At 50.3% G+C, this 115,343-nt stretch carries 87 protein-coding genes and 2 pseudogenes (2 of these 89 running past the window's edge); 28 read left to right on the forward strand and 61 right to left on the reverse strand.

Annotated elements, in window-relative coordinates; all coding sequences use genetic code 11:
* The 5 genes and pseudogenes from EKK48_24680 to EKK48_24700 all read right to left on the reverse strand — a co-directional run.
* A pseudogene (locus EKK48_24680) lies at positions 1-560 on the reverse strand (hypothetical protein); it reaches 100 nt to the left of the window's first position.
* A gap of 17 nt (positions 561-577) precedes the next feature.
* Positions 578-2,551, reverse strand: coding sequence for a VWA domain-containing protein (locus EKK48_24685; GenBank protein RTL36930.1), 1,974 nt, complete (start codon positions 2,549-2,551; stop codon positions 578-580).
* Between the two features lie 36 nt (positions 2,552-2,587).
* Positions 2,588-3,079 carry a hypothetical protein gene (locus EKK48_24690; protein RTL36931.1) on the reverse strand — a complete coding sequence of 164 codons (492 nt, stop codon included), beginning with the start codon at positions 3,077-3,079 and terminating at the stop codon, positions 2,588-2,590.
* A gap of 120 nt (positions 3,080-3,199) precedes the next feature.
* Complete coding sequence (locus tag EKK48_24695; protein RTL36932.1) at positions 3,200-6,547, reverse strand: tetratricopeptide repeat protein; 3,348 nt, start codon at positions 6,545-6,547, stop codon at positions 3,200-3,202.
* Between the two features lie 153 nt (positions 6,548-6,700).
* Positions 6,701-8,458: a hypothetical protein gene (locus EKK48_24700; GenBank protein RTL36933.1), complete on the reverse strand. Its 1,758-nt coding sequence runs from the start codon at positions 8,456-8,458 to the stop codon at positions 6,701-6,703.
* Between the two features lie 237 nt (positions 8,459-8,695).
* Here EKK48_24700 and EKK48_24705 point away from each other — a divergent pair, with 237 nt between their 5' ends.
* The gene (locus tag EKK48_24705) at positions 8,696-9,589 is read left to right on the forward strand and encodes a hypothetical protein (protein ID RTL36934.1); all 894 of its coding nucleotides are present in this window, start codon (positions 8,696-8,698) and stop codon (positions 9,587-9,589) included.
* Here EKK48_24705 and EKK48_24710 read toward each other — a convergent pair.
* Positions 9,570-11,348, reverse strand: coding sequence for a ribonuclease J (locus EKK48_24710; GenBank protein ID RTL36935.1), 1,779 nt, complete (start codon positions 11,346-11,348; stop codon positions 9,570-9,572). The genes EKK48_24705 and EKK48_24710 overlap by 20 nt on opposite strands.
* A 100-nt stretch (positions 11,349-11,448) precedes the next feature.
* Between EKK48_24710 and EKK48_24715 the strand changes: the two genes are divergently transcribed.
* Complete coding sequence (locus tag EKK48_24715; GenBank protein ID RTL36936.1) at positions 11,449-12,993, forward strand: hypothetical protein; 1,545 nt, start codon at positions 11,449-11,451, stop codon at positions 12,991-12,993.
* A gap of 11 nt (positions 12,994-13,004) precedes the next feature.
* On the opposite strand, the gene EKK48_24720 is transcribed toward EKK48_24715, so the two are convergent.
* From EKK48_24720 to EKK48_24730, 3 genes are all read right to left on the reverse strand, one after another.
* Entirely contained in the window at positions 13,005-14,780 is a 1,776-nt protein-coding gene (locus EKK48_24720; protein ID RTL36937.1) for a hypothetical protein, read from the reverse strand.
* Between the two features lie 166 nt (positions 14,781-14,946).
* On the reverse strand, positions 14,947-16,050 hold the full coding sequence (locus EKK48_24725; protein RTL36938.1) for a hypothetical protein: 1,104 nt from the start codon (positions 16,048-16,050) through the stop codon (positions 14,947-14,949).
* Between the two features lie 73 nt (positions 16,051-16,123).
* The gene (locus EKK48_24730; GenBank protein ID RTL36939.1) at positions 16,124-17,752 is read right to left on the reverse strand and encodes a methylmalonyl-CoA mutase; all 1,629 of its coding nucleotides are present in this window, start codon (positions 17,750-17,752) and stop codon (positions 16,124-16,126) included.
* 160 nt (positions 17,753-17,912) lie between these two features.
* On the opposite strand from EKK48_24730, the gene hutU reads away from it, so the two are divergent.
* Positions 17,913-19,628 carry a urocanate hydratase gene (gene hutU / locus EKK48_24735; GenBank protein ID RTL36940.1) on the forward strand — a complete coding sequence of 572 codons (1,716 nt, stop codon included), beginning with the start codon at positions 17,913-17,915 and terminating at the stop codon, positions 19,626-19,628.
* A gap of 29 nt (positions 19,629-19,657) precedes the next feature.
* Positions 19,658-22,135, forward strand: a complete 2,478-nt coding sequence (locus EKK48_24740) for a tetratricopeptide repeat protein (GenBank protein ID RTL36941.1) — start codon at positions 19,658-19,660, stop codon at positions 22,133-22,135.
* A 65-nt stretch (positions 22,136-22,200) separates the two neighbouring features.
* Here the strand turns inward: EKK48_24740 and EKK48_24745 are convergent, their stop codons facing one another.
* The 5 genes from EKK48_24745 to EKK48_24765 all read right to left on the reverse strand — a co-directional run bounded on the left by EKK48_24745 (position 22,201) and on the right by EKK48_24765 (position 27,563).
* A complete protein-coding gene (locus EKK48_24745) occupies positions 22,201-23,841 on the reverse strand; it encodes a hypothetical protein (GenBank protein RTL36942.1) in 1,641 nt (546 codons plus the stop codon).
* A 71-nt stretch (positions 23,842-23,912) separates the two neighbouring features.
* A complete protein-coding gene (locus EKK48_24750; GenBank protein RTL36943.1) occupies positions 23,913-25,055 on the reverse strand; it encodes a DegT/DnrJ/EryC1/StrS family aminotransferase in 1,143 nt (380 codons plus the stop codon).
* Between the two features lie 41 nt (positions 25,056-25,096).
* Positions 25,097-25,591 (reverse strand): N-acetyltransferase, encoded by a 495-nt coding sequence (locus tag EKK48_24755; protein ID RTL36944.1) that lies wholly within the window; start codon positions 25,589-25,591, stop codon positions 25,097-25,099.
* Positions 25,591-26,625 (reverse strand): Gfo/Idh/MocA family oxidoreductase, encoded by a 1,035-nt coding sequence (locus EKK48_24760; protein ID RTL36945.1) that lies wholly within the window; start codon positions 26,623-26,625, stop codon positions 25,591-25,593. Before EKK48_24760 ends, EKK48_24755 begins: the two co-directional genes overlap by 1 nt.
* Positions 26,626-26,723: 98 nt before the next feature.
* A complete protein-coding gene (locus EKK48_24765) occupies positions 26,724-27,563 on the reverse strand; it encodes a glycosyltransferase family 2 protein (protein ID RTL36946.1) in 840 nt (279 codons plus the stop codon).
* 224 nt (positions 27,564-27,787) lie between these two features.
* On the opposite strand from EKK48_24765, the gene EKK48_24770 reads away from it, so the two are divergent.
* The 3 genes from EKK48_24770 (at position 27,788) to EKK48_24780 (ending at position 30,159) form a co-directional block, all read left to right on the forward strand.
* Positions 27,788-29,059 (forward strand): aspartate kinase, encoded by a 1,272-nt coding sequence (locus EKK48_24770; protein ID RTL36947.1) that lies wholly within the window; start codon positions 27,788-27,790, stop codon positions 29,057-29,059.
* 88 nt (positions 29,060-29,147) lie between these two features.
* Positions 29,148-29,531, forward strand: a complete 384-nt coding sequence (locus tag EKK48_24775) for a hypothetical protein (protein RTL36948.1) — start codon at positions 29,148-29,150, stop codon at positions 29,529-29,531.
* An 88-nt stretch (positions 29,532-29,619) separates the two neighbouring features.
* On the forward strand, positions 29,620-30,159 hold the full coding sequence (locus tag EKK48_24780; protein RTL36949.1) for a hypothetical protein: 540 nt from the start codon (positions 29,620-29,622) through the stop codon (positions 30,157-30,159).
* 145 nt (positions 30,160-30,304) lie between these two features.
* Here EKK48_24780 and EKK48_24785 read toward each other — a convergent pair whose 3' ends face one another.
* The 5 genes from EKK48_24785 to EKK48_24805 all read right to left on the reverse strand — a co-directional run bounded on the left by EKK48_24785 (position 30,305) and on the right by EKK48_24805 (position 36,635).
* Complete coding sequence (locus EKK48_24785) at positions 30,305-31,282, reverse strand: branched-chain amino acid transaminase (protein ID RTL36950.1); 978 nt, start codon at positions 31,280-31,282, stop codon at positions 30,305-30,307.
* 52 nt (positions 31,283-31,334) lie between these two features.
* Entirely contained in the window at positions 31,335-31,811 is a 477-nt protein-coding gene (locus EKK48_24790; protein ID RTL36951.1) for a tetratricopeptide repeat protein, read from the reverse strand.
* 29 nt (positions 31,812-31,840) lie between these two features.
* A complete protein-coding gene (locus EKK48_24795; GenBank protein RTL36952.1) occupies positions 31,841-32,935 on the reverse strand; it encodes a curli production assembly protein CsgG in 1,095 nt (364 codons plus the stop codon).
* Positions 32,936-33,099: 164 nt separating this feature from the next.
* Positions 33,100-33,777, reverse strand: coding sequence for a hypothetical protein (locus EKK48_24800; protein ID RTL36953.1), 678 nt, complete (start codon positions 33,775-33,777; stop codon positions 33,100-33,102).
* A 164-nt stretch (positions 33,778-33,941) separates the two neighbouring features.
* Complete coding sequence (locus tag EKK48_24805; protein ID RTL36954.1) at positions 33,942-36,635, reverse strand: alanine--tRNA ligase; 2,694 nt, start codon at positions 36,633-36,635, stop codon at positions 33,942-33,944.
* Positions 36,636-36,853: 218 nt separating this feature from the next.
* On the opposite strand from EKK48_24805, the gene EKK48_24810 reads away from it, so the two are divergent.
* Both EKK48_24810 and EKK48_24815 read left to right on the forward strand, forming a co-directional pair.
* Complete coding sequence (locus EKK48_24810; protein ID RTL36955.1) at positions 36,854-37,810, forward strand: hypothetical protein; 957 nt, start codon at positions 36,854-36,856, stop codon at positions 37,808-37,810.
* 23 nt (positions 37,811-37,833) lie between these two features.
* Positions 37,834-39,222 carry a DUF1727 domain-containing protein gene (locus EKK48_24815; GenBank protein RTL36956.1) on the forward strand — a complete coding sequence of 463 codons (1,389 nt, stop codon included), beginning with the start codon at positions 37,834-37,836 and terminating at the stop codon, positions 39,220-39,222.
* Between the two features lie 9 nt (positions 39,223-39,231).
* Here EKK48_24815 and EKK48_24820 read toward each other — a convergent pair whose 3' ends face one another.
* Positions 39,232-39,957, reverse strand: coding sequence for a hypothetical protein (locus tag EKK48_24820; protein RTL36957.1), 726 nt, complete (start codon positions 39,955-39,957; stop codon positions 39,232-39,234).
* Between the two features lie 90 nt (positions 39,958-40,047).
* Between EKK48_24820 and EKK48_24825 the strand changes: the two genes are divergently transcribed.
* Complete coding sequence (locus EKK48_24825; GenBank protein ID RTL36958.1) at positions 40,048-42,099, forward strand: serine/threonine protein kinase; 2,052 nt, start codon at positions 40,048-40,050, stop codon at positions 42,097-42,099.
* 56 nt (positions 42,100-42,155) lie between these two features.
* Here the strand turns inward: EKK48_24825 and EKK48_24830 are convergent, their stop codons facing one another.
* Entirely contained in the window at positions 42,156-42,821 is a 666-nt protein-coding gene (locus EKK48_24830) for a hypothetical protein (protein RTL36959.1), read from the reverse strand.
* A gap of 200 nt (positions 42,822-43,021) precedes the next feature.
* Here EKK48_24830 and EKK48_24835 point away from each other — a divergent pair, with 200 nt between their 5' ends.
* The gene (locus EKK48_24835; GenBank protein RTL36960.1) at positions 43,022-45,046 is read left to right on the forward strand and encodes a serine/threonine protein kinase; all 2,025 of its coding nucleotides are present in this window, start codon (positions 43,022-43,024) and stop codon (positions 45,044-45,046) included.
* A 117-nt stretch (positions 45,047-45,163) separates the two neighbouring features.
* Positions 45,164-47,158 carry a tetratricopeptide repeat protein gene (locus tag EKK48_24840; GenBank protein RTL36961.1) on the forward strand — a complete coding sequence of 665 codons (1,995 nt, stop codon included), beginning with the start codon at positions 45,164-45,166 and terminating at the stop codon, positions 47,156-47,158.
* A gap of 100 nt (positions 47,159-47,258) precedes the next feature.
* Here the strand turns inward: EKK48_24840 and EKK48_24845 are convergent, their stop codons facing one another.
* The 3 genes from EKK48_24845 to EKK48_24855 form a co-directional block, all read right to left on the reverse strand.
* Entirely contained in the window at positions 47,259-48,347 is a 1,089-nt protein-coding gene (locus tag EKK48_24845) for a tetratricopeptide repeat protein (protein ID RTL36962.1), read from the reverse strand.
* A gap of 77 nt (positions 48,348-48,424) precedes the next feature.
* Entirely contained in the window at positions 48,425-49,105 is a 681-nt protein-coding gene (deoC, locus tag EKK48_24850; GenBank protein ID RTL36963.1) for a deoxyribose-phosphate aldolase, read from the reverse strand.
* 73 nt (positions 49,106-49,178) lie between these two features.
* On the reverse strand, positions 49,179-52,451 hold the full coding sequence (locus tag EKK48_24855; GenBank protein ID RTL36964.1) for a carbamoyl-phosphate synthase large subunit: 3,273 nt from the start codon (positions 52,449-52,451) through the stop codon (positions 49,179-49,181).
* 285 nt (positions 52,452-52,736) lie between these two features.
* Here EKK48_24855 and EKK48_24860 point away from each other — a divergent pair, with 285 nt between their 5' ends.
* On the forward strand, positions 52,737-53,732 hold the full coding sequence (locus EKK48_24860; protein RTL36965.1) for an alpha/beta fold hydrolase: 996 nt from the start codon (positions 52,737-52,739) through the stop codon (positions 53,730-53,732).
* Positions 53,733-53,802: 70 nt separating this feature from the next.
* On the opposite strand, the gene EKK48_24865 is transcribed toward EKK48_24860, so the two are convergent.
* Positions 53,803-54,801 (reverse strand): serine protease, encoded by a 999-nt coding sequence (locus tag EKK48_24865; protein RTL36966.1) that lies wholly within the window; start codon positions 54,799-54,801, stop codon positions 53,803-53,805.
* Positions 54,802-54,890: 89 nt separating this feature from the next.
* Positions 54,891-55,412: a gamma carbonic anhydrase family protein gene (locus EKK48_24870; protein ID RTL36967.1), complete on the reverse strand. Its 522-nt coding sequence runs from the start codon at positions 55,410-55,412 to the stop codon at positions 54,891-54,893.
* A 143-nt stretch (positions 55,413-55,555) separates the two neighbouring features.
* Here EKK48_24870 and EKK48_24875 point away from each other — a divergent pair, with 143 nt between their 5' ends.
* A complete protein-coding gene (locus tag EKK48_24875; GenBank protein ID RTL36968.1) occupies positions 55,556-55,900 on the forward strand; it encodes a hypothetical protein in 345 nt (114 codons plus the stop codon).
* 56 nt (positions 55,901-55,956) lie between these two features.
* Positions 55,957-58,383: an endonuclease MutS2 gene (locus EKK48_24880; protein RTL36969.1), complete on the forward strand. Its 2,427-nt coding sequence runs from the start codon at positions 55,957-55,959 to the stop codon at positions 58,381-58,383.
* Positions 58,384-58,410: 27 nt separating this feature from the next.
* Here EKK48_24880 and EKK48_24885 read toward each other — a convergent pair whose 3' ends face one another.
* From EKK48_24885 to EKK48_24895, 3 genes are all read right to left on the reverse strand, one after another.
* Entirely contained in the window at positions 58,411-60,081 is a 1,671-nt protein-coding gene (locus EKK48_24885) for a hypothetical protein (protein ID RTL36970.1), read from the reverse strand.
* A 101-nt stretch (positions 60,082-60,182) separates the two neighbouring features.
* The gene (locus tag EKK48_24890; protein ID RTL36971.1) at positions 60,183-62,690 is read right to left on the reverse strand and encodes a hypothetical protein; all 2,508 of its coding nucleotides are present in this window, start codon (positions 62,688-62,690) and stop codon (positions 60,183-60,185) included.
* A gap of 290 nt (positions 62,691-62,980) precedes the next feature.
* A complete protein-coding gene (locus EKK48_24895) occupies positions 62,981-67,357 on the reverse strand; it encodes a hypothetical protein (protein ID RTL36972.1) in 4,377 nt (1,458 codons plus the stop codon).
* 251 nt (positions 67,358-67,608) lie between these two features.
* Between EKK48_24895 and EKK48_24900 the strand changes: the two genes are divergently transcribed.
* From EKK48_24900 to EKK48_24920, 5 genes are all read left to right on the forward strand, one after another.
* Positions 67,609-68,496, forward strand: coding sequence for a glycosyltransferase family 2 protein (locus EKK48_24900; GenBank protein RTL36973.1), 888 nt, complete (start codon positions 67,609-67,611; stop codon positions 68,494-68,496).
* The gene (locus tag EKK48_24905; protein ID RTL36974.1) at positions 68,493-70,169 is read left to right on the forward strand and encodes a hypothetical protein; all 1,677 of its coding nucleotides are present in this window, start codon (positions 68,493-68,495) and stop codon (positions 70,167-70,169) included. Before EKK48_24900 ends, EKK48_24905 begins: the two co-directional genes overlap by 4 nt.
* Before the next feature lie 4 nt (positions 70,170-70,173).
* The gene (locus EKK48_24910) at positions 70,174-71,631 is read left to right on the forward strand and encodes an amino acid permease (protein ID RTL36975.1); all 1,458 of its coding nucleotides are present in this window, start codon (positions 70,174-70,176) and stop codon (positions 71,629-71,631) included.
* Positions 71,632-71,682: 51 nt separating this feature from the next.
* Positions 71,683-72,438 carry a hypothetical protein gene (locus EKK48_24915; protein ID RTL36976.1) on the forward strand — a complete coding sequence of 252 codons (756 nt, stop codon included), beginning with the start codon at positions 71,683-71,685 and terminating at the stop codon, positions 72,436-72,438.
* A 137-nt stretch (positions 72,439-72,575) separates the two neighbouring features.
* Positions 72,576-72,767 (forward strand): hypothetical protein, encoded by a 192-nt coding sequence (locus EKK48_24920; protein RTL36977.1) that lies wholly within the window; start codon positions 72,576-72,578, stop codon positions 72,765-72,767.
* A gap of 106 nt (positions 72,768-72,873) precedes the next feature.
* Here the strand turns inward: EKK48_24920 and EKK48_24925 are convergent, their stop codons facing one another.
* The 3 genes from EKK48_24925 to EKK48_24935 are packed head-to-tail and all read right to left on the reverse strand — an operon-like array spanning position 72,874 to position 74,546.
* A complete protein-coding gene (locus EKK48_24925; GenBank protein RTL37019.1) occupies positions 72,874-73,320 on the reverse strand; it encodes an NUDIX domain-containing protein in 447 nt (148 codons plus the stop codon).
* A gap of 27 nt (positions 73,321-73,347) precedes the next feature.
* Positions 73,348-73,752, reverse strand: a complete 405-nt coding sequence (locus tag EKK48_24930; GenBank protein RTL36978.1) for an ACT domain-containing protein — start codon at positions 73,750-73,752, stop codon at positions 73,348-73,350.
* On the reverse strand, positions 73,752-74,546 hold the full coding sequence (locus EKK48_24935) for an inositol monophosphatase (GenBank protein ID RTL36979.1): 795 nt from the start codon (positions 74,544-74,546) through the stop codon (positions 73,752-73,754). The genes EKK48_24930 and EKK48_24935 overlap by 1 nt, the downstream gene beginning before the upstream one ends.
* Before the next feature lie 418 nt (positions 74,547-74,964).
* On the opposite strand from EKK48_24935, the gene EKK48_24940 reads away from it, so the two are divergent.
* Together EKK48_24940 and EKK48_24945 are read left to right on the forward strand one after the other, a co-directional pair.
* On the forward strand, positions 74,965-77,829 hold the full coding sequence (locus EKK48_24940; GenBank protein ID RTL36980.1) for an isoleucine--tRNA ligase: 2,865 nt from the start codon (positions 74,965-74,967) through the stop codon (positions 77,827-77,829).
* 146 nt (positions 77,830-77,975) lie between these two features.
* Positions 77,976-78,596, forward strand: coding sequence for a hypothetical protein (locus tag EKK48_24945; GenBank protein ID RTL36981.1), 621 nt, complete (start codon positions 77,976-77,978; stop codon positions 78,594-78,596).
* A 137-nt stretch (positions 78,597-78,733) separates the two neighbouring features.
* On the opposite strand, the gene EKK48_24950 is transcribed toward EKK48_24945, so the two are convergent.
* Positions 78,734-79,222 carry a GyrI-like domain-containing protein gene (locus EKK48_24950; GenBank protein RTL36982.1) on the reverse strand — a complete coding sequence of 163 codons (489 nt, stop codon included), beginning with the start codon at positions 79,220-79,222 and terminating at the stop codon, positions 78,734-78,736.
* A gap of 195 nt (positions 79,223-79,417) precedes the next feature.
* Between EKK48_24950 and EKK48_24955 the strand changes: the two genes are divergently transcribed.
* On the forward strand, positions 79,418-80,092 hold the full coding sequence (locus tag EKK48_24955; GenBank protein RTL36983.1) for a hypothetical protein: 675 nt from the start codon (positions 79,418-79,420) through the stop codon (positions 80,090-80,092).
* On the opposite strand, the gene EKK48_24960 is transcribed toward EKK48_24955, so the two are convergent.
* The 3 genes from EKK48_24960 to EKK48_24970 form a co-directional block, all read right to left on the reverse strand.
* Positions 80,076-81,290 (reverse strand): acyltransferase, encoded by a 1,215-nt coding sequence (locus EKK48_24960; protein RTL36984.1) that lies wholly within the window; start codon positions 81,288-81,290, stop codon positions 80,076-80,078. The genes EKK48_24955 and EKK48_24960 overlap by 17 nt on opposite strands.
* Before the next feature lie 3 nt (positions 81,291-81,293).
* A complete protein-coding gene (locus tag EKK48_24965) occupies positions 81,294-82,463 on the reverse strand; it encodes a hypothetical protein (protein ID RTL36985.1) in 1,170 nt (389 codons plus the stop codon).
* A 118-nt stretch (positions 82,464-82,581) separates the two neighbouring features.
* Positions 82,582-83,664 (reverse strand): hypothetical protein, encoded by a 1,083-nt coding sequence (locus EKK48_24970; protein RTL36986.1) that lies wholly within the window; start codon positions 83,662-83,664, stop codon positions 82,582-82,584.
* A 116-nt stretch (positions 83,665-83,780) separates the two neighbouring features.
* Here EKK48_24970 and EKK48_24975 point away from each other — a divergent pair, with 116 nt between their 5' ends.
* Positions 83,781-84,266 (forward strand): protein-tyrosine-phosphatase, encoded by a 486-nt coding sequence (locus EKK48_24975; protein RTL36987.1) that lies wholly within the window; start codon positions 83,781-83,783, stop codon positions 84,264-84,266.
* Positions 84,267-84,348: 82 nt separating this feature from the next.
* On the opposite strand, the gene EKK48_24980 is transcribed toward EKK48_24975, so the two are convergent.
* Positions 84,349-85,800, reverse strand: coding sequence for a hypothetical protein (locus EKK48_24980; GenBank protein ID RTL36988.1), 1,452 nt, complete (start codon positions 85,798-85,800; stop codon positions 84,349-84,351).
* Between the two features lie 89 nt (positions 85,801-85,889).
* On the opposite strand from EKK48_24980, the gene EKK48_24985 reads away from it, so the two are divergent.
* Entirely contained in the window at positions 85,890-86,783 is an 894-nt protein-coding gene (locus EKK48_24985; protein RTL36989.1) for a hypothetical protein, read from the forward strand.
* Between the two features lie 17 nt (positions 86,784-86,800).
* Here the strand turns inward: EKK48_24985 and EKK48_24990 are convergent, their stop codons facing one another.
* The 3 genes from EKK48_24990 to erpA all read right to left on the reverse strand — a co-directional run bounded on the left by EKK48_24990 (position 86,801) and on the right by erpA (position 89,755).
* Positions 86,801-87,580: an ABC transporter permease gene (locus EKK48_24990; protein ID RTL36990.1), complete on the reverse strand. Its 780-nt coding sequence runs from the start codon at positions 87,578-87,580 to the stop codon at positions 86,801-86,803.
* Positions 87,570-89,315, reverse strand: coding sequence for a tetratricopeptide repeat protein (locus EKK48_24995; protein ID RTL36991.1), 1,746 nt, complete (start codon positions 89,313-89,315; stop codon positions 87,570-87,572). The genes EKK48_24990 and EKK48_24995 overlap by 11 nt, the downstream gene beginning before the upstream one ends.
* A gap of 89 nt (positions 89,316-89,404) precedes the next feature.
* Entirely contained in the window at positions 89,405-89,755 is a 351-nt protein-coding gene (gene erpA, locus EKK48_25000) for an iron-sulfur cluster insertion protein ErpA (GenBank protein RTL36992.1), read from the reverse strand.
* A 510-nt stretch (positions 89,756-90,265) separates the two neighbouring features.
* Here erpA and EKK48_25005 point away from each other — a divergent pair.
* The 3 genes from EKK48_25005 to rsgA all read left to right on the forward strand — a co-directional run bounded on the left by EKK48_25005 (position 90,266) and on the right by rsgA (position 93,139).
* A complete protein-coding gene (locus EKK48_25005) occupies positions 90,266-91,444 on the forward strand; it encodes a Fic family protein (protein ID RTL37020.1) in 1,179 nt (392 codons plus the stop codon).
* Between the two features lie 153 nt (positions 91,445-91,597).
* On the forward strand, positions 91,598-91,792 hold the full coding sequence (locus EKK48_25010) for a hypothetical protein (GenBank protein RTL36993.1): 195 nt from the start codon (positions 91,598-91,600) through the stop codon (positions 91,790-91,792).
* Positions 91,793-92,122: 330 nt separating this feature from the next.
* Positions 92,123-93,139 (forward strand): ribosome small subunit-dependent GTPase A, encoded by a 1,017-nt coding sequence (gene rsgA / locus EKK48_25015; protein RTL36994.1) that lies wholly within the window; start codon positions 92,123-92,125, stop codon positions 93,137-93,139.
* Positions 93,140-93,171: 32 nt separating this feature from the next.
* Here rsgA and EKK48_25020 read toward each other — a convergent pair whose 3' ends face one another.
* The 21 genes and pseudogenes from EKK48_25020 to EKK48_25120 all read right to left on the reverse strand — a co-directional run.
* On the reverse strand, positions 93,172-94,242 hold the full coding sequence (locus EKK48_25020; protein RTL36995.1) for a WD40 repeat domain-containing protein: 1,071 nt from the start codon (positions 94,240-94,242) through the stop codon (positions 93,172-93,174).
* An 88-nt stretch (positions 94,243-94,330) separates the two neighbouring features.
* Positions 94,331-96,403, reverse strand: a complete 2,073-nt coding sequence (locus EKK48_25025) for a serine/threonine protein kinase (GenBank protein RTL36996.1) — start codon at positions 96,401-96,403, stop codon at positions 94,331-94,333.
* A 176-nt stretch (positions 96,404-96,579) separates the two neighbouring features.
* Complete coding sequence (locus tag EKK48_25030; protein RTL36997.1) at positions 96,580-97,257, reverse strand: hypothetical protein; 678 nt, start codon at positions 97,255-97,257, stop codon at positions 96,580-96,582.
* Positions 97,244-98,104, reverse strand: a complete 861-nt coding sequence (locus tag EKK48_25035; GenBank protein ID RTL36998.1) for a hypothetical protein — start codon at positions 98,102-98,104, stop codon at positions 97,244-97,246. The genes EKK48_25030 and EKK48_25035 overlap by 14 nt, the downstream gene beginning before the upstream one ends.
* The gene (locus EKK48_25040; GenBank protein RTL36999.1) at positions 98,101-99,081 is read right to left on the reverse strand and encodes an ABC transporter ATP-binding protein; all 981 of its coding nucleotides are present in this window, start codon (positions 99,079-99,081) and stop codon (positions 98,101-98,103) included. The genes EKK48_25035 and EKK48_25040 overlap by 4 nt, the downstream gene beginning before the upstream one ends.
* A gap of 10 nt (positions 99,082-99,091) precedes the next feature.
* Positions 99,092-99,787, reverse strand: coding sequence for an ABC transporter ATP-binding protein (locus EKK48_25045; protein RTL37000.1), 696 nt, complete (start codon positions 99,785-99,787; stop codon positions 99,092-99,094).
* Complete coding sequence (locus EKK48_25050; protein ID RTL37001.1) at positions 99,784-101,016, reverse strand: FtsX-like permease family protein; 1,233 nt, start codon at positions 101,014-101,016, stop codon at positions 99,784-99,786. Before EKK48_25050 ends, EKK48_25045 begins: the two co-directional genes overlap by 4 nt.
* A 6-nt stretch (positions 101,017-101,022) precedes the next feature.
* A complete protein-coding gene (locus tag EKK48_25055) occupies positions 101,023-102,555 on the reverse strand; it encodes an efflux RND transporter periplasmic adaptor subunit (protein ID RTL37002.1) in 1,533 nt (510 codons plus the stop codon).
* A 30-nt stretch (positions 102,556-102,585) separates the two neighbouring features.
* Positions 102,586-103,152: a hypothetical protein gene (locus EKK48_25060; protein ID RTL37003.1), complete on the reverse strand. Its 567-nt coding sequence runs from the start codon at positions 103,150-103,152 to the stop codon at positions 102,586-102,588.
* A 99-nt stretch (positions 103,153-103,251) separates the two neighbouring features.
* The gene (locus EKK48_25065) at positions 103,252-104,451 is read right to left on the reverse strand and encodes a tetratricopeptide repeat protein (GenBank protein RTL37004.1); all 1,200 of its coding nucleotides are present in this window, start codon (positions 104,449-104,451) and stop codon (positions 103,252-103,254) included.
* 871 nt (positions 104,452-105,322) lie between these two features.
* A pseudogene (locus EKK48_25070) lies at positions 105,323-105,412 on the reverse strand (LysM domain-containing protein).
* A 772-nt stretch (positions 105,413-106,184) separates the two neighbouring features.
* A complete protein-coding gene (gene aroQ, locus EKK48_25075; protein RTL37005.1) occupies positions 106,185-106,661 on the reverse strand; it encodes a type II 3-dehydroquinate dehydratase in 477 nt (158 codons plus the stop codon).
* Positions 106,648-107,265 carry a hypothetical protein gene (locus tag EKK48_25080; protein RTL37006.1) on the reverse strand — a complete coding sequence of 206 codons (618 nt, stop codon included), beginning with the start codon at positions 107,263-107,265 and terminating at the stop codon, positions 106,648-106,650. The genes aroQ and EKK48_25080 overlap by 14 nt, the downstream gene beginning before the upstream one ends.
* A gap of 181 nt (positions 107,266-107,446) precedes the next feature.
* Positions 107,447-108,004 (reverse strand): shikimate kinase, encoded by a 558-nt coding sequence (locus EKK48_25085; GenBank protein RTL37007.1) that lies wholly within the window; start codon positions 108,002-108,004, stop codon positions 107,447-107,449.
* Between the two features lie 9 nt (positions 108,005-108,013).
* Positions 108,014-109,342: a tetratricopeptide repeat protein gene (locus EKK48_25090; GenBank protein RTL37008.1), complete on the reverse strand. Its 1,329-nt coding sequence runs from the start codon at positions 109,340-109,342 to the stop codon at positions 108,014-108,016.
* 273 nt (positions 109,343-109,615) lie between these two features.
* A complete protein-coding gene (locus EKK48_25095; GenBank protein ID RTL37009.1) occupies positions 109,616-110,725 on the reverse strand; it encodes a YjgP/YjgQ family permease in 1,110 nt (369 codons plus the stop codon).
* Positions 110,722-111,504: an LPS export ABC transporter ATP-binding protein gene (lptB, locus tag EKK48_25100; GenBank protein RTL37010.1), complete on the reverse strand. Its 783-nt coding sequence runs from the start codon at positions 111,502-111,504 to the stop codon at positions 110,722-110,724. The genes EKK48_25095 and lptB overlap by 4 nt, the downstream gene beginning before the upstream one ends.
* A gap of 2 nt (positions 111,505-111,506) precedes the next feature.
* Complete coding sequence (locus EKK48_25105; protein ID RTL37011.1) at positions 111,507-113,381, reverse strand: hypothetical protein; 1,875 nt, start codon at positions 113,379-113,381, stop codon at positions 111,507-111,509.
* 14 nt (positions 113,382-113,395) lie between these two features.
* A complete protein-coding gene (locus EKK48_25110) occupies positions 113,396-113,998 on the reverse strand; it encodes a hypothetical protein (GenBank protein RTL37012.1) in 603 nt (200 codons plus the stop codon).
* A gap of 53 nt (positions 113,999-114,051) precedes the next feature.
* Entirely contained in the window at positions 114,052-115,167 is a 1,116-nt protein-coding gene (locus EKK48_25115) for a hypothetical protein (GenBank protein RTL37013.1), read from the reverse strand.
* A 158-nt stretch (positions 115,168-115,325) separates the two neighbouring features.
* A protein-coding gene (locus EKK48_25120) for an HAD family hydrolase (protein ID RTL37014.1) crosses the window boundary here: on the reverse strand, positions 115,326-115,343 show its 3' portion. The gene runs 705 nt beyond the window's last position; only the last 18 of its 723 coding nucleotides appear in the window; its start codon lies beyond the right edge, outside the window; its stop codon occupies positions 115,326-115,328.

Below are 115,343 nucleotides of genomic sequence, written 5' to 3' on the forward strand. Positions count from 1 at the left end.
GGTGGCGGCGGAGGCGGCGGCGGCGGCACTGGTGGCGCCGTAACGGTAGCAGCGGTCTGCACCGTGAAGCTCTGCCCGAGTTCAGGGAACACATAGGTTCTGTTGTAAACCATGGTGTCGTTCTGAAGTTTCGCGCCAAACAAATTGATCATGACCGGAATTTGAATCGGCTGAGTCACCGTGATTTCGTTGTACGGTGCTTGCGATAACTGCCCCAGTCGAGTGACGTCGAATTGCTGGGCAATCTGAGTCGGACTGACGACACAAGTTGGCGTGCCGACGAAGACCGACGGATTGTTGTGCGATGACAGAGCAGCGTTAGCGGCAGCCTGCGCAGCAGCGGTTGTCGCTACAGGGTCGTAGACCTGAGCACCACTAACTGTTTTCGTAATGTACGGAGCTGAAGCTGCGGCACGAGCAGCATCTCTCGCTGCCTGGTCAGCATTGACATATGCCAGAAGCGGAATGGCTACGTCGAAGGCTACGACCCCGAAGGCTGCGACAAAGATGGATGTTGCTGCCACCTCGACTGTCACGGAACCTGATTGGATTCTCTTCATTTTACGTCAACCCCTTTTTAGCCGCCGGCTCTGAGTAGGACAAGGCTTCTAGCGATAGCCTGGAATGCTGCGTTCAACTGACTTGCAGATGTGGTCGGGAAGTATGTACCGCCGGAGCCACCTGCAGACGAGATACCTGAAAGTAAAGTGTTTTCTGCGGTCACCAGGGTTGGATCTGCATTCTGAGCCAGACCGATTGTGTAGATCGGAATGTTCGGTGCGTTGCAGGTCGCAGCCAGTGCGAACAATCCTGCATTGGTGTTCCCGGCTGGAATAGTGGCCGGTGTACCAGGAGGTGGTGTCGGAATACCGTCCGTAAACAATACGATTGCTTTGCGGGCTGTAGTTCGACCATTGGCGGTTACGTCTTGAATAGCGTTGTTCAAAGCGTCCCATATATTGGTTTGGCCTGTTGGCACAGCTTGTGTCGTAGTGGTGGTCGGGTCATAAGAACTCGTAGGCGGAGCTAGAGCTGCGAAAGCATTGTTGTAAGAACCAGGCGTTCCATCAGACAACGACACCCATGGCAGTGGGAACGTACCACCAGATGGTTGTCCACCTGGCGTGTAAGGACTTGGGTACCAGGTACCGAAAGCACCTGAAATCAGATAGTTCGGTCCGGCGATAGTGTTCAAAGTTGGGCTCGAAGCGTAATCGGCAAAAGTGGAGAGACCGAAACGAGCATCAGTAGACAAGTTCATTGTACTGACGAAGTTCTGACCGGCACTGAGAGCCAGGTAGCTGGGGTTAGTGTTCTGAGCTGCATAAGCCCAGTACTGTTGCGCGGTCTGTCCGAGTGCCGCTACGAGCTGTGTCTTGTACGGGTTATTGTTCAAGTAGGTGGCACCGCCATTACTTGCATTGAGAACAGTGATGTTCGCAAGGTTCCCACGCGACTGTTCACATTCGACCACTGCTGTGGCTTTCCATGTGGCAGCGTTGAAGGTATACGCACCACCTGTAGTAGTGCTGGGGATCACGACCATATCGGTGAAACTAGCGCCACCTGGGTTGTACCAGCTCGGGTTGGGAGTTGACCCAGATATGTAAGGGTTCTGGGTTCCGTAGGCGGTGCCGGTGTAGGTGATGGGCTGTGGTGTGGGCACTCCGCTGACCAGAACGACGCCGCCAGGCAACTGACCGGCTTCCGAACCAGCGCCACAACGTACTTGCTCGTTAAAGAACAAGCTCGTGCTGCACTTCGCAAGATTCTGTGGAGGCAGGGCATTCACCTGAGTACCGTTGATCTGAATACCAGGAGTCTGGTTGTAGATGGTGTTAGGCGTATTACTGTTCTGGTTGGCAGTGAAGCCGTAGTTAACTCCACCAGCTCCGCCTCCGAGAGTCACATCCCAGTAACGGTTGACGTAAGCAACACCAGTCTGGTCGTCCATTGAACCGGAGAGGTCGAAGCAGAGGAACACGTCTAATTGCGGAAGACCACCGGTCGATGAGGCTGTAGCTGTCTCAGTCGGCATGAGATTCATGAGCAACCCAGGTGCTGAGAAGATAGGCTTTGTCGTGTACGAGATCGTCACCGACATTTTGACAGCACCAGAAGTCGTCAAATCTTGGTGCCAACTTCCGTCCTGGTTGAGAAATGAAATCGAGATGTTAGCCTTGCCCACGGGCGGAGTGGGTGGTGCCACATAAGGAGCGAGAGTGTTATTACAAATGGTCTGCACGTTATTGCTCATCGCACTGCCGAGGATCGAGTTCAGCTGCAGACAGAACACTGCCTCCTGCGCACATCCGTTGTACAGACCTTGCAATCCAGGTCCGGAGGATGCACTCGATGGAATCGTTGCAATCGCCCCTGTTCCAGAGAGTGCACATGCACCAGCAACGTTCTCAACTTGAGTTATGAGCAGAAAGTATCTACCAATTTCAAATCCGAGAAGGCTTAACGGCAACACAATGAAAAATGCGATACAAGTGATCAACACGATCATTGAGGCACCCTTGCGAGAACGTATGTTCTTTAGTCTCATTTCTTTGCTCCAGAGGGACAGAGTGATCGTTTGTGGTTACGAGCCACCAGAGGCTGCTGCTGCAGCGGTCTGGTTTTCGAAGTAAACAGCCTGGGTTGCCTGCAGAGTGATCGGTCCGGTTAGACCAGGTACCTGCAAACCGAATAAGTCATGCATCTGTACAAGCGGTGAAACACTTCCAGTGTCGGTTACCTGAAGGAAGTAAGCAGGATAGGTCTTGGGCGCTCCTGACGAGGTGTACGTGACTGTACGCTGCACAAAACTGACAACCGGAGTGGCACATGAGACACCAGCCGGCTTGTGCGTCGTGCAATAGTTCGATGCAGCGGTAGTAGCAGTCGCGAGGTCAGGCATCTCTGAGCCGAGTTGCGCGCCGTTTTTGACGATGCACTCAAACATGTAGACCTTATAGAAGATCGACGCCATGATGATGATCGGAAAGGCTACTCCCAACAATAACAAGATAATTGCAGCAGGAAACTCTGCCAATTGACTGCCGTGGGAACTTCTAACTCTGTTTTTTCGCATGGTAAAAGGTTAGCTGAGGAGACTACTATTATTCTCTTGCCCAAAGCCGAGTTCGCAATAACGGAACGAATAAATAATTAAGATTCGTCCGATTCTCTGAAACGCAACAAGATTGAGGCATTAGCCCGAAGGCATTGCGATTTTACCCTTCTCTGATGTCAGGTTGGAAGTTGTTTTGAGCTTTTCAATGGCTGCCAAGTATCGCGCGGATGATGAAGGATCCACTTTCTGACCGTCCTGACAGGCTTCTACGGCCTTCGCGACGTTGCCACTAGCCGCATAGGCTTCAACGAGTTTCAGCCTACAGTAAGTGTCTCTGGGGTTTTCGGTTACGAGTTTCAGGAAAACATCAACTGCTTCGTTCCCTCTCTTAGCTTCGAGTAAAAGCAGCCCAAGATTTCGCCGATCGGTCGGATCAGCAGCTCCGGAGGCATCTAGCGATTGGAATTCACTGATTGCATCCGTCGAGTTCCCTTTCATCACAAGCGCATAGGCAAGATACTTTCGAGCCTGTGTGCTGTTCGGATTGACTTGAACTGCTGACGCAAAATAGTTACAAGCAGCTCTCGCGTCGTGAGCTTTCATCTTCGCATAACCCTGATTCATCAGAGTTTGATAGTCACCCTGAATAATCTTGATTCCATCTGAAGCGCTGGCTACAGTTACAGAAGAGTGTCGCTCGACTTTGTTCAGCGCCGCAAGTTTTCTCTTCGCTTCCGCGTAGTCTGGATTTACAGCTAGAGCGGCCTGATAATCTTGTATAGCTGAAGCAGAGTCGCCCTTTTGCTCGAAAATGACACCACGCCAGAAGTGTGCATCAGCATTCTTGGGATCCAGACTCAATGCCTTTTCAAACTCTTGCGCTGCTGTGACAGTGTTGCCTACAAACTGGTTATAGAAGCCGTGCGAAGCAACATACTGTGCATTGGTTGGATTTATATCAATGGCAGCCTGAACCGCCGCCAGTGCTGCAGGGTAATTCTTCATAACGCCATAACAGTAAGCTTGATCCATATAAGCGTCAGGATCTCGCTTGGGGTCTATAGCAAAGCCTTGTTTGAAGTTCGCAATCGCTTCCTTCATCTTGTTCAAGCGCATGTACGCACGCCCCCTGGCGATGGCCAGTTCAAAGCCGTCATATTTCTTGGGCACGGCCAGCAACTCTTTCAAAGCGGCATCAAGCTTATTCTGCCTGGTATAAATGTCTGCTATCGCTATGTAAGCAGCGACATAGCCCGGATCATAGTGCAGGGCTGTGTTGTAGTCGGCAAGAGCTTTATCGAACTTATTTAAGTATCCGTATAGCCAGGCTCGAGTCGCATAAATGGGCGCACTCTTCGGATCTACTTTAAGAGCAGCGTCATATGCAGCTAACGCACCAGCAGTGTCGTTCATATCACGGAGGGCTGCGCCTTTTCCGACATAAGCGTCAGCAGTCGCATCGTTCTTGGGAAAGCTTATAGCTGTATTGAAATCCTTGAGCGCAGCTTTAGGATTGCCCTTCTTAACAAGAGCCCAGCCTCTTCTTGCATAAATCCATGGGGCGCGCTGACCAAGTCTGAGTGCAGTGGTGCAATCATCGTATGCGCCTTTTGCATCGTTAAGATCAAGTTCGGCCTTGGCTCTCAAGCCGTACAAGAATCCATCGGCCTTTGCTGTTGGGTCGTTTTCGATCAATGCATCTGTATCTTTCTTCAAAACCGCATGCTTATTCAGCTTCCAGGCAGCAAGCGCATGCGCACGCAATAACTGTCCATCGAGAGGAGTTGCATTCAAAGCCTGATCGTACTCTTCGAAAGCCTGAGCCAATTTCCCTTGAGCGCCTAGAATTTTGCCCTTCAGATAGTGGGCCTGAGTATTTGAAGGGTCGAAGAAGAAGACTGGACTGATTGTGGACTCTGCACCCTTAAAATCGCGTTTGTTGAACTGACTTTCTGCAGAAGCGACCAGTGAATTAGCAACTGGAATTCGTACAACGAAGAACAAAGCTACCAATCCAACTACGCCGCCAAGTGCAATGCCGACCTTGGGTGATAGAGTCACCTTCTTTGTTGGTCGAATTGATGGTGGAGGCAACTGCTGCGGACCAGTGGGACGAATGTTCTTCGCCCGGGCAGCGTCTTCGGCGCTGTCTGCCTTCTCTTCTAAATTTATGGGCTCTGCCTTCTTCGAGGCAAATTTCATACGCTGTGCACGCGCCGCTTCAGCCTCGATCTCTGCATCAGGCGGGCGGAATTTCTTCAACCGCTCGACATTGGCCTGGGCACTTAGCGTAAGGGCGTCAGTAGCAGGATCAAATGGAGCAGCAGTATCAGAAGTGGCAGAGGAATCTCCTGGTGCGAAGCTTTCAGCAGATGGCACATTGGTGTGTGTGGCGGCTGCCTTGGAGTCCTTTTTGAATTTTGCAAGTAAATTACCTGGCTTAGAGCTGACTTTTGGCGCTTCTGCCTCTTCCGTAGAAGAGGAGCCAACTCCAATCGAGTCAAGCTCGGACTTGGAGTAGTTTGTCGTTCCGATCGAGTCTAGCTCGGACTTGGAGTAGTTTGCCGTTCCAATCGAGTCTAGCTCGGACTTGGAGTAATTTGACGTTCCAATCGAATCTAGCTCGGACTTGGAGTAGTTTGCTGTTCCAATCGAGTCTAGCTCGGACTTGGAGTAATTTGACGTTCCAATCGAATCTAGCTCGGACTTGGAGTAGTTTGCTGTTCCAATTGAGTCTAGCTCGGACTTGGAGTAATTTGACGTTCCAATCGAATCTAGCTCGGACTTGGAGTAATTTGACGTTCCAATCGAATCTAGCTCGGACTTGGAGTAGTTTGTCGTTCCAATCGAGTCTAGCTCGGACTTGGAGTAATTTGACGTTCCAATTGAGTCAAGCTCTGATTTCGAGTATGCAGGCTCAGTTTGGTCTTCTGCCAAAGTTTCAACTTCAGAATGTTCCTGCACATGCTCAATCAGCTCTTCAGATTCGCCGTCTGAGTGATCTGAACTCTCTGGTGCGAGTTCTTCTTGCTCTTGAACGGATTCCGGCGCGACCTCCTCTTGTGTGGCCTCATCGTAAACAACCGCGGATTCTTCAGCGTAGGTTTCGTCTGACTCTGAGGTTAGAGAATCTGTCGCTGCTTCACCACCATTATTCGCATGGCTGGAAAGCAGCTCGGTGATGTCCATTTCCAGATTCTGGTTCAGCCTGGAAAGCTCTTTCTGAGGCACCTCGTAATACTCGAAGGTACCGGTTGTGAGCCCTAGAATCTTATCTACAGCCCCACTATCGGTCAGTCGCCCCGCCTGGGGATCCTTTGTCACCGCACCAACAATGCGGCTTGCGGATTCTATACCTATAAGTCCTATAAAATCGTCGCAGGCAATTCTCAAGACGCCGCAGTTGATGTCCACGTCTTTGACACGACTCAAGGCGTCGTACAGACCAGTCGTCTCTTCAATTTCGCCAGCTAATAAGGGAGGCAAGGCAGTTCTTTTGTTTGATTGGGGCCGTTGGGCTTCTATCTATTTACCCTGAATGTTCACCAGAATAGCGTTTCCCCGAGAGCCCGCAGGATTCGCAATCTACTGAACACATACAGTATAGATTATCCGTGTAAATCGATGCACTTCGAAAGGTTACTTTCTCGACCGACTGCCCTTTGCAAGAGGTCTCAGGTCAAAGACTTCGAAGGGAGAGACACGCCAACCAATCTCCATACCCAGGACCCAGGGGTGTTTGGCTGTATACGTGTTAAACAGCATCGGCGCCCGCTTCGTGAGCGCATGATAGAAGGCATACTCCTGTGGATACTTTTCTTTCTGTTCCTCGAGCATGTAATAATCCCGGTTCCACTTCTGCACGATCATATATTCGAAACCTGCGTTTGCCAGGTCTTCCGGAGTGCGATAGTTGTGGGGTCTGGGCGGCACGAAGTCTGGTCGCCAGATATCGGGTGTAACCTTATAAAGCTCGAAATCAGGCCACTCCCAGGAGCTTTCGAGCGCGATTTTCGTTCCAGGTGGAATATTCTTCTTTAAAAAGGGGTAAACCAGAGCTCGCTCGCTCAGATGCGACTTCTGCCACTGGTCAAAAACCAGCCGCCGCATCGGGAAGAAGAAAGCTGACAATCCAATAATTGTCACCAATATCAAGCTGCCCGTGCGAGCCGCAGTAGTTGACATTCGTTTGGCAAAAATGCAGTTCAGGAAGTCGTAAATACAAGTCAAGCCATATCCGGCTAACAGAGAGATGACAGGCAGCATCGGCAAAACCCAGCGAGCCCAGTGCCTGGGATTCAGACAGGTGCCGACCATAAAAACCGTCAACAGAATTAGATATATGTATGTCTTAAAACAGCGCCGCCGAAAAGGAACAACAAATAAAGCAATCACGGCCGCTGCCGTCAAATATTTGCCGATTGCCTCAGGAATGCCCTCGACCATGTAATAGTGAAAATTGCCGAACGGTCCAAGCCCTGTCAGTTCAGCAAAATTAGACTGAGTCTCGAACTTCAAGTCATCAAGCAATTGGTGGAAATCGAAAAATACAAACGGAGAGGTCATGAAGAAAGTGACGAAACTCACCAGAGCGGTGACTATGCCGGCTCTGAAGAGCGCCGGTCGCTGGGAGCTGTAAGATTTACGAAGCAGCGATACACCATATATAGTGGCAAGAGGAAGCGTTAAAGCCAGACAAAAAAATCTCGTCGAAACAGCAAGCCCAATCGTAATTCCAATAGCGATTGCCAGGAAGCGATTGGTGGGGCGCTCGATAATTTGATCGAGAAGAAACATCGAAATCAAAATCAGCAGATTGGCCAGCATGTCGGGGCGCAAGATCTGACCGTAGTAAACGACAAGCGGCGAGAGCGCATAAAACGTCACAGCCAGCATCGCCGGCACTCGACCCACCCACCGCCGCCCAACGACGTACAACAACGGCAAAGAGAGAATCACAAAAGCAACAGAGCTCAGGCGAGGCCACTTGAGCAGCACATCCATGTTTCGAAATACCATCTGAAATGGAGTGTAGTGTGGATCTACAATGGCTTGCCCTGTGAATAATTGAACAATTTTGTAGTAAGCCCAGAGTGAATAAATGGTCGTAGATGCAGGATTAACGAACCATCCCGGGTCGAGCGTGTTATGGGTAATCATAAAGAGACTGACCGGTCCGTAACAGAGTTCATCGTTCTCAACACAAATCGGACTATCGCCATTCAGCCCGACCAATAGAAAAGCCAGACAAGACAAAACGATAGCCAACATAAAGCGCGTATCGGATTTCTGCCATTCAAGCTCGGACAGGAATGTGTGAAACATTTCTTCCAGGCGCAAGGCAAAATAGCTCACTTGAAAGTGCAGCTCACCTAATGCTTTATTCAGCGATGACATTACTCGCTACTTGTCTCGATTCAAACAATGACTGAGTATTAAGGCGGAGTTCCAAATTCAGGTATCCGCGGAAATCCAAGCTCATAGACGCTTATGGAATACAAATTCCATCCTAAATCGTATGTTAAACGGTGTCAACGCACAGACAGACTCCAATATGAGTGAATTCTAGAGCGCCGAAGCGGGAAAAGCTCTAGAATCATGAATTGGCTTAGGCCCGCAATTCTGGATTGATTTATGGTCTTCAAAAACATTCAACTGATTATCAGCACATTCTCGCTTCTCACTGCACTCAGTCTGAGCACCGTCTACGCGCAGCAAACTGCTTCGGCGAACCTTTCAGGCGAAGTCAACGACGCGGCAGCGGCAAACGAAACCAGCCGAAAACCAAACGAGAAATCATCTGATCATGGCTTCAGCACAGCAGATTTTCTGCCACCAGAGCAGCGGAAGAATCTACCTGTAGAGGCAGATTCGAAGGTGCCAGTAAAAATCTCCGTCAACGTGCCACACAACATCGACGCCCACAACGAATTCACCTTCTATCCCTATCCGATGAAGCCACCACCCGTGAGGCAACCGGTCAAAGGGTTGCCCGAAACGGCCAGAAGTGGCTTGCAGAACATGTTGCTCACTTCAGGCTATTCGCAGAGAACCCAGCCGGCATCGAGATATCCTTTCGGCGGATGGCGCTGGCAATATGCCTATAACGCCGCTTTACGAAGAAGCGGTCTGGGAGTGCCCCACATGATGTCCGAGATGTACGCATGGGTAGACGAAATGATGCCCTACATCAAACCAGAGGTGATTCGCTCGAACCAGGCCGAAAAGGATAGACAGCAGCGCTACCAGCGCGCCAAAGATGAATACGAGGAGACTCGTGTCGATATAGAATCGGACTCTGTGCGAAAAGGTTTGTTTCCAGTGCCCGTACGCATTCAAACTTTTTCGGGACGAGTAACGCGTTTTGGCTCGGCTCGCGTACTGCCAGGCTCCTGGTGGCTGGTCGGAACACACAAGGCAGCCGGTATCACCTATTACTGGAACCAGCCTGTCGAGATCGATGAAAACCAACCCAAGTCAATCGAACTGAACGAAGCCAACGCACTGCTTATTGAGGGCGGTTGGTAAGTAATTCGTGAACCATCACCTGGACTGTCGGTTTTGATTGCAACTTCGATCGCAGCGCTTTCATAGCCACTTCGCGTACAGCAGACTTCAATGCATTCACGTCGAAGGCTGAACGAGGCTCACTGCCGACGGGCTCGGGACTGCGCATACGATCGACAGCTTCTACGATGGCTTGAGTCAACTCCTCCTCAGCCATGACCCACTCGAATGATTGCAAGAATCCCGCAGCACCGACCTCTAGAGTCGGACCGCGCAGCAACCTGCCATCACCGTCAACAACGAGCCCGATAGTGACAATGCCTTCTAAACTGAGCGCTCGTCTCTCGCTCACAGAGAACTGACTGACGCTCTCTCCCTGCTCGCGATTGAACATAACCGATTCAGCTTCCACAGTACCAGCTATGGTGGCAACTCCGTTATAAATCTCCAGAATATCGCCATTGTGCAAAGCGAAAACGCTCTCGGCAGGTATGCCCCACTCAGTCGCCATCTGAGCATGGTGCATGATGTGACGACCTTCGCCCAGCGCTGGAATGAAGTATTTGGGATTTGTGATGGAGAGCATGAATTTGAGCTCTTCTCGGCTTGCATGTTTGGAAACATGCACACCTTGCTTACTCCCCCAGACAAATTTGATTCCTACAGATAAGAAGTGATCTTGGATCATCGCCATTTGACGCGATCTACCAGACGCGACCGCAGCACTGTATACAACGGTATCGCCTTCTTTGAGCGCCAGATCTCTGCAAGCAGAATCGGCAAGCGCAAGCATAATGCCCATAGCATCGCCGTCTTGCCCGGTGGCGATAATCAAACTCTCGTTATCAGGCAGCTTTCCCATCTGCTCCAGACTTGATTCAATACTGCGCTCATAATTCAAATTACCTGTTATGGCAGCTGAAATAGCCGTTCTGGTCAGCGTTTCCCCGAGCAAGGCTACTTTCCTGCCGGTCTCTCTGGCAAGGTCGAACAATATTTGCAGCCTGTGAGTGTTAGTGCCAGGCATCACAACAACAACACGTCCCGAAGCCTGCTCGATGGTTCGTCTGAGGGCAGGCATGACAGCCTTCTCCGAAGGAGTATAGCCCTCAGTCTCGATGCCGGCGGAGTCTCCAATCAAGAGCAAAACACCGCTATCGCCAGCCTGCGCCAATTTGCGGATGTCCATATACTTATTATCGACCGGCGTTTGATCCAGCTTAAAGCTTGATGTGTACAGGACAGTGCCTTCATGAGTGCCGATTTTTAGAGCCGTGGCGTCAGCGATTGCATCGTTCACCTGCACCCATTCCACGTCAAATGGACCGACAGTGTAAGAAGAGCCAATTTCTACAGTATCTACAATCGGGCAGGGAAAGCCCGTCTCCTTATTTACAACGATGGCGCACTGCGCCAGAAAGGTCGAAACGAAGCGTGGTCCCATAATCTTCGGGATCTTCAAGTGATGCAGAAGATAGGCCACAGACCCGCAATGCTCATCGTGAGCATTTGTCAGAACAAGACCGGCGATTCTATCCTCGTTGGCTTTGAGGAAGCTGGTGTTGGGAAAGAGCAAATCGACGCCTGGCATATCCTCGGTCGGATAGGCAGACCCGGCGTCGACAAGTAGTATCTCGCCGCCAAAGATGAAGGCCCAGAGAGCCTGACCGACTTCAGACTGCCCGCCAAGAGGAATGACCGAGAGACTGTTATGTTTTAGAACCGCGTCGCCCGTAACAATATTTGCCAATTGGTGAACCTGGAAGCGAAAGAGAACCATACAATTCTATAGGTGTAGGAGCAAGAATCCGCCAATATCCAAAACAGCGTAAAATTTCCTCATCTGGAAACCATACAGCCGCTCGCACATCGAGAAAATAATGGACACAACAATAGAATCAATTAAGCACCTGCTCTACCCTGCCACGTCGCGTCCGCAGATGGCGGCACTGCCATGCATGATTCAAGCGGCAGCTAATGACAGGGTCGTCACTTTCGAGCAGTTCGAGAAACTAATCGACAGCGCCCATAAGGGACTGACAGACGTTGGCGTTAAAAAAGGCGACAAGGTCATGCTGACGGCGCCTAACTCACCTGAACTGGCTGCAGCGATTGCAGCCACCTGGCGACTGGGAGCAGTTGCCATTCCAGTTGACTACCGCATGACACTCGCTGAAGTGATTAATGTAGTGAGAAGAATATCGGCAAAAGCGCTGGTTGCATCGAGCCAGGTGATACCAGATTTCGAAAAGACACTTGCGCCTGTCACCGAAAGTGGTGCGAAAATTTTGGACTTAGCCACCGTCAATGAAAATTCTGCACAATTACCGAATGTGCTCGATCAGCTGACGCCTGACGAAGACGCACTCGTCATCCTAACTTCAGGCACTACAGGCAATCCCAAAGGTGCGGTGCACGACCTGCGAACGCTTGTCGAAAATTTGGAAGACTGGGGCAAGCTGGTTGATATGAGACCTGAAAAGAAAGGATTGCTGCCGCTTCCGCTCAGTCATGTCTTTGGGCTGGAAGTAACTTTCGTGTGCGTGATCTCGGGGGCATGCGTCATCTTCACAGATCCGGCATCGCCCAAATCATTCTTCGTTTGCCTGCCCAAATTTCAGCCGCACATACTCGTAGGCGTTCCAACCCTGTACACAAATATGTTGCCGATGGATCCCAAAAGCGTTGGTCTGAACAATGCCGAGATCCTTCTTTCAGGGGGAGCTCCTCTGCCAACGTCGCTGGCCAGAGAGTTTGAAGCAAAATTTGGAAAGACACTGAACAACGGCTATGGCTCAACAGAATCAAAAATCATTTCACTGAATCTGGGTGGACCTTTTGAAAGTGTTGGTCGCAGCATTGCCAGGGCAAAAATCGAAATCGTCAACGATAACGACGAAGTCTTGCCGGAAGGCGAAACGGGCGAAATCCGCATCTCCGGTCCGATGCTGATGAAAGGTTATCTCAACGACAAAGAAGCTACAGACAAAGTAATCAGAGGTAACAGCTACTACACAGGCGACATGGGACGGCTGGAAGACGGTTATCTCTTCATATCGGGACGTACAAAAGAGATGATCATTGTGGCGGGCAATAAAGTTTTCCCGTCTGAAGTTGAAGACGTGCTTCGCAAAGATCCGCTCGTAAAAGAAGTAGCTGTTGTCGGATTGCCACATAGCAAACTTGGACAGATTGTGAAAGCAATCGTTGTCATCTCAGACCTCGAACTCAGTAAAAAACTGGAAGGTTCAGACGAGGAAAAGAAAGACGCACGACAAGAATTGATCGGTAAAATGAAGGAATACTGCAAGGACAGCCTGAAGCGCGAATTGCGCCCGATGGATTGGGATTTTCTGCCGGCTAAGACGACGCTGCCGAAGACCGCAATCGGCAAGGTCGACAAGAAACAACTGGTGACAGCCTGAAGTCTTTAGCGCTACTTAGTCAGAAATCTGTAGATGTCGCGTACTTCATTGCCCATCACTTGCTTACCGATTCTCGCTGTATCTAATGCCATCCCCCCCAATTTGAGAAGCTGAGTGTCAGCCTCATCCAGCAACCTTATGGCGCCGTTGCCAACTTTAGTTACGGCACCATCAACAGTATCAGCCGCCTTAAGGAAATTTGACGCCGCGCCTCCCTGCAAAGCATCAGCCGCCATGCCGGCAATTTCCCGCGAAGAATTACTCAACGAGCCGGTCTGATCGAATTTCAAAGGCAGCAATAGCTTCGTATGACTGTCGGCGGCAAGCGGATTGGTCATATTGATGTCTAAACGCCAGTGACCGTTACCATCAACGGCAGGATTCAAGTCGCCTGCATTCAGTTTGATTCGCACGGAGTCAACGATTGAATCGGCCCTGACAGTGAGCGCGCGCGCGGGATTGTCCTTCGGTCCATATTTGGGGCTGAGCGACACGCCAGTGATACCAACAGCAAGTTCGGAGCCAAGTCCAAGACGACTGGGCAAAGAAGGTAGTGCGGTCACTAACTTAACGCCATCAATGTTTCTTACGTCGATACCACCGGCAGCCGTATCGATCTGGCAGCGGATGACAGGTGACACTCTCAAACGAGGACCGCCGAAATCATGCTCAGACACGCCATTATCGCGCACTATCGTCAGTTCGTTGCCCTTCTTCTCGATGCTCGTCAGACCCTTGAGCACGTCGACAAGCTTGTTGCGAATACCTTCGTCAGGCAAACCGGACAGCAACATGCCGGCATCTCTGCTTTGCAGAGCCGTCTTAGAATCAGAAAGGGTTTTCACCAGGCCTTTGAGAAAATCAGCGTTCAGACCGGGCACAGCAGCAGATAAATCGAGAGGCACTGTCACTGTCTTGCTCAATTCTCGCGCCCAGCGAGCCGGATTATCAACGGTGACTTTCAACATGGGCTTTTCACCGGACGTATCAAGCGAGATCTCATGAATAGCGAGAGGGTCTGCGCCCTGACGTTCAAGGGTCATTCCGGAGATATTTTTGATAGAAACTCGTTCTGTGTTTTTCGGATCAAACTGCACTTCGAACTTAAATTGTTTATCGGCATTGCCAACACGCAAGTCAGTAATCTTGCCCACCATCACAATATCGCGATCAATTTTCAGCTTCGCAACGTCTTTCAAATCCATAGTGAACTTATCACCGTCGAGACTGATTCGTTTGGCGGCGCCGACAATACCTTTCACCTCACCACCGAGATCCACACCAGGAGTGGCTTCGAGCAGTTTAGTAAAATCAGTCTCCATCGAAAGTTTCTTATCTGCAAACGCGATTTTGAAATCAGGTAGACGACTGATTACAGTCGAGGTCTTAGTAATTGGATCTGCTTCGCGAAAGCGTTCCACATCAGACTTGAACTTGACCTCTACAACCGCGTCGGCGCGAACCTCTCCAGGCTTTGCTGGTCGAGCATCAAGACCACCACCACCGGCGTTCGCATCGGCCGGCTTGACCGGCGGCAATGCATTCAGTTGCTTTAAAAGCGCTTCCGTTGTTTGATCGACCGGCTGACGCTGGAATCTTCCAAAATCAGGTTTAAAAAAGTCCAGTGACTTAATATCCGGGCTGGACTTATCACGACTGTGACAGGTGACGCAGACCCCAGGGCTTCTGTAGGCGAGCACTCGGGCTTCATCAACAAATTTATTCGAACCGTCGCGTGCAGGAGTAAGCGGGGCTTTATCGCCCCGGTCGTTCGGGTTATCTGGCATGATGTTCGCGCCTTAGAATCAGGGTGAGTAAGTTGCAGTCTTTGCTTTGCGCTTCCGACTCTGGAGAGCTAGCATACGTGATGCCGGGTGTTAAGCTCTCACATTCAAATCATGCGCCGGAATTGTGTCAGCAATGTTGCTCCTGAATCGGCTGCTGAGATCAGCTTCAACGCTTATGTTCACGACTGCCTTTGTATTTTTCAAAGTCTAGAGCAAACTGTTGTGAGTCTTTAATTTTGCATTTGTCGACGGCGAGGCTAGCGCTAGCTGATTCCGCTTCTTTTAGTTGAAAGTCAATTGCAGTCTCAGGCATTCGATGCAGTTGATTCTCGAATCGCTCCAATTCATAAAAAACTTCAGGCTCGGTCAGCTTTGGTTGCTTAGCCAGAGCCGCAAGAATCTGCCGAAAAGTTGCAAGCGCGAGATCGGGCTTCTTCTCGAGTACATAAATGTCGTTCAGCCCACTGATAGCGACTGCTAACGGTGGCGCCTCAGGAATGAGGAATTGCTTGTAGGTGCCAATCAAGCGCAGCCTTAATCCCAGCATCTGAGGGTGATTTTCAATCACAGCAATGGCTTTTTTGGTCCAGAGTTCAGCTTCAGGAAATCTGTTCTGAAACATATAGCAATTGGATAACGCCGAATAAACGTACACTAAAAGGGCCTGATGCTCATCGTTTTTTTCATCCAGCTCATTGAGAACACTGAGCAGTTCTTTCTCAGCCTCGTCATATTTGTGTCCGCGTATGAGACTGCCTGCCAGAAGAAAACGAGCAATTGCAATGCGGTCTGCGCCTGCACCTTCCAGCGAAAGCCTAAACCATTTTTGAGCCTCGGCCGGTTCGCCGTGGGCGTTTGCTTCCATTCCTTTATGAAAACCGGCCAGGAATTTCAAGTCATTGAAGAAAAAGGCCAATACGCCTGTGACTGCCACCACGACGGCAACAAATGTCCACTTACCAATCTTAAGACTGAGCGGCCAGCCCTCGTCGATGGTATCACTCAATTTATCATCGAAGGCAGCATCTTTTTGATCTGCACCACGATTGGTGGCGACCTGTCCGGCCACACCAAACAAAAATGAACCAATCAGAAAATTCAAGAAACTAATAAGCGACGCGACAAGAACAATCCACAAAGGAAATTTGCTTTGTGACTCTTCAATGAAACCATAACCAAACCAGGTGACGATTACCGCCACATCTGCGATTACGGTGCCCACAATCATCATGGACGCGGCTATTTTGAGTAACCAAACTATCGCGTTCACGAATTTACCGCGCTTGCGCCAGGGGCGAACCTGCAAAAGTGAGACTGGCTAAAATTCGAAATATTCTGGACTTCTAGATTACAGCGGTCTCGCGATACGCTCCCCAGACTTCTCTCATGGCGTCGCAAATTTCGCCCATAGTGGCATAGGCTTTGACGCAATCAAGAATGAGAGGGAATGTATTGTCGCCAGAGCGCATAGCCTTTTTCAACGCTTCGATAGTATTCGCTACTTCTTCGTTGTTGCGGCGAGCCCGGAGACTCTTCAATCTTTCAGTCTGGCGCTTTTCGTATTCAGGACCAATCTTCAAGATATCGATATTGGCGCCTTTTGCCTGCTCAGTGAAAGCATTCAAACCAACGAATACTCTCTCGCCCGAATCCAACTTTTGCTGGAAGCGATAGGCAGAGTCGGCTATCTCTTTCATGAAATAACCAGATTCGATACCAGCGATGACGCCTCCGATTTCTTCGATTTGCTTGAAGTATTCGTTTGCGCCCTTCTCCATTTCGTCAGTCAGCCATTCAACATAATATGAACCCGCAAGCGGATCTACAACATTGGCGACGCCTGTTTCATGAGCGATGATCTGTTGTGTTCGCAAAGCGATATGAGCAGCTTTCTCAGTCGGGAGGCCCAGCACTTCGTCCATAGAATTGGTGTGCAGTGATTGCGTTCCGCCCAGTACACCGGCCAGAGCTTCGATGGCGGTACGAATGATGTTGTTCTCAGGCTGAGGCGCAGTCAGACTGCAACCAGCTGTTTGAGTGTGGAAACGCAACTTGAGCGATCTCTCGTCTTTAGCACCATAATGGTCTCGCATGCGCTTCGCCCAGATGCGACGAGCGGCGCGGTATTTGGCGATTTCTTCAAAGAAATCGATGTGAGCATTGAAGAAGAATGAAAGACGCGGCACGAAGTCATCCAGCTGCAAACCGGCTTCCAGACCAGCGTCAACGTAGGCAAAACCATCTGCCAGAGTGAAGGCGAGTTCCTGAATAGCTGTGGCACCGGCTTCGCGAATGTGATAACCACTCACTGAAATTGTGTTCCAGCGCGGCACTTCCCTGGTGCAGAAAACCATCATGTCCTGAATAAGTTTCAGACCCTGCCGTGGTGGAACGAGATAAGTCTTCTGAGCTATGTACTCCTTAAAAATATCGTTCTGGAGCGTGCCGTTCAGTTTCTTCAAGTCGATGCCGCGCTTCTGGGCATTGGCCAGAAACATGCAGAAGATAACGACGGCCGGACCATTGATAGTCATGGAAGTTGAAATTTCGTCCAGTGGGATGTCTCGGTAGAGGATCTCCACGTCTTCAAGGCTGTCGATGGCTACACCACACACACCGACTTCGCCGAGAGACTTCGGATGGTCTGAGTCGTAACCCATCAATGTCGGCAAATCAAAAGCCGTGGACAGACCGGTCTGTCCCTGGCTCAGCAAGTATTTGAAACGCGCATTGGTCTCTTCTGGTCCGCCATAGCCGGCGAACTGTCTCATCGTCCAGAGCTTGCCAAGATACATGTTGTGGTGAATGCCACGTGTGTAGGGAAATTGACCCGGATCAGCCAGATCACGCTTGTAATCCCAATTCTTCAGGTCTTCGGCAGTGTAGACAGGCTTGAGCGGCAGTCCGGATAAGGTCTCGATTGTCCGTTTCGTGACTTTCTCGCTCTTCGGCTTGGATAATTCTTTAACCATTACTGCTCCCTGAGACGTTCGACGGGTGATCACCACAGCCAGTCTACAACACAGATCTATAACTGTAATGTTTTTATAAGGCGTCAGAACCTGGAATTGTCGCCACTAAGCTGCATAATCGAGTAATGCTACAGCGTTCACTCAGCCAAAGGAGTAGTTCATGACATCAGCCACCTCGGCAGCCACGGGTGCAGATTTGCTGCGAAAAATCCTGGCCAGCGACAAACCGATAACAGTGCAGGCTCCGCATGGCTCAGAACTGAACACAAAAGGCTGGATACAGGAAGCGGCACTACGCATGTTGCTCAACAATTTGGACCCTGCCGTGGCAGAGCGACCAGAAGAGTTGGTCGTCTATGGTGGTTCAGGAAAAGCGGCACGCAACTGGAGTTGCCTGAAAGCAATCGTCAAATCGTTGATGAACCTGGAGACCGATGAAACCCTGATTGTGCAATCAGGCAAACCAGTGGGGATTTTTAAGAGTCATGCAGACGCTCCCCGTGTGCTTATCGCCAATTCCAACCTGGTAGGCAACTGGGCGAACTGGGAGCACTTCAGAGAACTGGACAAAAAAGGTCTGATGATGTTCGGTCAGATGACCGCCGGTTCCTGGATTTACATCGGCACGCAGGGAATCTTGCAGGGAACTTTCGAAACGTTCGCCGCTCTGGCTCGCAAGCATTATGGTGATTCGCTGAAAGGCAAAATCGTTCTGACAAGCGGACTCGGTGGCATGGGTGGAGCTCAACCGCTGTCGATCACGATGAATGAAGGTGTAGCCCTCTGTGTAGAAGTAGACCCTGTCCGCATCCAGCGTCGCATCGAAACCCGCTACTGCGACGTCAAAGCAGATTCTCTAGAACACGCCGTTCAGCTTGCCAATCAAGCCAAAGATAAAGGCGAAGCACTGTCTATCGCTATTCTCGGCAATGCCTCAGAAGTGTTGCCCGCTCTTCTGAAATCAGGTTTCAAACCAGATGTGGTGACAGACCAGACATCTGCTCACGACCCTCTGAACGGCTACATACCTGCCGGAATGAGCCTGGAACAAGCAGCCGAATTGAGATCCGGCGATCCTGCAAAATATCTTGAGCTGGCAAACAAATCAATAGTCACTCATGTAGAGACGATGTTGGGCTTCCAGAAGCAAGGCTCAATCGTCTTCGATTACGGCAACAACATCAGACAAGTGGCGCGCGACAACGGTGTCAAGGATGCCTTCAACTTTCCCGGATTTGTGCCCGCATACATACGTCCACTCTTCTGTGAAGGCAAAGGTCCTTTCAGATGGGCAGCGCTGTCAGGAGACCCTGCCGATATCGCTGTACTGGACGAGGCCATACTGAAAAATTTCAGCCACGATAAACACTTGTGCCGCTGGATTGAGATGGCTTCCAAGAAAGTAGCTTTCCAGGGACTGCCGGCGCGCATTTGTTGGCTGGGCTACGGCGATCGCGCCAAGATGGGTTTGATTATGAATAAGCTCGTGGCTGAGAAGAAGCTGAAAGCGCCAATCGTAATTGGACGGGACCATCTCGATTCTGGCTCTGTGGCTTCTCCAAATCGCGAAACCGAAGCCATGAAAGATGGCTCTGACGCCGTTGCAGATTGGGTTTACTTGAATGCGCTGATCAATGCTGTCGGTGGCGCCAGCTGGGTTTCCCTGCATCATGGAGGCGGCGTAGGCATGGGTTATTCGTTGCACTCCGGTCAAGTGATTGTCGCTGACGGCACCGAATCTGCCACCATACGACTGCAGCGGGTGCTGACAACCGACCCCGGAATGGGTGTGATCAGACACGTCGATGCAGGCTATGATGAAGCGATAGACTTTGCCAAAAAGTCTGGAATTAGAATTCCGATGTGGGAAGTCTGAATGGCGCGATTCTTTAGATTGGGGTGACGATGGCCGGGATCAGTAAGGAAGAGAGATTTGAACTCCTCCGTGCGATCAAAGCTGCAGACGCGAACTTCGAAAAGGGCATGTACGCTCTGGCCGAACCGACGTACAGGAAAGGCGTCGAATGCCTCGGCGACGGCGCGGCTGAAATCACTGGCTGCTTGAAGAATTTAGCCCACATCTGCGCTGAGCGGAAGGATTTCGACGAGGCTCTGAAGCTCGACATCCAACTGCTCCTGTTGAGTGAAGAGCGCTTCGGTGAAAGCCACGTCAAAACGATAGCTCTAATGGATGAGATTGCCGGGCTCTACGAAAAGCTCGGTCGCAGCGATGAGTCACGCGATATGTATGAGCGCGCCCGCAAAGCCAGTGAGCGCTCGCTTTGGGCAGACCAGAGCAATGAACCGGACGGCGTTCAAAGTCCTGCCGAACTTTCAGAAGAGCTTGACCTTGGCTATCAATACTCAGACACGGCCAAAACTGCACTGGAGACAGCAGTACCGAAGCCTGGCGAAATCAATTACGAATTTGGCGCTCCCCAGCCTGAGCCGAAGAAACGGGAAATAGCCGAGGAGACCATGAAACTTCCAAAGATCCGAGACGAGGATCTGGAAAAGCGCAAAAAAGATCCGCAGTTGGAGACTTTGATCCTCGACCGGTCAGAGGTCAAAAAGTCTCTGGAGAAAAAAGACGATAAATCTGCTCTCGGAAATGGCACCGGTGCCAATGTTTCTGGTACCACTACAAGCGGTACCAATAGAAGCAGCGCCAATGCAAGCGGTGACACTATTTCCGGTACCACCACAAACGGTAGCGCTGCATCCGCTTCCGCCTCTGGAACCGAGTCAGCGGCAAAGCCAGCCAGCTCAGACATCTTAAAGAAGATGAAATCGAAACTAGAACTTAGTGGTGGTTTTAGTATCCAGCCACAAGCAGACTCTAAGCCGACTTCGGATTCAGCATCAGTTGACCGCACTGAACAGCCGAGCCCATCAAAGCCAGATGCAGCATCATCACTTGATCTTCTTATAAATGCTGCATCCAGAGGTCCATCAGATCCATCCGTCCTCGAAGCAGTCCGTAAAAATATCGACGCGCTGGAAAACAATGCAGCAAGCCCATCCATCAAACCGCAGGCAACAGACCCGTCCACTATTTCAATTGAACCAACGCTAATTGATGCGACAGCTCTGTCCAATGAAACGCCTGAAGTCATCGGTGCAGATGCCATCAAAGCCGGTGCCTGGAAATCAGACGCTGCGATTTCAAAAACTGTACTCGGCAATGCTCTGAAACAAGAGGCGAAAGAAAAACTGGATTCCAGTCCAGAGCTTGTGGTCAAAGCATCACCTGAAAGAAAGCAAGAAGTAGCTCGCACCGACGATGGGTCGAAGAAAGAAGCGACAACAAAAAAGAAGGAACCGACAGTATTAAAACTGTTCCAATCTGATAAACAGCGCAATTGGATTCTCGGCATTTTTATAGGCTGCTTCGTACTTCTGCTTCTAACCAGCTTGTTCACCAGCCATGCCAATACGAAAGAAGACTACAGGAATATGGCGCATCGCTATCGCACTGTAGATGGTGAAAAACTGTTCTTTCTCACCTCACCCAGTGAGTGCGAATTCGTAGCGGGCGCCGATACGGCAAAAATGCCTTATTACCAGCATCACGGAGATTTCCTCGACACCTGGAGAATCGTCTTTGGACCGCTTTTGCATCATCCTCACTGGTTGACAAAGCAAAAGAATACGATCATCGACGAACAAGGATCTCCTCTGTATGCCGAAGCAAGTCCTGAACTTGGTGTGACCGACTTCGCCGAGGAGATAGGCAAAGCGGCCCAACTGGCGTATCTGAAGACAAAGCATTATCCGAAGAACTTGAACGAGTTGGAAGTGAGCAAGCGAGCCTATCACAATCCATTTACAGGTCAGCTCGACAAGCCAAACATCCAGAACGCAACGCTCGGAAAGAAAACACAAGCAGATGATGGCGGAATTCGCAGAAAATGGTTTGATAGCACGCTCAATGGCAATCGCTGGCCGAACGAAACTAAACGACACCCCGGCGGAATCAACTGTTACTCTGTTGTCATTCACACCAAGAAAGGTGATCTGAACAGCTTCTACATCAGACCGTTCGATAGAGACGGCAAGCCCTTCGTGGGCAGTGAGCCGCAATTGACTTACGGCATAATCCTGGAAAACGGAGCCAACAAATCTTCGCCAAGACCGAACTTATCGTTCCATACCAATACGGTTCGTCCGCATCGTGCCTGGCTGATGCCACCGATGAACTCCTCAGTTCTATTTCTGCTCAGGTATGGCGCGACGATGATGCTCATCCTGGTCTCTTTTGCATTGTGGATTTTTTCAGAGTTCACCCGTCAGAACAAGATGCTGAGCACTGGTTTGAAAGGCGGAATGGTCCTCAGCCTGATCATTCTCCTCATGTACGTTCTGACAGGCGTTCTTCCGTAACGCAACATTGTACGTTCTAAAAAGCGCGGTTCTGTAAGTAACACAAAATGACGGCAAAGCGCTGATCAATTTTTCCGCACAAATAACTCGGAGGCGCGATCCGATTTCACGGGAGGTCCCCACTGTGGATCGGCAGCCAGGGAACTATTGATTCCACCCCCACGCGGCATCAAAACCCACTGTACAGTTGCTCCGGAGCGGGCCGTATCTTTGAAGAAACCTCCATCAAGCTGCTCTTTCCAGCCCGGCTGATTCAAAGCAATAACAGTGTATTTGTAGTAGAAAGGCGCTCCGAAAAACTCGGCCCTATCGTCTAATGCCACCGGTCGTCCCAGTTTGTATCCCAAATAACCGCCCCAGTTGTCGTAGTTGAACCCTCTTTCACTGTCCAGTCTCTTAGCGTCCAACTCACCGCGCAAGTACTCCAGTGTCTCAGTTGGCTTGTCGTCTGCGCTCCAACCACTGTGCAACACCTGAGAACCTAACAATTGACCATGATTGAGAGCAGCGATACTGAGCCCGAGAAACATCACCAGCGATACCACATGCTTGCCGCAGAGCACCTCGTTTTCGTAGAAACCTTTGTCCAGATTTCTCAACTTATCGCTGATGGTGCGGAACAGGTTAAATTGCTCGTCCCCATCTTTGAGCAACATCTGTGCGAATGCAGTCTGGGAGGAGAGCTGCGAGATAGCAGGCAAAACAACCAGAACGAAGAGCGGCATATTACGCACTGCCGACAGGGTCAAATGAAGAAAAGCAATGCACAGCAAAAGGCGAGGCAGCGAGAGCTTTACTTTAGACAAACCAAGTCCGAGCAGAAGCAATCCGATCAGAATTTCAAGACAAACCGGTTGAAGTTGACCGTGGAATACAGGCGACAGGAACTCGCTGGTGGCGTTCGCCAGACCAGGCGTCCCTTTGAAGTAATCAACAAGATAGGCATGCAGCTTGGGTCCATAGGGATTTATAAAGGTAGCCACAGCACAAGCGAGCAACATTGCAGAGTAGGCTTTTAGCTTGTCCATGTAATTTGGAAACGAGCTTGTTTTCCATGAAAATGCAGCACCAAACAATGCACTCGCCCAGTAAATACCAGTCAGCGCAAATGCGAACATAAATGCAGGATGCACATTCACCCAGATCAAAACGACCAGTGAAAGCCTCATCAGCAGAGCCTTTGCGCTGAGCTTGCCCTGCCAGAAGTCTTCCAGATAAATGGTGAAAAAGTAGACCCCAAAAAAGGTAAAAATATGCGGACGAGCGAGCCAGTGAATAGCGGAAATAATAGAACCGACTATGACAAGGAAAAATGCAAGCGGAAAACTTGCTCCTTCTTTTCGACAACGCTCGTAAAGCAACATCATCAGCGCGGCAACAGAACAGCTCACACAAACGGCAAGCAGGTTGAGATCGCCTGATCCCAGTTTCACCATGCCGGCCATGATTGTGTCTGAGAGCCATTCATAAGCCACCCACGCCTTCTCTGGAAACGTGTACGACAGGATGTCTTTAGTAGGCACACCGTGCTGCAAAATATAGTCACCGGTGGCAATATGCCAGCCGGTTGAGCCGTCACCAAAGACAAAATCAGGGCGCAAGAAAAGCAGAAACGCAATCAGAAGAATGAAGAGAATATCCCCCGGGTTGGGAAGAAACCAGGAGACAATGCGATCGGCGCGGCTCAGTTGACGGGTCTCAGTCATGAGCACCTCAGCCCGACTGACCCGACTCTCTTTTGAAGTAAGTATTTCGAAACCATTATGGCGCGGACTTTTCAGCCTCCGTTTCGCATCAGCTCAGAAGCTCGCACAATGGCTGCAACCACACGGTCGCGATCTGCAAGCGGAATGTCCGGGTAAATCGGCAAACTCACAACAGTCTGGGAGAGCTCTTCTGAAACGGGAAACGAACCAGTCTTCTGATTCAAAAACTGGTAAGCATTCTGCAAATGAATTGGGATGGGATAGTGAATACCAAATGCAACTCGCGATGCTTGCAACTGCTCTAACACCAGATCGCGATTAGCGGTTCGAACTACATAGAGGTGATAGACGGGCTCGCATTCAGGAATTGTCTTGATAGGGCTGATCCCAAATAACCCCTCGAACTTTCTGTCGTAGAAAGCGGCAATCTCTCGCCGCTTCTCATTTCCAGAATCGAGGGAGGGCAATTTGGCGCTGAGAATAACGGCTTGCAGCGAATCGAGTCTGAAGTTATGCCCGATCATGTCGTGATGATACTTCTGCTCCGAGCCGTGGTTGCGCAACAAAGTCACTTTCTCAGCAAGAGCTGCGTCATTGGTCACGATAGCGCCACCGTCTCCGGCGGCACCCAAATTCTTTCCCGGGTAAAAACTAAAGGCTGCTGCATGTCCAAACGAACCGACCCTGGACCCTTTGAACTTGGCACCATGCCCCTGACAGGCATCTTCCAGGACCAACAATTTATGCGCTTTAGCAATGTCCATAATTTTGTCCATCTGTGCAGGTTGTCCATACAGATGAACAGGAATCAAGGCCTTTGTCTTTTTCGTAATGGACTGTTCGATCAGATCGGGGTTTATATTAGCTGTGTCGCGTAATGCATCGACAAATCGAGGCTCTCCACCACAAAATGAAATCGCTTCAGCTGTAGCAATAAAACTGTTTGGTGCCGTTATAACCTCGTCGCCGGGTCCAATGCCCATAGCAAGCAGAGCCAGATGCAGAGCTGCAGTACCTGAATTCAAACCGACACAGTACTCAACCCCGCAATAAGCAGCAAACTCCTCCTCGAACTTCTTCAGAGCAGGTCCCATAACAAAACTCGAATCTTTGAAGACAGTACTGATGCCGGCAAAAATTTCGTCTTTCAAATTTTCATGTTGAAGCGACAGATCCAGGAACGGTACTAATTTCTCTGTAGATACATCAGCCATTTTTTGAATCTCCGGTCGCTTCCAAAATCTTCACTACTATCTCAAGCGCCGCCTGCAATCGTTCGAAGCACACGAGACGGATTGCCTGCAACAACGCAATCGTTCGGCACATCCTTAACGACTACGGCACCTGCTCCGATAACCGCATTGCGACCGATGGTGATTCCGCACATTATCACCGCACCTGAGCCAATTGAAGCACCAGCCTGTACTACAGTCTTTACGAGCGTCCAGTCGCTTTCCGTTTGCAACGCACCGCCTGCAGTAGCACGGGGAATACGATCATTAATGAATACGACACCATGACCGACAAATACTTCATCTTCAATAGTCACACCCTCGCAAATAAAAGTGTGACTGGAAATTTTGCAGCGCTCGCCGATAAAGGCATTTTTCTGAATTTCGACAAACGGACCGACTTTGGTTTCAGCGCCAATCGTGCAGCCGTACAAATTGACGAAATCATTGATCACTACATTGTTTCCCAACTTCACGTCAGGAGCGATTTTTTGCAGCGGTCCGGGCTGAAAACTCATTACTTCTCCATCTTCACATTTGCGAGAGATGGTCTTTTGATTGACTCTTCAGCAAGCTCCAGCAACCGAACCACCCTCAAACCAGAGTGCCCATCGGTCAACGGCACTTTCTTGTTGACGATGCAATCGACAAAATGCAGTGTTTCATACTTAAGCGCTTCTGTCATATCGTAGACCGGCGCCTTCATTTCACCGTGCCTGTATTGAACAAGAGCCTTATACCGAGCCGTTTCCGTCTCAGGTGGCTTACTCAATAATTCTATGCCCTTATCGTAAATACGAACCTTTTCAATCGGTCGATGGTCGTCAAACGCCAACATCTTGCGCGTGCCACCAATCAGCATCTCGCGAATTTTCACAGGTGAAAGCCAGCTGACATGGAAATGAGCAATGAAGTCGTCTTCGAACTCCATGGTCATAAATGCCACATCTTCGATTCTCGTTTCAGTGTGTGATTTACCGATCGCCTGGATAGACCGCGGCGCTCTTCCAATCAGGTGATCGAGCAAAGAAAAATCGTGCGCTCCCAGATCCCAGATCACATTGACATCATTTTGAAAGAGTCCAAGATTTATCCTCGTCGAACTGAGATAAAGCAGAGTGCCCAGCTCGCCGTCATCTATCAATTGTTTGATCAATCGCACAGGTCCGTGATAAACGAAGGTGTGGTCGACCATGAGGACGAGTCCCTTCTCTTCGGCAATAGCAATCAAATCTTCGCATTGGGCAGAGCTTCTGCACATCGGCTTGGACAGTAACACATGCTTTCCCGCTTTCAAAGCTTGTTTTGCCAGCTCATAATGCGAGTCAACCGGAGTAGCGATGACGATGGCATTTAGATCCTTGTCTTCCAGCATCAACGTGTAGTCAGTAATGAAATTGACAGACTTGTATCTGGAACGATGCCGCTCGAGGTTGGCAGGGTTCAAATCACAGATATACTTCAAATCGACGTTATCGATTTCGCTGAAATTACGGACGAAATTTGGTCCCCAATATCCGTAACCGATTATTCCTACACTTATTTGCTGCATCGAAAGCGCCTTAATTTACCTGTGTGCAATCATATCACGATCAAATTGCCCCGGAAGGGCGCCCAGACCGGCTCGACCGGCATTGCAAAACATCATTGCTAACGACCTTTCTGAGAAGTCGCGGTCATTCGCTTGAAGGTACGCTCGCGCCAGTAGGAAAAGACGTCGATCAAGGACGCAATTACCACTTTCAAAGCACCAGCCCTTGCTACGCCTGCCTCACGAGGCAGATACTCGATACTGACTTCGCCAATTTTATAACCGGCGTCATTTGCTCGAAGCAAGAGCTCCGGCATTGCAAAGCCGGTACTTTTGCCCTTCATATCGCCCAGAAGCGACCGCACAACCTGGCGCTTGTAGACCTGAATGAAACTGTAGTCTCGCAGTTTCATGTCGAACAACAAATGCAAAAGCAAAAGATTGGCATGCGAGAGGAACAGCCTGTAAGGGGTGTATCCGGGGCGCCCCTTCCGGCTCGCAACGACAACATCGTGGTTATCAAGCTCAGGAAGAATGAGGGAAAGGTCGTTCAAGTCAAACGGGTAATCGACTCCGTTGTGAGTAATCAGATCACCTCTTGCCACTGCGAAAGCCTTAAGCAGACTCTCACCCTGTCGCAGATTTTTCTCGTTGTTTATCAGGCGAATGCGCTCATCGACCGAAGCCAGTCGCTGAGCGATGGCTGGTGTTGAATCGGTACTGGCATCATTGACGATGATGATTTCGAAGCTGTCAAAAAACTTCTCCAGAGCCTGGACAGACCGCCTGATCGTACTTTCCAGACTTTCTTCTTCGTTGTAGGCAGGATAGACTACCGTTATTGGAGTTTTTTGCTCTGATTCGATCACAGCTAATGGCGCCAGGTAATAGTAAGTAGGGCTAGGAAAAACATGCAAAATGCACGCCCATGCATAGATTGTACCCCCGAGCCAGGCAATTTAACGACAGAGCATCGGTGGCAGAAAGTCCTTCTGTTATGGACCGGGCGGACCAGACCGCCCAGTGTTAACGAAGCTTAATATTTAGATCGCACCGCACATGGTGACAGGCGGAGCAACAGTTAGCACCACATGCGGTTCAGATCGATCGCCACCCTCCCTGGTGGCAAGATTATTAAAAATTGAACAATTCCGGGACAATTTATATATAATCTGCTTATCTAATGGTTCGCATTTGGTGGCAGATCATGGGCAGGTTAGTTCAAAAATTTGGCGGAGCAACGATAGCGGATCTCGATCGCATTCGGAAAGCCGCAGAAATAGCCGTTAAACAAGCGTCGGAAGGCAATGAAGTCGTAGCAGTGGTATCAGCCATGGGGCGCAGCAGCGACCACCTGAAAGCGATGGCTGACGAATTGACGGATCAACCGAGCGCGCGAGAACTTGATGTCTTATTGTCGACTGGTGAACAAGTATCAGGAGCGCTGATGACGATGGCGATTCAATCGCTTGGCTACCAGGCGCGTTCCTTTACCGGTGCTCAGGCAGGCATTGTCACAGAACACCGCCATGGCATGGCGAGCATCAAAGACGTGCACCCTGAAGCAATCGAAGCCGCACTCAATCGTGGGGAGATCGCCGTAGTCGCGGGCTTTCAGGGCATGACCGAAACCAGCGAGATCACCACGCTGGGACCTGGGGGCTCCGATACCACTGCAGTAGCACTGACCGCGGCCCTCGCCGCGGAGCGATGCGATATATACAGTGACGTAAGGGGAGTGTTCACAGCCGACCCGCAAATCGTCGGTAATGCTCGCTGCTTACCGGCCTTGAGCTATGAAGAGATGCTCGAGATGACTTCGTCTGGAACCGACTTGCTCAGCACCAGTTCCCTCGAACTGGCTCTTGACACTCACATTCCCATAAGGGTCAGAGCCAGTCACAGACCAGACGATCTGGGCACATTAATCACTCACAAATGGGTTGCCCCTGACTATGCCATCTGTGCTGTGTCTGTCGATCGCAATCACGCTTCGCTAAACCTGACTACCACCACACCTGGTGCGCAGACGCTGGAAGGGGTCTCGAATCTTTTCACACGGCTGCAAGAGTTGAGCATCTCAACAGATATGATGATGCTTCTGGCTCGCGAGGATGAACCGTCTCAGGAACTTGCCCTTACCGTTGATCGAAGAGCCATCAATCGCGTCAAAACAATTATCGAGTCGTTATCTGAAAGCCTCGGCAATCCTAAAGTGACATTCGACACAACCAGCGCCCGCATATCTGTAATCGGCAGACACTTGACTTCGCGAACAGATATCGTAGCCGGGGTCTTCGCCACGCTACACGCAGCCTCGATTCCTGTGCAATTAGTAGCTACAAGCGATATGCGAGTGACGGTACTTTTACCCGATCAACATGCCGCTGAGGCTGTGCGATTGATACACAATCGGTTCAAACTCGCCGACTCATCCTCAGCAGCCTTTAACTAGAATCAATTTGCTTCTCAGCACCTCTAGAGCGACACTTTTCACAGGTCGTCGCGTATAGTAGTGATCGTAGTCTTTGAGAGATAGACAAATGTCCCCAAATTTTGACAATCTGGTAAACAAAGGCAAAGGCTTTTTAAAACAAGCTGCCGACCAAACAACACGCATCGCGAAAATCGGTAAGCTCAACACGAACGTATTGACACTGCGCTCTGAGAAGGGCAGGCATCTGCAAACGATCGGACTGCGCACATATACTCTGTTCACCGAGAACAGCAAGATTGACGGCGTCGTTCTGCAAGAGAAAGTGCGCGACGAAATTGCTCAAATCGAGCGCATCGAAGGTCGCGTCAAAGAATTAGAAGAAGAGATTGCAGAATTACGCGCCAACACCCACGTCGACGTCACTGATGTCACCGATGATGATGACGATGACGATGAAGAAGAGCACGAAAAAAGCGATAAGGACAAATAAGATCGCCAACAGCCTTCGCAAAAATCAATTGGAATCCAAATAATCCGCAAATAGAAACTGATCACGATAACTACGAGAATTTAGAAGCATGAATGGTAAACGAACTCGCAACGAAGTAATCGCTGTTAGTGTAGTGTTGATGCTGTCTCAGTTGCCGGCACTGGCTGACGCAATATCACCGGCAATCAAAGGCGACGGAAAACAATACTCGAAAGACGCTGCCAATACGTCTTACTATGGCACGGGTATTTCAGGGCGATTGACCGAAGCATCCACGCTTCGATTTGAAGGCGAGCAAGAAACAGCAGCTGCCAATCACGACCTCGCAATCAAGAAATTACAGAAAGCTGTTCAGCTGGACCCCGCCGATCCGACAGGGCACATTCTTCTGGCGCGAGCACTCTCAGCCAAGGTGCGCTCGTCGTCCAGACCAGACGAAAAACAAATCGCACAGGCGATTGAAGAGTGGAAATTGATCTGGCACCACGACGCAGATCTGCTCGAACAAGTCGAAGGCAGACGGGAAACACATGCTCTTCAAAAACTGGCCAAAGCGGTAGCAAAATACAATCAGGAGCATCCTGCTAATTCGCAGGTAGCAGCCAAAACTTCTACAGATAAGCTTTAAGCAGGGCTTGCTGCTTGGGTTTGGCTTCCTGCTTGGGTTTAGCTTCCTGCTTGGGTTTAGCTTCCTGCTTGGTTTAGCTTCTGCTTGGGATTAGCGTCCGGGCTTTGGGCTTTGGGCTTTGGGCTTTGGGCTTGAAGCTTCAGGCTTAGAGCTTGCTAGCGGCCTTTTCCTTGGCGGCAGATTTGCTGGTCGCCTTTCCGTGCACAGGTGTCAGCCACTTGTGATATTTCTCGTTCTCACCACGACAGATAGAGATGTAGGTGTCTTTGATCTGGTTAGAAATCGAGCCTGACTTTCCGTCACCTATTTTACGTTTGTCCACTTCAATAATAGGTGCGATCTGAGCCCCGGTACCGCAGAAGAAGAGTTCGTCAGCAGTGTAGAGTTCGCTTCGATCTACTGTGCGAGAGACGGTCTTCAATCCCAACTCTTGTTCCGCCAACTCCATGATGCTACTGCGGGTGATGCCCTCAAGAATATTCTCTGTAGTCGGTGTCGTAATCAATTGTCCACGCTTGACCATGAAAAGGTTCATGGCACTGCCTTCAGAGACGTGTCCGTTCTCAGAAAGCACTATGCACTCATCAAAGCCGGCCATGACAGCATCTGTCTTTGCCAGAGCGGTATTGGCATATGCTCCGACAATTTTAGCTCTTGCCGGTATAGCGTTATCTTCAACTCGCCGCCAGCTTGAGATTTGAACTTTCAGTCCTTCGGCACCATGAAAGTAATCGCCAAAGGGGACAGTGAATATACAAACGTCGCTAGGATTGTTATCGAGACTCGGACCCACTCTGTGAGCAGTCTTATAGGCAGCCGGTCTGATATAGGTGTCCGTGGTCGGGGCATTGCGCTTCAAAAGCTCGACAACAATGTTGCAGAGCTCATCAACTGAGTACTTCGGCTCAAGATACATGATTTTCATGCTGTCCTTCATGCGCTCGAAGTGCTCACGCAACCGGAAAATGAACAACTCCTCCTGCTTGGCGTTCCAGTAAGCTCGGATGCCTTCAAAAACAGCCGTGCCGTACATGAAAGAGTGATTCATGATGTTGATGTTGGCCTCTTCGATCGGTACGAAGTTACCTTTGAAGTATGCCAACGATTTGTTATCAGTTTCCATTGCGCCTCACAGAGTGATGTTTGATGTTTGGTGATTGGTTTATTCGGGGATTCTATGCGTCTGGTTTCTTACTGTCACAAAAACGAATGCGATCAACAACAGCTTGTCGCTGGCCCGCATCTGGCTTCAAGTCCAGAAACCGGCTGAATGCTTTGGATGCGTTGTCCCATTCCTGGTCGCTTTCACAGACTGTGCCAAGCTCGTACCAGGCATCAGCCAGTGTAGGCTCGAGCTGCACCGCTGTGCGAAACTCAGCCTTAGCTTCACTGTATTTAGTCAATCGCTTCAGGCATTTGCCAATGCCGAGGTGGCACTGACCTGAGTTGGGATATTTAGCCGACTGCTTCTGGAAGAATGCCAGCGCCGTTTCGGTATTACCCATGGTGAGTTGGTTATATCCGCTGCTCAGAGCCTTATTCCAATCTGCCGGGTCCTTACCAAACGATGGCAGACTGAAGCAGCCTGCCATCGTTATCGTGATTGGAATGAGAACTGCGCCGCGGAGTCTGGAGTTAAATGAGGAAATCATTTTATTTGTCCTTTTCCGCTTTGTCGCCCTTACTTAGTTTTCTTGGGTGGTGCCAACACGGTTCCGGTCGCGCTTATTGAGCGAATCGGAGCGATATCGCTGCCGGGCACCGGTTGTACAACAATTGCCGAGACATCTGTCGTTACCTTAGCCACGTTATCACCGACTTTTACTCCGGAACCTTTAGTGATGTTACCGGTGGAATTGTCTGCTTCAACACTGCTCAACTTGATGATGGCAATTGTGTTTGTCAGCTCTTTCAAGACCTTACCGCTGGTTGGGTCTTTAATAGTCTTGTAAGCACGTTGCACTTGCAAGTTATCTCCGGCAGCAAGACCGTTAACCTTGCCCAGGTTGACGATAACCTGAGTACCGGTCACATCTGCAATCTTTCCAGTTACGTTCTGAGCAGCAAGCGATTGATTGTCGGGAATTTTTGCAGCCAGAGCATCGAGCTGCGATCCGAGCGAATCAACTGCCTGCATTGTGGCTTCACCAGCAATGGAGGTGGCAAAGTCAGAGGAGCCCATGTCGAAACCGGCGCCGCCACCGAACAGAGATACACCTTTTCTCAGTGATTCACCTGTTCCATGTACAGAGCCGAGAATTTCTCCGGTTGTGACGTCGATGATGCGAGCATCAACTGCCACCTTAACCGTGCTCTTGTGGCTGCTGGCGCCACCGAACATGCTCAAGTAGCCACCGTAGGGCACATATCCCAGTGCACCAACTGCGCCACTAGCACTGGTCGATTTCGACTCGAAACCGAACTGTGTGACAGTTCCCACAACCATCGCATCGATGCTCAACAGTTTACCGATTTTGATAGCTGTTTGCGGATCGGCGCGGTCGCTGACTGAAAAATTCTGTTCTTTCAAAATTGAGTCGAGCATCTGTCTGTCGACCACTGAGTACGTCCCATCGTTAACCAGCTTGGTGATAAGCAAGCTGACGATACCTTTACCTACGTCGTAAGTGCCAACTTGACCACCTTGTACCGCGCCATAATCGAAAGGCATGATAGCAATGCGTCTTTTTGCACCAGCCATCGCTGTCTGCGGCATTACGAGGTTTACAACGAAAAGAAGTGCGATAAGCATTGCACTGGTTTTGCGCGTATTCATCTTTATGTATTCTCTCCCTACCAAATTTGGAGTGGTTTTTCGTTTGCCGCTGCGCACGGCTAAAACGCAGGCACTAGCCTAGAAGTTTACTGGATTGACGCCGGAGAATAGGAGGTTTTTATGTTAAGACTGCGACTGGCACAGCTTTCCAGGTTAAGTTCTCACTAATGTGCAGCGGCCTTGTGGGCTTTAGAAACGGGTTTCGGCTTGGCATCCCGCTGCATTTCCAGCTTTCTTTTCAATTGCTGAACGGCCGCGAAGTGAGGCGTATCTGGACTGATCGGTCGTAACAAAGCGATAGCTTCATCAAACTTGCGCTCTTGACCCAATCTGGTTGCTTTGATCATGCGCTCGCGAGTTTCCATTTCAATTTCAACAGCCTGTTGAATCGGACCCACGGCGCGATCTGCCAGACCGCCGATGACGTCTTGCACCGCGTTGTCGACAAGCTTTTTGTTCAACTGGGCGCCCGGAGTGAGCGAAAAGTCCTGGTTATATTTCTGCAACGAGACCGTATTGATGATATGTCCGTTCGTCGTTTTAGTGGTCACAGTGCCGTTGTAGCGAATTTGACCACTATTTTGATCGAGCATCTCTTTGATGTTGCAAACGACGTACCAGTCTGGATTGACGGTACTCAGGGCAACATCTTGATTGCTCTGCAACTGCCCGTTGATGCGGTCACAGACTTCTTGTTCTTGACCGGAGCCCCCACCGGGCACTACCGCGATGCGTACAGGAGGTGCATCAGCAAAAGCTGGACCGGCGCAGGTGAGAGCTGCCAGGCACAGCCCCATGCACCAGTAGACGATTCTTCTGGCTTCCGACCAGTTAAAAGCCATTCTCTATCCTCCTGAAATACGCTCGTAAAGCAGGCAGCTGCCTGCTCAGCTTACTGGGGTAAGTCAGCCGGATGCAATCAAACAGCCCGGCTATCCTCTTATCGGGCGGTCAACTCCGGCTTAATTAACGAAGTTCAACCCAACAATTACGGACGCATTTGATCTTAACCGGATTTCTCCGCGAGGGCTTGCTTGAGTTGTGAGAAAGCAGCTCCGATTTTGCTTGGATCTTTGCCGCCAGCCTGCGCCACCTGAGGCTTTCCGCCTCCGCCTCCACCGCAGACAGCTGCGAAATCCTTAACTAAATTACCTGCACTTATCCCATCTTTAACAAGCGGGTCGGCCACACCTGCTGCAATAGAGACTTTATCGGGTCCGGAAGCAGAGGCGAGCAAAACGACCGTAGCGTTGCTCTGATTTCTCATTTTTTCTACTGCACTCTTCAATCCTTCAGGAGTCATGCCAGGCAATTCTCCAGCGATCAAATCGATGCGCCCCAGTTTCTCAGGACGCAAGCTGGAAACCCGCACCAGAGCGAGTTCTTCTTCACGCGATTGCAAAACTTTGTCTTTTTGCTTCAACTGCTCTTGCAGTCTTTCAATTTGAGCTGCCAGGTCAGCCGGCTTGACTCGCAAGATGCCTGAGGCATCGTTGAGAACAGACATGCTCTGAGCAATGTGATTCCAGGCAGCCGGTCCGGCCAGCGCCTCGACGCGTCTGACACCAGATGCGATACTGCCTTCAGAGATGATCTTAATCGGTCCGATCTCACCCGTGCTCGAGACATGAGTGCCACCACAGAACTCCAGACTGACATCGCCCATCTTCAAGACGCGCACGATATCACCGTACTTTTCGCCAAACATGGCGACAGCTCCAGTCTTCTTAGCTTCGTCGAGCGGCATCTCTTCAGTGATTACAGGATAGTTGCTGCGTACCCATTCGTTCATAACCGATTCGACTTTCTTCAATTCGGCGGCAGTCGGCTGGCGCTCGAATGAGAAGTCGAAGCGCATCGTCTGTGGACCGACCTGCGAACCAGCCTGAGCCACGTGGCTGCCAAGCAACTGCCTGATGGCAGCGTGGAATATGTGGGCAGCGCTATGGTGCAGCATAGTCGCAGTGCGCCGTTCACGGTCGACGCTGGCGGTGAGTTCCTGACCGGGCTCAATCAAGCCGGACATAGCGCGCACTTTGTGCACGTGGAGACCTTCGTGCTTTTTGGTATCAAGCACATTCAGACGAGCGTCACGATTTTCCAACACACCGGTATCGCCAACCTGTCCACCTGATTCAGCATAGAACGGTGTCTCGCTCAAGACAACCTCGACTTCTTCGCCCTCTTCTGCATGGTCGACGAGTTTGCCGTCTTTGACGATAGCAAGCACGTTTCCTGGCGATTCGAGAGTTTTATAGCCTGTAAATTTCGTCTTTCCGTGTTCTTTCAAAACCTTTCCGAAAGCTTCGTCACCGGCAATGATGACGTTGAATTTGCTTCCTGCAGAAGCTTCTTCATGAGCTTTTCTCGCTTCAGCAAATCCAGCCATGTCAACGGTCTTCTTGTGCTCATCTGCAATCTCGCGAGTCAGCTCGATTGGAAATCCATAAGTCGAGTAGAGATTGAAAGCATCTTTGCCCGGAATTTCGGCAGCATCGCCCTCCAGCAATTCATTCAGCAACGTCATACCGCGGTCGATTGTCTTTGCAAAACGTTCTTCTTCGTCTTTGATCACTTGCGCGATCAACTGCTCATTACGCAATTCGGGATAATGCGAGCCGTAGAGCTCCACCACCTTTGGTACCAACTTGTAGATGAACGGTTCGGTAATTCCGAGCAAACGACCGAAGCGAGCGGCTCTGCGCAAAATGAAACGCAAAACATAACCACGACCGATATTGCTCGTACGCACTCCGTCAGCAACCAGGAAAGTGACTGCACGAGTGTGATCGGAAATGATTTTCAAGTAACTATCGCGCTTAACCTCGGGCTTGACCCAATCTGCAGCTCTCGGAACGCCGCCTGTATACTCGACCCCGGCAAGTTTCGCCGCCTCTTGCAAGATTGGAAAGAACAGATCAGTTTCGTAGTTGTTGTCCTTTTTCTGCAGAATCAAAGCAACACGTTCGAGCCCTGAGCCGGTATCAACGTTCTTCTTCGCCAGTTGGGAGAAATTGCCGTTTTCATCTTTGAACATTTCCATGAAAACGAGATTCCAGAACTCCAGATAGCGGTCGCAATCGCAAATCCCGATGCCGCATTTGGCAGGATCAGAGCTGCATCCAAATTGCTCGCCGCGATCGTAATAGATCTCAGAACAGGGTCCACATGGGCCTGTTGGTCCAGGCGGTCCCCAGAAGTTGTCCGACCGACCCATTCTGATGATGCGCTCGGCTGGCAAACCTACAGTCTTGTTCCAGATTTCGAATGCTTCCTCGTCTGGATCGTTTTTGTCATCACCTTTGAATATAGTGACGTACAGCTGCTCTGCTTCAAGTCCGAGATCTTTGGTTACAAATTCCCAGGCCCATGGAATCACTTCTTTCTTGAAGTAATCGCCGAAACTAAAATTGCCGAGCATTTCGAAAAAGCTGTGGTGACGAGCGGTTCTGCCTACATTTTCGATATCTGAGTCTTTTCCACCGGCGCGAGCACACTTCTGAACCGTGACAGCGCGTGGAGGCTCAGGAGCAGGCGCCTGCCCGAGAAAAATGGGCACAAATTGCACCATTCCGGCTGATGTCAAAAGCAACGTCGGATTGTCAGGAATCAAACTGGAGCTGGGCAAGTGGGCATGACCGCGCTTATCACGGAAATACTCGATAAACTTGTCTCTTATTTGCGACCCTGACAGTGGCATGTTCTTCTCCAAATTAATGTGCCTAGAGTGGATACCGGCGGCTCTGCAAGCGCACGACAGTCGGTCTGTCTTGTGCAGACAACGACAATCAAGCACACTCAACTGAAGCTCTATTGAGTATATCCTACAAATGCCGTTATTTTGCGTAAGGTAACGGAACGCGAAAAGCAGACACAGCCTTGAGTTTACTTTGTTCGGGCGGAATCAAGGATGTAGCAATGATGCGCCGGATCTGCTACCCTTCCAGTCTGAGAATTTCTGGCTACAGGCGGCTCCCGGTGAAACTTCGCAAGGTTCTGATTCTTCACAAGAAGTCCACCTATCAAATTCAAGCCTTAGAGCACAGAGAATCACGTTTTTTAAAACTTTTAGAAGAGGGAAGCGACGTTGTCACACGCGTCAAAATCGCTCATAACGAGCACGTAGAAACCCTCGAACTACTTGAGAAGGAACTGATCAAACGCCAGGTCGAATATCGCTCCATAGCGCGCGCCGAGCTGACACAAAAGATTACAGATGTCGACCTGGTCATATCTGTGGGTGGTGACGGTACTTTTCTTGACGCTTCTCACTCAGTCGACGGCATTCCAGTCTTAGGCATCAACTCATCCAGCTCTTCTAGCTTCGGTCACTTCTGCCTTGGCAATCAGAAAAATCTCAAGGAAGTGTTGGAGCAAATCGAAGACGGAGAACTGACAACAAGACCGATTCTCAGGCTGGAGCTCTGGCTTAATGGCTCCCTTTTGCCGGAACTGGTACTAAATGAAGTGCTCGTCAGCCATTCAAACCCGGCTGCAACAACGCGCCTCTTCATGGAAATCAATGGCGAGCGCGAAGAGCAGCGCTCTTCGGGTGTCTGGATAGGCACACCGGGCGGCTCGACCGGCTCACTCAGATCGGCTGGTGGTGAAGTTTTACCAATCACCGATAACCGTTATCTGTATATCGTTCGTGAACCTTGTATGCGCCCGGGTGAGCACTATAAATATCTAAGAGGTATCCTCGACCATTCTCAGGAGATGCGCATCGTTTCTCAAATGAGAACGGGAGTCTTGCACATCGACGGTCAACATATAGACTATCAATTTGGGCTTGGTGATGAGCTGCTGATCAGAGGAAGCGAACACTACCTTCGCGCTTTTATCGCAGATGACGTCAATGCCAGGTTTGTTTGAATCCGAAAATTTGTGAGGTCGTAATGGATCCTTCTGACACAGTTGCAGTCGTTGCCGGTAAATTTACGGCGCGCGCAATTCGTTTCATGGGTGCAGGATTGGGCTCGAACCTGCCCGGCAAGTTAGCAAGGCGTTTTGCTCCCACTGTTTTGACAAAACTCTCACAGCAAGCCAAAAGCGGCGTCATCGCAGTGACCGGCACGAACGGCAAAAGCACCACATCTGGTTTACTCTCGTCAATTTTGCGGGCTGCCGGTCTGGAGCTTGTGCACAATAAGCAAGGTGCAAATCTGGTGGCAGGCATAACCGCCAGTCTGGTTGAGTCTGCCAGCTGGAGCGGCAAGCTCTCTGCCGACTATTGCCTCTTCGAAACAGACGAAGCAGCACTGCCTTTGATCGCCAGGGAAGTAAAGCTCACGCAGGTCGTGGTCACGAATCTATTCAGAGATCAGCTCGATCGCTTCGGAGAACTAGATACCACTGCCAAATTAATAGCCAGAGGAATTCTAGAAAATAAGACTCAGGCAATTCTCAACGCTGATGACCCCAATGTCAGTCAGCTCGTGCCTGAATGCCCGCGCATATTCTTTGGCATCGAGTCAGTGAAAGGACAAACAGAGAAACAGAGCACCATGCCTGATGGCATGGGTCCGCAATCAATGGAACTCTCCTACTGCGCTCAATGCGGTGCGGAGACAAAATACTCACTCGTGTTTTACGGGCAGCTCGGACACTGGAGCTGCACCAGTTGCGACTATAAACGCCCGGTTCCACGAGTGAAAGCCAGTGACGTCGAAGTTGGACCGACCGGCTCCACTTTCACCCTCACAATTGATGAACGGCAAGGCGACGCCGTGGTACCGCTGCCAGGCATGTTCAACGTCTACAATGCTCTCGCCGCCGCGGCAAGCGCCGCTTCGATCGGCGTTACGATCGAGACTATCAGGCAGGGCTTGAAAAACTATCAAACGCTCTTCGGACGCTCAGAACGAGTGGTCATCTCAGGCAAGAACGTCTTGATTCAGTTGATCAAAAATCCGGCTGGTGCCAGTCAAGCAATCAGTGCGGTGGCAGCCGATCCCCAGGCACGAATTTTGATTGCCATCAACGACAATTATGCTGATGGAAGAGACATATCATGGCTCTGGGATGCTGATTTCGAACAACTTGCCGCTCACACGAAAAAACTGATTGTCAGCGGGCAGCGCGCAGAAGACATGGCCGTGAGAATGAAGTATGCAGGAGTTGCCAACGAGAGCATCCATACCGAACCGAAACTTGATAAAGCTCTCGATCAGGCACTAGACATGGTGCAATCAGGAGAGACTTTGTGGATTCTTCCAACCTATACATGTTTGCTTGAGATGCAAAAGATCCTGAAAGCCAGAGGAGTGTCACTGGCGGGCACCTGAACACGGCTCTCACTTCGGTTTAGCTTTCTTATCTTCCGGCTCGCGCATGTAGTCGAGAGCATCGGGCGACGGGGAGGGAACATTCATCCCGTTTGTGCGCAACGAAACAAAGTTAGCCACACGCAGAAAGTTTTTTGGTTTAGCGAAAGTTTGGGGCGGCACGTATGCGCGTTCAATCGACTTGGTGCGGATGTGAGTAAATCTGCCACCATTTTCATTGATGCGCGCGGCACGCAGGGGCAACCCGTAGCCTGGTGGCATCTCGGAAAAGCTCATGAAAATGGCACAGGCGTCAGACAGCCTGGCTGGTACTGGAAAAGCTTTCGTCGCCCAGAACTCGAATGTCTGCCGACCTTTCTTATTTGCCACCTCGTATTTGTTAGCCTTGACACCGCAGATATCGAAATCACCGCCTTTCTTGATCGTATATTTGGCTGCCGTCTCCTTTCGACGTGAAGTATGCATGCTGAATGCTTCCATCGGCAGCTGCAAATAGCGTTTGTTCTTTGGATTGAACAAATACATATCGTAATCAGGTGGCATGATCAGAAGCGTACAATCTTCCGTGTCGATACGAATTGCATCTTTCGTCAAGGTCGTCTCAAGCACTCCCTGCTCGTCGCTTATCTGCAGAAGACGCCACCCATTCACAGGCGGAGCAGCGCAGACAGCACTGCCAGAGAAAAATGTCAGTCCCAAAATTCCTAAAATGCTCAGACGGCGAAGTAGTTTCATTACCCTGCATGTTTTTTGACGCCTGTTTTAATATGCCCAGATAAAGCTCGACTTTCCGGGCATAGTAATCCTACAAATAATGCAACAAAGATGGATGCCAACTTAGAGCCCCAGAAAAATACAAAATCCCAGCGCGTATCATGGCTGGAGAGCTCAGAGACCACAGAGTCGACTGAGTCAGTGGCTTCTAATATCGATCCCTTTCTTGAAGCGGCGCGTGCCACCTCGGAGCGCCTGGAAATTCTCGAGCCGATTGGCAAAGGCGGCATGGCTGTCGTCTATAAAGCCCAACACATGGTGATGAACAAACCAGTGGCAGTCAAACTGCTGCTGCCTCACCTGACCAGCGATCCGACCAGCTTGAAGCGCTTTCAGCAAGAAGCACAGGCGACCGCAACGCTGTCACATGCCAACATCGTGCACATTCACGATTGTGGTTTAAGCAACGGCCAGGCCTTCATCATCATGGATTTTGTCGAAGGCAAAAGTCTGGAGCAAATCGTGCGCGAAGAGCCGCTAACACCGGAGCGAGCCGTCGACATATTCGTGCAAATTTGCGAGGCGCTCAATCATGCCCACGAGCGCAACATTATTCACCGCGACCTCAAGCCAAGCAACGTCATGCTCACGACTGATAAAAACGGGTTCGATGTGGTTAAAGTCGTAGACTTCGGCATCGCCAAGCTTCTGACCAACGACGATGGCATGACGATGAACAATCTCACCCAGACAGGCGATGTCTTCGGCAGCCCGCTCTATATGAGTCCGGAGCAGTGTGCGGGCAAGAAATTGGACAACCGTTCCGACATCTACTCGCTGGGATGCCTGATGTACGAGGCGCTGACGGGATCTGCGCCCATAGTTGGAAAAAATTTCCTGGACACAATGCAAAAGCACCTCACTGATATGCCGGCACCGTTTCCGCCGGAGCTGACCAAAAATCCACTGGCCAAAAAACTGCAAGTAATAATTTTCACCTGCCTGGCTAAAGACCCTGCTCACCGCTATGCCAGCATGAAAGAGATATCGGTCGACTTGAGAAGCGCAGTAGCCAATACCAGCACCAAAGGCGGTGCGTGGAAAGAAAAGGAGAAGTCGCTCGAACAAATCATCAAAAAAACCAACTCGAAAAAAAATAAGTTTCAACAGATCGCCGCTTTCGGCGCTGCCGTGATCTTGATTCCTTGCTCATTCCTGCTCGTTACTGATATCACCACTTCATCTCCTTACGAAAATGTGCCCGTATTTCACATGGTCGATCTCAGTCAACCCAAGCAGAGTCTGACCTACGAGCACGACTTGAAAATTGTCTTGAACGACAAGTCGACTACATTGAGCGCAATGCCGACTCTGATGCAGAGACTACGCACCGGAGACACTCTCGGGCAATTCTATATGTCAAATGGAAAATGGAATGAAGCAATTGCCGAATATGAAAAACTGGCAAAATTAGATGCTGGGCTGTCACGCTCCTGCGATTTCCAGAAGTACCTCGGCATCTGTCAGTTGCACTTGAACAATTTCGAAAGCGCTGCTCAACATATGCAGACATGCCTTGATTATGTTTTCTCATCAGTATATGAGCTGAAAAAACGCGAACACACCAGAGCAAAATTGCAGCAACTCCTGAATGGCATTTATGGTGTGAACGAACAGATTGTGCGCTCTGTTTTGATCTACCTGGCTGTGATCGCGGAGCAGGAGAAGCGCTTCGATGTGGCGCAACAATACCTCGACGATCTTCACACCACAGACGAGAGAATTCTGGCCAATCCACATGCAATTGAGAGTTTCTCGGGAGATATTGTTGCTGAGAGCACCAGGAACTCAGCCTATCGAGCCGATTTGCAACGTCTGAATAAAAATCCGGCGGCGGCAGACGAGCTGCAAAAACTTGCACAAAAACCTGATGACACCACGGTGACAGACTGGAAAGCCAAGCTCGACCTGACCCTCGGGCTTGCCAACATGCAAACAGCTAAGTACAGCGATGCCGCAAAGGCTTTCAAAAATGGGCTCAACGAAAAAATCGAAGAGCCGGAAATTAAAAAAGCTTTGAACCGTGAATATTGTCGAGCCCTGTGGGCGAATGGACAGTTTCTTCAAGCGATTTTCGAAAAGCTAACTCATCTCAATTCTTAAATGAAAAACGAAGCTCAGAGATAAATCTCTGTTCCCGAATTTGCTCATTGAATTTCCTACTTCTTCTTATTTTCTTCGAGCATATAGTCGAGAGCATGCGCGCCTGGTATGGGAACGTTTTCGCCAGAGCTGCTAAGAGCAACGAAATTATCTACCCGGGCAAAACCTTTCGGTTTAGAAAATGTTTCAGGACCAATGTAAGCGCGCTGAAGGGAACGTGTGGTCACGTATGCGAACTTGCTCCCGCTCGGGCTCAGACGAATCGCTGAAAGCGGCAAACCATGTCCTGGAGTCATTTCCGGCACACTGAAAAAAATCATGCAGGCGTCTGCCAATTTTTCCGGCACGTTTAAATTTCTCGTTGCTGAAAATTCGAAACGAGGCTTCAGATTTGGTTTTCTTGTATCGGTGCACAAATAGCGATTGGCCTTTACACCACAGATAGTGACATCAGGCTGTTTGTCGACGCGTATGTGTGGAGTAATCTGATTCGGGTGCGTATGGACTATAAACGCTTCAGATGGCTCTTCGATATACCTCTTGGTTTTCTTGTTGTAAATAAAGAGCGGATATTTCGGAGGCAACAAAAGTATTGTCAAATCTGGGGTATCGAGACGCAAAGACTTGGAGGTCAGCTGCGTCTCCAGCACACCGTATTCATCACTCGTCTGCTTCATTATCCAGCCATTGGAGGGCGGCTCAGCAAGCGACTTCTGGCCCATGCAGACCAACAGAAAAGCTATCATCGCAGATGCAACTAAAAGACTGAGGCGCATATGTTTTTGATCCGGGCAAGGTTTCATGTCACAATTCAGTCTATGCCAAACTTACATTTTACGCCATTTGTAGAAGTCGAAAAACAGGCAATACTCTAGAATAGACTAACGTACCAGCCGCCATCGTCAGTTCTTTCGAGCAATACATGGAAAATGACCTAGAGTCTACGCGCAAAGAACAAGCACAAGATGCAGGCGAAATTGCCTGGCTCGATGATTCTTCAGACGGTTTGCCACCGCTGAAAGACCCATTCTGGGCAACTTTGAGTTCCATCTCCGATCGCCTGCAAGTTCTCGGACGCATCGGCAAAGGCGGCATGAGCGTCGTTTACAAAGCACAGCATCTGGCAATGAAGAAGCTGGTTGCTGTGAAATTGCTGTTACCCCACCTGACCAGTGACGCACGCAGCCTGAAGCGCTTTCAGCTGGAAGCCCAGGCCACTGCCAATCTAAATCATCCCAACATAGTCCGAATTTATGACTGTGGAATGAGCCAGGACCAGGCTTTCATCATCATGGACTTTGTCGAAGGAGAAAGCCTGGAGCAGCTCCTCGATCGTGAAAGTAAGTTAACACCGGTGCGGGCGATGGGCATCTTCGCCGAGCTTTGTGAAGGAATGAATCACGCCCATGAAAGCGGCATCATTCACCGGGACCTTAAACCAAGCAATGTCATGCTCACTGTCGATTCAGACGGAATCGAGCACGTAAAAATTGTAGACTTCGGTATAGCAAAGCTATTGGTTGACGACGAAGATGGCAGCACCAGGCATAAACTGACACAAACCGGCGATGTTTTCGGCAGCCCGCTCTATATGAGCCCTGAGCAGAGTGTCGGTGGAAAAATCGACAAGCGTTCGGACATATATTCGATCGGATGCTTGATGTACGAAGTCTTAGCAGGACGACCACCAATCGTCGGCAAAAACTTCCTCGATACCATGCAAAGGCACTCGACCGACGTACCAAAGCCATTTGCTGAAAAATCCGATGCGAAACTGATGACGCGCCTGCAGACGATCGTCTTTACCTGCATGGCTAAAGACCCTGCCGATCGCTATCAAGACATGAAGGCAATACTGAAAGACTTGCATGCAGCAGCTTCCGGAAAAGAAAGCACCGCCATCGGTGCATGGAGTAATAAAGAAAAGTCCTTAGCGAAAATCATCAAGAAAGAAAGCAAGACAAGCCGCATCATCAAAACTGTTGCTCTTTCTGCCGCTGGTCTTTTCCTGGCACTTTCCGGATTTGCTCTTGCCGAAGAGATCAAACGTATAGACAGTCCTTCCAGTTATCAGAGCCAGAACGCTCCTCTTTTCAAACTCGTATCATTGCCCAAACCCACGCTTTTCGATAATTACGAAACACAGAAACAAAACATAGTCCTGGCTATAGACCGCACCGAAGCTGCAGACGACGTTCAACAGGAGGAGGGTCTCGAGACTGCCGCACGCATGTACTTCGCTTACGGTAAGTGGCAGGAAGCAAAACGCCAGTATATGAAACTGCTCAAACTCCCAGTCGGGCTTGAGAAACAAGGTGATTATCACCTCGGTATTGGTTTGTGCTGCCTGGGAGAGAACAAACTTGCCGCAGCAAAAGATGAGTTTAAGACCAGCATCGACTACTACCTGAAACTACAAGACGGCTACCAGAGAGGCGACGAGCATCCAAACATTCCCACTCTTCTTAGTGGCATCTACGGTATCAAGGCACGACAACCGATCAGTTACCTGGCACTGACTGAAGAACTCATGGGCAATCTTTCCCAGGCAGCCGCCAACGCAAAAGTACTGGTCATTTCAGGACGTTCAGACGACGATAGTGAGCGCCCCGCTGAATTCGCCTACATAGCCGACCTGAATCGGCGCATGCAAAAGTACGGCACAGCTGTGGTTACGTTCGAGAATCTAAAAGCCAGTGAAAGTGTTGTTCCCGAAAGAGACTACCGGACGAAACTGTGCTTCGCTATTGGGCTTTGCCTCCTGGCTTCGAATGAACCAGCCAGAGCGGCGACTGTGCTGAACGAAGGACTTCAATTAGGGGCAACAGACAAAGACCTTCTGGTGGCGATGGATCATGAGTATCACCGGGCCCTGTGGGAAAGCGGCTATAAGTTCAAAGCCTTCTTCGAACCCCACCGGCTGAAAGTCGTCAAAGCAGAGCACTGAAAAGCTGAATGCCTTGGCAACCGAAGTAGTTTAAACCTCGGATTGTGGCATATTGATATTGGTGGATCATACAGTGCCCTCAAAAGGTCCATACGCTTCATAGTGCAATAGGGTTCTATGCTCGGTCCTAACGAAAAAGAAAAGCGCTCGCGCACAGACTCGCTGTTTGGAAACGTCGACCCATTGCTGGGTAAGACGATGGGCGGACGCTGGGAAGTGCAGGAGTTTCTGGGCGAAGGCAGTATGAGCGTTGTTTACAAGGCTCAGGACCTGGAAACCAACGAGCCGGTGGTTCTCAAGATTCTTCACCACCACCTGGTAGCCAATGCCAAAAGCCTGAAACGCTTTGAGCAGCGAGCCAAAGCGACAATCGACCTGAAACATGACCGCATTGCCAGAGTCATGGACATACACCTCTCTCCCGACGGTCAGGTCTTTCTGGTTGTCGAGCCCCTGAAGGGCGAGAGTTTAGAAGACCTCCTGGCAAAAACCGGACATTTATCAGTCGATCACGCCGTCGAGATTTTTTCTCAGTCTTGCGAAGCTCTCGAATATGCGCACGGCGAAGATGTACTGCATCGAGATATAAAACCAAGCAACATCGTCTTGCTGGAATCAAATGCCATTACCGACGAAGTGAAATTAGTCGACTTCGGCATCGCGCGCCTGTTGACGGAAGAAGGCGATGACATCAAATCTAGTGGCTATATAACAAGAACCAGGGAAGTCTTCGGCAGCCCCATGTATATGAGCCCAGAGCAGTGCATGGGCAAGAAACTCGACGCCCGTTCCGACATTTACTCAATCGGTTGCGTCATGTACGAAACGCTTACAGGCAAACCTCCTTTTGTGGGCAAGAACGTTCTCGAAACTGCCTATAAACACATGAATGAAGCCCCCAAGCCGATGGTCACAGACACCACCTCGGGACGATCTCTGGCCCGCCTGGAATCAGTAATCTTCAAATGCCTGGCCAAAGATCCAAACGAGCGCTATCAACTCGTTTCCCAGTTGTATCAAGATTTGCAGATGTTGCTCAAAGCCAACGATACGACCTGGGTCAACAATGCTTATGCCCTTAAGAAAATTGCCAAAGCCAAGAAACGCGAAAGCCGCAAGTTCGTGATGAGCTTCGAAGTTGGTGTCTTCAGCGGTGCAGCGCTTTTACTTTTCGCTGTCGTATCGATCTGGTCGTTCATGTTCCTGGGTGCGGATTCACAAGATTATCCAGCCTTCAAAAACGACAAACTATTCGTTGTACAAGAGCGCCGTCAGCCGCCTGAAGTGCCAGACTTCGGCAGTCAGGAAGAAGCATATAAAATGGATGCTGATTCCGCCAAAAAAGAAAAAGGCGAGAAAAGCAAAGACTACCTCAACGCCACCTGGCACCTTTATGAGTTGTACAGACGTGCTGGTCACTGGAATGAAGCAGCCGAAGAGTTAGGCAAATTTATCGAACTGGCTCCGTCTACCGACCCGTCCATCTCTATTCCAGCCATGTACGCCAAGCAGTCACTTTGCTATTTCCAGCAGAATGAACTTGATAAAGCCTTCAAGATTGCTATGCAGTCCATTGAAGAATTTGATAAACAGGGAAATACGAAAGACAGTCACTTAAATCTTGTCTACACAATAGTCGGCGACTACTATTCACAAAAGAACCAACTGTCTGAAGCTGTCGGCATTTACGACAAGGCTTACCAACTGGCCGATCAGCGAAAGTTGGTGGCACCTATGGACTATGTACAAGCTTGTGTTCTGCTAGGCGATATTTACAGACGTCAAAACAAACTGCAAGAAGCCGATCGCCTCTACAAACTGGCGATGGATACATCATCTAATTACATAAACGATCAGAAGCTTTCGACGACACTATTTCTCGCCAAGGCAAAATACGGATATGGACTGGTTCTTTACGCCGAAGGGAAATACAAAGATGCTGAAGCATCATTTCGGGAAGCGCTGCAGAGCTGTAAAACCATACCCGCTCCCCTCGGTGGCGAGAAGAGCGGGCTGTATGGAGCTTGTCGCAGGATGATCGTCGAATGTTTGTGGAAAACAAACCCATTCGCGGCCATATCTGCTCGTTTCGGTAGCGACCCCACCAAGTAGATTACCTACCGCATGGAGCGCCCGCATCCTGCGGGCACCGCACCCTCACGCACGAATCCGCCCCCCTCATGGAGCGCCCGCATCCTGCGGGCACCGTCTGCTATTGCGGATTCGCAGGTGACTTCTTGTTGTTCAAGTCAGCAAGCGCGTCCTGAGCAATCTTAGACTTAGGATTGATTTCCAGAGCCTTTTCGTATTGCGTTTTGGCATCGCCTGTTTGACCCTGTTTTGCAAGGAAAGCAGCATACTGAACGCGTGCAGTCACGTCACGAGGAGTAATCTGCAGTGTCTCTTCGAATGCAGCTTTAGCGCCTTTGGTATCACCATTAAGCGATAGTGCCTCTGCCAAACGGCGATGAGCAGGTCCAAATTTTGGATCTAACTTGATCGCTTTGCGCTGAGTTTCAATTGCGCCCGGCAGATCGCCTTTCTTCTGCATCATCCAACCCAAGCCGCTGAGAGCATTTGGATGCTTGGGAGCAATCTTCAAGGCACTCTTGAAAGCAGCCATGGCGTTGTCTGTTTCGCCTGAATCAGCGTAAATGTTGCCGAGATTGATGTAAGACTCCGGCACATCTTTATTGATTTCGATTGCTGCTTTTTCTTCCTTGATAGCGTTCTGGAAGTCATTCTTCTGCGCGAGCAAAACACCGAGATTGAGATGAGGTGTCGGATCTTTCGGATTCAATTCAGCTGCCTTTTTGTAAGCAGCAATCGCTTCATCAACCTGACCGACGTGAGTGAGGGCAAAACCAAGATCAAGGTGAGCTCTGAAACTAGTCGGTTTCAGTGCGGTAGCCTCACGGAACTCTTTCAGCGCCAGGTCGATTTTGCTCTGATTTGCATAAATCTGACCGAGCACTACGTGCGGCAAGAAGTACTTAGGATCGAGTTTAATCGCTTGCTGTTCTTCCAAAATAGCCGTCTCGTAGTCTTCGTTTGCTGCAAGGGCGGCACCCAATCTCTGGTGGGCTTTTGCATTGTTTGGTTCGAGTCGAATCGCTTCTCTAAATTCGGCGATTGCTTCTTTTACTTTGCCGCGACCATAAAGCGATTCTGCTTTCCGCATCTGAGCGCTCTCAGGTGGTGCTTCATCGGCAAGAGCCGCTAAAGGAGCACTGAAAGCTGTGGCAGCGAACATGACTGCAAGCGCACTGTTCAATGCCAATTTGTTTTTGTCCTTACTCAATTGAAAACGCCTCCGTTAGCATTTATTTTTTAGTCGAGCACAAGAGTGTTGTAGCCCATGGCTTAGTCGCCCCCCGGCTAGTAGGCTGCTTGTACTGCTGGTGAACCCTTGACGATTGCGACACCTGCTGAAGTTCCCAGACGTGTCGCACCGGCATCAATCAATGCCTTTGCTTTTTCCACGTCGCGAATACCGGCGCTGGCTTTAATGCCCAGATTGGCTGAACCGAGCGTCTCTTTGATCAACTTAATATCTTCGACAGTGGCGCCCTTACCATCTTTGACGAAACCAGTCGAAGTTTTCACCATCGCTGCACCGCCTGTGATGCAGGCCTTGGTAGCAGCCACTTTCTCTTCGTCTGTAAGCAAGTCACATTCGATGATCACTTTGACGGGATGGTCTTTTGCAACTTTGACGATTGCTTTGATTTCATCGGCAACAAACGAATGCTCACCATCTTTGAGTGCGCCTATATTTATGACCATATCGATTTCTTCTGCGCCCTCAGAAATAGCTCTCTGAGTCTCTGCAATTTTCACATCAGTGAGATTGGCTCCAAGAGGAAAACCGACTACAGTCGCGACTGCAACATTACTCGCAGACAGCTCTTTGACTGCCTGGCGAACGTGCACAGGATTGACGCAGACAGCAAAAAACTTATTTTCTTTGGCTTCCTCACACAACTTGGTGATGTCCGCCTTACGAGCATTTGGATTCAACAAGGTGTGATCGATGTATTTAGCGAATTCTGAACTCACGACAAATTCTCCCGAACAAGCAAGTGTGCATTATAGCTGCTTGACGGGGTTCTTGTGGTGATCGAGCTATCACTCAGGACGAAAAACCGACAGTACGACGGCGACTCGACGTTTCCCAGAAAGCGATATTACGGTGATATTCCTGCAACGCCTGCACGCTCAACGGCCCCTGCTGCAATGCCGCAATCCCGGCGGCCGTGGCACGTGCGCCCGACAGCGTAGTGACGACAGGAATGTTGTAATCAACAGCGGCTCGGCGAATCAACTGGTCATCTTCACGGGCAGTTCTACCCGAGGGAATGTTAATGACTAATTGAATTTCACCATTCTTGATGCGGTCGACCAGGTTGGGTCTTCCCTCTGAAACCTTGTTGACGGTAGTGACTGGAATACCGCCCGTCTTAATGGCAGAGGAAGTACCTCTGGTCGCGACAATCTCGAGACCAAGCTGGTAAAGACTCTGAGCCACCTGAACGACCTCTTGCTTGTGAATATCAGAGACACTGATAAAGCACTTGCCCTTGGTCGGTAAGACCTGCCCGGCAGCAATCTGAGCCTTAGCAAAAGCCAGACCGAACTGCTTAGCTACCCCCATGACTTCGCCTGTGGAGCGCATCTCCGGTCCGAGCGAAATCTGAGAGCCGGGAAATCTCTTAAACGGAATAACGACAGATTTGACCGACACATGAGGAGGCAGAAGCCTTGGCGCAATACCCAGTTCAGACAAGGTCTTGCCGGTCATGACGGCCGCCGCCAACTTCGCCCATGGCACACCTGTCGCTTTGGAGACGAACGGGCAGGTGCGGCTGGCGCGCGGGTTGACTTCGAGGATGTAGAGGTCGTCACCCTGCAGAGCAAACTGAATGTTCATCAAACCGATCACTTTCAATTCTCTGGCCAGATCGTTTGTGGCCCGGCGAATCTCTTCAATAATTTTGAGCGGAATGGTCTGCGTCGGCAACACGCAAGTGCTGTCGCCCGAGTGAATTCCGGCTTCTTCGACGTGTTCCATGATGCCGGCAATGATGCAAGCTCTTCCGTCTGAGATGGCGTCAACGTCAATTTCAGTGGCATTTTCAAGGAACTGATCGATTAAAACAGACAGGTTCGGATTGCTGCCGTATCCCGTCTTCAACCAGCGGTCGAGCTCTTCCTGGTTATAGATAATCTCCATGGCACGACCGCCCAACACGTAACTCGGGCGCACCAGAACCGGATATCCAATCTTTGTGGCAATAGCCACGGCTTCTTGCGGATTAGAGGCAACAGAGCCAGGCGGTTGACGCAATCCCAACTTGTCGATCAAGACACCGAATCGAGCGCGATCTTCGGCGATGTCGATTGACTCAGGCGAGGTTCCCAAAATTTTGAAACCACGCGCTTCCAGTCCCTTAGCCAATTTAAGCGGTGTCTGCCCGCCCATTTGAACGATTATTCCTTCGGGCTTCTCGACCATGGCGATATTGGTCACATCTTCAAGAGTGAGCGGCTCGAAATACAATCGATCAGAGACGTCGTAATCAGTCGATACCGTCTCTGGATTGGAATTGACCATCACAGCCTCATAACCCAGCTCACGCAGAGCGATGCTGCTGTGCACGCAACAATAATCAAACTCGATACCCTGACCGATACGATTCGGTCCGCCCCCGAGAATCATAATTCGTGGTTTCGTCGACGGTGGCACTTCACTCTCTTCGTCGTAAGTCGAATAGAGATACGGCGTGCTTGCTTCAAACTCGGCGGCGCAAGTATCAATCATCTTATAAACCGGCACCACTCCAAGCTTCTTACGATGCTCGAAGACAGCAGTTTCATCAACACCTGGTATCAAACCGGCCAACTGTGCATCTGAAAATCCAGCTTGCTTGAGACGAACAAGATAGTCTTTGTCCAGGTCATCAAGACACTTTACCTTCTCTGAAAACCTTTGAGTTTCCTGGAAAATCTCAAGCAGGTTATCGAGGAACCAGGGGTCGATCGTGGTCAACTCAGCCACTTCCTCAATCGAAATTCCCGCCTGCAACGCGCCGAAAATGTCCGTAATGCGATGCTGTGTGGGCACGGAAAGACGACGTCGCCACTCCCAGAAATCAGCTTTTGCCCGCGCCGGCACAGCGTTGAAACCAGACAGACCAAGCTCAAGACCACGCAAAGCTTTCTGCACAGATTCCTGGAAAGTGCGTCCGACAGCCATTACCTCGCCAACAGCTTTCATCTGAGTAGTCAACGTTGTATCTGCACCGCGGAACTTTTCGAAATTGAAGCGAGGAATCTTTGTAATTACATAGTCCATCGTCGGCTCGAAAGATGCCGGCGTTGTTTTTGTAATATCGTTGGAAATTTCATCCAGAGTCAGTCCAATTGCCAGCTTAGCGGCAATTTTGGCAATCGGATAGCCTGTCGCTTTACTGGCCAGGGCAGATGATCTCGAGACACGTGGATTCATCTCGATAACGATAATGCGACCGGTTTCAGGATGAATGCCAAACTGAATATTGGAGCCGCCTGTGTCCACGCCAATGGCTCTGATGATTTTGACGCTGGCGTCGCGAAGCGCCTGGAACTCACGATCCGAAAGAGTCTGAACCGGAGCGACTGTAATTGAATCGCCCGTGTGAACACCCATCGGGTCAAAGTTTTCGATGCCGCAAATGATTACGACGTTATCGGCGCAATCTCGCATTACTTCCAGTTCGAGTTCTTTCCAACCAAGCACACTTTCTTCCAGAAGGATTTCACTGACTGGACTGGCTGTCAGCCCCTGCCAGGCAATATCTTCAAGCTCTTCATGGTTATACGCGATGCCACCGCCTGCGCCACCAAGGGTAAAAGCAGGACGAATAATTATAGGAAAACCTATTTTCGCAGCAATGTCTTTTACCTCAGACATTTTGTGGGCGATACCGGATTCCGGCACATCAAGCCCGATTTCGAGCATCTTGGCTTTGAATAATTGACGATCTTCAGCCAGTTTGATGGCATCGATCTTCGCCCCAATCAGCTCCACCTTGTATTCATCAAGAACACCGCTTTCTGCTAACTCAACCGCCACATTAAGCGCTGTTTGACCGCCCATCGTCGGCAAAAGCGCATGCGGGCGCTCCTTGATGATCACCTCTTTGGCGACCTCGGCAGTGACCGGTTCTATATATGTTCGATCGGCGACCTCGGGGTCGGTCATGATCGTAGCCGGGTTGGAGTTGATTAAAACGACCTCGTAACCCTCGTCTCGCAGAGCTTTGCAAGCTTGACTGCCGGAATAATCAAATTCACAGGCCTGGCCGATAGTGATTGGTCCCGCGCCCAGCACGAGAATCTTTTGAATGTCGGTGCGTTTAGCCACTTTCTTCTTCTTATATATATGAATAAATCCCGGGATTGATTATAAGCGCATGTCAGCCTCGGATTCTCGCTCCATGACACGCTTTGGCATTAGCTTTACACAAACTATCTGATCAGCGTTCTCCAAATATGCGTGGCTGGTCGGATCCGGTCGTAGTTTCCTTAAACTTAGTCGGATAACGTTTTAAAGGGGCCGCTTGATTGGAATGATGTCAGGGGAGGTCTGGGAATTCCTCCTGATAAATAGTCAGCCGATGCGCCGGCCTGTGGCGCTTTGGAGGGGATCATGCGTCGAGTTTCTAAATTCGCTCTTGCGTTTTTCTCTTGCCTGTCAGTTTTAGGCACACCAGCACAAGCAGAAGTAGTCCGCGAAGACACTGCTGAATCGCTATTGAATCGAAAAACACCCGTTTACGTTTGGCAAGACACCAACCAGAAACCACGAGCTGTAGCCATTGCCATACATGGTCTGGTGATGCACGGCGGTGTCTACAATGCACTGGCCAACAAGCTCGCCTCAGAAGGAATGATCGTCATGGCGCCCGACCTGCGTGGCTTTGGCCGCTGGCAAAGCAAACATAGCAAGGACGCCCAACTCGACTACGACAAAAGCTTGCAAGACATTGATGAACTGGTGAAGGCAGCCAGCGCTCGCTATCCGGATCTACCCCTCTATTGCATCGGTGAGAGCATGGGAGCCGGGCTGGCCATGCACACCGCCATTAACAATCCTCAGATAGTCGACGGACTGGTGCTTTCCGCGCCTGCGCTCAAACCTCGCATTTACATGGGTCCCTTAATCTCAGAGACCCTCAAGCCGCAGAAGCAAGTCAAACTTGAACCATACATCAGAAAGTGGGCTTCTGAAGATCCGCGCATTGTCGAAGAGAGCCTTGCCGATCCGCTCGTAACCAAAAGGCTAACGGCATGGCAGATTATGAAAAGTATTCACTACATGAGACCTAACCTGGGTTACGCAAAAAAACTGCCATCCAACATTCCTTTTCTAGTTATGCAGGGCGACCAGGACCGAATACTCAAGTCTAATGCAGTCGTGAAGCTCATTTCGAATGCCAAAACGAAAGATCAAACAGTGCGTTGGTTCAATAACCGCGGACACTTGCTGCTGGAGACCGCTTTCATACCGCCTGACACGATCAATACGGTAAATAATTGGCTTCAGACTCATATCGAAGAGGCTTCGCAATCTCAACCCACGACAATTGTTTCACTTAATGCAGAAAGTCAGCTCGCTGACATACAGGCGAACAAAACAAACTAACTGACAGACAAGTCGCTTCTATCTGCCGCTTCTATCTGCCGCTTCTATCTGCCGCTTCTATCTGCCGCTTTTATCTGCGATCCAGAATGCGAGCCAGTTCGGCCCATGTTGCCGAAGAGGAAGCTGGAGACAGTGTTGGGGACGGGCTTCTGTACACTTCAGTTCGGGCATTTTGCACATAGTAGTTTTGCATGCTGTAGGAGCCGTATCCAGGTGGCGGCGAATACAAACTGGACGGCATCTCGCTGCGCAAGCTCAGACCTGAGGTCCAGCCTGTGTTCGTTGCAACGTGCATCCTCTGGGTGGTACTGAGAAGTCTCTGCAAATCTTCGACGGGAGTAGCGTCGCCTTTGGTACCATTAGTGGTGCCAACATCCATTACTCCTACGACCTGAAAACGGGAATTGAACATGGGTCCGCCCGATATTCCCTGGTCTGCATTGATGCCGCTCTCAAGCGAAATGCGGTTGGGGTCCTCGCCAGGCATCAAACCGCCTCGCAAATTTCCGACGATATCACCGAACCGTTTGTATCCCTGAAATCCCCCTGGAGCCCAGCTAAAACCACCGACAGACATATACATTTTCTGGTCGCCGGCTGGAAAGCCCATGGCGATAGTGGCAGCACCCTGTTCCATCTGACTCGACGGTGCCAGATTGACGGGCTGGAAGCGCTGACCGTAGGCGTCGGTAAGTTTCAACAGAGCAAGATCGGTGCGCTGATCGACAGCATCGATACTGGCGTGATAGGTCGTATTTCCCAACCGCACCCGAATATCACTGGCACCTTTGACGACATGATAATCGGTCGCGATCTCGCCGTCGGTCGTTACGACAAAACCCGAACCGACGCTGCCGGTAGGTGTTCCGTTATAGTCAGTGCCCTTTACGGCTTCAATGCGAGCCACACTTTTGCTCGCTTGCTGGTACTGAGCCACCAGGTTCATCTGGCTTGGATAGGCTGTGGCGTCGTTAGGATTGTATTGTTCGCCGACGCGCAAAGTTGGTATGCGCGTATACCCGTCGCCCTGGGGCGAGTATGGAGCTGACGAGTAACTTTCAAAAGGCATCGAGATATGAAATAAGGGCGCTTTCGCATACTTATTGAAGGCGAAATTGCACCAAGATTCGATGGGAAAAGCACGAAAAGCGAGACTTTCTAGTCCGATTTTAATGTCATGCCCCGGTAAATGCCCGAATAGTGAAGATAGTTCTGCCAGCCACGGTCGATTTTATGCCGATCGTCGTCGGTCACCTGCCGAACGACTTTGGCAGGAACGCCCATGGCCAGACTGTTAGCAGGAATTTGCGAACCCGGAGCTACCACAGCTCCGGCGGCGATGATTGAGCCTGCGCCGACAACTGCTCCATCCAGCACCACGGCACCCATAGAAATCAAGCAGTCTGCCTCCACTCTGCACCCGTGCAAGATAGCGCCATGGCCGACAGTGACCCGGTCGCCAACGTGCAGACCGTGCTTGTTGGTGACGTGAAGCAGGCACCCGTCTTGAATATTAGTGTTGTTGCCGATGTCGATGCGGTTGATGTCGGCACGGATAACCGTGTGAAACCAGATGCTGGCGCCTTCAGCGACATGGGCACGACCGACAATGACTGCCGTGGGGGCAACGAAAACACTTTCGTGCACTTCTGGTTGAAAATTCTCAAATGGAAAAAGCATGCCTAAAGTCTACTAGGAAAAAGATGTGCATTGAATCATGAGGTTCATATAGTCGGTTTTTCCAGGTTTATTAATTGCCAAGATGTTAAAATTAAGCCTGATAGGGGAGGGAGAGCTTAATGATGCCCGTGTACGATCAACCCATGCGTAAGTTACTAGGAGTCCTGTCACCGACCATTTCTTGGCTTAACGAGAAAGGTACGGTAGATGTCGGTGCCGTTCCAGAAAGCCACCTCGAAGCTATAAAACAGTTGGAAAGAATCGGCGTCGTGCACAAACGCAACAATCGTTGCTATGAACTGCAAAAAATCAGGCTAAAGAAACTGCTGGGCAACCTGGGAATCGACCAGTTGGTTGCCGAAGCAGCTGCAAGCGCTGCAGTAGCGCCGGCTCCGATTGCCGCAGCACAGAGTCCAGTTGTTGGCGTAACCGCCACAGTGACTGTCGAACCTGCGCTCGACACGGCTATTTCGACCGAGTTGAATTAGTTTCATTTTAGACTTGCAAAACAGAGGAATCTTCTCCACAGGGCGGAGATTTTGTTATGCCGTCCGTGAAAGACGATGAAGACATCCAAAAACGAACTCTCAGGGTTCTCGAATGGGATCGCCTGAAACAGTTTGTCGCCCATGAAGCCGACAGCGCGGGCGGCAAACACCTGTGTCTCAATCTGGAGCTCTCGGAACACCGCATCGTCATCGAGCAAATACTGGACGAGACAAAAGAAGCTCTGGCAATGTATCAGGCGCGCAGCGGCATGTCGGCTGCCGGTTTGCCTGAACTAGATGAGGTTTTGGAGCGTCTGAAAATAGGTGCTTCTCTCTCCAGCGCCGAATTATTGGCTGTGCGCAACACGCTTGTAATCGGAAGAAAGTTTCGCTCGAATCTTTCACAACTGGAATCCGAACACTTTCCTCGACTGACTGCATTCATGTCAGCGCTGCCGCAAGCTGAAAAGCTTATTCAGGAAATCGACAATGCCATCGATGATGGTGGCAATGTCAAAGACAAAGCCAGCCCACTGCTCAGGTCTTTGCGTCAAGAAGTACTCAAGTACGACAGTATGATCAAAGAGACTTTGCAACGCATAATTCATTCAGCGACGCAAGCAAAGGCACTGACTGACCCACTTTACACGCAGCGCAACGGTCGTTTCGTCTTGCCGGTCAACGCCAGCATGCGTTCCTCGGTAAATGGTATCGTTCACGACAGCTCCGCATCGGGACTGACTGTTTATGTAGAACCAATCGCGGTTCTAGAACTCTCCAATCAGCAAAGAATGAAGCAGGCAGAAATAGAGCGAGAGATTGCAAGAATTCTCGACGTTTTGACACGCTTCGCTATCTCTCATTTTGAAGCTATAACCGATACTTACGCCACATGCATTCAGCTGGATGCAATCATGGCGCGAGCCAAGATTGCTTTCAAATACAAAGGCGAAAGACCAGAACTTTCGCAAGATGAGAAATTCCACCTCTTCAATGCACGACACCCGCTGCTCATGCTGCAGGATGAACAAACCGTCGTTGTGCCAAATGACATCGTATTAGGTGGCAATGCCGGTCGCACTCTGATAATTACAGGTCCAAATACGGGCGGCAAAACCGTCTTGCTGAAAACTATCGGCATTTTCTCGCTCATGTTGCGAGCGGGATTGCTTTTGCCTGTTTCACCGGGGTCTACTGCAGCCATTTTTACACGAGTGTGCGCAGATATTGGTGATGAGCAATCGCTTGAACAGAGCCTCTCGACATTTTCATCACATATGAAAAATATAGTTGAAGTCGTCGACCAGTGTGCAGCCGGATCTCTCGTGCTGCTCGACGAACTGGGCGCCGGTACGGACCCGCGTGAGGGTGCGGCTCTGGCACGCGCCGTTCTGGAATTTCTCAATCAATCAGGCGCCGTCACGATTTCAACGACACACTTCGGTGAACTTAAAACACTCGCATACACTGAACCAAGCTTCGTCAACGGCAGTCTCGATTTCGATGAACAGACCCTTTCTCCAACCTACAAATTGCGCCTCGGCGTGCCGGGAAGTTCCAAAGCAACAACAATCGCCAGGCGATTGGGGCTGAATGCAAGCGTAATCGACCGCGCCAGAGAACTGGTAGAGGTGCACGATCAAGACCTGCAGCGCACAGTCGAGTTACTGGAAATAAAGCTGCGCGAAGCAACAGTGCGAGAAGAACAAGCCCAGGTAGCGAAACAACAAGCAGAAGAGCTAAAGCGCGAAACTGAAGAGCAGATGCGCAAACTGGAACTTGACACGCGAGCACTGCGGCAAAAACAGATCAACGAAATAGAGTCGGAATTCAAAGTAGGTAAAGACTACATCAAACACCTGATTGCTGATCTGCAAAAGCAGCCAAGCATAACGAAAGCTCAAAAAGCGCAACAAGAGATGGAAAAGGTGCGCAATGAACTGGGCTGGAAAAATCTCGCAGAAGATAGAGTACCCACTCTTACAGTTGGACAGAGTGTAAAAGTGCTTTCACTGAATCAGATCGGAGTGGTTACGGAAATCATCTCCGAAACTCCAAAGGAAGCAGCCCAGGTCACAGTAAAGTGCGGCAACCTGCGCATCAAAGTTCCAAAAACAGATCTGGAAATGCTAGCTCAGGATAAACAAAAGCAAATTCAACTAAACAAGCAAAAATCAACCGTAAAAGTCGAAGCACCCGTCCATCGCACCAAAGGCAGTACCATTGACGTCTTTGTCCGCACCGCGGCTAACACCTTAGACCTCCGTGGAAAGAGGGTAGACGACGGCATGGCAGACCTGGTGCAATTTCTGGATGATAATTTGCTGACGAACACCAGTCCTCTGATGATCATTCATGGGCATGGAACAGGTGCCATGAAAAACGCAGTGCGAGATTACCTGCATAAACAAATGCCGAAAGGAACATACAGACCCGGAGACATTCATGAAGGCGGCGACGGCGTGACGATGGTCACTCTGTAATTCTGTTCTTATTCTCAGGCAACATTTTTACAAACCGATCTTCTTAGCCATGCTTTTCCAATGCTCGGTCAGCTCGGGATCTCGGTTCAATTTAAGAGCCTGCGCCATAACTACCTTTGCTTCATTATGATCGCCGTTCTTAGACAAAGCCAGTGAAAACACAAACCGGGTGATCGCAACTTGATTTTTCTCAGTCTGGACCGCATTTTTCCAACCATTGTAATTGAGCAGCAGTTGTACATTGTTCGGACCAAGATATTGCTCGCGTCTCGTCAATATATCTTTCAAAGCGGGATTGAGTTTGACAAGTTGATTCTGTGCCTCCTGCCTTTCGACTGCATTAGGCGCTTTATCAATCGAGCCGTACAACTGCACTGCCACCCGCTTCTTATCAGGCGACATCTGAGCTGACGCTTTAGAGACCTCTTCATCAAAACCGACCATCACTTTTGCTATCTCAGGCGCCATCAGAGGTTTCAACAAGTTAGCGGCCTTCGTTTCTTGCTGCTGGAAAAATGCCAACTTTGGCGATACGCCTGTGTCAGCATTTTTTATTGCCAATTCAAACTGTCGCCGTACCTCAGGTGTCAAGGTTTTGGCACCAGTGACGCTGGCGAAAGCAGATTGACTGGACTCGACTGGTGAACGTCCCTGACTATCAAGCGGTGCAAAACGTCCGACGGGAAGCTGCAGTGGTGTGACATCTGGTTGCTTAGATTGTCGTCGCAATAAATCCAGAGGCGCTGGTTGATCCGGCAGCTTAAACTGGGGTGGTTGCTGCCATGGTTGCTGCCATGGTTGCTGTCGTGGCTCGACTGGCATCAATTGCGGTTGTCGCGGCTGAACTGGAAATTTTGGCTGAACTGGAAATTGTTGTGGCTGAATTGGAAACTGCGGTGGTTGCTGCCATGGTTGGAGTCGCGGCTCGACTGGCATCAATTGAGGCTGTCGAGGCTGAATTGGAAAAGGTTGCGGCTGAATTGGAAACTGCGGTGGTTGAATTGGAAACTGCGGTGGCTGCTGCCGTGGTTCGAACGGCACTACTTGCGGTGGCGCCAATCGCGGAACCGGCACCGGGTTTTTAGCATCTTGCCCTGCATCAATCGCATGCTTCAGACGTCGCTGAAAGTCGGCGGACCGATTCATTTCCGGGTCTCGCTTCTGCGCTTCGAGGAGCAGCTGCATGCCGTTTAAGAAATTCCCGCTCTCAATCAACCGCAGAGCCAGGTCACTACGTACGATACCAGGAGACCTTTGTAAAATGCGCAAGTCTGCATCTTCTCTCTGCAACTTCTGGCGCGTATCCAGATCTATCTTATCGCTCTTCAAAAGCTCTTTTACAATCGCTCTTTCTTTTAGCACCGCCTTTTGATCGATGGAATCAGCACATCGAATCGCGTCCTGGTAGCCAGGCAAAGCAGCACGCAGACCCTGCTTATTGAAGGAATCTTGAGCCCGCTGGAGACGCGACAAAACATTATCTAACTCCCGTGCCGTCATCTGTTGACTGAGAGTTGCTCTGTCAATCAACCGCTTATCGACCGGTTCTTTGCTGCCACCGAGCTTATCCGCTGAGCCTTTATCCAGGACCTTCGGATAAACATCTGCATGCAGTTTTGTCGGATCACAGACCCCCGTCACCGAGTCGCATTGACCAGACCTTTCAAAGGGAATAACACCACTTCGTTTGTTGCCCATAGCCCTTCCATTGATTACAGCGCAGCAGCAGGAATGAAACTTCCTCTGGCTATATCAATGATAAGGAGCAATTGTTTCTACAAAGTTGCTGTCGTACGCGCTTATTTGACGGGTTCGTCAGTAATATCTTGATTCCGCAGTCTCTCAATTTCCTGCTCGGTCAGTTGTCTGCGCGGAGCAGCGGGCTGTTGATCGCCACCACCTTGTTGAGGTGGTGCTGCTTCAGGTCTGTAAAGACTTGGATTGACCGTGTTGTAATTCTGAGCAATCGTATTCGCTTCACCCGCATCTGCTGGATTGAGCGTGTGATGAGTGAGGTCGATGTAAGTATTCATACCGCCTTCAACAGCGGCCTTACCACCACCAGCGAAGAAGATATCCGTGCCGACTGCTTTAGCGACTCCAGTCGCGCGTGCAGCGGTACCATATGTAAGCGCCTGGAACGGAGCTTCCTTGGCGAAATCTACGCTTGCATCCTTCCACGACTTGCCATCGAAGGCAACTTGCATGCCCTGGTCGGCACCAGCTACGCCGGCACCATATGCGAGCGAAGCGCGAGTCAGTCCGAATTTTGCAAACGTGCTTGTACCGGTAGCGGCAGTTGCCTCGAGTGCGCCCAGTCCGGCGGCACCTGGAGCGAATGCAGCTCCAACTCTTATCATCGGAACAGCCGAAGCGCCGCCGATCAATGCACCTTCGCGGAAGTCTTTCCAGGTAACGGTGTCTGTACCGAGAGCTGCAGCCTTGGTTCCGGTGAACACAAGACCACCGGCAAGAGCGCCACCGCCCACAGCAGCCATAATCGCTCCCGTTGTACCGATACCGGCAGCGATACCACCAGGTCCGGTCAATAAACCGACGCCGACACCGACAACCACACCTGCTACAACCGCACCAACAGTAGCGATTGCGTGCCAGTTACGCTGGAACCAATTCTGGTGCTTGGTAGCATCAAGCAATTCATCGATTTTAAGATCTTTGTTTGCAGCCAGTTCAGGATCAGTCTTTTTGACTTCTTCAAAGAGCGCATGAGCTGTATCTTTGTCTTCCCTGGAATAAGCAAGCACACCTTGCAAATACTTGAGGTAAGGTCCCTGCTTTTCGAACTGCTCGTTTTGCTTTTGCACAGCTTCGATAGTCTTCTTCTCGTTGTTGAGACGCAACTGTTCGATCTTGTACTCTTCAGCGTCGGTGCTATCTTTCTTCTGCTCCAGCTCGGCAAGTTTTTTGTCAATCTCCGCCTTGGCTGCATCGAGTTTCGGCTTACCGGCATCAAGAGTAGCCTTTGTGTCCTGGAAATTCTTTTGCAGAGCGTCCAATTCTTTCTGCGCCTGGTTGAATCGATCAGGATTGTTTGTATCCTGCATCAACTGTGCAAACTTAGCCTGGTGAGCTTGAAGTTCACCCTGTGGCATGCTCTTACCGAAAGTAGCGTCAGATACTAACTTGTTGTAAGTCGGATCTGCCTGCGCAAATTCAGGTGTGTCAGAACCTACTGAAAGTGCGATTGGCAATGCATCATCATATTTGCCTTGCTTGACGAGAAAATTTGCATAGTGCATGCGAGCTTCTTTGACATCAGCCATGATACCAACAAGAGCCTGGGCAACTTGCGGATTAGACTGATTGTCTTGCAGCTTCAATTGAGCAGCAAGGAACTTCTGGTCGATAGACTCGCCCAACTGCCAGGCTTCTTTGTAGCGCTGTTCGGCTTTTGCAGTATCGCCAGACTGAGCGAGGGCATCAGCATCTTTCAACATACGCAGGATGTTCTGACCCTTTTCGTTTTGAGTAACGGCATAGTCGGTTTTGACTGCATCGTTTACCGAAGCATACAAAGGTGAATTGAATACTTCTTGATTGGTGCGTCCGGCCTGAGCGGTTAGTAAAAATGCATCAGCGAGTTCCTTTTCAGATGGCTTCGGAACTCCAGTTGTTTTGTATGCTTCCATGCTGGCCATGGGATTGTCTGTCAAACCTTCAGCCTTGAGCATGGCATAAGTCAACATGGCAGTACCTGGCGCCATGCGAGCTGACTGCAACACTGCTTGATCTTGAGCAAGTTGACGAAGTTCTGGATTGTTTGCCGCTTTCTGAGCGAAATCTGCGCTGTTCGGATCGATACCGAGTTTGGTGGCAGCGTCATGCAATTTAGCTGTAGCAGCATTCAAGTTTTGTTCCAGGTTCGGATTATTCTTGACCAGCTCGTTTGAGGCAGTGATGGCATTCTGGCAATCTTGATTGATCAATACACGCAAAGATTCAACGCGCTCAGCGACAGTGGTTTCGCGAATCTGTCCATTAGCATCTTTGTACTGAATAACATCTGTTTCTTTATGACCGGCTTGCAAAATAGTAGAAATTTCTCTGCCGGCAGACTGTGCCTCAGCAATCAATTTGTTTGGATAAACAGCTGTTTGGTCTGGCTTGACCGAGCTGAGAGACTGATCTGAAACTCTCGAAACGTCGCGAGTTCTCTGTGAGCGGCTATCATCCTGCAATTGCGTGATGAAGACGCTACTTGCATCAGTAATCGGATGCTGATCACCCTGGTGGGTAGCATCCGTTTGATTGGCGCTAGGTTGAACGTCGCGGTTTTGAGGAGCCATTTGTGTTAATCCTTAAAGAATCAGAGACCTTTCGTGTTTGAATCTATACAGGTTGGGTAGTTTTTCGACATTGAACTTTACTGGTTTCCAAATTTGAGTTCTATGTATTTTTTCCTGGTGTACTTCGAGCTAAGAACTTACCTGTCTCTATCAATTTAACTGTCAGTTGTTTCAAACATGTTTAGGTCCTGGTTTCCAGTCTATCTACAGCGGATATCCAGAGCCTGTCAGAGCCCTGGATTTAAGCCGTTAAAATTGTTCTGAAACTTTCAGCAGGGTTTTCCTCCGTTTTAACCCAGTCCTGGAGTGCCTTGAGTCAGACCGCCGGGCTGTTGTTGCTGTTGCTGGGTTTGGTCGACCGGCTGATCTTGAATTGGCTGACCATTATCTTGTACCGGCTGTTGTGGAGTCGCCGGTGCATCTGTCTGACCTGCAGGCTTCTGACTCAAGACATTGGTGTCAGTTCCAGCGGCCTGCGGAGCACTCTGGTCTCTGATTGGCGCGTTCATAGCATCCAACTGGTGACCAATTGCGCGGGACTGCATGGCGCCCTGGAACAACTTCGACAGGTTCGAGAAGTTATAGATCGTCGAACCGATTGCCAGTTGACCAGCTTGCATACCGGTCTTCAGGTAATTAGCGCTGCCCAGACCTTCAGCACCCATCGAACCAAGAGTGCTGACCTTGAACGGAGCCTTGAAGTAACCCCATCCCTTGCCGATTGGTCCAGCGCCTTCAGCATAAACGCTCTTGGCCAGAGCGCCATCTTTCATAGCCGGCATGATACCGAGCCAGAGAGCATCTACAGCAGTGTTGTCACTAAGGCTACGGTAGTTGGATTGAATGAACGAATCAACGTAACTCATCTGCTTACCGGTCTTAGGATCGATTGGTCGATCGAAAGCGGCGATTGAGCTATAAGTACCGATGGCTGAGAAAGCTGAGGAGTAGCCGCTTGCAAACGATCTTGAAGCGAGTTGTCCAGCCAGATTTCTATTCTCGAGACCAAAGTCGAGAGGCGAGAATGCACCTTTAGCTCTTGCGTATGCGCCGGATGGTGAATACCACTTGCCGACCGCACCTTCGCCTTCCTTAAGAACTCCAGCCGTCATATTAGCCAGCTGAGCCTTCGAGTAGTAGCCAGACAGAGCCTGAGCGACTTCAGGATTGATTGCACCTGTAGTGGCATCGATAATAGGTTTGGCAGCGGCTTCACCTTTGGTCAGTGCGGCGAGAGACTCAGGAACCTTGGTCGTCTTGCCCATTGCAGCAACAAAGTCGCTGACGGTAGCGCCTTCAGCCAGTCCATAACCTTTCACCAACTGCGGCGTGACTGCTTCGGCAGTAGCGCCCTTGTAGAGGAAATTGCTGACTGCCGAACGTGTGCCGACGATAGCGGCGACAGAGCCCAGTGCTGCAGTACCGTGGATGGCGCTGTTGGTCCAGCTCTCGTTTTCGCCTGTCACCAACTGGTGCACAGTATGACGAGCCAGAACTTCTGTACCGAGGGCACCGGCGCCGATTACGCCGTAACCGACTTTGGTCAGCTTTCCGCCTTCAACGAGCAAGTTTGCTGTCTCTGGATTCTTCGTCAACACTGCTGCAGTCAAACCTGCGAGAGTGAGAACGGCGGCAGCAGTACCACCATCTACGATGGCATTACTCCAGAAACTATCGGCTTTCTGCTTCTCTCTTCTCAAGTTTTCCGGCAAGAGAGGCAAGATGCCTTGAGCCATGTTGGAAAGTGTCGGGTCGAAAGTCTTCAGCTTATCGTCAGTGACACCATACAATTCCTTCTCTTTGGCCTTGGCTTGGTCGATCATCGCCGAAGCTTGTTCAGGCTTGACCAATCCTGTGCCCTGACCATCTGCACCGGCAACGTAGAAGAGCGCTGCTTGCTTGCGAGTGGTGATTGGCATGTAGAGCAGACCGTCGTCTTTCGATGTGCCCGAGCCCTGAATGCTCTGCATCATCGTAAAGAGGTCAGCCTGGCTGGCGCGGTCAATTTGCGGATTCTGCGAGTCTTTACCGAGCTGGGTCAGTTCAGCCTGGAATGCCTGCAAAGGCAGCTTATCGGCAATGCCGATGTTTTCCTTGAAAACGGCTTCGGCGCTGGCGTATTGCTTGTTCTGATTGAGCAACTGTCCATATGCCATGCGATATTGCATACCGAGCGTGGCACGGCTGAATTCTTGTTGAACCAGTTGGTGTGCTTGCACTCGTTCTTGCGGAGTCAAGGCGGTGCCATCAGCCTTCTTACCAGACTGCAGAACCTGAATCAGTTGATCGGTCATCTGCTTATCTTGAGGTCCGAACAGTGCATCGGCTGACTTGACGGCATCCTGGAATTGCTTCTTGGTGGCATCGTTCATGCCATTTTGTTGCAACATCTGCTGAGCCTTAGCCATGATTTGATCGGGGCGAAGTCCCTGGTTCTCAGGACTGACACCGGCGACTGGCTGGCTCTGGTCGGTCGGTTGTCCAGGCTGTTGAGTGCGGTCACCACCGGGCTGTGCTCCAGGCTGTTGAGTCTGGTCACCAGTCGGTGCTCCGGCAGCCTTAGCGAGTACTGCATCGGGAGGCGCAGGCAGCTTGGTCAGGTCAATGCCCACCTTCTGAGCAAGAGCTTGCACATCTGGTTTCTGAGCGAATGCCTGCTGGAATTCTTGCGGAACGGTCTGGAAAGCAGCGCCCAGCTGAGCCTGCGCGTTCTGTGTATCGCCTGCTGTCGAGGCAGCGTCAGCCAGGTAATAGCGAGTCAGGAATCTGCCCATCAAGGCACCCTGCATCTTCGCATGATCGGCTGAAAGGGTCATGATATTCATCAAAGTGTCTTTGCCGATCGCCTGTTCGAGCTGGTCGCCAAGCTTGGTCAGGTTAGGAGCTTTCTGCTCGAGTTGAGCATGGATGGCCTGACGATCGTTCGTCGAAGTGCTTGGATCCTGGTACTTGTTCCAGAGAGCGAGAGCATCAGGAGTCAGCTTCTGCTTTTCAGCATCGATCTGTGTACCGATCTGCTGCAACTGAGCTTTCACTTGAGGAGTCAGTTTGGCGTCGATGGCAGCCTGCAGTTGCTGGTCGCGAGCCATAGTTTGCTGCGCAAGTGCGGTGAATTCGGCATCAGCTTTCTGTTGAGCGGCCTGGAATTCAGGAAGCAATTGTTGATATGCAGCTTTGACGTCACCCTTCTGAGCAACGACTTGTTGGAATTTCTGCTCGACGGTCGCTAGAGCATCAGCTGCTGAGCCTGGAGCAGGTCTGTCGCCTTGCTGCTGCGGCTGTTGAGTGGCGTCAGTTGTCTGCGGATTGCCGGTGTTGTCTACCGGTATGCCCATCTGTGCCGCGGTGCGCTGCCAGTAAGCTCTCAACTCTGGGTCGGTGCTGTTGTTCATCTTCACAGCATCGGCAACATATTTCTTCGCTTCTTCGGTGTCACCGTTTTTAGCGAGAGCCATGCCGTAAGTGAAACGCGTGATTGCCTGCTGGTTCTTTTCAGCTTGCAGAGCATTTTCGACCTGCATGAACTGCATCAAGTTTTGAATGTTCTGTGCACCCATAGCCTGATCGCGCTGCCCCAGGATCTGTTGCAATCCAGGGTTAAGAGCTACCAGTTGTTGCTGAATCTGCTGTCTCTCTTGTGGAGAGGAAGCTTTGTCCATCGAGTTGTACAGCTGGAACACAGCCTGCTGCTTCTCTGCAGGCATCTGCTTGATCAATTGTTCAGCAGCCTGGTCCTGTGCGGTGACAGCTTTGACGAGATTGGCATCGGCTAAGGGTCTTACTGCATTGGCGGCTTGAGCTTCAGCCTGTAGCAGTGCTTGCATCTTTGGTGACTGCCCGGCATCAGCATTAGCAATCGCTTGCTGGAATGCTTGTTTGACTTCAGGAGTCATGGTGCGAGGACCGGTGACCGTACCGAAGGCTTGCTGAACTACTTCTACTGGTGTACGACCCTGCGCATCGAGCGGTGACAGACGTGTTTGCTGTTGCTGCTGTTGAACATCGCCAGGCTGCTGTGGTTGAGTCTGGTCATATCTCTGTTGTGGTTGGGTCTGGTCGTAGCGCTGCTGTGGCTGTTGCTGTGATTGATCGTAAGGCTGTTGCTGCTGCGAACGAGGCGCCGCATCGATTGCATTCTTTAAATGACGTTGGAAGTTCGGGTCCTGATTCATTTCAGGATCCTTTTGCTGCGCTTCCAATAAAAGTTGCGTTCCATAATACTGATCGCCGTTGCGAATCATCAGCAAAGCGAAGTTGGCGCGGGCAAAACCAGGCGCCCGTTGAAGAGTGTGGAGATCGGCATCTTCCTGGACAAGGGCACGACGGGTCTGAGCATCCAGATTCTGACTCTGGAGCATTTGTCTGACATTTTCTCGTTCGCGAGCTACTGCTTGCTGATCGATGCTATCAGCAGCGCGGATTGCGGCTGTGTACTCGCCGGTTGCGGCTCTCACTCCTCTTTGCTCGAAAGTCAATTCGGCGTTTTGCAAGTGGCTCAAAACGCCGTTCAGCTCTTGAGCGACCATTTGCTGGCTTTGTGAGATTCGGTCACGACCTTGATTGCCGTAGACTTCGTTCTGCATGCGATCGGTGCCCTGAGGCTGCCTTCCATCTGCAACTTGAGTCTGGTCGGTGTTTCTAGGGTCTTCGTAGCCTCTGCTGCCCATTTATTCGTCCTCTGAGTGCGTACACGGAGCGCCAATTGTGCCTAGCTTACGTATCATTCCCCTCTTTGTATGTGGGGAAACCACGTAGTCGGGTTGTCAGTAGGTAAAAATTTTATCTTTACCGATGCTCACCCTTTCGGCGTTCTGGAGTTCTATCCGGCTCTCGAAATTTCTGGACACAATTTTGAAACCTTTCCTCAAATTACAGTGGGAGAAATACGAAATGGCAGTCAGGATGCAATACTGAGGGCATGCCACAGATCTCGGTAGTCATTCCTGCTTACAACGAAGAACGTCGTCTCCCCTCGACTCTGGAATCCGTTCACGCCTTCCTGAAAGAGCACTACGAGCAGTTCGAAATCATCATCGTCGATGACGGAAGCAGCGACCAGACCATCGATATCGTCGACTCATTTGCCAAGCACCACGAAGGAATCAGGTTGCTAACTTATGCGCCAAATCAGGGCAAAGGTTATGCGATTCGGACCGGTGTAATGCAGGCGAGCGGCGACTTGATTTTGATTAACGATGCTGATGGCAGCTCGCCAATCGCCGAAGTACTTCTTCTTCAGCAAGCAATCACAAATGGTGCAGACGTGGCTATTGGTTCTAGAAACAAGCCTGATCCACAGCGGGTTGTCGTTGCGGATCTCCATAGAAAATACATCGGCAACACTTTCAACATGATCGTTCAAACCCTATTGCTGCCGGGCATTTACGATACACAATGCGGTTTTAAGCTGTTCAAAAGATCCGTAGCACACGACATTTTCAGAGTCTCTCAGCTGAACGGCTTCGCCTTCGATGTCGAAATTCTCTACATTGCCCGGCTGCGCAAATACAAAATCGCCGAGCTGGCAATCAATTGGAACAACGTCGCCGGCTCAAAAGTAAACGTCATCCTGGACTCCATGGGAATGTTGTTACAGGTACTGGGTATAAGACAGAGAGCCTGGTTGGGAAGTTACAAGAAAACGGTATCAGATGCGGTTCCACCGCTGCCGCTCAAAACGCGACCGGCGCCATCTGAGAACCAATCTGGAGGCGACCACGATCATGCACACTGCAGCGATCCGTCACACCACCATCCAGCTCCATCTTCGCCTGACATAACGCCAAGCCAACCGGAATCGAAATGACGGACGCCACGAAAACAAACAAACTGCTCCCGGCTCCTGATATTGGTGACATCCTCTTTCTTTTCATCATCATGATCCCGCTCATGGTGCGTCCGACCTATCTTTTCGGCGATGGGTCAACGGGCTGGCACATCGTCACTGGCGATTATATTCTCAAGAATCACGCTATACCTCGCCAGGATATCTTCTGCTATCTCGATAAAATTCCAGGCAAAGCAGACAAGTCGTGGGTGGCGTATGAATGGCTGTCAGACACGATCACGGCAGCGCTCGTTCAGCTTGGCGGATTGAATCTGCTGGCAGTCGTCTGGAGTGCTGCCATAGCCTTGATCTTCTTGATTCTCTACAACCGCTGCCGTAAAGAAGGTTGCCATTTTTTGATCGTCCTGGCTACCTGTCTTCTGGGAGCGCTGGTTTCGGCGGTGCACTGGCTGGCCAGACCGCATCTATTCACCTTCTTCGGAGTGCTCATATTTTCTGGAGCACTGGAAGATTATTATCGTCGCACCATATCCAGTACCAAATTCCTGACTATCCTGAGCTTGTACATGCTGGTCTGGGTCAACTGTCACCCCGCCTTTGTGGTCGGCTTCGTTCTCATCGCCGTATACCTGGGAGCATCTCTTTGCTCAGCTTTCTTCTATGCGGCTGGAAACAAACGTAAACATTATCTGGAATCGGCAAAGACATTCACGCTGGCACTGGGTTGCACATTTGCCGCCAGCCTGGTCAATCCGAACGGACTGATTCTGTACCAATACATCGAAAAATATTTGAAAGGAAGCATGATTCTCGCCAACACCGATGAGTTTCTATCTCCGGTATTTCACTTCTCGCTGCATCCAACGTGCCTGGAAGCCATTTTCGCTATCTTCATCGTTGGGCTGGCGATATCGCAAAAGCGCCTCTCATTTCCAAAACTATTGCTCTGTCTGGCGTTTTCGCACCTGGCCCTTTCAGCAGTTCGAAATATGCCTCTTTTCGTGATAATTGTCTTGCCGGCAATCGCACAACTTTACTCCAAAACCAGATTGAGTCCGGCGGTTGCAGACAATGCAAATGCAGTCCCTTCCGATGAAAGCGCAGAACATTCCGCAGATGCAGAATCACCACTGTGGCGAAAAATCGTAACCAAATGGAATCGCCTGGGTGAGGGCATCGATGACATGGAATGGCAGTGCAAAATGCATTTGCTGCCCATCGGATGCTTCATTTTTCTCACGGCCACAGCGCTCATGGGCGGAAAAATAGGCGGAGTTGCCATTCTCGAATCAGGCTTCGACCCGCTCGATAAACCGACAAAAACACTCGACTATCTGAAAAAAGCCGAAGAAAGCGGTGAGCTGAAAGTGAACGAAGGCTTCAACATGGACAATTGGGGCGGATACATCAGATACAAGCTTGGCACGCCGGTATTCATAGATGACCGCGCAGACTTTTACGGCGAAGGCTATTATGCGCAATACTCAATAATCAACCAGGTTCTTACCTTCGAAAATGGCGCACCCAACTGGCTCGACTGGTTGGCGAAAGACCATATCCAGTGGGTGTTGGTGCCCAAGGATAGCCGGTTGGCCCTGGCTTTGAAAGCTCAAGACGGCTGGAAAGTCGCAGCTGAAGACCCGGCTTCGGTCTTAATCATTCACGAAAAGCCGTATCCGACTACAAAGTGAAATCTTGCAAAACGAAACTACTCAGCACGATACCGAGCTCAGCAAACTTGGCTACGCGCAAGAGTTGTTTCGCACCATGGGCGGTTTCTCGAACTTCGCCATAGGCTTCTCGGTAGTTTCGGTTTTGACCGGCGCGATCACGCTCTATGACTTCGGCTTGAGATTCGGCGGACCAGCTGAAATGACCTTTGGCTGGCCGATCGTCAATTGCTTCACCATGTTTGTTGTCTTGAGCATGGCAGAACTGGCATCGTCACTGCCGACTTCGGGCGCCATGTATCACTGGTCGTGCAAGATAGGCGGAAAAGGCTGGGGCTGGTTCACAGCCTGGTTCGTGATTACAGGCTACGTTACCGCGCTCGCGGGCATCGACTACGGTTGCGCCCAGTTCTTGATGCCCATGATTGGACTGCATTCAAATCAAATGAATTTGCTCACTCTGTACGCGGTTCTATTGATCAGCCATGGACTGATCAATCAATTCGGAATCAAATTAATCGCCTGGTTGAACGACTTCAGCGTCACTGTACATATCATCGGTTTAGCCGTTCTGGTCGGGGCTTTGCTTCTATTTGCGCCCAAGCAGCCAATAACTTTTCTGCTCAACACAACTTCGTCTTCACCCAACAACTTACCTTACTGGTGCGCTTTCATATTCGGATTGCTGCAAGCACAGTGGACACTCTCTGGATACGACTCATCGGCCAGCGTCTCTGAAGAAACGGTAGACGCGAACACTTCGGTGCCCTGGGGAATGGTCATCGCCGTCGCCGCTTCAGGTTTCGTAGGTTACATCATGTTGCTTTCATTGACACTTTCCATACACGACATCAACGGCGTGCTTACAGCCCAAGATGCAGGAGGCAACTCCATTCCAACAGTCGTAGCGATACTCGTTCACGCGCTCGGTGCAACTGCAGGGAAAGCAGTGTCGGTGCTTGCAGCAATGGCAATGTGGTTTTGTGGGTTGGGCGCGGTAACCGGCTGCTCGCGAGTGATATATGCGTTTTCGAGAGACGGCGGCATGCCCTTTTCAAATCAGCTAAAGAAAGTGCAATCAGAACATCAAACGCCCGTTGCAGCCATCTGGACAACAGTGAGCGCCGCATTCGCAGCTGCTATTTACAGTGGTGCCTATGAAGTTGTCACTTCAATCAGCGTCATGTGCTTGTACTTCGCATACATCGCTCCGGTGTTTCTATCCTGGAAAAATCGAAAGAAAAAACCGCTGCAGAAAGGTCCGTGGCACCTGGGACCATATTCATCAAGCATCAATCTAATCGCCATAATCTGGACCGTGTTCATCACTACTGTTGTCAGCCTGGCCAATGATTACAAAGCAGGCAAGACAATGGTCGGATTGATTCTGCTCCTATCGATGTGGTATCACTTCCGCGAGCGACACCGCTATTCTGGTCCGCTCTGGCTGCGGGATGAACAACCTGGCGATAGAACAGGTTGACCGCAACTTCTGCGTTTTACGCGTTACAGAGATGTCTAAATGAGGAGCAAAATGATGACGTTTAAAGAACGGTTGAAGCAAGGAAATCCGCAAATAGGCACATTAATCTCGCTTGCCACCTCGTCAGTAACCGAAGCAATTTCACAATGCGGATTTGACTGGCTCTGGATAGATATGGAGCACGGACCGCTCAGCATCGAACAAGTGCAACATATACTGCAGGCAAAGCGCGGCGACTGTGGAGCTTTAGTTCGCATCCCCGTCAACGATGAGACCTGGATAAAACGAGTGCTCGACCTGGGTGCAGACGGCATCATCGTTCCTCAAGTGAAAACAGCAGAAGAGGCAGCTCGCGCTGTCGCATCTTCAAAATATCCACCCACCGGAATTCGCAGCGTGGGAATGTCGCGTGCATCGGGGTACGGTATGGATTTTGCCGTCTATATTCGCGATGCGAACGAGAAAACATGCGTATTTGTTCAGGTCGAGCACAAGGACGGGGTCAAAAACATCGATTCAATCCTCGCAGTACCAGGAATTGATGCGATTATCATCGGTCCCTACGATATGTCGGGAAGCTTTGGAAAACTCGGACAGATACAAGATTCGGAAGTACAGAATGCTATCGATACAGTCAAGAAAGCATGCCAGGCAAAATCAGTGCCTATCGGAATTTTCTGTCTCCAACCAGACCTGGCCCGCACCTATATTCAACAGGGCTACAATCTGATCAATTTAGGCTGTGACATACACTTTCTCTGGTCAGCAGCTAAGGCATCGCTTGAATCGATCAAAGCTCATAAATAAAGTCTGGGACTAATCAATCACAGAAGCTCACAAATGAAATCTGCAGATTAATCAATCGCAGCAGCGGTTCGTAACACATTAGTAACGCGACCAATTTATCTTGAAAACATTACCGCATTCCAAGGAAGTGCCCTGAGATGATTGAACCAGAGTGCAAATTTGTCGTTGAGCCGCCAACTGATCTGGAGCCGCCAAGCAATAATTCAGTTGCAGCACAAACGACGAAAAACGCACACGGGTCTGGCAAAATCAAATCAGATTGGTGGAGTTTGCGTGCCGACCTGAAGCCAATGTCCGAATATCGTATGAATCGGTCCTCGTTCAGATAATCGTTTCGTCCACGACTATCGAGTAAGCCTGGCTTCGCCTCGTGCTCTCACAATTAACAACAGGAGGTGACTGCGAAAGCACAAACCAGTTAAATTCCGAGCGCTTTCAAGAATCGCGCTTATATACCATCTCGCAAATATTCTCAGGGTAGACGGTCTCGGTCGTTTTGGATAATTCCTCATGGGTCCACCACCGATATTCCGTCATAACCTCCTGTTCCATCGTTGTCCAGTTCTCCCTGGATAACGATGTTTCGGTTACACGGGCCAAATACAGTCTTTCGTCTGCCATAACGATTTCACCGTCTGGCAATTGCATCTCGAATTCGCGTCGCGCCACCTCAACTCCAATGGTGGCATCCGCGATACCAGTCTCTTCGAACAGCTCGCGCTTTGCCGCATCTTCGAATGACTCACCGGGCTCGAGCGCGCCTCCTGGTGTAGCCCAATAATTTTGACCGGCAAGGCATCCGCGCGAATAGGAATAGCGAAACAGCAACAAACGGTTGTCGGGATCAAGCACCAACAATCGAGACGATGCTCGCCTGTTCATTGGTGGTTTTGGATCTGGTTCACTCATCTACAATTCTTCGAAACCCAGTGACAGTAGGATCGCCGCGGCTCTTTCAATCAAATCGACGCGCACCATAATGTAATCGCGAGAAAATGTAGAAACGACCAACACATTCAAACCGGCGCTCGCCAGTGCATCACATACGGTGGCAATAAATCCAACTGAATAAAACGGCACCGAAACATTGAGCGCAATCAATTTGTATAAGTCTTTGTTTCGTTCAATCAATTGCAGTGAACCCAATCGATCCTCAGTAGTAACGACTGTTATTTCATCTGCATCTCGCGAAATCAAAAAATGCGAGTCATCAGCTGACACCGCGGCCACTTTAGCGTAAACATACTTGCCCGGCTGAATCTCAAAGTTACTTTGAGCAATTTCGTCGAGCGCGTTTTTTGTATAGGCGGGCATTACTTCAAATCCAACTTCTTCATTTCTGCAACAACTTCGGCATGAATAAGTTTATTCGTTGCCAGAATGTGTCCAGTCGGCATGTCGAGCGGACCGTCGGCCAGGTCAGAGACTCTGCCGCCCGCCTCTTCGACAATCAAACTACCGGCGGCAATGTCCCACGGAGCCAACTTCAGCTCCCAGAATCCTTCCAATCGTCCGCACGCTACAAAACACAAGTCCAATGCTGCCGACCCATCTCTTCGCACACCATGAGACAAATTCGTCAAAGTCGTGAATGGCACCATGTTGTTGTGAGGCTGCCCAATTCCGGTATCAGGCGGAAAGCCTGTCGCCAGCAAGCTGTGATTAAGTTCGCCAATGCCTGAAACTGAAATTGGTTCGTCATTCAAAAACGCACCTTTGCCGCGTTCTGCGTAGAAAAGTTCATCGGCAATCGGGTTGTAGACCACACCCAGCATCATCTGACCAGCTTCTTCCATACCGATAGACACGCAAAAGAATGGATAGCTGTGGGTAAAGTTCGTCGTGCCATCGAGGGGGTCGACGTACCAGCGCCGGTTGGTCTTTGACGCCTCATGACCGCCACCCTCTTCCGCCACATAACTGTCATCAGGAAAGTCTGCCTTGAGGATTTCAAGAATCATCTTTTCAGATGCTTTATCCACATCGGTGACGATGTTAAAGGCGCCCTTGTAATCGATCTTTTTGATCTTGCCGCGGCGTTCCTTGATGTACTTGCCCGCCTGCAGCGCCGCACTGAAAGCCGCCGCCTTCGCCTTGCTTACTGTCACCCGAAAAACTCCTTCCTCAATATTGCCGCTTTACTATACCTAAAATCACGGCTCGAAACGCCTGCTGACGCCAAATAAGAATCATTAACCAGGCGCCATTAAGGCTTGACGATAATCTTTGGATACAATTACCCTTGTAATGAAAGCTCTTGTGGGAAAGCCAGCCCCGCAAGTTGCGCCGGTGCGATGCAGAAACTGCTCGACATTCCAATGCTGGTCTGAGATAAAACAATGTCCACGCTCTTCATATTTAGCGACAACGATAATTTCCGTTCAATAAAGCGAGCGGCAATTATTATTATCGGGAAATAAGGAGCTGGACAGTCGAACGAGAACTGCCAGCGCCAGAGCGTTGGCTTTTTAGTTTCAGGGACAAAATTCGAATCGCGGTTTCGCCGGGCACAACCAGAGGACGATCATGACTGACAAATACCCACTTAATTTGCCGCAAACGGACTTTCCGATGAAGGCAAACAGTGCCACAAGAGAAGTTGAAACGCAGAAATTCTGGGACGAAAACAAGGTTTATGAAAAGAGCCTTGAAAAGAGAAAAGCGTCCGACAAGTTTGTGCTGCACGACGGACCTCCTTACCTGAGTTCAGCCAAGATCCACATCGGCACGGCGCTAAACAAGATTCTTAAAGACATCGTCACCAAGTACAAGGCGCAGAGAGGCTTTTACGCCCCCTATGTGCCTGGTTACGACAGCCACGGTCTGCCGATCGAAACAGCGGTACTGAAGGAAGTTAAAGGCGGCAGAGCGGCGCTCACGCCTGTTGAACTGCGGAGACGCTGCCGAGATTTCGCCCTTGGCAATTTGAAAGGTCAGGAAGCTAACTTCAGACGCCTGGGCGTTTGGGGCAATTGGGCAAACCCTTACATCACGCTCGACAAGAAATTCGAAGCTGCGCAAATCCGCGTATTCGGAAAAATGGCGACAGCCGGCTACCTGTACAAAGGACTGAAATCGGTTTCCTGGTGCCCAAACTGCGAAACAGCTCTTGCAGAAGCCGAAGTCGAGTACGCCGATCATGTCTCCAACTCTATCTACGTCAAGTTCAACGTTGATGAGAATTCCCGGGAGAAACTGCCGAGCTTTGTTCCATCAGGCGCAGAAGTAAACTTCGTAATCTGGACGACGACACCGTGGACGCTACCAGCGAACCTCGGGGTAGCCTTGCATCCTGAATTCGAGTATCAGTTTTTGCAGAGCACCAGTGATGGTGTGCTCGTCGTAGCAACACAGCTAAAAGACGATTTCGTCAACAAAGTCGGTCTCGATGCGTCCAGCTTGAAGTTGCTGGGCACTGCTAAAGGAAAAGAGCTTGAATTCGTACTGACACGACACCCATTCATGGACAGACCGAGTATGGTCATCCTGGGCGAGCACGTCACAGCAGAAGCAGGTACTGGTGTTGTGCATACAGCGCCAGGACATGGTCCTGAAGACTTTGAAATCGGGCACAAATACAAATTGGGAGTTCTCTCTCCAGTTGATGGTCGCGGCATATTCACATCGGAAGCCGGCAAATTCGCCGGTGAACGTTTCGACAAATCCAATCTTCCCATCGTCGAGTACTTGAAGGAACTGGGCAAACTCCTGCACCACTCAACCTACTCACACAGCTATCCGCACTGCTGGCGGTGCAAAAAGCCACTCATATTTAGAGCCACCGAACAGTGGTTTGCCTCAGTAGATGGATGCAGGAAAGAAGCCCTGGCAGCGATAGACACGGTGCAGTGGATTCCGGCATCTGGTCGCAACCGCATCTACACGATGGTCGAGAATCGCAACGATTGGTGTATCAGCCGCCAGAGAGCCTGGGGTGTTCCAATCCCGGTCTTCTACTGCAAAAACTGCGGTAAACACCTGATGACCGCTCAGAGCATCGAGCGGGTCGCTGCCGTATTCGCAGTTGAAGGAAGCGATTCATGGTGGGAGCAGGAAGCATCGCATTTCCTGGGCGGCAATTTCCCCTGCGCCACATGTGGTGGCACCGAGTACACCAAAGAGACAGATATCATGGATGTCTGGTTTGACTCAGGCTCAACGCACGCTGCCGTGCTCGATGCCAGAGAGGATGAATTACGCGGTTCGCCGTGCGAGATGTATCTGGAAGGAAGCGACCAGCACCGCGGCTGGTTCCAATCGTCCTTGCTCACATCAGTAGCAACGCAAAATCGAGCACCATACAAAACTGTACTGACTCACGGTTTCGTCGTTGACGAAAACGGCAAAAAGATGTCCAAATCGGTGGGCAACGTTGTCGACCCTGATGACGTGATCAAGCAGTACGGCGCCGATGTGCTGCGTCTCTGGGTGGCATCGGTCAACTACACAGACGACATACCGATCGGTAAAAACATGCTCGCTCAGTTAGCTGAGGTCTATCGCAAACTGCGGAACACCGCCAGATATCTGCTCGGCAACCTTTATGACTTCGACCCGGCAAAAGACAGAGTGCCACTCAGTGAGCTGTCGAAGTTGGATGCGTTCGTTCTGCATCGCCTCTACGAACTGGTCACTGGAGTAACCGAAGACTTCGATCGCTACGAATTTTTCAAGTATTATCAACTGCTTCAAAACTTCTGCGTCGTCGATCTTTCCAGCTTTTACTTCGACATCGTCAAGGACAGGCTCTACGTAACAGCTCCTAAATCTGTTGAACGCAGAAGCGTGCAGACAGTTCTCGAGCAAGTGTTGCAGGTACTGGTGCGTCTGCTCGTGCCAGTCACGCCGCACTTAGCGGAGGATATCTGGCAACATACGCCCGAGAGATTGAGAAAAGCCAGCACCAACGATATGAGCGTCTTGCTTTCCGACTTCCCAGTGCCCGATGTGAAGGAGCACAATCAGTTCCTCGATGATTTCTGGACTGAGGTGATACCGGTGCGCAACACTGTCAACAAGGCGCTTGAACAGGCCCGGGGCGAAAAGAAAATCGGCAAATCTGTAGAAGCGAAAGTTTTACTCCACTTCGATAAACCCGAACTGGCGGAGAAAGTTGCTTCTCTTGGAAAGACACTGCCCTCGATATTTATTGTGTCGCAGGCAGAAGTCACCAATGCATCTGATTCGAATGGCACAAACGGCGGCAACGGCAAGGAACACGCCCATGCTCCGCTTGCTGAAGTGAATGAGAATGGGGTGAAGGTGACTGTGCTCAAAGCCGAGGGCGAAAAATGCGCACGTTGCTGGAAGTATTCCACCAAAGTCGGAGCAGACAAAACCTACAGCGATGTCTGTGACGAATGCGCCGATGCGTTGCCACAGTTCGCATAGAAATTGGCATAGATCACAGATCGCATAAACAGATCACAAAATTAGACGAACAAGCTCAGCAATGATATAGTCGACAGGCTATCGATTTGCGGCATCGCCGTGGAACTATAAGCGTTCATACAACCCCGGGTGGAGACTACTTCCAAATGCTCAAATATTTAGCTTCCGCAATTGCAATCACCACACTCTTATTCAGCCCGATCGCTGCTGACGCCCAGGGAAAAGCCACAAAGTATGTACAGCCTTTCCAGTGTACGAACGGCGCTGGTGACACATCTTCCTCCGCATTTCTCAGCATTCCTGGTCGCTTCCCATTGCAAGTGATAACGGATGGGACGAATGGAACTTTTGACAATCTCGGAGCTGTCATAGTGGTTCCCACCGACACGCCTGCAAACACGGTCTCATTTCAAGTGATACCGAATGCAACACTACCGTTTTTGGACATTGCCATTCTCGGCACATGGGCTCTTCCCACAGGCGAAACTGGAGCTTTCAACAGCGGCAACATTGCCAATTTCATATCCGGCAATCAGGCTAAAAACAAGAATCTGCAATACACGTTCAATCTGCAGAACTTCGTCAATGGATTCGGTAACGCTCCAGCCGGTTCAACAATCACGAGCCTGTTTGTAAATGTGGAAGTGCTGCACAGCGCAGGCAACAAATCAGGCTCAGTGCTGCTCGATAATTTCTTCGTGAACGGGCAATTGATTCCAGTCAAAATACCGCAATCTGCCGGTTGCGCACTGCCCTTCGAACGATAGAGAGCGAACCACGCTTTTCTACAACTTCCCTTTCCGAATCTATAGTCCGAAACAACTCTAGATCATACAGGGCGTTTTCCTAACATGGAAAACTCCCTTTTCTTCGTCTAACGAACTTAGTTGACCAGTTGCGTGCACTACAGCGCGGACACACTTGCTTGAGTAGTTGGTATCAATATTTCCGTCTTCAACTCACTCTCGGGTGTTATGTACGGATCGTTGACGTAATTTTCCAGGTAGAAATTGTCCGATGTTTCAAGGCGCGACTTCTTAACGATCTCAAACACTCGGCCGCAAGCTTTCGGCAACTGCATATACGAACCGGTCAAAACAAATCGCAGGTAAGATCCGCCTTCAAAATATGTATATCTGACAGGCTCCGGCAGAGAGAGAGTCGGCTTTTCTGCAACTGCGAAACCGGCTCGATAAAGTTGAGACTCCACTTTATACATTGAAAAAACGCCAGTAATCGAACCGCCGAGGCTAGCGATCGCTTCTTTGAATTGATGTATCTCTTGCCAAGCTTTTGGTGCCGTTTCTTGAAATGGACCAATTTTCTCTATATAGACGTAATGCGTAGCAGGAAAAATTAGAGAATCATACTTCTCATTAAGGCCCAGGCCCATTCGATACACCTCGACAATATCGGCTGTCACACGGGATCTTACAAAGGATCATAACATCGCCTTATGCCGAAACGGCTCAAGAATGAAGCGGACTGATACGGTATCATTGCCAGACGGAAGCCGTTGGTTATTGAAAACCACGTCATGGTTCAGGGCTCAGAAGCTGCGTGAAAGCGCGGGACTCAGGAGTAACACGTGTTAAAGAAACTGATTGCGACAATACTTGTCTTGACTGCCTCTGCTCATGTAGCTGTCGGAGCCGCAGATAAAGCACCTCCAAAGAAGCCGCCACCGCCAGATTACTTTCCACTTCGTGTCAATGACTGGTGGAAATATCAGTCAACTACCGGTGAAGGCAAGGTCACGAAATTCGACACGAAAGTAATCAGCGCAGAAGTGCGCGAAAACGATCCCGACAAAATCGTCATCTATCGTGTTGATACGACCACTCCAACAGCGATCCATGACTGGTACTCAAAACAGCAGGGCTGGGTGATGCGCCATAAGGAACAGTATGGCGATAACGAAAAAATGGTTGTGGATTATGATCCGCTTTATCAATGGACTAAAAACCCACTCGTCAATGGCGACACCTGGACCTGGACGGGAAAAGGCATGATGGGCGTGAACATTGAAGACAATGCAACAGTCTCGGGACCGGAAGAAATTTACGTACCGGCAGGGAAATATAACTGCATGAAAGTTGTCACCAAGGTGAAACAGGGTGGCAGCGACGTGACCAAAACTTACTGGTTTGCCAACTGGATAGGTCTGGTCAAATCAGCAACTCAGTCAGGCCCCGTCGGTTCAGTCACTGAATTGCTCGATTACAGCTTCAAACACCCGCCACCACCTAAGAAGAAACCGTAACCGCAACTTCTTTTGAATCAGCTCTGACAGGCTGATTGAACTTTTCCTTCAACCGAAGAAACGGACTTTCCAAATAGCGCCAGGAGAGTCTGGCAAGCACGTATGTGATTGAAAGCCCCATAACCCAGCACGCCGCCACATACGATACTCTCGACTGTATATGGAACACAAGTCGGCAGATCATTATCGACGAGAGTATTGATGCGACGTGAAAAATGTACATACCGTAAGTAAGTTTGCCAATGTGCACTAGCAGCGGTGCACGGAAGAACTTCTGCACCGGCGCAAACGACAGAGTAGAAAGTAAAAGCGAAGTCCAGGCCACAGCAATCACACTGAATACCCAAATCAAGGAGATGTCACAGCTCTCCATTCTAGGTGCGAAAGCCAACACTGATAAAATGGAAAGCAGCGAAATACAAAACAATCCAATTTGCACGACACGATTATTCTGCAACCACTTGCTATGCGACTGCCAGAAAAACGCAGCCAGGCAGCCACCCAAAATTGAATCCATTCTCGCCGGTCCGTTCATGTAGATGGCAAAATAATTCTTGGGAAAGAAAGAGAACATTGAAGCTCTAATTATGACACCAGCTATTAGTGCCACCACGAGCAATGCGACGAGGACGCGAGTGCTTTTGAAAAACGACATCAAACTGCCCCAGAGCAGGTAGAACTGCTCTTCTATGCACAGACTCCAGAGGGGATTGATTATGCCGACCAGCTCGCCGTGAAACATGATTGCGTAATTTCCAAGAAAGACAAAAAATGCCAGCCAAAAATCGCCGCTGGTCGTCAATTGCTCATGGCTGAGCGGAATTCCGACCTTCACTTGCAACGCGGTAACTAACGGATAGATGACAAAATAGGCCAGAGTCAGATAAGTGATATAGAGCGGCCAGATGCGCAAAACGCGCCTGGTCAGAAAATTCTTCAAACTGACACTATCACAGCGTTTTCGCTCACTCAATAATAGTGACGTGATAAGAAAAGCGCTCATAACGAAAAACAGATCGACGCCAGTCCACCCCCACTGCAAGAGCTTCTGATCAAATGCAGACAGGAAATTGAGAACAGCGTTATGCCCGGGACTCTGCCTCAAAAATAGCCCGGTCGTGTGACTGTAGAAGACCAGAAAGAAGGCGAGCGCGCGTAAACCGTCTAGCTCGGTCCACCAGATCTTCGAAGCTGGCACTGCCTACTGGACCCGCTGTTGTTGAAGCTGCTGGAGACGCTGCTGGTGGCGAGCACGAAAACCAGTCTCTGGCTGGTTTTGAGCACTGGACTGGCTTTGACTCCTGGCATGGTTCGGAGACTGCCCGGCGTTGTTCGTCTGTGGTTGCCCTGGCCCGGCGGGCTGGGCCTGCGAACCGGGCGAGACCTGCGAAGGCGGTTGTGACTGCGGCACTCCAGCTGGCTGCTGCCCCTGTACACCTGGTCCCGGCTGCGGTCTGGCAGGATCAGCGGACGGAGTCACATTTTGATTCTGCAACGTGTGCGGCAACCACGGGCTCGATGGAGGTGGTGGCGGAGGTTGCACCGGTCTGGGAGGCGCCACGACTTTCTGTGCCACGTTTATCCGCTTCGGCGGAGGCACATAGCGGCTGACGAACAGCTGGAAAGCAGGAGCCCACATCTGAGCAGGCATGTTGTGAGCAGCCGTGGGCAAAATAACAAGGTCATTCTTCACGCCCTTTGCGTCAAGCCGTCTGTGAAACTCGTTTGCTTGCTCATACGGGATGATCTCGTCCACACCGCCGTGAATAATTAGCACAGGTTTCGAATGTTCGTTGGCGTAAGTAACAGCACTTGCGTTCAATGCCGCCGATTGATTTTTCAAAGGTGGACCACCAATCAATGCTGCTATCTGCCCTTTCGGACTGGCGAAAACGACCTGTCCAGGCGATGCATGATTGACGTGTGCAACGATAGAGAGAAGGTTAACAGGACCACTCACATCAATCACACATTTGACAGCTTCTTTGCCTGGATAATCCTTGGTAGACATCAGCGCGGCCAGGTGAGCACCAGATGAGATACCACAGACGATAATATTATCGGCCGAATATCCGTACTTGGCTGCATTTTCTCTCAGAAAAGTGAGGGCGCTGACGCAATCATCCCACTGCGCCGGCCACCTGGCCACCGAAGTAGGACGCATGTTGATCGTGGCGATCGCATAGCCTGTTTGCATGAAAAATGGTGGCACATCCGATTTGTCACCGGTCAGCCATCCTCCCCCGTGGATGTAGAGGATCAAAGGCGGCGACACTACATTAGGTGGCACAAATATATCGAGCTTCTGATGGACGGTTCCTTTAGCTACGTAAGGAATGTCTTTCATCGATTCGGCTGCCTGGGCAGACAATCCACACACCCAGAGAAGCAAAAGAGTTAAATACGGTAAATATTTCTTCAGAGTTCTATACCAATACAATCTGCTGAATTGGCATTTTAACACAGTTGTTGAGAAGTAAATTCCCAAACTAGGCTGCTTGTCTCACGACTTTATCTAATCGTTGCAAATCAGATGCAGATGCACTGCTATCAGACTTTGGAACGATCAAACGCACCGCATCCGGTACTATTTCAACATGCATCGGCGTACTGCCGCAGCGGTCGCCGTCCACCATGGCAGTTGCGTGATCCGTCAGTGCAGGCGAAAAATCGGGCTTTAGCATGAGAAAATTTTTGATTCGGCGAGCCCAATGGTGCACCGGAAACTTCAGGTGAGAAGCGGCTAATACATCAATATCTACAGATTTGATTTTTCGCACGAGATAGGGTGGCTCGCCAGGTGGCAGAATTCCAAAAATATTCCAGGCGGCAAAACGCCAGGTAGTGCGCCAATAGTCCCGAATCGACTTCGGATTCATAACAATCAAGTCGAGCGTGCCGTTGTTCAACTGGCTGTAGTCAAAATCATTACCGATACCCATTTCGCCAATAGTAGTAATGAAGACACCGGAGGCAGGCATCACCTCAGGCTCCGCTCCATCTATAGAGATCTTGAATGCACGCGGTCCGCGCGCCATACTCTTGAGCAAAGGCAACACATAGACAAAAAGCCGCCAGAAGCGCTTGTGACGCTGACGGGGCACTGTCAGCGCATTGGCGATCGGTCCCGTACCTGCATCGACGGTAAACCAGTGGTCATTGAGCTTACCGAGGTCCATCGAAATCACCTGACCATTCAGGATAGTTTCCAGCGCCGGATAGAGCACATCGCCCTTAAGTCCACGAGGATAAATACCAAGGTTGTGAGCAAGCAGGTTGCCCGTTCCGAAAGGAACAATGCCGACTCTAGCCTTGCTGTGCAGCTGAGCTACCGCCCCCAACACGACACCTACAGTGCCGTCGCCTCCACACGCTATGACCAGGTCGAACTCCCCCATGTCAGAAGCGAGCAGCTCCTCGGGGGTGATGCCTGGCGTTGTTGCCCGCACAGTGACCATGTAATTCTTGTCTTCATGCAATCTTCTAACAATCGCACCAAGACGCCTGTCGAGGTCGCCAACTGTGCCGGAAGCCGGATTGTAAATCACCAGTGCCTGCTTAAGTTCGGTCATCAGCCACACCTCATTTTTGCTGTAGAGATGACATCGGCTCAGTCAAGAATGTTCCGCGCAGCAGTTCCATGAGGTAATCTAGAGTTCTTGGGGCTTTCGTTTCTTCTGGATTTAATGTGAAAGACTCGTCCGAAGTGCCCATTAGAAACTTCCATAAAGTCACGGAATGGCTGTATAGAGGCGGCCAGCCTGGCTCTGATGGCATCAAAGCCCTGTCAGAGATGGGCGTGCGTACCGTCATTTCTCTTCGCTGGGGCAAGAGAACCATAGAAACGGAACGAGCATATGTCGAAGCCGCAGGAATGCGCTTTCTCAGCATCAGGCTCAACTATTGGAATCTGCCAACTCAGCAAATAATTGATGAATTTCTGGCGCTAGTGGACCATGAAGCCAGCCGACCAATATTTGTACATTGCTTGCATGGAGCCGATAGGACGGGACTTTTGATCGCCATTTATCGTATGGCGAAAGAAAACTGGCCGGTCGAAAGAGCTTATGCTGAGATGAAACAGCACGGTTTTCATCGTTTCAGAATTCGCAATTTCAAATGGATGCTCTGGAAATACGCACGCCAAGCCAAAGAAGATGGCGCAATCAATTAGCAATCAGCTTTCAGAGACGGCGCCATCAACTAGCGTCAGCTGTCAGTGGACGGAGCAATCTACAAAGAAATCGCATTCGGGTCTAGTGAATTTTATATGGCGCCGCAGAAAGCGAGAATTTATCTAGTTCCTCGCCGTCTTCAGAAATTTGCTTGAAGGTTAACTTATCGCCGTCCACATCAACCAAACTGAAAGAATGGGTGCGAGCGATAAATTTATCAGTAAATGGCTGCCATTTATCGGGTGTCGTCGCAATCTGACCACCACTGAGAGCGGCACCGCCACCGCCTGTGGTTATATAAACGATCTCTCCGGCGTGAGCAGGTTTACCCCCAGCGGCGAACTCCGTCTCACCATTAACAAGTCCCTTAGAATCCATGATACCGGGCTTGAAGTGCAGCGGAAAAGTGCGCTGATAGTTATGAACATGACCACAAAAAACCATACGCACATCGTGTTTCTCTAAGATATCTGAAATTAGCCGCATGCGCTGCTCTGAATAGTGGGTGCGGTCAGAGTTGAATGCCGTCTGATGATAAAGAACAAAACGCCACGTCTTATCTTTGCCACCAGAAAGAGCATCGTCTAGCCATTTTCGCCACTCTTTATTCGACCAGTCCATGTAATGGTCTGCATCCAACATAACAAAGCGCGCATTGCCGAGATCAAAATAAAATGTCGTCATGACAGGATAATTCGCGCCTGCCGCCGCCTTGAACCGCTCTTGCCGTTCCTCATTATGCAACAGCAAAGGAGTATTGGGCTGACCGAGTTTACCGGGTCCGTTCAAGGGCTGCATCCACTCGTAAAAATAAGCCAGTGAGTCGGGAAACACAGACAAATCACGAACATCGAAGAAAGATGCCTTAGCAATATCATGATTGCCAGGCACCGCGGCCATCAGTGTAGAACGCATCAATGGTGCGCCCTCCTCAGGTGCCGAATGGTCATTGTTGTACACCGGAAAAAAGTGGTGCATGTATTCGCTGGCCCGTCCATCCGTATAAACTATGTCGCCTGTGATGAGAATGAAATTGGGTTTGGCGCGGCTCAATTGATAGGCTACTTTCCTCTGAGCGACCGTATCGGCACCACAGTCTCCCATGACTGCAAACTTGTAGTGCTCCTTATCCTCTGCTCTTTCAATCGCGTGAGCAGAGAAGACTTCTTTTCCACTCTTGGTCAGACGGTAGTCGAATGACTTAGTACCAAATTCGGTGACATCGACATAATTCAATTGAATTGGTTCAATTGAATCGACTGTCAAAAGTCGATGTTCCACTTGCGGACCTGGAATCCAACTCGTTCCGTCTTTCACTTCAAGCTTCCAGTCATCCTCTTGCTGTCCGGCAACCTGCCAGACAAGGGCTAAACCACCCTTTGAACCAAGTTGAAGGTAGGGCTTAGCGACAAAATCACCAGCTGCAACTCTCTTGTAATCGGTACGCTGACTGGCAACCCACCCAACCACTCCAAACAATAAGAGCAACAAAACTAAAACTGCGACGGGGTTAGCTTTGGATTTGCTTGCCAATTTGATTAATTCCTGTGCGTGCAATTCCCACTGATTCCCCCCAGGAGCCGGGGGCGAGGGATAGTATAGTGAAGGAAGAGGAGATCTTCATGTCAGGCGAATCAGGTTCCAACACATCAACCGGCGATGCAATGCACGGTCAGGCGTCAGAGACGATGCAGGGTCATGTTAACAGCATCAAGGCGAAGTTGGGATTAGACAACGAGAATAGTTTGCTCGGCAAACTGAAAGCCCACACCCGCCGAAAGTTGTCAGAGTTGGAGGCTGCGAGAGCAGCGGGCGTAACCGCCGTTCCTGGAAGTCCAGACTGGCAAGCGGCTATGAAACCGGAGTCATTCAGTAAAGGTTTTATCAGGGCGAACAGAACTCAATTCCTGGTCACCGCAAGCATTTTCAGCCTCGGTCTTTTCTGGCTTCTCGTCATCAGATTTGTCCATCACAGCGACAACGTAAAGCAAACTGGAAACAGTGAAGTGGCGCAGAAAGCTCTGGCCGCACAACAAATGAACAACGGTTTGTCCCCTACCTATCCGACAACCTCTTTTGGAGTGCCGAGCGGCAATGCAGGCTGGCAAAATGGTGGATTTGGTGCGCCGAACCAGAATCAACCGACCGCCCAGACTCAGCCTTATTCACAACCGCAATCCCCTTTACAGTCCACGGGTCAGGCCGCAGTTACCTCGCAAACTGGCGCTCCGTTACCGATTGGCACATCCGTGCCGCAAGTGTATTCTCCGTACACGCAACAAGCCCCTGGACAAGGCTATACGCCAATGCAAGCGCAAATGCAGCCACCGATGCAAGCGCAAATGCAACTACCTATGCAAGGGCAAATGCAGTTGCAGCCAATGTCTACCTACCCTCAGGCAAGGGGCGGGTATCCGCAAGCGACTCCAACATATTCACCAGCAGCTCAGACCGGTGGTCTTTATCCGATGAGGACGCACGCCGCAGCCCGTCATCAAGTCGTTGTCAACCGCTAGCAAGTTACCGGCGAAACTCAGGTGTGCAGCTCTTTCCGCCGAATAGCTTCGGCAAGTAGAGTAATAGCTACGGTCGCCACAATCATCAACGTAGACAGAGCATTGATTTCAGGACTGACACCAAATTTCACAAGACTGTAGATTCTCAAAGGCAAGGTCGTGCTGCCGACGCCGGCCGTAAACTGAGTGATGACAAAATCATCGAGCGAAAGTACGAAAGCGAGCAAACAACCAGCGATAATACCAGGCATCAAAAGTGGTAACGTGACTCTAAAAAATGCCATCACGGGCGATGCGCCAAGGTCCTGCGCCGCCTCTTCCAGTCTTTTGTCCATTCCTTCCAGGCGTCCCATAACGGTAAGGGTGACATAAGCCACGCAAAACACTATGTGGGAAACGATAATTGTTGACAGGCTCAGATTCACCCCAAGAGCCACAAACAAGATCAGAGCAGCTACAGCCATCGCGATCTCAGGAATAAGAATGGGCAACATGAGCAACCCACGAAATGCGCCTTTACCGGCGAAGTGCTGGCGCGAGAGACCAACTGCCGCCATTGTTCCCATGATACCGCTGACGGTGACAGCAGAAAGGGCGACGATGATGCTATTGACCAGCGCAGAAAGCAGTGTTTCGTCAGACGCCAATTTGGAATACCACTTTGTCGTAAAGCCTGTCCAATGAACAGCCATGCGAGAATCTTCGAAACTAAACAGAATCAAGACGATGATTGGTATGTAGAGAAAGCCGTAGATGAGACAGGCGACTATACTCAACCATCTTGGCTTATTTAGCATGTTTCATTCTGGCAGTAAGAGCCAGCAGTCGACGTTGCATATCATTCATCGGGCTCATGTCACCGCGCTTTGATGCGACTTCAATTCCCTGCTTGTATGTCTCAATAGCATCATCGTTCTGACCAAGTCCCTCATAGGCCTCCGCCAGAGCAACATAGGCAACCGTATGAGTCGACTTGATTTCCAGCGCTTTCTTCAGAAAAGGAACCGCTTCCTCAAATTTTTCCAGAGCAACCAGACAACTGCCAATGCCGTAGTTCGCCAACAAGTCCTCGCCATCGATTTCCAGGACCTGTTTAAACATGTCGAGTCGCTGAGTAGCTTCCTCTATGCGCCGCTTTTTCTCTTCCTCATCCTTCTTGGCTTGAGTAGCTTGCAATGCCGCTTCACGCATTCGAATGCCCAGTGAAATCGCCTTCTCTTCCTCCGCTTCTTCCTTCAATCCTTTCTCGACATAGAACACGGACAAATTCGTATGCGCCATGACTGAATCGGCATTCAACTCGACCAGGGTTTTCATAAGCGCGATCGCTTCATCAATCTGTCCACGTTTATGCAAAATGACGCCCAGAGCTTCATACGCATCTTCGAGCTTCGGATCGAGTTGCAACGCCTCTCGCAGCAGGTCAACAGCTTCCGACGCGGTTGCGTCATCCGCTTCTTTTGTATAGAGACTCAACGCTCGCTCATAGCAGTCTCGAGCACGTTCGTGAGGACTGCGGCTCTTTATGAAGGGCAGAATCTTAATAGTGACCTTATACTGCTCGCCGTTTATATGCGCGTCAAAAGTCTTATCAGGCACACGATAGTCGCGCTTCACAAAGGCAAGAGCGATAGTCGTTTTCAGTGTGGGTGAATAACAATTGCTCTTAATCCAGGCGACGTCACCACCATCGGTGCTGACTTTGCTATCCATTGGAAATTCGGTACGCACGCCACCACCAAGGAGCAAACCAACCAGCCCCCGAGTTGGTGCGCCCTGGCTCTTCACCCGCGCTAACACTTCCTGGCCAAGAAAACAGCCTTTGGTGTAGCTGACCGTTTTTTCTTCCAAGCCGGCTTCAGGAAGAAAATTCAGTTCAGAAAAATCCACACCGTAAATCGGCATGCCAGACTCGATGCGCGCTGTTTCTATCAATTCAGGGCTCAGCTCAACAAGCGCATGCCGGCGGCAAATCGACTCCAATTCGTCGATAACTTTAGGGGCATCATCGTGAGAGACGCAAACAATAAAGCCATCTTCTCCGCACAATGATCGGCGCAAAATCAAAGCATGATGATGGAATAACTTTGTATCGCAAACGTCGTTCTCGAGAAACTCGACCTGAGACTGCGATTGAAGCCCTTCAGCCAGGCATTGAAGAGCTAGAGGACCCTGTATAGCAAAGAAAACAAAATGACTGCTCTCTTCAACGAAGTCCACTTTATCCGCAAACCTGTACGTGTCGAGGTGAAAGAGGATTTTCTCGATCTGTTCCTTTTCAGCCAGAATGCGGTATGACTTGTGCTTTCGATATAGCTGAAAGAAGGCTTTGACATGGGCTTTTCGATCCAAAATACAGGAAAGCTGCGAACTCAATTCCGGCAATTTGGCGACATCGTTGGTCGTCTGAGACTGCAGAAAACGGGTCGCATCAGGTCCATGCACAGCCAGCAGGCCGAGCCCTTCCAGGCGACCGTAAGCTCCAACCTCTCTCAACGTTTGAAGAGACAATTCGATAGATGTTTGCAACATGGCTAATATTCTACTGCTTCGCTATCAATATAAGAAAAAACTGCCCCAACCGGAGTCAGGGCAGCGATAATGCCAGCCAGGGTGATTGTTTAGACCGAGAATGAGCTGCCGCAGCCACATGAACTCTTGGCTTGTGGGTTCTTGATGACAAAACCCTTTCCTTCCAGTCCGTTCTGGAAATCAAGCGTAGTGCCCTTCAGGTAAATGGAGCTCTTGGGGTCAACAAAGACCTTGATGCCATGTGCTTCTACAACGTTGTCTTTCTCTTGAGCGTTATCGAAGCTCAAGCCGTATGACATTCCGGAGCAGCCGCCACCGCGAATTTCGAGGCGAAGACCGGTTTTGCCTGGCTCTTCCGCAAGCAATTTTTTCACTTCTTCTGCAGCCGGCTCCGTGATATTGACGAGCGCTGGCGCCGTTGCTGTTGTAGTTTCAGACATTACTGAATCCTCATGAAAGTTGGTCTATAGCTGTTGGAGGACATTTATAGACTCTTGACACTGTTAATTTAACATATGACAACGCCTGGGTACCAGGAAGTAACTATTTCTTTCCAAAATGCATTTGGCCGAAGCTAAACCTATCTTGAGACCCTGCAGACAGACATGACCATCGAAAGAAGCCCGGAACGCCGCTTCCTCGCGAACGAGGCTTACAGATCCTGCTAGGGCGGTATCGTGCGCGGTGGCAGCTTTGCATGAATCGAAGTGGGATAAAGCCAGGTGGGAATAAGCGACAAGCACAAAAAGAGGGATTTTATACCGGACTTTTTAGCGGACTTTAGAGCGGACATTCGGCGGGTATGAACATTATCAGCCCATTCGCAGAATGCGCTATTATTTGGGTAAGACAATCAATAGTACTGTGATAGGATAATGCCAAATTTAGCGGACTTTATACCGGACTTTTAGCGGACTTTAAAAATGGACAGAGCAGAGCACACAAGTTCAATGGAACCATTACTGCTCTCGGGCGAATCAAAATATCGTTCTGAGTTGACCGACCTGTCCCTAGAATTAGCTCAAAAGTCCGCCGCGCTGCGGGCTGGTTTGCCGCCAGGGATACTTGAAGCCCTGGCAATTCTCGTTCGGACCATGAACTGCTACTACAGCAACCTTATAGAGGGACACGTCACTCATCCAGTCGATATAGAACGGGCGAGAAAAGGTGATTATAGTCAGGACGCGATCAAACGTAATCTCCAGTTAGAAGCCAACGCACACATTGAAGTACAAGCTTGGATAGATAGCGGTGGACTAAGAAAAGAAGCCGTTACCACCGCTGCTGGATTGCTGGAAATACACAGGCGCTTTTGCGACTTGCTACCACCAGAACTACTGATAGTAAAAGACCTCCAAACAGGCGATGAAGCAGTGGTTTCACCCGGCACACTACGTGATAGAGATGTGAAAGTAGGACAACATATCGCAATCAGCCCAGCGGCTGTGCCACGGTTTCTGCGCCGTTTTGAGGAGGTCTATAGCGGGCTCGGCAAAACAGAAACACTCTTAGCGACTGCTGCAGCCCACCACAGACTGCTGTGGATTCATCCATTCCTTGACGGGAACGGACGCGTTGCGAGACTAATGTCGTACGCACAAATGCTATCAATCCTGGAAACTGGGGGAGTTTGGTCGATAGCTAGAGGTCTTGCTAGAAACGAGAAAGCCTACAAAGAGCACCTCATGGCTTGCGATGCTCCGAGACAAGGCGACTTAGATGGAAGGGGGAATTTGAGCGAGCATCGTCTCGCATTATTCACCAAATTTTTTCTCGAAGTTTGCCTGGACCAGGTACGCTTCATGGAGGGTTTGGTTGAACCCAACTCCTTAAGAACACGCATTCTGTTATGGGCAGAAGAGGAGATTCGGTTAGGAAAAATGCACGTCGGTGTGAGAAAAGTCATCGAATCTCTTTTATTCAGAGGCGAATTACAGCGAGGTGAAGTGCCAGGAATTGTTGAACTTGGCGACCGCCACACTCGAAGAATGATTATCACGCCACTTCTCGCTCGGGGAATTCTTAGTTCTCCATCAGAACGTGGTCCGCTTCGGCTAGCGTTCCCTTCGGAGCTGGCTCCCAGGTGGATGCCGGGATTGTTCCCGCAAGAACGACAACACCCGTTATAAACGGACCGTCAAGAAACGTTTGTGAGTCTTTCTCGCTGAGAGGCAGACGTCAGAAGGGGCACACTCCTAGCAGCATTGAGACTTCCTTGTCTTTCAAGCAAATAGCCTATAGCATGAACCGAATTGACGACTCCAACACAACAGGGAAAAAAGATGACTAAATTTGCCTCGTTTGTAGATCGTAGCGGCGCAATTATTCTGATAAATATCGACCGCATACGAGCAATCAAATCAATGTTTCAAGATACTGAACACACAGTGATCATGTTCAACAGCAAAGATGATTACGAAATTGTGCAGGGGACTTTAGAATCAACGCTCGGAACAATTCAAAAGGCGCAGCTGTAATCAGCATCTTAGTATGCATTTTGGTACAGGATAACGGTGGCACTATATCTGGTGCAGTTAAGAAACACGTCAATTTAGTGATTGCGAAATACTTGACGTGAGTACTAATGTCAGATATCATCAAAAACATATCGTCAATTGAACCGACTAAAAGGAGGGGCTTATGAACATTGTCATTGTAGAAACCGGACGCCATGCAGCTTTGCGCCGACGCCCCTCTATTTCAATATAAGATAGAGATTTTCTTTATTTAGAACATCGTTGTGCCGCAAGTGCGTTTGCGTCCTTGAATTCGTATTCACACACGTTTTCGATAGGATTACACAAACCATGATTCCATCATCGTTTTCAGCGCTCGTTAGAGCGCCGAAGGTGTGCGGCCGCATTGTGTCTAATGACCGCAGCCTCTATTTAGTTGAGACACAAAATGAACAGTTCCACGCACAGATTTCAGGTGTAATGCGCTACCAGACACAAGATCCGCGAGAATTTCCAGTTGTTGGAGATTACGTATCATTTGTGCAAACTGGAAACGTATCTATAATCGACTCTGTTCTGCCACGAAAAAATCTCTTTGCCAGAAGAGCAAAAGACGGTAGTCACTATATGCAGCCAATCGCAGCAAACATTGATACGCTATTCGTGACTGTGGCTGTAAATAGAGACTTCAATATCCGCCGACTGGAGCGATATGTCGCATCAGCCTGTGCATTCGAAGTTCCATTTGCCATCGCCCTGACCAAGATCGACCTCGTTGAAGAACCCGATCTTTTCATTGAATCCGTTCGAGAAATTCTCGCAGATGTTCCGATCATCGCGTTGAGTGCACTAGACGGTCGGGGATATGCCGAATTGCAGCCGTTCTGCGGACCGGAAAAAACTATCGCGTTTGTCGGATCGAGCGGTGTCGGTAAATCGACACTGATTAATTCACTGCTCGAAGCCTCCATTATGGAAGTTGGTGAAATAAGACAAACAGATGGTCGAGGTCGACACACAACGACACGAAGATTATTGCTGCATCGAAAAGATGGCACCGCCATTATCGACACCCCTGGCATGAGGGAGTTCACGCTCGCTGAAGCAACTCAAGGAGTCTCCGATGTGTTTGAAGAGATCACGACTATTGCGCAGTCGTGCAAATTCAGCGATTGCAGACACGAGGGTGAACCTGACTGCGCGGTGCTAGATGTTGTGGATGACGCGCGATTGGAAAGCTGGAGAAAACTGGAGCGAGAGGCAGCATTTGAAGCGCGCAAGACTGACCGCAGAGCAGCTGTTATCGAGCGCGAAAAGTGGAAAGCGATTCACAAGGAAAATCGACGTCGGGAAAAAGATCGCTGGTGACCATGTTGAACCATTATCGCAGCTTTCGGAACTTATGGCAGTCGATATAGGACGACACTCTTGCTGTCACTGCCTGAAAGCAACTGCGAGCCATCAGCAGAAAAAGCAAACGCCCACCCTGCTGTAAGTCCGGTGTACTTGCAGTCCATTTGACCGGTAGAAGCATTCCAACGTCCGGCAGTCTTATCAAGGCTGCCAGACATAATGCTCCTGCCGTCGGAGGTATAGGCGACATCACAGACCCAGTCAGAGTGCCCCATCAGTTTCGTTATTGGAGTTTTGCCGACCATGTCCCAAATAATCACCCGCGTATCTGCGCCACCTGTCGCAGCATTCTTTCCGTCAGGAGAGAATGCTGCACTCAGCACCGTATCGGTGTGACCGTTCAGCACCGCAAGCGGTGCCAGACTCTCACCATCAATCAAGCGTAATGAATGGTCTTCCAACCCGACCAGTGCAGTGCGACCGTCCGGTGAGAATGCAATAGCATGCACAGCGCTGGGAGCAACCAGTGCTGAAGACTTCATTGTGCCGGTGCCAAAATCCCAGGTTTTAATAGTGCCGTCAAAATCTCCAGACATCAATTTTTGACCATCAGGCGATATTGCCAGAGATCTGACGCTGTTCTTGTGTCCTGTTAATGTCCGCACCAGAGCACCGCTACCGGCGTCCCAGATTTTCACCTGAAAGTCATCACATCCGGTGACAACGAACCGACCATCGGGTGAAAATATGACGGCCCCGATCATGCCGTTATTGCCTTCTAATTTAGCAAGTTCTTTGCCCGAAGATAAATCCCAGATACGAGCAGATTTGTCTTCACTGCCTGATACCGCGCGCTGACCATCTGGGGAAAAATTCAAAGACTTGATCCAGCCGATGTGACCGACCATCTCTTTGACCTGCTCCATCGGTTTAGATGAGGCCGACATCGACCCACTCTCAATCGTTTTGGTGATTGTGGTTGTTGATGCAGTCGTGGTATCTGCAGGTACGGGCACTGAAACCGTTTCATCCGCCGCAGCAGGGTTACAAAGGCTCATCGACGACAACAAAATGACTGAGACCAGAGCCACTAACAGCTCACTAGAAATTCGGTTCAACTTTAAGATCCTTCCTTACACAACCGTGGGCAGTTTACCGCACTCGCAAAGGAAATGATGTTGCCAAGCACAAGCAAAGTTAGAACAATTACGGATCAGCAATGACCTTACCAATCTCCTTAAAAGTTGAAAGTGGTCCGCGCCAGTCAATCTCACATTTTGGACCCAGCTCTGACTGCAATTGTTGTTTTTCCTTGTCGGACCAGCTATCACCTGTAATATGAAGTTTGATCAAACGATGCATTCTTTTGTACGCAGGAATCGAAGCAGGAGTGATTTGGCACCCTTCAATGTCGAGTCCACGCAGCATCGGGAGGTTCTCGAGAATCCTGACGGTTCGGTCGTTCAACACATTATCACCAGTCAAGTCCAGGTCGGTTATTGTCCTGATTTTCGAAATCAAGGTCAGATCCTCCGTATCAAGAACAGTATGCGTTAACGAAAAGACCGTTAAATTGTGCGTTCTCTTTAGCGTCTGCAAAAGCGTTTTCGCATCACTGACTTGAGTCAGTGTAAGATTTTCCAAGTTCAGCAAGTTTTTCATTTTCGCCAGGGCAGAGCCGCTGAGTCTCGAGCCTGTCAAATCAAGCCTCTTCAACGCTTTCATTTTACCGATAATCGGAAGCGCTGACTCAGTAACTGAACTGTTTGGCAGTCTGAGACTCTGTAAGAAATTCTGGGTGGTCAATCCCTGTAGTAATTCATCCAAATTCTGATCGCAGTCACCCAAAACCACTGCAAAAAGTTCGTCTGGTCGAAACTTGAGAATAAACTTCGGATGCTGGTAAAGGTATCGAGAGGCAACAAAATTCAGCGGCAAGAAATTCTCAAAGTGCTCGCCAACTTTTGCATCAACGACTGGGGAATTTTCCATGCTGATTTGGCCGATTGATTCGGAGGGAAAAACAAACAGTCTGTTCAACCCACCTGTTTGAGAGAAACTCTTTATATTTTCGTCGAACAGTGTTTCGTGTGGCTGCTGGGCAAATGTATCAGCCTTCTTCAGTTCAACGACACCAGTACTACTGAAAGGCGAACTTTGTGCCATCGAAGTCCCCTTCTGCGTAAATGGCTGCACGCCGAACCCAGTAAGCAGTCCCGTCGAAAATCCGACCAGCATCAACAGCGCCGCCATCGGTATTGAAACTTGATACCACTTAGAATCCGAGATCGGTGGCGATACAACATGTTTCTGCACATCGCGCGCTACCACATTCGGTGCAGAAGCACCGGCGACGAGATGTTGTTCCAGCCTGACAAGGTCAGCCAGCAATTCATGCGCGTTCTGATATCGAGACTCTGGATCCTTCTCCAACAGTTTCGCGATGATCAGTTCACTGACTGCAGGAAAAGTAATTCCTAGAGACGCTTCCTTGAGAGGCACTGGTCGTTCGCTCTGGTGCTTGCTCATCGTTGAAAGAGCAGTTTCACCTAAAATCGGCGGAGCGCCTGTAAGCGCCTCATACATTACACAACCAAACGAATACAAATCGGAGCGATGGTCGGTAGCAATTCCGGCGCACTGCTCAGGACTCATATAAAGTGGGCTGCCAAAAATTTCTCCAGTACGTGTGAGCGTCATTTGATTGTATCCGTCTTGCCCAGTCAACTTGGCAATACCGAAATCAACAAGTTTTACGCTACCGGCGAAAATCTCCTTGTCACTGGTGATCATGATATTCGAAGGCTTAATGTCGCGGTGCACAACTCCATGATCATGTGCATACGCCATAGCAAAAGCAACCTGGATCATGATCTTGAGCGTTCGCTCCAGCGACAGCCTCGTTTTCGCCTTCAATTCATCAGCGAGAGTAACACCGTGCACCAAATCCATAATGAAGTAAGGCTGCCCATCAGGAAGAAGCCCGAAATCATGAACTTTTACCAGATTGGGATGATCCAGCTTACCGGCGGCACGTACCTCATTGTGGAAGCGGCGCCAGACTGTGTTAGTAGTGTGCTGACCGTTTAAATACTTGAGTGCGTACTCGACGTGGGAATGCAAATTTCGAACTTGATAGACGGAACCCATGCCGCCAACGCCAAGCAATTTTAGTACTTGATATTTTTCCAGAACAATCGAGCCGATGTCGAACAGGGGCGCAACAGCGCTGTCTCTATCGAGAGTTCCCTCATCAGCTAAGCTTGATGGTTTATTCACTCCATCTCGATCGATCACTTGTTTTAAATCTTGTTCTGTCACAGTTCAAGCAGTGGTCTTGTCATGGCTAACCGAGACACCAATTATTTCATTCCCGAAATCCGCGAAAGTCAACACAGATTTCAAAAACACAAGTGAATAAGTGTATGAAATCACAAGTAAACACAGGACTCGAACTAAAAGTGAATAAATGAACTGGCTGGAGAATGCTCCCGTTCAGTCTGATCCGGCTCCAGGTCATTGATATCCGGCTTTTCGGGTAAGTCGTTCCCCTCTGAGTCATGCCATCGATGCCAGTCAAGGGACTTTTTGGATTTGCCTGAGGCATCTTTAGGCTCTTTATCAGAGGTTTCAGCCTCCTTTATACGCGGACCATCCTTGACAGTTTTCAAAAACTGATAAGTCTGCGCTGAAGGCTTGAAGCCATTAGTGTGAGAGACCTCGGTGCCTGCAGGAGTCGTGACGACCAGAGATGGCACCTGCACCACCATGTACTTCTTATACAACTTCCTGATATAAAGTCGCTCGGGGTCTTCAAATTGGTTTGCGCCCGGCACGATGATCGGATAGAAATCATTGAGAATACACTCTGCCACCATGCGGTTTGAAAAAACAATGTCGTCCATCATCTCTGTTTTCGGGCTGCCGTCACCGACGAAGTAAAGCAAAAGCGGCTTGTCCTGAGCCTTAGCCAGAGTCTTCAATTCAGTGTAGGGACGCCAGTTCACAAACTTCAATGCCACCTGCTGTGAATGACCAGACCACAAGGCGACGCGCAGAATAAAAAGTCCAATCGTCAAAGCTAAAAGCCAGATTGGAATGCCGTTCGTTGCACCTTTCCTACTCAGCCGCATAATTAATATCCCGCCAGTTAAGTAAGAGATTGCACAACACCAGACCAACACACAGATTCATTAGATATGTAACGAGTGGATAAATGTCGAAAGTGGAATTCGTCAAGAAATCAAAAACGAAAAACCTGGGTGCGATCACATCACTGACCTGGGTAATCACATTATTCAGCATCGTCAAAAAGTCATGCGGGCTGCACGTAATAATCAAGGGCAAGAAGTGCTTGTTTAGCCAGTCATAGACACCAAGATGTTTGAGAATTCGAGTCGATGCAGAGCTGTATGCGGGCACATAGAAGTCGAAATCAAAGATCAGATGATCGAGACCGATTAATTCAAGCGCAATTACGCCATAGCCGAACAGCTGACGTGTTGGCAGCAGTGATACCATCACCAGTGCTATACAAATGCTCAGCGCATCCAACACTCGCTCTAGAAGAGAGCAAAACACCATCAGTGTTGTCCAATGGTGTGTCACGGTCTCTCCACAAAGGCACAAAACCATGAACTGAAGCAGTGAGACTGCACCTACCACAGTAGAGAGAGCCAGCCACTTAGTAAAAATATACTGAGCGCGCGACACAGGGCGCGACAAAATCAAGGGCAAATAATCCGAACCGCCGCCTTGCGCAGCACCACCACCGGCTATATTTTGCGATACGATGATCGACAAACCGAAAAGCAAAGCGCAAGTATACGAAGAAACAGCATCATTGTGCGCTGTTACCGAATTCGAGTCAGCCAGCGTGGTGAGCGGCAGAGCGACAATAAATCCAAAAGCGATGACATAAAAAACATAGTGTTTTGCCATTCGCTTCAATGTGTAGAGATAGATTGCCTTGCTGATCATGGCTGAATGAGAGACTCCTCGGGCATCGCCGCTGCGTTTTCCTCGAAAAGACGCTCCAGAGTGGTTTGCTCCGGTTGTGCCGATTGCACACGTATGCCGGCCATGATTAGATTTTTCAACAGGGCTGCCGATATCTCACTGTTAGTGACAGAGAACTTGCCACTTAAGCCTGCTTGCGATAAGAATTGCGCATTGGCGCTCTCGGCACAACGCTTCAAAGTTTCAGAGAGTTGCGCGCCACCAAAATCGTCGTTGCCTTCGTCAGCTAGCCATTTGACAAACAATACGTAGGGGCGTCTCGCTACTTCTTCCAGTGTTTCAATCGCTTCAATTTTTCCAGCCCGAATGAAGGCAACGCGATCGCAAACGCGCTCCATCTCATCGAGATGATGGGAGTTCAGCACGACTGTAATTTTTTCTTCTTTGAACTGTCCGAAAAGCTGCCGCAACAAAACGTTGCCGGGAGGGTCCATGCCGGAGCCGGGTTCATCTAGAAATAGAATCTTCGGCTTGCCGATAAGAGCCTGCGCCAGGCCCAGACGTTGCAACATGCCGCGAGAAAAGGTGCGAATCACACGATTCCAACAATGCTCTTCCAAACCAACTCGATTCAAAACCGCCTCAATATCCCGACTGGCATCTTGTGCCGGCTGATGCGCCAGCATATGATGCATCTTCAAGAACTCGATGGGAGTAAGCCAGCCTTCAAAACTTGGTCGCTCAGGCATGAAGCCGATGATTTCGCGGACTGAAAGATCATCCGGGTTGATACCGCCTATGGTGATCGTACCGGCGTCTGGTTTCACCAGAGCTAACAGACAACTCATCAAAGTCGTCTTGCCGGCCCCGTTAGGTCCAATCAATCCAAAACATTCACCCTCTGAAACCTGAAAGGAGATGCCGTTCAAAGCGCGCTTGCGTGCACCTGAATAAGCCTTGATTAGGGTATTGACGACTATGAGCGGGGAGCTTTCCATGCCGTCTATTTTAGCGATTATTCAGAGAATCGCTAACAATCAATCCATCCTTTAGACGCACGACACGGCGGGCATAGCTGGCAATGTCATTATCATGGGTGACCAGAATGACAGTAATTCCCTGCGAGAAAAGCTCCTCCAGGAGCGTCATAATCTCCCTGGAAGTCTGACTGTCAAGAGCGCCTGTAGGTTCATCGGCCAGCAAAATCTTGGGATTGTTCACCAGCGCTCGCGCAATCGAAACTCGCTGTTGTTGTCCTCCCGACAACTGATTGGGGCGGTGATTCATACGGTCACCCAGCCCGACCAGACGCAGGGCGTTTTGAGCGCGCGGCATTTGCTCTTCTTTACTGACCCGAGTATCGCCCCGCGCATAAATAAGTGGCAGCATCACATTGTCTACTGCAGACATGCGCGGCAATAGATTGAATTGCTGAAAGACAAATCCAATAGTCTTATTGCGAATTACAGCAAGCTCGTCTTGTGAATAGTTTTGCACCTGCTCGCCATTCAAGATGTATTGACCACTGGAAGGACGGTCCAGACAGCCAAGAATGTGCATCAACGTCGATTTTCCAGAACCGGACGTTCCCATGATGGCTATATATTCGCCGCTCATGACCTTCAAATTTATGCCCCGGAGAGCATGAACAGGTGTTGCATCAAGATCGTAAACGCGCGAAACATCCTTAAGTTCAATCATCATTCCGCTCGCAGTGCCACAATCGGATCCAGCCTGGAGGCCTGGCGAGCAGGATAGATTCCAAAGAACAACCCGACCAGAAGCGAAACGCTAAAAGACATAATCACCGAAAGTGGTGTCACTTCCGTTTTCCATTGCGTAAAGTAGTTAATGGCATACGAACTGCCGATTCCCAACAAGATGCCAACGATTCCGCCGGTTAGCGACAGCACGGTTGCTTCCACGATGAACTGCATCATGATGTCTCTATGACTGGCGCCCACAGCCTTGCGAATGCCTATCTCACGGGTGCGTTCGGTTACCGATACCAGCATGATGTTCATAATACCGATGCCACCAACCAGCAACGAAATACCTGCAGTCGATCCAAGTAACAGCGTAAAAACAGACGACATCGCCTCTGATGTTTGCATCAAATCTTGTTGCGTGCGCATATAAAAATCATCAGGATTGGGTGGATGAATATGATGGCGGAGACGCAAAAGATTTGTGATTTGAAACTGCGCCGGCAAAGCATCATCTTCGCTTTTTGCCTGCACCAGAATGTACTGAACGGTTTTACCCTTGACTGCATTGAAGCCAAAAATGCGATTGTAGGCAGTGCTCAAGGGTACGAAAATTTGATCGTCCATATCGCGCATGGCCGTGACACCCTTACGCTCCATCACGCCGATTATTTCGAAAAACTCACCACGGATGAGAATCTTCTTGCCGATCGGATTTTCACCGGGCGAAAACAAGTTATCAACCACAGTCTGACCGAGCACACAAACTCGCAAACTATGATCCATGTCGGTTTGTGTGATGAAGCGTCCCGACTCCGGGTGAAAGTTACGAATAGTTGTGTACTCAGGCACCGTGCCTGATACATTCGTGTTAGTGTTCTGTCCGGCGTATTGCACCTGTTGCATACTGTCATAGCCAGGCGCTACTTCCGCTACCGCCGGGCAAACATCGCGGATAGCTTCCACGTCGGCCATCGTCAAACCGACGGATGATCCCATTCCCATAGAAACATGCCCGGCACTCTGTGCGCCGGGTCTGATGAAGATTACGTTCAGACCCAGAGCTTTGATCTGTCGCTCAGATTCCAACTTAGCACCATATCCGATGGCAAGCAGAGCAATGACCGCGGCAATACCAATAACGATACCAAGCACGGTAAGACAACTGCGCATACGATTGGCAACAATACCCTGCCAGGCCAGTACCACTAATTCCCAGACACTCATGGCACTTTATTTACCGCCAAAACCCCTGGGTATAGGAGGCTTGTGCTTACCGCCGCCGGCGCCACCTGATTTAGACCCGCTCATAGGCTCAGCGTACCCCTGCTTCTCGAGCTGGTCTTTATTCAGCCCGACGAATACTTGATCGCCTTCTTTCAAGCCATGCAATATAACCGTAGAAGTGCCTGATGTAGATCCTGTTTTCACTGGTCTAAATTTGGGTTGACCACTGCCATCAGGAATCAACACACCCGTCTTACCCATTTGGGACATGATGCAGGACGTCGGCACAAGCAGCACACCATCTTGCTTTCCAGCAAGGAACTCACTATTGACGTTCATACCGGCCATCAGATAGTGCTGTGGGTCGTCGTCTATAGTTGTATGAACTTCGAAGGTTGTCACATTCAAAGTCACCACTGCCTCTGGTGCAATCAAGCTGACTTTGCCATGAAATGTCTTCTCGGGATAGGCGTTGGCGATGATTTCGACAGGCTGGCCGACCTTGATGTGCTCCATGTCTGTCTCAGAGACCTGAGCTACCATCTCTAAATTTCCGGCCAGAGAAACAATCGAACTGGAAGTTGCAGATGTCGTTGCAGCCGAAGTTGTGGGCGTTACTATCGCTCCTTCGTCAGCATATTTCTGAGAAATAACGCCTGCAAAAGGTGCTTTGATGCGCGTGTCATTCAATTGACTTTGCAGGTAATGGTAATTGCCTTCCGCCTGTTCCATAGCGAATTTCGCCGCACGAACGTCTTCCTCGCGATTGCCTTTCTTCGCCATTGCAAACTGCTGCCTGGAACTTTCCAGATCTGCCATTGCCTGCGCGAGGGAAGCTTCAGACTGTCGCAATTCTTGCTGCGCCTGCTTGAGCGAAACCTCGGTTACCTCCGCCTGGGTAGTGGCGTTGAGCCTGTCCTGATCGGAGATAGCACCTTGCTTTGCCAGAATAGACAATCTTTTGGAATTGGTCGCATCTCGGGTAAGTTGTGCCTGACACGATTTTACCTGGGCTTGGGAGCGGCTCACTGCCTGTTCGGCAAAGCGCACGATACTTTCGTTTTTAACCAGTTGCGCTTCAGCGTTGGCCACTTCCTCTGGTCTATTACCATGCAGAGCCTTCTCGTAATTAGCTTTCGCCATGCTGAAAGCAGAATTGGCCGCCGCCACCTGGCCGGTCAAATTACTGTCATCCATCAACGCCAGCAACTGACCCTTTTTGACAATCTGCCCCTGTTTAACCAGAAGCTTGCTCAACAAGCCGGTTACTTTAGGGCTGATTTTCACTTCGTTATAAGGTTTAATCACGCCAGTGGCATTGATTTTCAGATCGACAGATCCTACTTTTACAGGCACCAGATTTTTGCTGTTCTCAAGGCTGGTGCCACCAAATGGAGTACCGATCCAGTGATTGGCATTGGCGACAAAAATCACGGCCGCAGCGGTCAAAACTGTGATTGTGCCAAGCACGACGCCGGCTTTAACTTTGCCGGGTTTCTTCGACAAACTTCCCTCAACTTTCGTTTTTTCTTGAAACATCTATTCCCGGTTGAATGCGAGAGTGTGGTATCAAAACGCCTCGAAAAGAACCTGACCAATGTCGCCCAACAATTTGAAAGTCTCCCGAAAGACATCAGGATCTAGATTATTGAAATTCTGAGGTTGAGACAGGACCAAGCCGGCTTGGGCTTTGACCACCATCTCACTGAATTTGGCATATTCCTCCAGATTCAACAGATTCTCGAAGACACCGGGATACTTTACGAAGCGCTCTGCTTCCATTGTATTGTTGAATGAAAAAATAAATGACTTTTCCATTCGTTTGTCCTGCAAGTGCTGCCCCTGTGGCTCGAATAGAAGCAACCTGGCAACGAATGCCATAAATCCGTGCGTCATGCGCGGTGAAATAGTCATACTCAAAGCATCAGGTCTGGAGGGGCGGTTGGGGTCTTCAATCACCTGAGTTTCAAGCGTATACGTGACGCCGAATGGCCAACCAGCTTTAATCGCCTGCAGTGTGGCTGGGAAACCAAGCACAGTGCCCTTTATATTAACCTCGAAGCGAGGGTCCGCGACCGCGCGCCCTTCAATAATCCGCGCCATCATGTCGAGCTTTTCTGGCGACAGGTCGCTCACCGAGAATATCTCCCCCCGGAGAAACTATTGCTCAATGGCGATTGACTTCGCTTCGGCGATTGACTGCACATCGGCGATTTGATGCTCGCTGACGATTTGCTACTCATTAGCAGGCTTCTCGATTAAATCAGGCTCGCTCGGCTTCGGCTCAGAGGGCTGCACCGCTGGCTGCTCGGCAGGAGTTTGTACAAACATATTCAGCTCTTTTTCTTTCTTCGGTTTTGGTGCCTTAGCCTTCTTGGTCTTGCTCGCACTGCCACCGCCGGTACCACCAGTGCTGTCGCCACGCTCTTTAGCCGATGCGGTCTTTTTAGGCTCCTCAGACGTCGTCTGCGCTTTCTTATTAGCCGATTTGTTGGTTGGTAGGACATTCATCGGCACATCAGACTTATCTGACTTATCAGCGTTCAGCTCTGTATCGATGACAGCAATCTGTTTCTTCGCTTCGCGCGAAAATTCAGCGTCAGGAGAAAGATCAATAGACTTTTGCAGCAGAACCTTTGCCGCCGCAGTGTGCCCATCTTTCTGCATCAAATTTCCCATGCGATAGTAGGCGTCTGCCATGTTCGGATTCGCTTGAATGCCCAAATAGTAGTAGGCAAGAGCGGTCATAATGTCTTTCTCGCCTTCCAGAGCGTTGCCCATGTTGTAGTAGGCAGAGGCGAATCCGGGCTCAATTTGAACGGCTTGCTTCCACTTTTCTTTTGCCTCGGCAGTTTTACCGCGCGCATAGAGAACAGTGCCGTAACCATTCAAAGTTGTCGGGCGATCCGGCTTGAGCTGAAGAGCTTTTTCGAAAGCCTCCATGGCTTTTGGATAACTTCTCTGGGCTGCATAGATACCGCCCAAGTTGCTCCAGGCCTCCTCCATGCGGGCATCAGCCTCAATAGCACTTTTATACTCGGCAATCGCTTGATTGAGGAAACCAGCTTGATGAAGCTCAACGCCCCGGTTGTAATGCTTGAAAGCCTCTTCAGCATACGGTCGGCTATCAGCCCCTGATGAAGAGGAAGGAGCCGGTGTAGCGGCAGATGGTTGGGCCGCATCGGCGTCTGCCGGCACTGCTACTGACTTATCAGCCGGCATCGGCAAATCGGCGGCCAGGCAGCTCGAAGTTGTATATACCGCAAGCGTCAGCGAAAACATTAGTGAAAGGGTCGAAATTCTCAGCAAATCCGTTTTTCCGTCTATCGAATCCATGGTTTTTGAATATGCAACAGTGTACAAAAGCAGCCAGCACTGCTGATCCCACGTATTATAGCCTGCTTGCAAAAATTCAGCTTCACGGTAGTGGGTCAATCGCAAAGCCCCGTTAATGAGAGGCTATTGAGGACTTTATACGTGATTTTCACATTTACGGTCCGGGGCTGAGCAGGTAAGCTGGGAATACAGCTACTACATAGATTCATTTCTTTGGGAGACCCATGGCCCCCGAAAAGCCGATTACTGATGTGCCGCCAATCGTGCCGGCTGACGTGCACGATGCGAACGCCGCCAACGCCGGTGGTGAACACACAGTCGACCAGTATGACGCCTTGCGAGCTGCCACATGGGGTCCCAGTGCAGCTATCGGCAACCAGCCCTGGATGCCTGCTCTGGCGCGGGCTCCAGAACCTTCATCAGGTTCGCTTGATATGGTCAGCGGCACAGTCACAGCCGCAGATGTCACACAGCCGCAAGACCAGGTCGTGCGCCAGGATGATGTTGCGAACGCTCCGGATACTCCAGAGGCTAAAGCGCAAAGAGCACAAGACTTCGCAGACACGCTGAAAAAACTTAACGTTGACCAGAGTCAGGTTCAGGAGGTCGACGAAAACGGCAAGCCTCTCAAGCCGCGCGATTCCCAGGATGTCAAAGACATAGTGCTGAGGGAAGGACACAAAGAGGGTGACCCGAAGCCTAATTTCATTATCGACAAAGACGGCAATATCCACGAGGTGATCGACCCTAATAACGCTCGCAGCGAAGGCGACGGCGCCATCATTATCGAAATCGATCCCAACAGCGAAGGCAAAGCCGCCACACAGGCGCAACGAACTGCTGCTCAAGCGATGATTGCCGCTATCAAAGCGAACTGGCATGGTTCAAACATCGCACCAGACATCCCCGACGATTTGATCACAGCAGCCAACGCTGCCGACCCACCGCCTGTCTACCGCAGTCGTCCTAGTGGCGGCGGCAGTGGCAGTGTCATTGGTGGCGCAGGTGGTGGCGGAGGCGGTGGTCGCGGTTTCTCAGGCGGCGGTATGGCCGGCGCCGGTGGACCCGAACGTCACATGCCACGACCATCTGTAGGGAGCGACGGACACATTCAACCCAGACTCGATCAAAACTCACCGCTATTCAAAGCTCTTGATACCAAGAATTCTTTGCCAGACCGAATCATCGCTGCCACAGCCGGTTTGGAATCGGGCGGGAAATTTGACGTGATCAATCACAACGACGCCGGGCACGGCTGGTCAGTCGGCATCAGACAGTGGAACCAACAAGCCGGCGAATTGCCGAGCTTGATTCAAGCCATGTACGACCGCGACCCCGCCAAGTTCAACCAGGATTTCGGTCAATTTGCCGGACAGCTCATCAAGAATGGAAAAGTCGACGAGAATTTCGTGCGCCATACAAACTTCAATGCTCTCGGACCGGGATTCGAAAGTGGCATGAAGCAAGCACTGAGCGACTTTCAGGACGTGCAAATCGCACTGGCGCGACAATGGGCGCAGTCAGGCATTGAATTGGCTCAGAAATACGGCATGAAGAGCGAGCTTGGTTACGCTGAAGTAGCCGACGCAGTCAATCAATACGGATATGGTGGCGCCGAGAGCAGGTTGCGCAGAATTGGCACCGGCGGTGATGAAGCCTCACGTATTCAGGCGTTCGACAATGCCCTGGGCAGCCAGCGCGGAAGCCGGTTGGCACAGTTATCGACTAAGTTCTCTGCGGATAAGACGGCTAACGCTTAGGTGGTGCAGCCGGGACGGCTGCGTTCCATCCGATGCACGCATGATTCGGGCAGCCGGGACGGCTGCGCTCCCTCACTTCTTCTTCAGGCAGCCGGATAATCCGCGCAGGCCAAGTAGGTAGCTGTCTACGCCGAAGCCGACCACTACGCCGTGGGCGCAATCCGAGAGATAGGTTTTGTGCCTGAATTCCTCACGGGCGTGGATATTTGACATGTGCACTTCCACAAACGGAATGGCTACAGCTTTGAGCGCGTCCCGCAGCGCAATGGAGGTATGACCGTATGCAGCTGGGTTGATCAAAATGCCGTCGAAACTTCCGCCCATGCACTGTTGAATCTTCTCGACCAGTTCCCCTTCGATGTTCGACTGGTAGGCTGTGATTTCAAGTCCCAGCTCCTTTCCGAGCTCAGACAGGGCGACATTAATTTCCGACAAACTGGTTGAACCATAAATGTCGGCTTCCCGCTTGCCCAACAGATTCAAGTTGGGTCCGTTAATAACAAGAACACGCTTAGGAGTTGAGCCTGTGCCCGACTTATTCGCCGTCATCTTCTTTCATTGCTTCAAGCGCACACTGCGCTTCGCCTAGAAACGGATCGTTACGCGCAAGCAGGCGCTCCGCTCGCACGAGTCCGATAAACTGAGCGAGAAGATCCTTGACTAACATCGGCTCACCACCGTGATCGACATCTTCGGAAATCAAGAACATGGCTGAAGCGAGAAGGACGCGGGCTTCCACCTGACCAAGCTCGGTGCTGTGAATAATTTCGTTCAAGCTAGCAGGATCTGCTTTCGAGTCAAAAATCAGCGCTTTGCAAAACTGCAGCACATTACCTTTCAGAGGCTTGGTGCGCTCAGCAGGCAAAGAGGCGGCAGCTCTGATCAAATTCAATCTGTTACTGGCATCACCCAGAGACTCGGCGCTGTCGACCAGGTTTCTAACCTGATTGGCTTTCGTGTTGAACTGGCGGCGCAATTCGTTCTCAGCCACCGACGCAACAGGCTTCGTGGCAGAGTCAAAACGCTTATCGTAATAGTCCTGAACTTGTTGACGCTTGAGTTCAACACCAAACGGCATTAATTCGAGAAATATAGAACCGAGACCCTCAAGTTGAGCCTGCAGGTACATCAATTCATCTTGGGAAACCGACAAGCTGTTCTCCTTTCAACTCCCGATCCACAAACGCTCTGGCTGATTGTATGTGGTTTTTGTTTTTGAGGTCTAGCGCTCCAGCCATTTTATTGCAAAGGCTATCGTTCGATAAGCTTCAATCGACTTAATCGCCACCTTTGACAATTCAGAATTGGAACTCCGAACCGTCCGTCCAGATATTCTATACCGCTTCGGCTCTAGTAGTGGTGTCATCGCTGATGACAAGCAGCTTTTCAATTTCGGCTGCGACTTCTTCAGGCGCCAGGTTAGCGGTTTCGATTATGTATCGAGCCATTCGATACTTTGATTCACGGGCTGCAATCAAGTCGTTAAGACGCTTCTCTTTACTTCCCTCGTCCCCACTGGCAAGGAGAGGACGCGTTCGATCGGTTTCCAGGCGCTTGAGAAGACAAGATGGCGGAGCAAAGAGACAGACGACCAGCCCGAGCTTCTCGAGCTTCTCCATGTTCCCGGGCGTGACGATTATGCCGCCACCCGTGCCCAGAACCACATCGCGCCATTCATCTCTGGAGATTTCGTCGAGAATATTCGATTCGAGCTGCCGAAAGTGTGGCTCGCCGTGTCTGGCAAAGATTTCAGAGACGGAACAGCCGTGACGCTCCTCAATAACGCGATCAGTATCGAAGAAACGTCGATTCGACCTCTGGGCGAGAAGCTGCCCGACTGAAGTTTTTCCCGAGCCAGGCGGGCCTATCAAGACAACATTTGAATAACTCAAAACAGATTCTCAGTTAACGCCGCCGGCAGAAGCCAGCCCAGACTTGCGGTATGCCATCTCTATTTTATTATGAGCATCGGAAAGTCCGGGGTTCAGAACAAGCGCACGCTTAAACTCTCTAATTGAATTGGAATAATCCTTGAGGTTGTAGAGCGCCAGACCGAGCCCATAGTGAGATGACGCCAGATCTGGTGCCAGAGTGAGAGCAGTCTGAAATTCCTGAACAGCCTGTTTGTAGTTGCCCGACAGGGACAATAAAGTGCCCAGATGATTGTGAGCCATCGGCGCCTTAGGATTGGCTGCCACTGCCTTCTTGAACGCTTCTTCGGCAGGACCGTAGCGCCCCGTGCCAGCATATATGGTGCCGAGATTGAAGGCGGCTTCGGCATCTTTTGGATTCAGAGAAAGAGCAGTTTGAAATTCAGCCTGTGCGTGCGAACCATCGCCTTCGGCTTGATAAGCCAGCCCGAGAGCATTGTGAGTGGAACTGTGGTCGGGTTCAAGGCGTGTAGCCACTTCCAACTCCTGCACCGCAAGATATGAATTGTTGACGAAAAGCGCTGCCAGTCCCAGCTTCTCGTGGGCTATGGCAGACTGCGGCTCGGCAGCGATGACGTTGCGGTATTCCTGCATGGCTTCAGGAATGCGATGTGCCTGCATCAGAGCTTGAGCGCGAGCCAGACTGGCCAGAGTTTTCTGATTCAATCGATGGTCTGTAGTTGTCGGTGCAACTGCGACGGGTACTGATTTTTTACTCAGACCTGATCCGAAAGCAATGTCTTTGTTGAGCGAATCCAGCTCGGCAACGACTTTCTCATGTTGCCCCAGTTCGCCATAGACACGAGCCAACGAACTGTGCGCTGCGGCAAGTTCGACATTCAATTTAGATACTTCAAGAACAGTACTTGCCGCTGCGGCCCGATCACCTTTGGCCCGCAATTCCTTCTCTTGTGCGTTCAAAAGCAGAATCTGAGAACGTGACGATTCCACCGCTTTCTCGAAATGATTGACTGCGGACGTGAAATCACCCATGCCTGCATAGATGAGGGCAACGCGATTGTGCAAAGAGGGGTCGCTCGGCGTTTTGTTTATCTGGTCGAGCAGCTGGTCTGAGGCCTGGTCGAGAGATTTCAGATCTTGCCCGGCACTCGAGTGCGAGCTCGGAGGCGCGAGTGTGCCCATCACTACTGGCACAAGATTATTGACGGCTCGATTCGCGTCTTCTGCCAGCTGCGTCAGGCTCGGCAAGGGCGGGCAGTGCACACCCATTGTGGCAAACGGAATCACCGGTAACGAAACAAGTACGAGGGCGCCACAAAGCAGCATGAGAAGCCGCATTGTACGTCGGCTCTTCGGTAGAGGTGCTGCTAGATCAGTATTCGTTGTCAACTGACTCTTGGTCGCCTGATTATGATGAAGTGATTTTAGACTAATTGTGGCTCAAGCCAGAGTCAATGCGGGAATTACTAATGACACTCGCAATCGTTACGCGGCGACCGCAAAACCCTGGTAACCAGGCAGCCATTGTTACATTCGCTTGAGGCTATGGACCGAGACCGGAGGCTATGGACCGGAGGCTATGGACAAAAGACCGGAATGGAGCCGACCTGCCTACCTGGCTTTGTAATACAAGATGATCACACCGAGGGTACCGATCACAAGGTTCGGCAACCAGGCTGCAACTAGTGGGTCCAAACGACCGGCTTCACCGAGGGCGCCGGAGCTTGACTGCAACACATAGTAGAGAAACACGATACCGGCTGAATAAATCAAACCGAGGTTACTGCGTGACCTTCTTCCCAAAAGTCCAAGCGGCGCGCCCGCGAGAGCTACGATCAGGCAAGCTAACGGCTGTGAGAACTTCTGATTGAAGCGCACGAGCAGGTCGTTTGTAACCGCATTCGAGTGTTCCAGAATCTTGATGTAATTCCACAGCTCGATCATGTTCATGTCTTTGGGCGAAACCTTTCCGGTTTCCAGCGCAGCTTGAGCGTTCTTTACGCCCGGCAAAACCAACTTTTCAAACTGCAAAATACGCGTGATATCGCTGCTGCCCGAGAGCACATACGTTCTCCCTTTCTCCAGGGTCCACTCGCCATGATTGAACATACCGGAGGCGGCGCTGATGATCTGCACAAGTTTGTCTCTGGTGAAATCCAGAATGATGACGTTGAAAATCGACTTTCCGTTGTAATAACCGATGTAGAAAATGCGATCGAGAGTCAGATCTTTACCGCGCTCCATGTAAGTGAAGTTAGCCTGCCCGGTGGGCAACTCACTTTTGTACAGGGCGAGAAACTCGAGCTTCTTGGATGTGCGGTTCGCCACCGGCACGATACCTTCATTGATACCAAAGCTGATAAAGCTCGTGATCAAACCGAACATCAAAGGTGCCACCATGATGCGATAAAAGCTGATGCCGCTTGTACGCAAGGCAATGATTTCAGAGTCACTACTCAAGCGATTGAATACAATCAAAGTTCCGAGCAACACACCAATAGGGATGGTCAAAACGATGATTTCAGGCAAGTGCAGCCCCAGAATGGCAAACGCCATATTCCATGGCACACCGGATCTCATGATCAAATTGAAGATGGTCTTCAACTGGTCGGCGCCGAAATAGACACCAGTGACGATACCAATACCGAACAGCAACGGTTGCCAAAATTCGTTGGCAATATAGCGGTCCAGCATTTTCGTGCCGAAAGTAAGGCTCATCATAGTGAGAAGTCCTCGCCGAGATATTGTTTGCGGGCAACTGGACTGTCAGCTACTTCTCGTGATGTTCCTTGCACGAGGATTTTGCCATGGTCGATCAGATAAGCACGGTCGCAAATTTTCAGTGTCGCTCTTGGGTTGTGGTCAGTCAGCAGTACGCCGAGGTTCCACTGGTCTCGTACACGACGAATCAAACCTTGAATGTCCGCGATAGAGATCGGGTCAACTCCAGTGAATGGTTCGTCCAACAAGATAAATTCAGGTTCTGTAGCCAAACAGCGAGCCAATTCCAGACGTCTTCGCTCACCTCCTGAAAGTTGCACTGCAATCACATTTTCCAGGTGATCGAGTCCGAACTGTTCAAGCAAAGCCTTACTGCGTCTGTCTTGCTCGGCACGTTTTATGCCTTGCATCTCCAAAATCAAACGCATATTGTCTGAGACAGAAAGTTTTCGGAAAATAGAGTTTTCTTGCGGCAGATAAGCAAGTCCCATCCGGCTTCGCTGATGGATAGGCATTCTTGTTAGATCTTTGTCTTCCAGCTTGATGCTGCCTTTCTCAGGCACGACCAGACCCAGCACCATGTCGAATGAAGTTGTTTTACCGGCACCGTTTCTGCCCAGGAGTCCAACGACTTCCCCGCGCTGCACGTAGAAGCTGACGCCGTCAACTACGCGCCGTCCGCCATAGCTCTTTTGCAGACTGTCGATGTATAGAGTTTTGTTTTTCGTGTTTACTTCCGGCTCGATTTGCGCAGAGCGTCCGGCATGAAAGGTCGGCATTGTTATTCGGTGGCCTCGATTTTACTTGCACTCAATTTCGAGTTTGGTGATGCCGAAACTTGACTTTTGTTACCGGCTAGACTGCCGGCTGAAGCCGGCGATACAGCAGGAGCTGCTGGTGATGGAACCGCTTGAGTCGGAACCGCTGAAGGAATTGATGGTGTCAACTTGAGGGGCTCGCGCTTGCCTCCGAGGCTGCCTGGCATACGAGCTTGTGACTGACCTGAACTTTGCAGAATGTATGCTCGTGTATTTCCTTGAGCGAGCACCTTACGATCGTTTACCATCATCGTGATTTTGTCGCCGATCCAGCGCTTACCAGGCTGAATGATCTGCGAGCGTCCCGTGAATATCAACTTTTCTGCCTGACCGTCGATGTTACGAACCAGCACAACGTTTTGACCGACACCGGTCGTATCACCGTAACGCACTTTGACGTTGCCCTGCGCGGCCATTCGTCCAGTGTCTTTACTGTAGTCTTGCGCATCAGAGTCGATGTACATCGGCTCGCCTTCTTTGTTATCAGGGTCGAAGCTGAATCCTTTGCTGCTACCAGATTTGGTGCCATCGGCAAGCTTAGATTTGTCGCCACCAGCCGCACCAGGTCTTGAAAAAGTTGAAACTTTGGCGTTATCCGCCAGTTTGCTATTTTCATCGCTGTACTTGGCGCTGCTATCAGTGAAGGCTGTAGTGTCGCCTGATCTGGCAGTCTTGCCTGCTGCTTGACTGCCTGCGTCAGGGCCCCCTTTTTTAGGTCCATCCCCTTTCTTCTGGATGACCTTCGATCTTACGTTTCCTGTTGCCTGTAGCCTTTGCGTTGCCAGGAAGTATGTCATTGTGTCCGCTTGCGTATTGTTCTCGTTCTGCGTGGCGGAGACATGCCCTGTAAACAGCGCCGACTCTGGTTTCGCGTCGGCCCCGTAAACTAACTGCAGCCGGTCCGACACCACTCGTATGTCCCCGTGCCTTACATGCACGTCACCTCGCGCCTCGAACCGCCCCGTGGCGCGATTGTATTCCTGATAACGAGAGTCTGTAATGATCTTCTCGGGTGGACCTTTGGCAGCAGGGTCTTTCTTAGCTACCTTTGTTTCGGACTTTGCCTGTCCGGCAGAAGAAGTGGGCGGCGGTGCCATCAACTGTTCGGTGGTAGGAGTAGCAGCGTCTCCCGGACGAGCATCACCGTAATCATCGTCGGCAGCTGTATGCGGCACGATGGGCGACTTAACACCTGGTTTTGCGGCCACTTCAGGAGCAGGCGCTGCCTTGGCAGTGGCTTTTGCGGCAGCGTCGTTAGCTGCATCACCCTGTTTGGTCGGCCAGTTGATTTGACCAGATTTGCCCATGCCGGGATTGCTCTTAGAAGCCAACTTAGTAGTCTTTTGAGCAGGCTTGGTCGTCGTCTTACCAAAACCAGGTGTACTCAAATCTTCTTCAGGCATTTCGGCAGGACCATCCATCGGTCCGCCCAGAGGTGCATTCTCGAGCACTTCAGAGTGAGCATGTCCATCAGCAATAATTTTCTGGGAAGCGATTTCGAAAATCAAAACGTCGGAATCAATTCTGTTTGCACCCTGTGTCAGATGCGGATGCCCTGTAAATACAGCTTTCTGCGGGCTGCCACCGGCATCGCGATATAGTGTCGCCATCGGTGCCACAACGACGCTATCCTTATAGGTGACTCGAACACGCCCGCGAGCGACCACGTGTCCTTCGCCAAATTCCTGTTCGTCAGCTTTGATATCGATCGGTCCGCCGGCTCCCATCATTCCCTGCTGCTGGGCAAACGCGCCGACAGGCTGCAAGAACAAAGCAAACAAGGCGATGGAAGCCATCGTTTTGTTTTTGTTACCAGCACTAATGGTTTTGAGAACCAAGTAAAACCTGCCTTCTACATGTGGCCCATGAATGAATGGGTATTGCCTACGATTTTGATTTTTTCCAGCTGAGCGCCCTTATCGAGGTGTCCGACAGCGTTGTCGCCTGTCACCTTGGCTACCCCAGGCCACAAGATATTAACACCACCCATGGCCCGAAAAGAGTTGTCTTTAGTTAATTCCACTTTACTGGCTTCCATTCTGGATTTGCCTTCTTCGCCTTCGCAAATTACGTGGTTCTTATCATCGGACTGAAGCTGCACCAGACGTGTGCTTTCGTTGGCCCAACCGAGAGGAGCAGACATTCGCATCTTCAATTTCGGTCCATCGAAGTATTCAACCTTAACTTCAGAAAGCGCAACATCTTTAGTCTCAGCCTGCATCTTGCCGCTCTTTGCTTGCAAGTGCCATTTGACTGTATTTGCATCATCGACTTCCTTCAGCTCATAGTTTGTGACAGTAGTGGCTGTTTGGTCGGGGTGTGCGTTCTTTTCTTCTTTGAAGTCTTTTACGGCCACTTCTGCCATCTTCTGTGCAGAAACCCAGAAGTAGATAAGCAGGGACGGAATTGCCAGCGCAACGACGAATTTCAAGATTCCGCGAATTTTGTCACGCATCTAACAGATATCCGATAAATAGACTTTTTGTGCCGGATTTAGAAGCACAGATACTAGTTTCCCACAGCTCGTAAGGCGATCGCTCTTGAAATATTATTCAAACACTCTTTCAGGTTTCCTTGCTTGAGATAACCCTCTCCAAGGAAGAAGTAAGGCGCCGGGTTCTGCGGTGCCTGCTTCTGACAGGCGCGCCAGACATTCATGGAGTCTTCCAGATTACCTGTAAATTCAGCAGCCAGATGAGCGCGATAAACTCTAGCCCAGACGTCATCGGGGGTGCGAGCGAGCAAATCATCGAGATTTTTCAGAGCCAACTCATAATATTGCTTAATCTGCGGCACCACAGATGGTGAAGCTAGTTCCAGCGCACCCTTAATGTGTGGCAGTTGCGAAGCTGGCAGAGCTCCAGGAGCACTGGCAACTTTATTTGCCAGCTGCGGCGAGAGCATGCCCAGAACCTGACCGGCCTGCGCATTGTTCATCCAGTTTTGCTTCAAAGCTGCTTGCGGCGATGCCGGGCTGTTCTCGGAAACAGCAGGCACATTGGGATTAGCAGGATTTTTCTTGGCCAGCAAATAAGCCTTCATGTAATAAGCCCACGCCAAGCCATATCTGACACGATTATCATCTGGATAAGACTTGAGCATCTCTTCGTAACTGGAAATCATTTTGTCGAAATAAACAGCACCACCTGAGGCTTCTGCCAGGCGACGAGCGCGGCGCACCTCTTTCAAGGCATCTTCGACACGACTGGTGCGGCTCATTGCCACAGCCAGGATGAACGATGCTTCAGCACTGTCTGGATAAGCCAGCGCCTGCTGCCGCGCCAATTCAACGTTGTCTGTGGGAACCAGATCTTCGGCTGCCATATTCAATGAAAGAGGTTGCCCCGGCTTCAGCAAAACTTTGGACGACGTATCAGCAGTCGGCGCGATCACCGCAGATGGTGAGGCAGCAGCCTGAACAGCGGCTGAAGGGTCTGAAGCAGAACCGGTAACTTTAGTGTCGACAGCCTTCTGCTCAATCTTCTGCGCAGTCGTAGAGTCAGCCTTCGGGTCAGTTTTCAGATCATCGGCTCGAGCAGTGAGCATTGAACCACTCACCATCGACAGCGCACAAGACAAGAGCGTAGCCTGGTGCAGACGTGATACCAAACTGTTTCTATTCATATGATTTATCCAGTCCCATTAGATGTCTGTAATGTGCGTCCTGCATAGCGGTCTGGTCGCGCACAAAAAGAATCTCTCAACAACCGCTTGATCATAACAGACGACAAGAGGTTGCCAATGGACCCCAAAGTTGCATGAAAAAAATTTGGCCAAAAAATTTACTGCGAAGCCCGTTT

The sequence above is a fragment of the Candidatus Melainabacteria bacterium genome (assembly GCA_003963305.1).
Taxonomy (GTDB): Bacteria; Cyanobacteriota; Vampirovibrionia; order Obscuribacterales; family Obscuribacteraceae; genus PALSA-1081.

Bases quoted from the DNA above. Each gene is read 5' to 3' on its own strand.
- EKK48_24685 (RTL36930.1), bottom strand. From the start codon at position 2,551: ATGAGACTAAAGAACATACGTTCTCGCAAGGGTGCCTCAATGATCGTG.
- EKK48_24690 (RTL36931.1), bottom strand. From the start codon at position 3,079: ATGCGAAAAAACAGAGTTAGAAGTTCCCACGGCAGTCAATTGGCAGAG.
- EKK48_24700 (RTL36933.1), bottom strand. From the start codon at position 8,458: ATGTCATCGCTGAATAAAGCATTAGGTGAGCTGCACTTTCAAGTGAGC.
- EKK48_24705 (RTL36934.1), top strand. From the start codon at position 8,696: ATGGTCTTCAAAAACATTCAACTGATTATCAGCACATTCTCGCTTCTC.
- EKK48_24710 (RTL36935.1), bottom strand. From the start codon at position 11,348: ATGGTTCTCTTTCGCTTCCAGGTTCACCAATTGGCAAATATTGTTACG.
- EKK48_24715 (RTL36936.1), top strand. From the start codon at position 11,449: ATGGACACAACAATAGAATCAATTAAGCACCTGCTCTACCCTGCCACG.
- EKK48_24720 (RTL36937.1), bottom strand. From the start codon at position 14,780: ATGCCAGATAACCCGAACGACCGGGGCGATAAAGCCCCGCTTACTCCT.
- EKK48_24730 (RTL36939.1), bottom strand. From the start codon at position 17,752: ATGGTTAAAGAATTATCCAAGCCGAAGAGCGAGAAAGTCACGAAACGG.
- hutU (RTL36940.1), top strand. From the start codon at position 17,913: ATGACATCAGCCACCTCGGCAGCCACGGGTGCAGATTTGCTGCGAAAA.
- EKK48_24740 (RTL36941.1), top strand. From the start codon at position 19,658: ATGGCCGGGATCAGTAAGGAAGAGAGATTTGAACTCCTCCGTGCGATC.
- EKK48_24745 (RTL36942.1), bottom strand. From the start codon at position 23,841: ATGACTGAGACCCGTCAACTGAGCCGCGCCGATCGCATTGTCTCCTGG.
- EKK48_24750 (RTL36943.1), bottom strand. From the start codon at position 25,055: ATGGCTGATGTATCTACAGAGAAATTAGTACCGTTCCTGGATCTGTCG.
- EKK48_24755 (RTL36944.1), bottom strand. From the start codon at position 25,591: ATGAGTTTTCAGCCCGGACCGCTGCAAAAAATCGCTCCTGACGTGAAG.
- EKK48_24760 (RTL36945.1), bottom strand. From the start codon at position 26,625: ATGCAGCAAATAAGTGTAGGAATAATCGGTTACGGATATTGGGGACCA.
- EKK48_24770 (RTL36947.1), top strand. From the start codon at position 27,788: ATGGTTCGCATTTGGTGGCAGATCATGGGCAGGTTAGTTCAAAAATTT.
- EKK48_24775 (RTL36948.1), top strand. From the start codon at position 29,148: ATGTCCCCAAATTTTGACAATCTGGTAAACAAAGGCAAAGGCTTTTTA.
- EKK48_24780 (RTL36949.1), top strand. From the start codon at position 29,620: ATGAATGGTAAACGAACTCGCAACGAAGTAATCGCTGTTAGTGTAGTG.
- EKK48_24785 (RTL36950.1), bottom strand. From the start codon at position 31,282: ATGGAAACTGATAACAAATCGTTGGCATACTTCAAAGGTAACTTCGTA.
- EKK48_24790 (RTL36951.1), bottom strand. From the start codon at position 31,811: ATGATTTCCTCATTTAACTCCAGACTCCGCGGCGCAGTTCTCATTCCA.
- EKK48_24795 (RTL36952.1), bottom strand. From the start codon at position 32,935: ATGAATACGCGCAAAACCAGTGCAATGCTTATCGCACTTCTTTTCGTT.
- EKK48_24800 (RTL36953.1), bottom strand. From the start codon at position 33,777: ATGGCTTTTAACTGGTCGGAAGCCAGAAGAATCGTCTACTGGTGCATG.
- EKK48_24805 (RTL36954.1), bottom strand. From the start codon at position 36,635: ATGCCACTGTCAGGGTCGCAAATAAGAGACAAGTTTATCGAGTATTTC.
- EKK48_24810 (RTL36955.1), top strand. From the start codon at position 36,854: ATGATGCGCCGGATCTGCTACCCTTCCAGTCTGAGAATTTCTGGCTAC.
- EKK48_24815 (RTL36956.1), top strand. From the start codon at position 37,834: ATGGATCCTTCTGACACAGTTGCAGTCGTTGCCGGTAAATTTACGGCG.
- EKK48_24820 (RTL36957.1), bottom strand. From the start codon at position 39,957: ATGAAACTACTTCGCCGTCTGAGCATTTTAGGAATTTTGGGACTGACA.
- EKK48_24825 (RTL36958.1), top strand. From the start codon at position 40,048: ATGGATGCCAACTTAGAGCCCCAGAAAAATACAAAATCCCAGCGCGTA.
- EKK48_24830 (RTL36959.1), bottom strand. From the start codon at position 42,821: ATGGGCCAGAAGTCGCTTGCTGAGCCGCCCTCCAATGGCTGGATAATG.
- EKK48_24835 (RTL36960.1), top strand. From the start codon at position 43,022: ATGGAAAATGACCTAGAGTCTACGCGCAAAGAACAAGCACAAGATGCA.
- EKK48_24840 (RTL36961.1), top strand. From the start codon at position 45,164: ATGCTCGGTCCTAACGAAAAAGAAAAGCGCTCGCGCACAGACTCGCTG.
- EKK48_24860 (RTL36965.1), top strand. From the start codon at position 52,737: ATGCGTCGAGTTTCTAAATTCGCTCTTGCGTTTTTCTCTTGCCTGTCA.
- EKK48_24865 (RTL36966.1), bottom strand. From the start codon at position 54,801: ATGCCTTTTGAAAGTTACTCGTCAGCTCCATACTCGCCCCAGGGCGAC.
- EKK48_24870 (RTL36967.1), bottom strand. From the start codon at position 55,412: ATGCTTTTTCCATTTGAGAATTTTCAACCAGAAGTGCACGAAAGTGTT.
- EKK48_24875 (RTL36968.1), top strand. From the start codon at position 55,556: ATGCGTAAGTTACTAGGAGTCCTGTCACCGACCATTTCTTGGCTTAAC.
- EKK48_24880 (RTL36969.1), top strand. From the start codon at position 55,957: ATGCCGTCCGTGAAAGACGATGAAGACATCCAAAAACGAACTCTCAGG.
- EKK48_24885 (RTL36970.1), bottom strand. From the start codon at position 60,081: ATGGGCAACAAACGAAGTGGTGTTATTCCCTTTGAAAGGTCTGGTCAA.
- EKK48_24890 (RTL36971.1), bottom strand. From the start codon at position 62,690: ATGGCTCCTCAAAACCGCGACGTTCAACCTAGCGCCAATCAAACGGAT.
- EKK48_24895 (RTL36972.1), bottom strand. From the start codon at position 67,357: ATGGGCAGCAGAGGCTACGAAGACCCTAGAAACACCGACCAGACTCAA.
- EKK48_24900 (RTL36973.1), top strand. From the start codon at position 67,609: ATGCCACAGATCTCGGTAGTCATTCCTGCTTACAACGAAGAACGTCGT.
- EKK48_24905 (RTL36974.1), top strand. From the start codon at position 68,493: ATGACGGACGCCACGAAAACAAACAAACTGCTCCCGGCTCCTGATATT.
- EKK48_24915 (RTL36976.1), top strand. From the start codon at position 71,683: ATGATGACGTTTAAAGAACGGTTGAAGCAAGGAAATCCGCAAATAGGC.
- EKK48_24920 (RTL36977.1), top strand. From the start codon at position 72,576: ATGATTGAACCAGAGTGCAAATTTGTCGTTGAGCCGCCAACTGATCTG.
- EKK48_24925 (RTL37019.1), bottom strand. From the start codon at position 73,320: ATGAACAGGCGAGCATCGTCTCGATTGTTGGTGCTTGATCCCGACAAC.
- EKK48_24930 (RTL36978.1), bottom strand. From the start codon at position 73,752: ATGCCCGCCTATACAAAAAACGCGCTCGACGAAATTGCTCAAAGTAAC.
- EKK48_24940 (RTL36980.1), top strand. From the start codon at position 74,965: ATGACTGACAAATACCCACTTAATTTGCCGCAAACGGACTTTCCGATG.
- EKK48_24945 (RTL36981.1), top strand. From the start codon at position 77,976: ATGCTCAAATATTTAGCTTCCGCAATTGCAATCACCACACTCTTATTC.
- EKK48_24950 (RTL36982.1), bottom strand. From the start codon at position 79,222: ATGGGCCTGGGCCTTAATGAGAAGTATGATTCTCTAATTTTTCCTGCT.
- EKK48_24970 (RTL36986.1), bottom strand. From the start codon at position 83,664: ATGACCGAACTTAAGCAGGCACTGGTGATTTACAATCCGGCTTCCGGC.
- EKK48_24985 (RTL36989.1), top strand. From the start codon at position 85,890: ATGTCAGGCGAATCAGGTTCCAACACATCAACCGGCGATGCAATGCAC.
- EKK48_24990 (RTL36990.1), bottom strand. From the start codon at position 87,580: ATGCTAAATAAGCCAAGATGGTTGAGTATAGTCGCCTGTCTCATCTAC.
- EKK48_24995 (RTL36991.1), bottom strand. From the start codon at position 89,315: ATGTTGCAAACATCTATCGAATTGTCTCTTCAAACGTTGAGAGAGGTT.
- erpA (RTL36992.1), bottom strand. From the start codon at position 89,755: ATGTCTGAAACTACAACAGCAACGGCGCCAGCGCTCGTCAATATCACG.
- EKK48_25005 (RTL37020.1), top strand. From the start codon at position 90,266: ATGGAACCATTACTGCTCTCGGGCGAATCAAAATATCGTTCTGAGTTG.
- EKK48_25010 (RTL36993.1), top strand. From the start codon at position 91,598: ATGACTAAATTTGCCTCGTTTGTAGATCGTAGCGGCGCAATTATTCTG.
- rsgA (RTL36994.1), top strand. From the start codon at position 92,123: ATGATTCCATCATCGTTTTCAGCGCTCGTTAGAGCGCCGAAGGTGTGC.
- EKK48_25030 (RTL36997.1), bottom strand. From the start codon at position 97,257: ATGCGGCTGAGTAGGAAAGGTGCAACGAACGGCATTCCAATCTGGCTT.
- EKK48_25035 (RTL36998.1), bottom strand. From the start codon at position 98,104: ATGATCAGCAAGGCAATCTATCTCTACACATTGAAGCGAATGGCAAAA.
- EKK48_25040 (RTL36999.1), bottom strand. From the start codon at position 99,081: ATGGAAAGCTCCCCGCTCATAGTCGTCAATACCCTAATCAAGGCTTAT.
- EKK48_25045 (RTL37000.1), bottom strand. From the start codon at position 99,787: ATGATGATTGAACTTAAGGATGTTTCGCGCGTTTACGATCTTGATGCA.
- EKK48_25050 (RTL37001.1), bottom strand. From the start codon at position 101,016: ATGAGTGTCTGGGAATTAGTGGTACTGGCCTGGCAGGGTATTGTTGCC.
- EKK48_25055 (RTL37002.1), bottom strand. From the start codon at position 102,555: ATGTTTCAAGAAAAAACGAAAGTTGAGGGAAGTTTGTCGAAGAAACCC.
- aroQ (RTL37005.1), bottom strand. From the start codon at position 106,661: ATGACGGCGAATAAGTCGGGCACAGGCTCAACTCCTAAGCGTGTTCTT.
- EKK48_25090 (RTL37008.1), bottom strand. From the start codon at position 109,342: ATGCGGCTTCTCATGCTGCTTTGTGGCGCCCTCGTACTTGTTTCGTTA.
- EKK48_25095 (RTL37009.1), bottom strand. From the start codon at position 110,725: ATGATGAGCCTTACTTTCGGCACGAAAATGCTGGACCGCTATATTGCC.
- lptB (RTL37010.1), bottom strand. From the start codon at position 111,504: ATGCCGACCTTTCATGCCGGACGCTCTGCGCAAATCGAGCCGGAAGTA.
- EKK48_25110 (RTL37012.1), bottom strand. From the start codon at position 113,998: ATGCGTGACAAAATTCGCGGAATCTTGAAATTCGTCGTTGCGCTGGCA.
- EKK48_25115 (RTL37013.1), bottom strand. From the start codon at position 115,167: ATGAATAGAAACAGTTTGGTATCACGTCTGCACCAGGCTACGCTCTTG.